The 115,343-nt window shown below is 45.4% G+C and carries 113 protein-coding genes and 1 pseudogene (2 of these 114 cut by a window edge); 39 read left to right on the forward strand and 75 right to left on the reverse strand.

Features of this window, described 5'->3' with window-relative positions; genetic code table 11:
* The 4 genes from EI981_RS18285 to EI981_RS18300 all read right to left on the reverse strand — a co-directional run.
* Nucleotides 1-397, reverse strand: the 5' end (the start) of a protein-coding gene (locus EI981_RS18285; protein WP_127000572.1) for a class I SAM-dependent methyltransferase. Its footprint begins 419 nt before the window's first position; only the first 397 of its 816 coding nucleotides appear in the window; it begins with the start codon at nt 395-397; its stop codon lies off the left edge, out of view.
* 211 nt (nt 398-608) lie between these two features.
* Nucleotides 609-2,525 (reverse strand): beta-N-acetylhexosaminidase, encoded by a 1,917-nt coding sequence (locus EI981_RS18290; RefSeq protein ID WP_127000574.1) that lies wholly within the window; start codon nt 2,523-2,525, stop codon nt 609-611.
* Between the two features lie 229 nt (nt 2,526-2,754).
* Nucleotides 2,755-3,156, reverse strand: a complete 402-nt coding sequence (locus EI981_RS29730) for a zinc ribbon domain-containing protein (RefSeq protein ID WP_227011490.1) — start codon at nt 3,154-3,156, stop codon at nt 2,755-2,757.
* 22 nt (nt 3,157-3,178) lie between these two features.
* Nucleotides 3,179-3,643, reverse strand: a complete 465-nt coding sequence (locus EI981_RS18300) for a GNAT family N-acetyltransferase (RefSeq protein ID WP_127000576.1) — start codon at nt 3,641-3,643, stop codon at nt 3,179-3,181.
* Nucleotides 3,644-3,851: 208 nt separating this feature from the next.
* On the opposite strand from EI981_RS18300, the gene EI981_RS18305 reads away from it, so the two are divergent.
* A complete protein-coding gene (locus tag EI981_RS18305) occupies nt 3,852-4,484 on the forward strand; it encodes a nitroreductase family protein (protein ID WP_127000578.1) in 633 nt (210 codons plus the stop codon).
* A 287-nt stretch (nt 4,485-4,771) separates the two neighbouring features.
* On the opposite strand, the gene EI981_RS18310 is transcribed toward EI981_RS18305, so the two are convergent.
* A complete protein-coding gene (locus EI981_RS18310) occupies nt 4,772-5,788 on the reverse strand; it encodes a S66 family peptidase (protein ID WP_127000580.1) in 1,017 nt (338 codons plus the stop codon).
* A 98-nt stretch (nt 5,789-5,886) separates the two neighbouring features.
* The gene (locus EI981_RS18315) at nt 5,887-6,732 is read right to left on the reverse strand and encodes an AraC family transcriptional regulator (RefSeq protein ID WP_127000582.1); all 846 of its coding nucleotides are present in this window, start codon (nt 6,730-6,732) and stop codon (nt 5,887-5,889) included.
* 123 nt (nt 6,733-6,855) lie between these two features.
* Between EI981_RS18315 and EI981_RS18320 the strand changes: the two genes are divergently transcribed.
* From EI981_RS18320 to EI981_RS18335, 4 genes are all read left to right on the forward strand, one after another.
* The gene (locus EI981_RS18320) at nt 6,856-7,713 is read left to right on the forward strand and encodes a sugar phosphate isomerase/epimerase family protein (RefSeq protein WP_127000584.1); all 858 of its coding nucleotides are present in this window, start codon (nt 6,856-6,858) and stop codon (nt 7,711-7,713) included.
* Nucleotides 7,714-7,777: 64 nt separating this feature from the next.
* A complete protein-coding gene (locus EI981_RS18325) occupies nt 7,778-8,941 on the forward strand; it encodes a Gfo/Idh/MocA family protein (protein ID WP_127000586.1) in 1,164 nt (387 codons plus the stop codon).
* A gap of 15 nt (nt 8,942-8,956) precedes the next feature.
* Nucleotides 8,957-9,718, forward strand: coding sequence for a sugar phosphate isomerase/epimerase family protein (locus EI981_RS18330; RefSeq protein ID WP_127000588.1), 762 nt, complete (start codon nt 8,957-8,959; stop codon nt 9,716-9,718).
* Nucleotide 9,719: 1 nt separating this feature from the next.
* The gene (locus EI981_RS18335; RefSeq protein ID WP_127000590.1) at nt 9,720-10,748 is read left to right on the forward strand and encodes a Gfo/Idh/MocA family protein; all 1,029 of its coding nucleotides are present in this window, start codon (nt 9,720-9,722) and stop codon (nt 10,746-10,748) included.
* 622 nt (nt 10,749-11,370) lie between these two features.
* Here the strand turns inward: EI981_RS18335 and EI981_RS18345 are convergent.
* The 23 genes from EI981_RS18345 to EI981_RS30060 form a co-directional block, all read right to left on the reverse strand.
* Nucleotides 11,371-12,075, reverse strand: coding sequence for an ABC transporter ATP-binding protein (locus tag EI981_RS18345; protein WP_127000594.1), 705 nt, complete (start codon nt 12,073-12,075; stop codon nt 11,371-11,373).
* The gene (locus EI981_RS18350) at nt 12,072-12,251 is read right to left on the reverse strand and encodes a hypothetical protein (RefSeq protein WP_127000596.1); all 180 of its coding nucleotides are present in this window, start codon (nt 12,249-12,251) and stop codon (nt 12,072-12,074) included. The genes EI981_RS18345 and EI981_RS18350 overlap by 4 nt, the downstream gene beginning before the upstream one ends.
* A 17-nt stretch (nt 12,252-12,268) precedes the next feature.
* A complete protein-coding gene (locus EI981_RS18355; RefSeq protein WP_162616208.1) occupies nt 12,269-14,677 on the reverse strand; it encodes an ABC transporter permease in 2,409 nt (802 codons plus the stop codon).
* Between the two features lie 1,003 nt (nt 14,678-15,680).
* A complete protein-coding gene (locus EI981_RS18360) occupies nt 15,681-16,439 on the reverse strand; it encodes an ABC transporter ATP-binding protein (RefSeq protein WP_127000600.1) in 759 nt (252 codons plus the stop codon).
* A 4-nt stretch (nt 16,440-16,443) separates the two neighbouring features.
* Entirely contained in the window at nt 16,444-18,762 is a 2,319-nt protein-coding gene (locus tag EI981_RS18365; RefSeq protein ID WP_127000602.1) for an ABC transporter permease, read from the reverse strand.
* The gene (locus EI981_RS18370; protein WP_127000604.1) at nt 18,753-20,045 is read right to left on the reverse strand and encodes an MFS transporter; all 1,293 of its coding nucleotides are present in this window, start codon (nt 20,043-20,045) and stop codon (nt 18,753-18,755) included. The genes EI981_RS18365 and EI981_RS18370 overlap by 10 nt, the downstream gene beginning before the upstream one ends.
* A 13-nt stretch (nt 20,046-20,058) precedes the next feature.
* Nucleotides 20,059-20,685 carry a TetR/AcrR family transcriptional regulator gene (locus tag EI981_RS18375; RefSeq protein ID WP_127000606.1) on the reverse strand — a complete coding sequence of 209 codons (627 nt, stop codon included), beginning with the start codon at nt 20,683-20,685 and terminating at the stop codon, nt 20,059-20,061.
* A gap of 237 nt (nt 20,686-20,922) precedes the next feature.
* The gene (locus tag EI981_RS18380; protein WP_127000608.1) at nt 20,923-21,621 is read right to left on the reverse strand and encodes a YjjG family noncanonical pyrimidine nucleotidase; all 699 of its coding nucleotides are present in this window, start codon (nt 21,619-21,621) and stop codon (nt 20,923-20,925) included.
* 49 nt (nt 21,622-21,670) lie between these two features.
* Nucleotides 21,671-22,150 carry a DMT family transporter gene (locus EI981_RS18385; protein ID WP_127000610.1) on the reverse strand — a complete coding sequence of 160 codons (480 nt, stop codon included), beginning with the start codon at nt 22,148-22,150 and terminating at the stop codon, nt 21,671-21,673.
* 12 nt (nt 22,151-22,162) lie between these two features.
* Nucleotides 22,163-22,864, reverse strand: a complete 702-nt coding sequence (locus EI981_RS18390) for a Crp/Fnr family transcriptional regulator (RefSeq protein WP_127000612.1) — start codon at nt 22,862-22,864, stop codon at nt 22,163-22,165.
* A 26-nt stretch (nt 22,865-22,890) separates the two neighbouring features.
* Complete coding sequence (locus EI981_RS18395; RefSeq protein WP_127000614.1) at nt 22,891-23,316, reverse strand: DMT family transporter; 426 nt, start codon at nt 23,314-23,316, stop codon at nt 22,891-22,893.
* Nucleotides 23,317-23,558: 242 nt separating this feature from the next.
* On the reverse strand, nt 23,559-24,392 hold the full coding sequence (locus EI981_RS18400) for a carbohydrate ABC transporter permease (protein WP_068780593.1): 834 nt from the start codon (nt 24,390-24,392) through the stop codon (nt 23,559-23,561).
* A gap of 12 nt (nt 24,393-24,404) precedes the next feature.
* Nucleotides 24,405-25,295, reverse strand: a complete 891-nt coding sequence (locus EI981_RS18405; RefSeq protein ID WP_127000616.1) for a carbohydrate ABC transporter permease — start codon at nt 25,293-25,295, stop codon at nt 24,405-24,407.
* Between the two features lie 84 nt (nt 25,296-25,379).
* Nucleotides 25,380-26,819 (reverse strand): ABC transporter substrate-binding protein, encoded by a 1,440-nt coding sequence (locus EI981_RS18410; protein WP_127000618.1) that lies wholly within the window; start codon nt 26,817-26,819, stop codon nt 25,380-25,382.
* 251 nt (nt 26,820-27,070) lie between these two features.
* Nucleotides 27,071-27,274: a zinc ribbon domain-containing protein gene (locus tag EI981_RS18415; RefSeq protein ID WP_127000620.1), complete on the reverse strand. Its 204-nt coding sequence runs from the start codon at nt 27,272-27,274 to the stop codon at nt 27,071-27,073.
* A 161-nt stretch (nt 27,275-27,435) separates the two neighbouring features.
* Complete coding sequence (locus EI981_RS18420) at nt 27,436-28,749, reverse strand: ABC transporter substrate-binding protein (protein WP_162616209.1); 1,314 nt, start codon at nt 28,747-28,749, stop codon at nt 27,436-27,438.
* 14 nt (nt 28,750-28,763) lie between these two features.
* A complete protein-coding gene (locus EI981_RS18425) occupies nt 28,764-29,927 on the reverse strand; it encodes an efflux RND transporter periplasmic adaptor subunit (RefSeq protein ID WP_127000624.1) in 1,164 nt (387 codons plus the stop codon).
* 11 nt (nt 29,928-29,938) lie between these two features.
* Nucleotides 29,939-30,790, reverse strand: a complete 852-nt coding sequence (locus EI981_RS18430; protein WP_418789021.1) for a carbohydrate ABC transporter permease — start codon at nt 30,788-30,790, stop codon at nt 29,939-29,941.
* Nucleotides 30,791-30,819: 29 nt separating this feature from the next.
* Nucleotides 30,820-31,695 (reverse strand): carbohydrate ABC transporter permease, encoded by an 876-nt coding sequence (locus EI981_RS18435; RefSeq protein WP_127000628.1) that lies wholly within the window; start codon nt 31,693-31,695, stop codon nt 30,820-30,822.
* Between the two features lie 146 nt (nt 31,696-31,841).
* Nucleotides 31,842-33,287, reverse strand: coding sequence for a sensor histidine kinase (locus EI981_RS18440; protein ID WP_127000630.1), 1,446 nt, complete (start codon nt 33,285-33,287; stop codon nt 31,842-31,844).
* Nucleotides 33,280-33,939 carry a response regulator transcription factor gene (locus EI981_RS18445; RefSeq protein ID WP_127000632.1) on the reverse strand — a complete coding sequence of 220 codons (660 nt, stop codon included), beginning with the start codon at nt 33,937-33,939 and terminating at the stop codon, nt 33,280-33,282. The genes EI981_RS18440 and EI981_RS18445 overlap by 8 nt, the downstream gene beginning before the upstream one ends.
* Before the next feature lie 320 nt (nt 33,940-34,259).
* On the reverse strand, nt 34,260-34,502 hold the full coding sequence (locus tag EI981_RS30275; RefSeq protein WP_418789022.1) for an FAD binding domain-containing protein: 243 nt from the start codon (nt 34,500-34,502) through the stop codon (nt 34,260-34,262).
* A gap of 870 nt (nt 34,503-35,372) precedes the next feature.
* A complete protein-coding gene (locus EI981_RS30060; RefSeq protein WP_127000634.1) occupies nt 35,373-37,487 on the reverse strand; it encodes an extracellular solute-binding protein in 2,115 nt (704 codons plus the stop codon).
* 150 nt (nt 37,488-37,637) lie between these two features.
* Here EI981_RS30060 and EI981_RS18455 point away from each other — a divergent pair, with 150 nt between their 5' ends.
* From EI981_RS18455 to EI981_RS30280, 6 genes are all read left to right on the forward strand, one after another.
* Nucleotides 37,638-38,708, forward strand: coding sequence for an extracellular solute-binding protein (locus EI981_RS18455; protein WP_127000636.1), 1,071 nt, complete (start codon nt 37,638-37,640; stop codon nt 38,706-38,708).
* A 20-nt stretch (nt 38,709-38,728) separates the two neighbouring features.
* Nucleotides 38,729-39,748: an ABC transporter ATP-binding protein gene (locus EI981_RS18460; protein WP_127000638.1), complete on the forward strand. Its 1,020-nt coding sequence runs from the start codon at nt 38,729-38,731 to the stop codon at nt 39,746-39,748.
* Nucleotides 39,749-39,760: 12 nt separating this feature from the next.
* Nucleotides 39,761-41,518: an ABC transporter permease gene (locus tag EI981_RS18465; RefSeq protein ID WP_127000640.1), complete on the forward strand. Its 1,758-nt coding sequence runs from the start codon at nt 39,761-39,763 to the stop codon at nt 41,516-41,518.
* Nucleotides 41,515-42,357, forward strand: coding sequence for a glycerophosphodiester phosphodiesterase family protein (locus EI981_RS18470; RefSeq protein WP_127000642.1), 843 nt, complete (start codon nt 41,515-41,517; stop codon nt 42,355-42,357). The genes EI981_RS18465 and EI981_RS18470 overlap by 4 nt, the downstream gene beginning before the upstream one ends.
* 438 nt (nt 42,358-42,795) lie before the next feature.
* On the forward strand, nt 42,796-43,431 hold the full coding sequence (locus tag EI981_RS18475) for an MgtC/SapB family protein (protein WP_227011491.1): 636 nt from the start codon (nt 42,796-42,798) through the stop codon (nt 43,429-43,431).
* 95 nt (nt 43,432-43,526) lie between these two features.
* Complete coding sequence (locus EI981_RS30280; RefSeq protein ID WP_418789075.1) at nt 43,527-43,736, forward strand: hypothetical protein; 210 nt, start codon at nt 43,527-43,529, stop codon at nt 43,734-43,736.
* Between the two features lie 667 nt (nt 43,737-44,403).
* Here the strand turns inward: EI981_RS30280 and EI981_RS18485 are convergent.
* Both EI981_RS18485 and EI981_RS18490 read right to left on the reverse strand, forming a co-directional pair.
* Complete coding sequence (locus EI981_RS18485; protein WP_127000644.1) at nt 44,404-44,967, reverse strand: sugar O-acetyltransferase; 564 nt, start codon at nt 44,965-44,967, stop codon at nt 44,404-44,406.
* Between the two features lie 169 nt (nt 44,968-45,136).
* Nucleotides 45,137-45,493 carry a winged helix-turn-helix transcriptional regulator gene (locus tag EI981_RS18490; protein WP_127000646.1) on the reverse strand — a complete coding sequence of 119 codons (357 nt, stop codon included), beginning with the start codon at nt 45,491-45,493 and terminating at the stop codon, nt 45,137-45,139.
* Nucleotides 45,494-45,646: 153 nt separating this feature from the next.
* Here EI981_RS18490 and EI981_RS18495 point away from each other — a divergent pair, with 153 nt between their 5' ends.
* From EI981_RS18495 to EI981_RS18515, 5 genes are all read left to right on the forward strand, one after another.
* Complete coding sequence (locus EI981_RS18495; RefSeq protein WP_127000648.1) at nt 45,647-46,288, forward strand: NAD(P)H-dependent oxidoreductase; 642 nt, start codon at nt 45,647-45,649, stop codon at nt 46,286-46,288.
* 133 nt (nt 46,289-46,421) lie between these two features.
* Entirely contained in the window at nt 46,422-46,553 is a 132-nt protein-coding gene (locus EI981_RS18500; RefSeq protein ID WP_335926197.1) for a hypothetical protein, read from the forward strand.
* 48 nt (nt 46,554-46,601) lie between these two features.
* Nucleotides 46,602-47,588 carry a zinc-dependent alcohol dehydrogenase family protein gene (locus EI981_RS18505; RefSeq protein ID WP_127000650.1) on the forward strand — a complete coding sequence of 329 codons (987 nt, stop codon included), beginning with the start codon at nt 46,602-46,604 and terminating at the stop codon, nt 47,586-47,588.
* Nucleotides 47,585-47,884: an antibiotic biosynthesis monooxygenase family protein gene (locus EI981_RS18510; protein ID WP_127000652.1), complete on the forward strand. Its 300-nt coding sequence runs from the start codon at nt 47,585-47,587 to the stop codon at nt 47,882-47,884. The genes EI981_RS18505 and EI981_RS18510 overlap by 4 nt, the downstream gene beginning before the upstream one ends.
* 20 nt (nt 47,885-47,904) lie before the next feature.
* Entirely contained in the window at nt 47,905-48,174 is a 270-nt protein-coding gene (locus EI981_RS18515; protein WP_162616210.1) for a hypothetical protein, read from the forward strand.
* A 14-nt stretch (nt 48,175-48,188) separates the two neighbouring features.
* Here EI981_RS18515 and EI981_RS30285 read toward each other — a convergent pair.
* Nucleotides 48,189-48,275, reverse strand: a pseudogene (locus tag EI981_RS30285) (DUF3825 domain-containing protein); the annotation flags it as partial.
* Nucleotides 48,276-48,461: 186 nt separating this feature from the next.
* Nucleotides 48,462-48,803 carry a winged helix-turn-helix transcriptional regulator gene (locus tag EI981_RS18525; protein ID WP_127004821.1) on the reverse strand — a complete coding sequence of 114 codons (342 nt, stop codon included), beginning with the start codon at nt 48,801-48,803 and terminating at the stop codon, nt 48,462-48,464.
* 104 nt (nt 48,804-48,907) lie between these two features.
* On the opposite strand from EI981_RS18525, the gene EI981_RS18530 reads away from it, so the two are divergent.
* Nucleotides 48,908-49,291: a RidA family protein gene (locus EI981_RS18530; RefSeq protein WP_127000656.1), complete on the forward strand. Its 384-nt coding sequence runs from the start codon at nt 48,908-48,910 to the stop codon at nt 49,289-49,291.
* A 504-nt stretch (nt 49,292-49,795) separates the two neighbouring features.
* On the opposite strand, the gene EI981_RS18540 is transcribed toward EI981_RS18530, so the two are convergent.
* Nucleotides 49,796-50,719 (reverse strand): LysR family transcriptional regulator, encoded by a 924-nt coding sequence (locus EI981_RS18540; protein WP_335926198.1) that lies wholly within the window; start codon nt 50,717-50,719, stop codon nt 49,796-49,798.
* A 184-nt stretch (nt 50,720-50,903) separates the two neighbouring features.
* Between EI981_RS18540 and EI981_RS18545 the strand changes: the two genes are divergently transcribed.
* Nucleotides 50,904-51,758: an alpha/beta fold hydrolase gene (locus tag EI981_RS18545; RefSeq protein WP_127000660.1), complete on the forward strand. Its 855-nt coding sequence runs from the start codon at nt 50,904-50,906 to the stop codon at nt 51,756-51,758.
* 286 nt (nt 51,759-52,044) lie between these two features.
* Here EI981_RS18545 and EI981_RS18550 read toward each other — a convergent pair whose 3' ends face one another.
* Both EI981_RS18550 and EI981_RS18555 read right to left on the reverse strand, forming a co-directional pair.
* A complete protein-coding gene (locus EI981_RS18550; protein ID WP_127000662.1) occupies nt 52,045-52,353 on the reverse strand; it encodes a hypothetical protein in 309 nt (102 codons plus the stop codon).
* A gap of 194 nt (nt 52,354-52,547) precedes the next feature.
* Complete coding sequence (locus EI981_RS18555) at nt 52,548-53,168, reverse strand: TetR/AcrR family transcriptional regulator C-terminal domain-containing protein (protein WP_127000664.1); 621 nt, start codon at nt 53,166-53,168, stop codon at nt 52,548-52,550.
* Nucleotides 53,169-53,318: 150 nt separating this feature from the next.
* Here EI981_RS18555 and EI981_RS29070 point away from each other — a divergent pair, with 150 nt between their 5' ends.
* Together EI981_RS29070 and EI981_RS18560 are read left to right on the forward strand one after the other, a co-directional pair.
* Nucleotides 53,319-53,456 (forward strand): hypothetical protein, encoded by a 138-nt coding sequence (locus EI981_RS29070; protein WP_162616211.1) that lies wholly within the window; start codon nt 53,319-53,321, stop codon nt 53,454-53,456.
* 44 nt (nt 53,457-53,500) lie between these two features.
* Nucleotides 53,501-54,913: a DHA2 family efflux MFS transporter permease subunit gene (locus EI981_RS18560; protein ID WP_127000666.1), complete on the forward strand. Its 1,413-nt coding sequence runs from the start codon at nt 53,501-53,503 to the stop codon at nt 54,911-54,913.
* A 414-nt stretch (nt 54,914-55,327) separates the two neighbouring features.
* On the opposite strand, the gene EI981_RS18565 is transcribed toward EI981_RS18560, so the two are convergent.
* The gene (locus EI981_RS18565) at nt 55,328-56,299 is read right to left on the reverse strand and encodes an aldo/keto reductase (protein ID WP_127000668.1); all 972 of its coding nucleotides are present in this window, start codon (nt 56,297-56,299) and stop codon (nt 55,328-55,330) included.
* A gap of 148 nt (nt 56,300-56,447) precedes the next feature.
* On the opposite strand from EI981_RS18565, the gene EI981_RS18570 reads away from it, so the two are divergent.
* On the forward strand, nt 56,448-56,861 hold the full coding sequence (locus tag EI981_RS18570; RefSeq protein ID WP_227011492.1) for a MarR family winged helix-turn-helix transcriptional regulator: 414 nt from the start codon (nt 56,448-56,450) through the stop codon (nt 56,859-56,861).
* Nucleotides 56,862-57,307: 446 nt separating this feature from the next.
* On the opposite strand, the gene EI981_RS18575 is transcribed toward EI981_RS18570, so the two are convergent.
* From EI981_RS18575 to EI981_RS18585, 3 genes are all read right to left on the reverse strand, one after another.
* Nucleotides 57,308-57,730: a DUF3995 domain-containing protein gene (locus EI981_RS18575; RefSeq protein ID WP_127000672.1), complete on the reverse strand. Its 423-nt coding sequence runs from the start codon at nt 57,728-57,730 to the stop codon at nt 57,308-57,310.
* A gap of 89 nt (nt 57,731-57,819) precedes the next feature.
* Nucleotides 57,820-58,332 (reverse strand): TetR/AcrR family transcriptional regulator, encoded by a 513-nt coding sequence (locus EI981_RS18580; protein ID WP_127000674.1) that lies wholly within the window; start codon nt 58,330-58,332, stop codon nt 57,820-57,822.
* Nucleotides 58,333-58,616: 284 nt separating this feature from the next.
* A complete protein-coding gene (locus tag EI981_RS18585) occupies nt 58,617-61,211 on the reverse strand; it encodes an adenosylcobalamin-dependent ribonucleoside-diphosphate reductase (protein WP_127000676.1) in 2,595 nt (864 codons plus the stop codon).
* 535 nt (nt 61,212-61,746) lie between these two features.
* Here EI981_RS18585 and EI981_RS18590 point away from each other — a divergent pair.
* The 3 genes from EI981_RS18590 (at nt 61,747) to EI981_RS18600 (ending at nt 65,650) form a co-directional block, all read left to right on the forward strand.
* Nucleotides 61,747-63,474, forward strand: coding sequence for a DEAD/DEAH box helicase (locus EI981_RS18590; RefSeq protein WP_418789076.1), 1,728 nt, complete (start codon nt 61,747-61,749; stop codon nt 63,472-63,474).
* A 7-nt stretch (nt 63,475-63,481) separates the two neighbouring features.
* On the forward strand, nt 63,482-64,489 hold the full coding sequence (locus EI981_RS18595) for a YqhG family protein (protein WP_127000681.1): 1,008 nt from the start codon (nt 63,482-63,484) through the stop codon (nt 64,487-64,489).
* 159 nt (nt 64,490-64,648) lie between these two features.
* Nucleotides 64,649-65,650 carry a hypothetical protein gene (locus EI981_RS18600; protein WP_127000683.1) on the forward strand — a complete coding sequence of 334 codons (1,002 nt, stop codon included), beginning with the start codon at nt 64,649-64,651 and terminating at the stop codon, nt 65,648-65,650.
* A gap of 100 nt (nt 65,651-65,750) precedes the next feature.
* Here the strand turns inward: EI981_RS18600 and EI981_RS18605 are convergent, their stop codons facing one another.
* Nucleotides 65,751-66,008, reverse strand: coding sequence for a YqzE family protein (locus EI981_RS18605; RefSeq protein WP_127000685.1), 258 nt, complete (start codon nt 66,006-66,008; stop codon nt 65,751-65,753).
* A 154-nt stretch (nt 66,009-66,162) separates the two neighbouring features.
* Here EI981_RS18605 and EI981_RS18610 point away from each other — a divergent pair, with 154 nt between their 5' ends.
* On the forward strand, nt 66,163-66,852 hold the full coding sequence (locus EI981_RS18610; RefSeq protein ID WP_127000687.1) for an N-acetylmuramoyl-L-alanine amidase family protein: 690 nt from the start codon (nt 66,163-66,165) through the stop codon (nt 66,850-66,852).
* On the opposite strand, the gene EI981_RS18615 is transcribed toward EI981_RS18610, so the two are convergent.
* The 3 genes from EI981_RS18615 to EI981_RS18625 all read right to left on the reverse strand — a co-directional run bounded on the left by EI981_RS18615 (nt 66,839) and on the right by EI981_RS18625 (nt 69,299).
* Nucleotides 66,839-67,705 (reverse strand): divergent polysaccharide deacetylase family protein, encoded by an 867-nt coding sequence (locus EI981_RS18615; RefSeq protein ID WP_227011493.1) that lies wholly within the window; start codon nt 67,703-67,705, stop codon nt 66,839-66,841. The two genes, EI981_RS18610 and EI981_RS18615, sit on opposite strands and share 14 nt — an antisense overlap.
* 27 nt (nt 67,706-67,732) lie before the next feature.
* A complete protein-coding gene (locus tag EI981_RS18620; protein WP_127000689.1) occupies nt 67,733-68,299 on the reverse strand; it encodes a putative ABC transporter permease in 567 nt (188 codons plus the stop codon).
* A 124-nt stretch (nt 68,300-68,423) separates the two neighbouring features.
* Nucleotides 68,424-69,299: an ROK family protein gene (locus tag EI981_RS18625; protein ID WP_127000691.1), complete on the reverse strand. Its 876-nt coding sequence runs from the start codon at nt 69,297-69,299 to the stop codon at nt 68,424-68,426.
* Between the two features lie 32 nt (nt 69,300-69,331).
* Between EI981_RS18625 and EI981_RS18630 the strand changes: the two genes are divergently transcribed.
* Nucleotides 69,332-70,033 carry a class I SAM-dependent methyltransferase gene (locus tag EI981_RS18630; RefSeq protein WP_127000693.1) on the forward strand — a complete coding sequence of 234 codons (702 nt, stop codon included), beginning with the start codon at nt 69,332-69,334 and terminating at the stop codon, nt 70,031-70,033.
* A gap of 92 nt (nt 70,034-70,125) precedes the next feature.
* Here the strand turns inward: EI981_RS18630 and EI981_RS18635 are convergent, their stop codons facing one another.
* Both EI981_RS18635 and EI981_RS18640 read right to left on the reverse strand, forming a co-directional pair.
* Entirely contained in the window at nt 70,126-72,810 is a 2,685-nt protein-coding gene (locus EI981_RS18635) for an alpha-mannosidase (protein ID WP_127000695.1), read from the reverse strand.
* A gap of 110 nt (nt 72,811-72,920) precedes the next feature.
* Nucleotides 72,921-74,210: a glycoside hydrolase family 125 protein gene (locus tag EI981_RS18640; RefSeq protein WP_127000697.1), complete on the reverse strand. Its 1,290-nt coding sequence runs from the start codon at nt 74,208-74,210 to the stop codon at nt 72,921-72,923.
* A gap of 301 nt (nt 74,211-74,511) precedes the next feature.
* On the opposite strand from EI981_RS18640, the gene EI981_RS18645 reads away from it, so the two are divergent.
* Both EI981_RS18645 and EI981_RS18650 read left to right on the forward strand, forming a co-directional pair.
* Nucleotides 74,512-75,603, forward strand: a complete 1,092-nt coding sequence (locus EI981_RS18645; protein WP_127000699.1) for a GntR family transcriptional regulator — start codon at nt 74,512-74,514, stop codon at nt 75,601-75,603.
* Nucleotides 75,604-75,639: 36 nt separating this feature from the next.
* Nucleotides 75,640-77,829: a GH92 family glycosyl hydrolase gene (locus EI981_RS18650; RefSeq protein ID WP_127000701.1), complete on the forward strand. Its 2,190-nt coding sequence runs from the start codon at nt 75,640-75,642 to the stop codon at nt 77,827-77,829.
* Between the two features lie 389 nt (nt 77,830-78,218).
* Here the strand turns inward: EI981_RS18650 and EI981_RS18655 are convergent, their stop codons facing one another.
* From EI981_RS18655 to EI981_RS18665, 3 genes are all read right to left on the reverse strand, one after another.
* Nucleotides 78,219-79,088: an AraC family transcriptional regulator gene (locus EI981_RS18655; protein ID WP_127000703.1), complete on the reverse strand. Its 870-nt coding sequence runs from the start codon at nt 79,086-79,088 to the stop codon at nt 78,219-78,221.
* 159 nt (nt 79,089-79,247) lie between these two features.
* On the reverse strand, nt 79,248-79,973 hold the full coding sequence (locus tag EI981_RS18660; RefSeq protein WP_127000705.1) for a ThuA domain-containing protein: 726 nt from the start codon (nt 79,971-79,973) through the stop codon (nt 79,248-79,250).
* Nucleotides 79,974-80,458: 485 nt separating this feature from the next.
* On the reverse strand, nt 80,459-81,082 hold the full coding sequence (locus tag EI981_RS18665; RefSeq protein WP_127000707.1) for a LysE/ArgO family amino acid transporter: 624 nt from the start codon (nt 81,080-81,082) through the stop codon (nt 80,459-80,461).
* 112 nt (nt 81,083-81,194) lie between these two features.
* Here EI981_RS18665 and EI981_RS18670 point away from each other — a divergent pair, with 112 nt between their 5' ends.
* The gene (locus EI981_RS18670) at nt 81,195-82,634 is read left to right on the forward strand and encodes an aminotransferase-like domain-containing protein (RefSeq protein WP_127000709.1); all 1,440 of its coding nucleotides are present in this window, start codon (nt 81,195-81,197) and stop codon (nt 82,632-82,634) included.
* A 1-nt stretch (nt 82,635) separates the two neighbouring features.
* Here EI981_RS18670 and EI981_RS18675 read toward each other — a convergent pair whose 3' ends face one another.
* The 3 genes from EI981_RS18675 to EI981_RS18685 all read right to left on the reverse strand — a co-directional run bounded on the left by EI981_RS18675 (nt 82,636) and on the right by EI981_RS18685 (nt 84,402).
* Nucleotides 82,636-83,427, reverse strand: a complete 792-nt coding sequence (locus EI981_RS18675; RefSeq protein WP_127000711.1) for an alpha/beta fold hydrolase — start codon at nt 83,425-83,427, stop codon at nt 82,636-82,638.
* A 62-nt stretch (nt 83,428-83,489) separates the two neighbouring features.
* A complete protein-coding gene (locus EI981_RS18680; protein ID WP_162616212.1) occupies nt 83,490-83,843 on the reverse strand; it encodes a PH domain-containing protein in 354 nt (117 codons plus the stop codon).
* A gap of 16 nt (nt 83,844-83,859) precedes the next feature.
* Nucleotides 83,860-84,402 carry a helix-turn-helix domain-containing protein gene (locus EI981_RS18685; RefSeq protein WP_162616213.1) on the reverse strand — a complete coding sequence of 181 codons (543 nt, stop codon included), beginning with the start codon at nt 84,400-84,402 and terminating at the stop codon, nt 83,860-83,862.
* Between the two features lie 224 nt (nt 84,403-84,626).
* On the opposite strand from EI981_RS18685, the gene EI981_RS18690 reads away from it, so the two are divergent.
* Nucleotides 84,627-85,358: a class I SAM-dependent methyltransferase gene (locus EI981_RS18690; RefSeq protein WP_127000717.1), complete on the forward strand. Its 732-nt coding sequence runs from the start codon at nt 84,627-84,629 to the stop codon at nt 85,356-85,358.
* A gap of 268 nt (nt 85,359-85,626) precedes the next feature.
* On the opposite strand, the gene EI981_RS18695 is transcribed toward EI981_RS18690, so the two are convergent.
* Nucleotides 85,627-86,199 (reverse strand): HDIG domain-containing metalloprotein, encoded by a 573-nt coding sequence (locus EI981_RS18695; protein WP_162616214.1) that lies wholly within the window; start codon nt 86,197-86,199, stop codon nt 85,627-85,629.
* 43 nt (nt 86,200-86,242) lie between these two features.
* Complete coding sequence (locus EI981_RS18700) at nt 86,243-87,124, reverse strand: carbon-nitrogen hydrolase family protein (RefSeq protein WP_418789077.1); 882 nt, start codon at nt 87,122-87,124, stop codon at nt 86,243-86,245.
* 332 nt (nt 87,125-87,456) lie between these two features.
* Between EI981_RS18700 and csaA the strand changes: the two genes are divergently transcribed.
* Both csaA and pdxR read left to right on the forward strand, forming a co-directional pair.
* Nucleotides 87,457-87,786: a chaperone CsaA gene (csaA, locus tag EI981_RS18705; protein ID WP_127000723.1), complete on the forward strand. Its 330-nt coding sequence runs from the start codon at nt 87,457-87,459 to the stop codon at nt 87,784-87,786.
* A 202-nt stretch (nt 87,787-87,988) separates the two neighbouring features.
* On the forward strand, nt 87,989-89,425 hold the full coding sequence (gene pdxR, locus EI981_RS18710) for a MocR-like pyridoxine biosynthesis transcription factor PdxR (RefSeq protein WP_127000725.1): 1,437 nt from the start codon (nt 87,989-87,991) through the stop codon (nt 89,423-89,425).
* A 71-nt stretch (nt 89,426-89,496) separates the two neighbouring features.
* On the opposite strand, the gene EI981_RS18715 is transcribed toward pdxR, so the two are convergent.
* Nucleotides 89,497-90,432 (reverse strand): COX15/CtaA family protein, encoded by a 936-nt coding sequence (locus tag EI981_RS18715; RefSeq protein ID WP_162616215.1) that lies wholly within the window; start codon nt 90,430-90,432, stop codon nt 89,497-89,499.
* 86 nt (nt 90,433-90,518) lie between these two features.
* Nucleotides 90,519-90,668, reverse strand: coding sequence for a hypothetical protein (locus EI981_RS29075; RefSeq protein WP_162616216.1), 150 nt, complete (start codon nt 90,666-90,668; stop codon nt 90,519-90,521).
* 58 nt (nt 90,669-90,726) lie between these two features.
* Here EI981_RS29075 and hisC point away from each other — a divergent pair, with 58 nt between their 5' ends.
* On the forward strand, nt 90,727-91,857 hold the full coding sequence (gene hisC, locus EI981_RS18720; RefSeq protein WP_127004827.1) for a histidinol-phosphate transaminase: 1,131 nt from the start codon (nt 90,727-90,729) through the stop codon (nt 91,855-91,857).
* 90 nt (nt 91,858-91,947) lie between these two features.
* Here hisC and EI981_RS18725 read toward each other — a convergent pair whose 3' ends face one another.
* From EI981_RS18725 to EI981_RS18745, 5 genes are read right to left on the reverse strand one after another with little or no spacing between them, the layout of a single operon-like run.
* The gene (locus EI981_RS18725) at nt 91,948-92,268 is read right to left on the reverse strand and encodes a cytochrome o ubiquinol oxidase subunit IV (RefSeq protein WP_127004829.1); all 321 of its coding nucleotides are present in this window, start codon (nt 92,266-92,268) and stop codon (nt 91,948-91,950) included.
* A 10-nt stretch (nt 92,269-92,278) separates the two neighbouring features.
* Entirely contained in the window at nt 92,279-92,893 is a 615-nt protein-coding gene (gene cyoC, locus EI981_RS18730; RefSeq protein ID WP_127000727.1) for a cytochrome o ubiquinol oxidase subunit III, read from the reverse strand.
* A complete protein-coding gene (locus tag EI981_RS18735) occupies nt 92,890-94,872 on the reverse strand; it encodes a cbb3-type cytochrome c oxidase subunit I (RefSeq protein WP_127000729.1) in 1,983 nt (660 codons plus the stop codon). Before EI981_RS18735 ends, cyoC begins: the two co-directional genes overlap by 4 nt.
* A gap of 60 nt (nt 94,873-94,932) precedes the next feature.
* Nucleotides 94,933-95,982 (reverse strand): ubiquinol oxidase subunit II, encoded by a 1,050-nt coding sequence (gene cyoA / locus EI981_RS18740; RefSeq protein ID WP_127000731.1) that lies wholly within the window; start codon nt 95,980-95,982, stop codon nt 94,933-94,935.
* A gap of 5 nt (nt 95,983-95,987) precedes the next feature.
* Nucleotides 95,988-96,689, reverse strand: a complete 702-nt coding sequence (locus tag EI981_RS18745) for a bifunctional 4-hydroxy-2-oxoglutarate aldolase/2-dehydro-3-deoxy-phosphogluconate aldolase (protein ID WP_127000733.1) — start codon at nt 96,687-96,689, stop codon at nt 95,988-95,990.
* A gap of 649 nt (nt 96,690-97,338) precedes the next feature.
* Between EI981_RS18745 and dapA the strand changes: the two genes are divergently transcribed.
* Nucleotides 97,339-98,202, forward strand: coding sequence for a 4-hydroxy-tetrahydrodipicolinate synthase (gene dapA / locus EI981_RS18750; RefSeq protein ID WP_127000735.1), 864 nt, complete (start codon nt 97,339-97,341; stop codon nt 98,200-98,202).
* A gap of 41 nt (nt 98,203-98,243) precedes the next feature.
* Here dapA and EI981_RS18755 read toward each other — a convergent pair whose 3' ends face one another.
* From EI981_RS18755 to nrdI, 11 genes are all read right to left on the reverse strand, one after another.
* Entirely contained in the window at nt 98,244-98,813 is a 570-nt protein-coding gene (locus EI981_RS18755; protein ID WP_127000738.1) for a putative ABC transporter permease, read from the reverse strand.
* 68 nt (nt 98,814-98,881) lie between these two features.
* Nucleotides 98,882-99,241, reverse strand: a complete 360-nt coding sequence (locus EI981_RS30125) for a patatin-like phospholipase family protein (protein ID WP_335926200.1) — start codon at nt 99,239-99,241, stop codon at nt 98,882-98,884.
* Complete coding sequence (locus EI981_RS30130) at nt 99,231-99,677, reverse strand: patatin-like phospholipase family protein (protein ID WP_335926201.1); 447 nt, start codon at nt 99,675-99,677, stop codon at nt 99,231-99,233. Before EI981_RS30130 ends, EI981_RS30125 begins: the two co-directional genes overlap by 11 nt.
* Before the next feature lie 95 nt (nt 99,678-99,772).
* Complete coding sequence (locus EI981_RS18765; protein ID WP_127000740.1) at nt 99,773-100,450, reverse strand: Lrp/AsnC family transcriptional regulator; 678 nt, start codon at nt 100,448-100,450, stop codon at nt 99,773-99,775.
* 289 nt (nt 100,451-100,739) lie between these two features.
* Entirely contained in the window at nt 100,740-101,663 is a 924-nt protein-coding gene (locus EI981_RS18770) for a helix-turn-helix domain-containing protein (protein WP_127000742.1), read from the reverse strand.
* A 274-nt stretch (nt 101,664-101,937) separates the two neighbouring features.
* Nucleotides 101,938-102,474 (reverse strand): pyridoxamine 5'-phosphate oxidase family protein, encoded by a 537-nt coding sequence (locus tag EI981_RS18775; protein ID WP_127000744.1) that lies wholly within the window; start codon nt 102,472-102,474, stop codon nt 101,938-101,940.
* 173 nt (nt 102,475-102,647) lie between these two features.
* On the reverse strand, nt 102,648-103,865 hold the full coding sequence (locus EI981_RS18780; protein WP_127000746.1) for a GTP-binding protein: 1,218 nt from the start codon (nt 103,863-103,865) through the stop codon (nt 102,648-102,650).
* A 20-nt stretch (nt 103,866-103,885) separates the two neighbouring features.
* Nucleotides 103,886-104,035: a 50S ribosomal protein L33 gene (rpmG, locus tag EI981_RS18785; protein ID WP_082672940.1), complete on the reverse strand. Its 150-nt coding sequence runs from the start codon at nt 104,033-104,035 to the stop codon at nt 103,886-103,888.
* A gap of 174 nt (nt 104,036-104,209) precedes the next feature.
* The gene (gene nrdF, locus EI981_RS18790) at nt 104,210-105,169 is read right to left on the reverse strand and encodes a class 1b ribonucleoside-diphosphate reductase subunit beta (RefSeq protein ID WP_127000748.1); all 960 of its coding nucleotides are present in this window, start codon (nt 105,167-105,169) and stop codon (nt 104,210-104,212) included.
* Nucleotides 105,170-105,198: 29 nt separating this feature from the next.
* On the reverse strand, nt 105,199-107,283 hold the full coding sequence (nrdE, locus tag EI981_RS18795; protein WP_127000750.1) for a class 1b ribonucleoside-diphosphate reductase subunit alpha: 2,085 nt from the start codon (nt 107,281-107,283) through the stop codon (nt 105,199-105,201).
* Nucleotides 107,270-107,629: a class Ib ribonucleoside-diphosphate reductase assembly flavoprotein NrdI gene (nrdI, locus tag EI981_RS18800; RefSeq protein WP_120460994.1), complete on the reverse strand. Its 360-nt coding sequence runs from the start codon at nt 107,627-107,629 to the stop codon at nt 107,270-107,272. The genes nrdE and nrdI overlap by 14 nt, the downstream gene beginning before the upstream one ends.
* Nucleotides 107,630-107,987: 358 nt before the next feature.
* Here nrdI and EI981_RS18805 point away from each other — a divergent pair, with 358 nt between their 5' ends.
* The 3 genes from EI981_RS18805 to wsfD are packed head-to-tail and all read left to right on the forward strand — an operon-like array spanning nt 107,988 to nt 110,932.
* Nucleotides 107,988-108,557, forward strand: a complete 570-nt coding sequence (locus tag EI981_RS18805) for an RNA polymerase sigma factor (protein ID WP_127000752.1) — start codon at nt 107,988-107,990, stop codon at nt 108,555-108,557.
* Nucleotides 108,557-109,480 (forward strand): hypothetical protein, encoded by a 924-nt coding sequence (locus EI981_RS18810; protein ID WP_127000754.1) that lies wholly within the window; start codon nt 108,557-108,559, stop codon nt 109,478-109,480. The genes EI981_RS18805 and EI981_RS18810 overlap by 1 nt, the downstream gene beginning before the upstream one ends.
* Before the next feature lie 18 nt (nt 109,481-109,498).
* Nucleotides 109,499-110,932, forward strand: a complete 1,434-nt coding sequence (gene wsfD / locus EI981_RS18815; protein WP_127000756.1) for a glycan biosynthesis hexose transferase WsfD — start codon at nt 109,499-109,501, stop codon at nt 110,930-110,932.
* A gap of 212 nt (nt 110,933-111,144) precedes the next feature.
* Here the strand turns inward: wsfD and EI981_RS18820 are convergent, their stop codons facing one another.
* Complete coding sequence (locus EI981_RS18820) at nt 111,145-111,942, reverse strand: DUF6033 family protein (RefSeq protein WP_127000758.1); 798 nt, start codon at nt 111,940-111,942, stop codon at nt 111,145-111,147.
* A gap of 133 nt (nt 111,943-112,075) precedes the next feature.
* On the opposite strand from EI981_RS18820, the gene EI981_RS18825 reads away from it, so the two are divergent.
* Complete coding sequence (locus EI981_RS18825) at nt 112,076-112,537, forward strand: MarR family winged helix-turn-helix transcriptional regulator (RefSeq protein WP_127000760.1); 462 nt, start codon at nt 112,076-112,078, stop codon at nt 112,535-112,537.
* Nucleotides 112,538-112,621: 84 nt separating this feature from the next.
* Entirely contained in the window at nt 112,622-114,022 is a 1,401-nt protein-coding gene (locus EI981_RS18830; protein ID WP_127000762.1) for an MFS transporter, read from the forward strand.
* A 104-nt stretch (nt 114,023-114,126) separates the two neighbouring features.
* On the opposite strand, the gene EI981_RS18835 is transcribed toward EI981_RS18830, so the two are convergent.
* Both EI981_RS18835 and EI981_RS18840 read right to left on the reverse strand, forming a co-directional pair.
* The gene (locus EI981_RS18835) at nt 114,127-114,969 is read right to left on the reverse strand and encodes an aldo/keto reductase (protein WP_127000764.1); all 843 of its coding nucleotides are present in this window, start codon (nt 114,967-114,969) and stop codon (nt 114,127-114,129) included.
* Between the two features lie 158 nt (nt 114,970-115,127).
* Nucleotides 115,128-115,343, reverse strand: partial view of an MFS transporter gene (locus EI981_RS18840; protein ID WP_127000766.1) — the 3' end only. It continues 987 nt past the right edge of the window; the window shows 216 of its 1,203 coding nt (coding positions 988-1,203); its start codon lies off the right edge, out of view; it ends in the stop codon at nt 115,128-115,130.

A 115,343-nucleotide genomic window follows, 5' to 3' on the forward strand; every position in this document is an offset into this window, starting at 1 on the left:
GAATGATAGAATGACGTTCTACCAAATTGCGGACATGATAAAGTGGGCCCAGAACAAGCACAGCATCATAAAAGGATGAATTCAGTACATGAAGATTTCTGGCGTCCTCGCAAATATAATCCTCTGCGTGCAGACCCGCTTCCTGAATCTTAATCTGAGCAAGTTCAAGCTCTCTAGCGGAAAGTTCGAACAAAGTAGCCTGGTATCCTTGCTTCAATAACTCAATAGCGTATTTTCCCGGACCCGAACCGATATCGCAAACATGTCCGGATGTTGGTAAATATCGCCTGAGCAACGTTAATGTACTCATAAACTCAATTCTGCTATATGGGTCATCCAGTCTATGCCATTCCTGCAGAGCATGCTCATCGTAATAACCTCTAACGACCTCGCTCATCCGGCGTCAGCCCCTTTAACCTACTATTTGTATTTTCGTATTCATAGTTGTTAACGAGCTAGTATATGCACTCCCTGATGGGAAATATAACCATAATCATAGTTGGATTTATTAAAAAAGACAATCCCCATTTGCTTCTAAATTCCGTTGGTTCATTTGCAAAAAGAAACGGCCCCGTCCTCGAGGTCGAGACGGAGCCGTAATAAGTGGTTTATAGTGGATTCAATACATGGAAGAATACGTTCGGAGACGCCATCCGGTAGTAATAGCTGCACCAACCGGCTCCCTTATGGTTAAAACGATTGTTAGAGCTGTATATGAGACGCTCTTGTTCCAGCTCCTCGATCCGCTCCAAACGGCCTTCAACATAGTCGATCAGCCTTTCAGAAGCAGTATCCAGGCGGTTGACCACACCACCATAGCGAATATCGATCACTTCCCAGCCGAACGGCTTGAAGACGCGCATCCACTGGCTGCGATGAGCACGGCGAAGTTCCTGTACAGATGAGGAGATTGCCGGAAGCACTTCAACTGCGATTTGCCGCAGCACCTCTTTATTTCCGGAATCATACGCAAGCTTAAGCTGAACTCCGATCTCACTCTTCTGCTTCAGTACACCCGATAATTTCTCCGGCACCTCAAAGATGTAATCAAGCTCCGCCTTAGGGTCGCGGACATCACGCAATGCCTGCTCCAAGGCAGCATAGTGCTCGTTAAGCTCCAGTCCTTCGATCTGTTTATCGAACAAGCCGAGCAATACGTCCTGATACAACAAAAATTTCGATGGATTGCTCTGACTCGTATTATTCGGTTCGGAGCCCGGAACCTCGTCCAGATCCTTGAACTTGAGGAAAGCCTCTGCCTCGATCCCCGTGCAGAATTTCACCCTCTCTGTCACTTGTTCCCACGCCAGACTTCCTTCCGTATATGCATGCTCTGCATATAGCTGAAGACCAAGCAAAGCAGCGACCGGATTACTCTCATTCCCGTCATCGCCCCACATCGTGGCGTAGATGTCACGAATGCCTTCTTGCTTACATACCTTCAGCGCTGAATCTGTAGCGCGCAAGGACAAGCCATAATTGACACCGAATGTGTTGAACACCCAGACGGCTCCCGCAAATGCCAAGTTACATCCAAGCGGACGATGCTTAGCAATTTGCTTCTCATAGTCCTCCATCTCGGTGTGATAGTAGTCCCAGTACACCATTTCCACATTTTTCGGAATGCGCTTAGCCATTTCTTCCGGAATTCCCGTTTCTGAGTTGTAATAATCCCGGCCATCCTCGGAAGCCAGCTTCAAGAACATATCACTCCACATCATCGGCTCAAGACCTAGACGAGATGTTACCTTCAAGATCTTCTCCAAGTGACCGATCATGATATCGAACCGCGCTTCATAACCATTCCGGTCCAAATATTTACCGCGTCCAAGTTCTTCAGCTTCATCCATACCGATGTGGATTCGCTTGCTTCTAAAAGGTGCGCTTACGCTCTCCAGCATATTCTCTACCAATCGATCTACATTCTCATCACCAACAAGTAGAGCTCCCTTGGTATCTTTGTATGTAGCTACGGATTCCCACTTCAGGAACTCTTCCAAATGCGCTAAAGTCTGAATGCTTGGGAAAGCCTCGATCCCAAACTGATCCGCATAGTCATCAATTTCCTTCAATTCAGCTGCGCTATAGCGGCCACGCATATATCCGAAGTACGGCTCTCCAGAAATTTCGTAGGTATCCTCCATATATAGCATCACGGTGTTCAAGCCCATTAAGGCCATCTTACGGAGTAGAAATTTGAAGCTGTCCAGGGTAAGTACACCATTGCGCGACAGATCGAACATTGGACCGATCGTGCCAAATTGCTGATTTTCCTTAATATGAAAGGGTCTTCCCGTTTGCCCCTGCTGAATCAGTAAGCCAAGTCCGCGGAAGAATTGATGCTTCTGGCCGTAGCGAATGTAAGCATTCCCTTCTTCTAGTCCGACCTCAAGCACATCCTCGGCTGTCGAAGGCCCCACTTGAACTTTCCCTCCGTCATCAGACAAAGTAAATGAAAGCTCCTGAGATAATGCTTCAATCCCTAGCAATAGGTCAGCAATATCCCCCTCAAAATGAAGTTTCACGAATAATTCCTCCCACACTAGTAATATTATCATTTACGTACATTGCTCTGGCCCTATTATATGTGAAAAATGCTCCTGATGGGGAACATTTTTGTGACAGTAAACAGCAAATTCCTGATCACGTATCATTCAGGAATGTGCTTTCTTTATAGATTCGAAGAGTTAACTTATGAGCGAAGCAAGGCCTAATTCAGTTGGACAATCGTTAGAGTAACCCCTCGTGTACCATCTACCTGCCAAATATTAAATCCAGCACCGATCCCAGCATTCCGGCCTTCTTCCCCAACAGAACATCCGCATCGTACAATTCAGAGAATCCGCAGTCTATACACGAGACAGCAAGATAGAGATGATGCTGGACATCAAGCAGCCTGCTAACTCCTGACCCGGTCATAGCAATCTCCTTCACCGTGCATTCCCCACCCGAGCATTTAACACATTTGTACCGATCCTCAATCATTGTTATAACTTCATCTACATTTGAACCAAGCCCAGCGACGGGTTCTTCCCCATTCGCCTCCTGAAAATCAGCTTCCGTTACTTCATATAGCTGGTTATGGCATTCAGGACAGCGTCCGCGAACAATCTGAATCTCATGATGGCACCAAGGGCATTCAATCAACTGATTCATACGCGTCTCCTCCTTGAGTCCACTACAAATCCAGGCGAAGACGGATCATATCACGACATGGAAGTCCATCTTCTATGATCTCTTCCTCATAATGTCTGACGAAGAAGTCTCGATCCACTCCCGTAATCCGAAAACCGCATCGTTGGTATAATCTCAGTTGAAGTAGACTTGAATTACCCGTGCCTATTTCTACAGTGTGCGCATGCAAGCGCCGGGCTTCCTCGATGGCCTGCAAAACTAGCCGCTTACCGATCCCACGTCCATGGTGCTGCTCCGCAACGGCAATATTCACAATTTCTATCGTTCCCGGGTGTGTTGGAATCAGAACAAATTCACCAACAAGCTCATCATTGATATAAGCGAGATAACATTTTCCCCTTGCTATATAATCATCTACCAGCGACTTGGAAGGATCAGCGAGCAGCAGCAGCTCATACGGAACCTCTTGCCCGGCTTGCAAATCCAGCAGTTTATATACGATTTCCATTCTGCATTCCCCTATTCCAAAATAATCCTGACTGAAGCATTTTTTTCATCTTATCATGTTTCCCGCGTGGACCGAAAACAAATTTAGAAATAATATTACTATTCATAGAAAATTCACTTTCAAAAAGTAAGCAAATAACATATAATAATATTATGAATTAAAGAAATAACGCATCGCGAATTATTATTATACATAAGGAGTGCTACTCATGGGTGACTTTGTCTCAATTATTGAAAATCGTCGTTCGGCGAATAAATTTATTAAAGGTGTTCAACTACCCGTTGAAGAATTGGAAGAAATATTCAAGCTGGTCAAATTAGCTCCGTCTGCGTTTAATCTACAGCATGCGCATTACCTTGTTGTCAATGACCGTGACATGATTGAGAAGTTGTACGTTGCAGCCAATAAGCAATACAAGGTACTTACCGCTTCCGCGGTTGTCCTCGTCCTGGGCAATTTGGACGCCTATAAGGATGTAGCACGGATCAATGAAGGCTTCTTGAATTTAGGAGTCCTTAGCAAACAAGAGTATGACATGGAGATTGAATCTGTCACTGGCTTCTATGAGGGCGGCGGCCAGCAATTTATGCGCGACGAGGCGATCCGCAACTCTAGTCTATCGGCACAGTTATTCATGTACGTTGCCAAAGATAGAGGCTGGGATACTTGCCCAATGATCGGCTTCGACCCAGACGCGGTACAAGAGTTGCTGAACATTCCTGATAATTATATTCCTACGATGATGATTACCATCGGCAAGGCCGATCCTTCCAGTCAGCGTCCACGCGGCTACCGCAAGCCAGTCGGAGAATTTGTAAGCTATAATGAGTTTGGCAAGTAATAATATAGAGGTTGTTCAAAAAGTCCGCTTTTGATCACGAAGTGAATCAGTAAGCAAATTCGACATCGAATCTTGAATTCAGCCGGGCCTTCCGGTCCTCACGTACCAACTACGTACGCTCCGCTCCTCAGGCCCTAGCTTCATTCAACGTTCTCGGTGCTGAAAACCAGCCCTTTTGAACACGCACTTATAGAAGAAAAGCGGTGCAAAGACAGCCATCGGCTGCCTTGCACCGCTTTTTGTATAGATGCAGTTGTCTATCTTTTAATAGCTTTAGGTAGCGCTGTCTAAGCCTTAAAAATTTGCTTGATTGTTCCCTTCCCGTTCTCCGCCTCAACTTCCGCATAGGCTCCGTTAATCAACGTAACCTGCGGTGGAACATGGCCAAAGTCCATATCATAAATAATCGGCAGCTCTAATTCAGCAGTGAGCTCCTGATATAGATCCTCGGCCGTATAATGATCGATTGGCTGATTAGCACCGCTTCGACCAATCATAATACCGGAACAGTGATCGAACCAGCCAGCTAACTTCATATGAACTAATGATCTGCGTAGATCTGCCGTATTCAGCTCGCAATTTTCCAAGTACCAGAGTATTGGCTCATTATGGATATAAGATTCCTGATAATGACGGATATCCCCGAACTGGGTGCCGATCAGATGCCTGATTACATCGATGCAGCCGCCCAACAGTCTGCCTTCCAGCCTAACCTTCTGTCCGGAAACCGTCTTCCAGCAGGTCGGTTCCGTCAAGTGATAGACACAAGGTGAAGGTGCATCATGCTTCCATTCCTTCTGATAATACGGCGAAGAATGCTGTAGAACCTCTTCTCCTGGCTTCGTTCTTAGCGCGGTCTCCCACATCGCCGTTGTCTCATCGGAGTACTCTCCGCGAAAATCGACCAGATTCGTTCCATGCGCAGTAGCGATTCCCGTCTTCAAAGTCACCGCAAGTAACAGAACACTGATGTCCGAATAGCCCAAGATCCACTTGTTCTGAATCTGTTCGAAATCTATAAGTTCTAGTATTTCGATTAACAACTCTCCGCCCCAGGGAGGAATGATCAAATCTATTTGTTCATCGCCCATCATCTTATTGAACTCATCAGCACGCACCCGGGCTGGAGCCGACTTCGCTTTATCCTGTCTCCAGGCCGTATCGCCAAAGACCATAGCATATCCCTTCGCTTCCATACGGCTGCGAGCTTGTCTGAGTAATTCATGTAACTCAGCAGGAACGCCTGACGAAGGAGCTGTCACACCAATCGTAGCTCCTGAAGGTAAAGATGGATATTTAATCATTAACATTCACCTCACGATATAACTTGACTTCGATTTATCCATTCATTCTAAATCAATTCATTGCCCCAGAACAATATAATTATGAATTATTTCTCCCTTTATCTCCCGCTCCTCGGCGTTCTGCCCGTTAGCTTGCGGTACGATTTGTAGAAGCTGGAATAGCCGGTGAAGCCGGCTGCGAAGCAGGCCTGGGTAGCGGTGAAGCCCTGCCTCATCAGTTCGTCTGCCTTCAGAATTCTTTTGTAAGTAATATATTGATTAATGGTATAACCCGTTGTTTCTTTGAAAATATGGCATAAATAATATTTAGTAATATAAAATTGTTCGGCAAGATGGTCCAACGTAAGCGATTCTTCGAGGTGTTTGTTGATATATTCGAGCACCGCCGCGACCTTGGGCTCCCCCCGCTTGTTGCTGCTTGGTGAATAATACCGGGCCAAATCATTAATCATCGAGGCGATTTGTACAATGATGCATTTAGCGACAATCTCATGTTCGGCACTCCTCTGCTCTAATGCCTGTTGTAGCTTATTGAACAGTTCAAGCAACCCACTCTCCTTCACTGTCTTGGCGCTGAGTTGGTTGTCTTGACCTAGCCTGCGGTATTTAATCGTCCGGAACAGGTCGACCCCGCTGGACATGAACGGAGCCATAAAGTTTCCGTCAAGCGTGAGCACTGCCCGTTCATAGGGCTGATCCCCTGAAATATTAACGACATGAAGCTCGTTGGAATTCATCATTAAAATCGAATAAGGCTCCAGCTCATATTTACTACCTTCGATGGTGAAGCTGCCTGAACCGCTGATGAACATGAAAATCTCATAGCCCTTCTCATAATGCGGCTTATAATGCAGCGGATTCGGATGCTTATCCCGGACATGATGATACCAAAAAGACTCATCCTCCGCACTGTAATGAAAATTTACCATCCTATGTTCAACCATAGCATTCACCTCCATTTCAACATACAGCAAGATTGGCATAGTTTCAAACAATTTTAGCGAAGAACTATGACAATATTAATGCTACATTCAAGTGGATAACAATTTAAAAGAGGTGATCTGCCCATGCCAGCATCAGAATTTACTCTTACAGGTTTTGCAGATGAGATCGACGAGGATTTTGTGACACAGTTGCAAGGACTTAGCAGTCTTAATATTCGATTTATAGAGATCCGGGGCGTGAATGGCAAGAACATTTCCACACTGTCCCCACCCGAGATCCGAGAGGTTCAGAACAGACTAGAGGATTATGGGATCAGAGTATCTTCTATCGGCTCTCCTATTGGCAAAATAACGCTTCAGGACGACTTTGGCGTCCATTTGGATATGGCCAAGCGCATTTTTGAAACCGCTCATACCTTGAATAGTCCGTTCGTACGCATATTCAGCTTCTACATCCCACAAGGCAGCGATGCAGCCCTATACCGGAACGAAGTTATGGAGTGCATGGGCGCAATTATGGAGGCCGCTAAGGGTAGCAGATTAACGATCTTGCATGAGAACGAAAAAGAAATCTACGGTGATATCCCGGAACGCTGTCTCGATCTACTGGAGACAATTGGTTCCCCTCATTTTGCCTGTGCCTTCGACCCGGCCAACTTCGTGCAATGCGGCAGTGAAGCATATCCGGCAGCCTATGAGATGCTGAAGCCCTATATCAAATATGTGCATATCAAGGACGCTTTGGCCGAAGATGGACGAAATGTTCCCGCCGGCATGGGAGCTGGACGGATTGAAGAAGCGCTGCAGGATCTGAAGGCGAGCGGGTATAACGGTTTCCTGTCTTTGGAGCCTCATCTGGGCAGCTTCACTGGACTGCATGAACTGGAGAATTTATCATTGCCGGATGCGCTTGAGGCCAGCGGATTGCATAGCTTCAAGCTGGCGCATTCATCTCTACTGCAAATATTAAATCGCATCTAGAGATACTGAAAAATCGATCTTTGTGAACATCTATTTATGTATCTGATAAGGAGGTTATAACAGAATGGAAAGCGTTCGCTTAGGTATTATCGGGATCGGCAATATGGGCACAGCCCATAGCCTGCATATCCATGCAGATCGTAAAGTACCAGGGATGGTGCTGAGTGCGGTCTGCGACATAAGCGAGGAACGGCTGGCTTGGGCCAATGAGCATTTGCCGGGCGTAGCGGTATTCGATCAGGCTTCAGATATGTACCAAAGCGGTCTGATCGATGCGGTGCTGATCGCTGTCCCTCACTACGATCATCCTGCCCTCGCTACCCTCGCGTTTGCTAACGGGCTGCACGTGCTCGTAGAGAAGCCAGCTGGCGTGTATACCAAGCAGGTGTTGGAGATGAACGCCGCTGCGGAAGAAGCGGGTAAAGTATTCGGCATTATGTACAATCAGCGCACGAATCCTGTCTATCAGAAAGTCAGAGAGCTGATCCAAAGCGGTGAGCTCGGATCGCTCAAGCGCGTCGTCTGGATCATTACCAACTGGTATCGGCCGCAGGCTTATCACGACTCTGGCTCCTGGCGTTCAACCTGGAAGGGGGAAGGCGGCGGCACACTTATTAACCAGAACCCGCACAATCTCGATCTGCTACAATGGATGCTAGGTATGCCGAGCCGCATTCGCTCCTTCTGCAGCTTCGGCAAATATTACGATATCGAGGTTGAGGATGATGTAACCGCCTATCTGGAATACCCGAACGGAGCAAGCGGAGTATATATCACCTCTACCGGCGAAGCCCCAGGAACGAACAGGCTGGAGATATCAGGCGATATGGGCCGGATTGTCGTGGAGAATAACCGGATCAGCTTCGACCGCAACCGAATCTCGGAGCGGAAGCATAACCACATCAACACGGAGCCGTTCAAAGCTCCCGAGAGCTGGTATGTGGAAATTCCGGTTTCCGGAGACGGAGGAGAGCAGCATATCGGAATTCTAAAGAACTTTACGAACGCTATTTTACATGGAGAGAAGCTGCTTGCTCCCGGTGAGGAGGGCGTTTACGGCCTGTTGATCTCGAATGCGATTCATTACTCCACTTGGACAGATAGCTGGGCCGTACTGGACAGCTTCGATCACGATCATTTCCATGAATTGCTGCAAGAGAGGATTAATAACTCTACCGTGCAGAAGAATGTCAGTCAGAAGGTTAGCGATGTTAGAGGTTCACATTAAGAGGAGGCCAGATCCATGTCCAAAATATTAGGCGCACAGCTGTATACAATCCGGAATTTCGCCGCTACTCCGGAAGAGCTCGACCAGTCCTTGAGCAGGATCAAAGCGATGGGTTACCGGACGGTTCAAGTATCGGCCATGTGGCATCTGTCTGTCGATGAGATTGCAGCGATTGTGGCCAGCCATGGGCTGCAGACTGTCATCACCCATACTCCATATGAACGCTTCATCGATGATCTTGACGGTGTGATCCGCGATCACCACAAGCTCGGCTGTAGCTTGGCCGGATTAGGTGGACTGCCGAAGAAATACCAGAGTAAGGATGGATATTATGCCTTCGCCAAGAAATTCTCGACCATCGCCGATGAATTGGCGCAGAACGGATTGAAATTCAGCTACCACAACCATCATTTTGAATTCCAGAAGTATGGCGGGCAGCTCGGCTTGGATATTCTGATAGAACAGACAAATCCTGATAGCTTCCTGTTCACGCTCGATACGTACTGGGTACAAGTTGGCGGCGGTAATCCGAGCAACTGGATCCGCAAGCTGAAGAATCGAATCGAGGCGATCCACCTGAAGGATCTGGCGATTATCGACTCTCAGCAGATTATGGCGGAAGTCATGGAAGGCAATCTGGACTGGCCGGAGATCCTGCAGGCTTGTGAGGAAGCGGGAGTAAAATGGTATCTGATCGAGCGTGATGACGGTCCAACCGATGCCTTTGACAGCTTGAAGATCAGTTATGATCATCTAAGAAAGCTGGGGTACGAATAATATGAGCCAAATGAATGCTGTAATTATCGGCTGCGGTTCCATCGTCCCGGTCCATGCCGAAGCGGTGAAGAATTCAGACGCAGCTCATCTGTATGGCGTATGCGATATCCTTCCTGAGCGCGCTGAAGCGCTGGCTCAGCGTTATGGCTGTCGGGCTTTCACCAGCTACGCACAGGTACTGGCCGATGAGGCCGTGCATAGTGTACACATATGCACTCCACATCACTTGCACGCCGAAATGGCCGTGCAAGCTGCCGCGGCAGGCAAGCAGATCGTGCTGGAGAAGCCGGTCGCGATGAATGTTCCGGAAGCCCGTGCCGTAAAAGATGCGGTCCACACCGCTGGAGTGAGCTGTTGTGCAATTTTGCAGAATCGCTTGAATCCTAGTATCGAAGCGGCTAAGAGCCTGATTGATGAAGGATCATATGGCAAGCTGTTAGGAATTAAGGGCTTTCTGACCTGGAAGCGTACAGCGGAGTATTATGGATCCGCCGACTGGCGCGGCAAATGGCCCACTGAAGGCGGCGGTCTGTTGATTAATCAGGCCGTGCATATGCTCGACTTGCTGTATTATCTCGGCGGTGATGTCGTGGCCGTAAAAGGCCATATCGATACCAGAGCGCTGCAGGAAGTTATTGAAGTGGAAGATACGGCAGAAGCAACCTTCTATTATAAGGACGGCAAGCGCGGATGGTTCTACGCCACGAACGGCTATTCCGAGGACAGTCCCTTCTTATTAGAGATGCACCTTGAACACGGTGTGCTGCGCTATATCGATAATAAACTCATCCTTAAGTGTAACGGAGAGGAACAGATCCTAGCGGATGACATGCATAGCAGCAAGTCTTCTATCGGCAAAGCTTATTGGGGCAACGGCCACGCTCGGCTGATCGACCAATTCTATCAGAGTCTGGCCGGCCATCCCGCAAGCTACTCCACTTTGCAGGATGCAGCCTATTCCATGGGCATTCTCGACGCCATCTACGCCTCATCCAGTCAGGATCGTAGAGAAACAATCGAGTTGTTCTAGGGCGTGTATGTAAACTATGAACTCAGGCAAAAATTTGGTAGACTTAACCTATAAGAAGACGATTCGAGTTACGAGCTGCCACAGGAGCGAAAACCGCAAGGCGGACGCCCTGCTATCGATAACCGAAAAATGTTCAACGCCATGCTTTGAGAGCTTCGCTCAGGTGCGCCGTTGCCAGACTTGCCTGAATACAACGGGTCATGGAGCATGATCTACAGTCTTTTCCGTCGTTGGGGGAAATCCGGCATTTTCGATCGTATGCTCACCGTGTTGGCGGCTGATCCCGATGACGAAAGTGTCATGCTTGATGCCTAGGCGTATTCCGTCATTCCAAGTTCGAACCACTCCACGGACAACGGACTGGTGGTTAATAAAGAGCTCTGGTGGAATGCCTCTTTAGCAAGCTCAAACATAATCACCGACTCGCCACTCGCTACGACAAATTGCAATTGGCCTGTACTTTCGTAGCCTTTTTAAAGCTAGCTTCTTCCATCATTTGGTTAGCATGAGGTATACATACAGGCCCTAGGCATATATCTTTCGGTAGTTCCGATTAATTCTCATGGTCTGGACATCTATAGTGCGGACTGCATTTGGTCTTTTTCTGACTGAGCATGGCTTATCACCCGCCTGTTCCTTCTACCCTGTCGCGCTCAACAGAATCAGTTAGTCTTCCGTCTTTCATACGGATTACACGATCTGTTGCTGATGCAACTAACGGGTCATGCGTGACGATAACCATGGTCACTTGCTTGTCTGTATTTATCTTGCGTAGCAAAGTCACTATCGCCTCCGATGTCACGGTATCTAAAGCTCCAGTAGGCTCATCAGCCCAGATGACGCAAGGATTATGGACAATAGCGCGGGCAATTGCAACCCGCTGGGCTTGTCCTCCGGACAGTTCATGCGGCATGGCCTTCAACTTATCCGATAGCATGACATCTTTAAGTGCCGCCTTTGCGGCTTTGTGGGCAACTGACATCTGAGCGCCCTGACTGATAAGCGGCAATGCAACGTTATCAATGACATTCAATACAGGAATCAGATTGTATTGCTGATAGACAAAACCCATCGACGTCAACCTGAGCGCGGAGACATCTTTTTCGCTCATTTGGTGTATGGCTTGCTTGTCGAACCAAATCTCGCCACTGTCAGCTGACTCAATACCTGACAGCGTATAAAGCAACGTGGACTTGCCACAACCAGATGGCCCCATAATGCTCACCATCTCGCCCCTATGGATGTGTAAATCCACCCCTGATAATGCGACTGTTTGTGGAGTCGCTACCATGCCGTAGTTCTTACGAACAGCTTTGGCTACAATCATGTTCTAGAAACCTCCTCTACCACGGGCATAAGACCTAATTTGGCAATCGTTCCCTTTGTCGTAGTTACCTCTCCCGCATGCCCCATGTAGGCAATCGTACGGTCAGCGTTAAGCACATTTTTTTCCAATTCTCCGTTCCGTATGAAACACTTCCTCATGCGCAGCAAATGCTTCAAGTCATCTTCCTCCCATGTTACTCTGTCCGACTGATCTGTATACGTCTTAATCCGGCTGTGCTGAATCGGTTGAACAACCAGATGAAGATCAGCAATCCGATGACGAGACCGGCCACGTTCAGATAAGGGAATGAAAACCTAACACCCATCCACGCCAAACGCATCAGCATCTCCGAACCGAGCCATCCGACCACAATACCGCTAATCAACCCAACGATTCCAATCAGACAACCCTCTACGATAAAAATCTGTTTCAACGACTTGTGACTGACCCCCATCTGCCATAACATAACCATATGGGGAACCCGCTCCTGTACCGAGCGAATCTGAATCACGTACATGCCGAGCAAGGCCATAAGCATCATGAATGACATTATGTAAGAGAACAGAGTGAATTCCGCTTTCACAATCGTCGTAATGATTGCCTGATCCTCACCTGGTGTACTCACCGTAACACCAGCTATTTTTGTAAAATGGTATTTCAGTGTCTTTATGGGATCTACCGCCGTCCCATCTGTATCATTCAACTGCAACAACGCATAGCCTTTGGGATCCCCAGGCCATTTATAAGCGCCGTTCTTGCTATATTTATTGTAGAGTTCGTCAGCCACTATAAATACCCTGCCCATCAAGCGGTTATCATCACCAGTGGCGAACGTTCCCGCTACCGTGACCACTTCCTTTCCAATCAGGTTCTCCTCTTTGGCACCACCTTTCAACAAGCGAAGCGGAATCTGATCGCCTACTCGGTACGTGCCTTCCAATTTATCATCCACGAGAACGACAGACGCTTGATCGCTCATGGCCTGAAAAACTTCCGCATCGCTCCGAAATTGCGGTGCACGGGAGGTGAGCGGTAATTGGTAACCTTCCCCTAGCCACTTTCCCCACACAACTTGCGAATATGCCCATTTGTAACCATTCGTAGGAGGTGTTACTTCGGTAAGATCTACTGCATTGTCGGGAGATGAAACCAGGATTCTGTACGCATCCATGTAGGCAGCACCTTGCACGATTTCTTGCACTTCATTCATATTGGCTTTCAGCTTATCTTTTTCCCGCTCATCGGCATAAGACATATAGGCGTCGGTAGCCATAAAAGAATCTCTCTTGTTCTGAGCGGCATAATCTTCAACATTGGAAGCGAAACTTATCATCACAATCAAACAGCAGGTTAATACCGTAAACAACAAAACGATGCCAAATGAACGACTAAACCGCATATGCGGATACTGTGTGCCTAACGTAACAGCCAAACGATCCAACCATCGATGCGGCAAAACAGAGGATGCCCGTTTCATCCAAGGTACAATAAGAAACATCAGATAAGCAGTTGTTATAATTCCAACAAGCCAACTTATAATCGAACCGAATACTTTTGCACTAAGCCTATCGTCATCTGATAGCCCCTCTGTGGCGAAATAATTGAAAAAAATGAATGCCACTGTGACAAGGAGACAACCTAAGATTTTGAGCAGACGCTTCTGTGCTGGATTCACACGATTATCCTCCTTGCCCATTAGGTGCAGAATGGATGTGCGCTTAATGAAACGCCCGACAAAACAAGCGAGGAGTAAGAAAACAATATACATGGTCAATGCGATCCAGCATGTTGCCGTCACATCAACGTGGGGTTGGATTGGATAGGCGTACGCAGAATACCGTTCCAGTAATTGTTCGATATAAGATACATTAACAGACAGCAATCCGAAACCGAGTACATTACCGAGCACAACTCCCGAGATGGTAATGACCGCACACAGCAACGTACACTCACTCAAATAGATGACAAAGCAGTTGCGGTTACTGAGTCCAAGCGATCGGAGCACGCCAAGATAATATTTGCGCCTTTCTTTCAGAATATTAAACAACTGCGCCAACAGCAGAATCCCAGCGAACAAAGAAACAGCGACAAAAAACAAAAATGGAGGCGTGAAAATACTCTGCACCATCGACATATGAGACAGCACTTCTTTTTTGATTGCTCGCTCCGTGAGATCCGTAAAGAAGGAACTGCCTGGTAATGATGAATACATCTTGTCCGTCGCCAGTAAGATACTGTGTGCGCTTGCTTCTGGAACGCCGAATATCTGATGCGCAAGCTTATCCGAGAGAATAACTGTCCCTTGTGCCCGCACTGCTCCGCGAAAACCTGTTAATCCGCTTTCCTCTGCTACATCACGAATCGTTACAGGCACTTCTTGCCCAGTAAACGAGATGACCATGGTTTCACCGACACTAAGCCCCAACCGCTGTGCTAGCGGAACCGATACAATCGCTTCCTCTGTTGTCAGGGGATCCGTAGACCACAGCGGTTGCTTCGGTTCTAATTCCCGAGCATGTTGAAAATCAAATCCTAATGCAACGATGCTATCTTCCCTAACCTCATCATTATTCCTGCTGTGCACCGAAACGACTTGAGACACGTAGGGAAGACTGGCAATATTTCTGGTTTGAAGCTTCGTTTGAACATTTTTAATCTGAGCCTCGGTTAACTCAAGGCCGCTACGCGGATAAATCTCAGTACCAATTACGCCAAAGTGTTTTTCTTCCCATTGTAATTTGCTATGTGTAATAGAAGAAATGACAAAATAACAAGAAAAAATCAGAACGACACCGATAGACCCTATGCATACGGTGAGTAGCGTTTGCCGTATCTGGGCTATGAAATTTCCGGCTCCCATTTTCCAAAATATGCCCATTGTAGCACCAACTTTCTATTACACCCGCTTATAACCTTTGCCCCCTTAATACAGACACAAATAGTAAATCTAAAGATGCTCTTATGTATTCCGTAGGACTACTTTATCTCCAGCTAGCACTTCTCTAATGATTTGTTCATCTTGAATGAATCCCTCCCCTTTCCCTAAATAAATAGACGCTCGAATTAGCCCAAACCCTTCACTTTTTTAAATTATTTATTTTTTTCGCGTAATTGCCTAAAAAACTGAGTTAACAATTGACTGCATTCTATTTGGAGTACGCCTGTATGGAGTTCAACTTGATGGTTAGACCGAGGCTCATCTAACAAGCCCATTAATGTTCCAGCACATCCTGCTTCCGGGTCGGTTGCACCATAGACAACTCTTGGTATTCCAGCGCCAATACATCGGGAAAGGAAAGAGAGTCTCTGGAATGTCGGATGTACCGGTTTGCAAACACGCTATAGTAAAATAAAAGGTGCCTCGAAGTCAACAGACTTAGGGGCAGCCTTTTACCACTGTACTCTACTACTATATTAGTTGAACTAGATGAAGATCGAGGCAAGAGGGAGAAATGATTCTGGAGAAGCGGAGCGCTCGCCTTTGTGAGAGGATTTCAACCATTCTTGAATTTGGTTAATCAGAGAAATCCACGAGCAACAGCGATCGGAAGAACATTTCACCCGGCTGCCTACATCCTCATAATCATTAGTTCAACTAATATAGGTCATATCCCGATCTCCCGCATTTTCGCGCTAACCATCTCTACTCTATCATCCATATCAGTCGCGTCAAACTTGGGGAGCCTCAGTTCACTGACGATTTTGCCATCGCGCATAAACATAATACGTTCGGTACGCGCGGCGACCATAACATCATGGGTGACCAGCATCACTGCAGTGCCGTCCGCGTTGATCTCAGCCAGGAGATCCATAATCTCCTGCGCGGATTTTGAGTTAAGCGCACCCGTTGGTTCGTCACCAAAGATGATCCTCGGACTGTTCATCAGGGCGCGGCATATACCCGCACGCTGGAGCTGACCACCCGAGACCTGTGTAATGTCGCGCTTTTCCAGCTCGCTGATACCTACCCTTTTCATAAGTGCTCGCGCCTTCTCCGTAATTTCTACCGGGCTTTTTCGATTACCACGCATCGATGGGAGAATGATGTTATCGAGAATATTCAGATTTTTCAGCATGGTCGGCTGCTGGAAGACAAAGCCCATCGTTGTCCTGCGCAGATCCGAGAGTTCATTCTCTGAGGCAGCTGATAAATCCTTACTATCGAAAATAACCTTTCCGCTATCAATCCCGTCTGTTCCGCTCAGTGCGAACATTAACGTTGATTTTCCCGAACCCGAGGGGCCCATCACCGAAGCGAACTCGCCCTCTGTAATTTCTACGGACACACCATCAAGAACATTACGCTTCTCCTCGCCCTCACCGAAGGATTTTACGATATGTTCGCCGATTATGATCTTCTTCATCTGCCTACTCCTTTATATTATCGGAAATTTGTATTCGTCTCGCGCCCGCTGTACCGATCATCGTGGCGATGAGTACCGAAGCGATCAACAGCAGCGGGCTAAATAGATACGCAGACAGCGGATTAATCGTAAAATGGAACGTCGCCGCTCCAAAGGAAGAGATCGCCGCACCCGCAAGCATCCCTCCAAGTGTATTGGCCAGTAACGTACCAAGAACAATCCCAACGAACAGAACGAACCCGGATCGCGCGAGATACTGTGTCCTGATATCTGAGGTTGTAAATCCGAACACTTTCATTACAGCTATTGAGTATCTATCTTTTGCTACAAGCATTTTCATGAATAACAAGGCAACCAATACCACAATAATCAGAGCAACGAGAATTGAAGCATGGGAAGCCTTCTTGACGGAGCTAATCGTCGATCCGAAGGTCTGAGCTACAAAGCCATCAATATCTGAAACCTTGGCGTAACTAAACCTGTCTGCATATTGTGACGTTGTCTCGCCGATCAGCGATGGGTTGGATAGCTCCGCGCAGATCACGTACCACATGACCTCAGCTGAGTGATCCGTAAATCCAGCCTTGGCGGTTTTGCCGCCGTTAGTGATATCAGAATAAATTCCACTGATGGTAAAGTTCCTCTCTCGTCCCTCTATCATCAGCGTCATCGGATCGCCAATCTTCTTGCCCAATTCATCCGCGTTCAAAACGGATAGTGCAATTTCATCCTCAGCCGCAGGCGCTCTGCCCTGAGAATATTGAATTGGGAAGATCGTATGGTCGCCGAGCTCGACTTTTATGTTTTCCTCCGATCCGCCTTCCATCTTTACTTTGAAGGTCTTTGTTGCTAGCACAGCATACTTTGAGATGGTGCTGTCATTCCGAAGCGTGTCTATCATTTCAGCAGCTCTCTCAGACATATGATCCGTCTGTTGAATGTCGATGCGCATATCGTAGTTTCCAATTCCCATATACTGAATGAAGCTCTTGGAGGAAATCGTGTTGTACAAGTTCTGCGGAACTACCATAATGAACACTGAAATGATCAACACGACAAGCATCGTCGTGTACAGTTTTTTTCGGGCGAGAACATCCTTGATCCCGAGAAAAACATTCGTATTCAGCAGCCTGTTCCCACTTAGGCGAAAATGCTTGGAGCCAGGCGCTTTGTCCTGGGAAGTCCCCTGGCGGATAGCTTCTGCTGCAGAGATCTTCCGGAAGCGTCTTAGTACAGTATTTACATAACCGATAATTGCAAGGAACACGAGTAATACACCAAAAATTCCTAAGGCGGCAGCAACAGAAGAACTTTCGCTTTCTCCCATATATAGTCGGATGTTCTCAAGCAGCATGCCTTTGAAGACCAAGGACAGAGCATAGCCGATCATGCAGCCTACTGCCGCTAGGACCGCATATTTCGCAAGATAGATTTTCTTGATGTCCGAGATGCGTAGTCCTATAGCCTTCATCACGCCGATTTCACGGTAGTCATCTTCCATCTTTGCAAGCAATGTAAATCGGATGCACATCAACGCTATTGCTACAACAAGTATGCTCACCAGAAGAATGACCCCAATCATTATCCCGTCGGAGAGGGCATTGAGCATTTTCATAAGTGAGTATGTAATCGCCGGCCCGTTCGCTTCCAACCCTGCGGAAGCATAAGCCGTCTCAAATTCACCGAGCTTCGCCAAATTCTTCAATCTGAACTCAATCAAATACTCTATACTGCCCAGATCTTTTAACTGTTCGAAATCATGCTTGCTAATTAGAAATCTTTTGGAAGAGGCTAGCATGGAATTCATCTGGGAATCTCGAAGAAAACCCGCAACCTTAAATTCCTTACCGCCAATAACGGCCTTGTCGCCAACCTTAATTGTCTCGTCCTTCATATAGTTGACCGGAACATACATCTCTCCGTCCGATACGTTAATGATTTTGCCATTAAGATCGAGTAGATAATCAAACTTCTCGCTCTGTACGCTGAAGCCATTATCCTGAACACTGTCCATTAGCGAGTAATCGCCGAACCGAAATTGCGAACCATCCATATTCAGAAATTTCAGCACTTGAAATTCATCAACATTGCTATTCTGATTCGCAAATGATTCCAATCGTGCAGTATCGATCTCCCCGGAGTGCATCTGCATAAAGTGCGGAGTTCTGGCTTGGGTCATCATTGAATCCAGCGCCCCTGACAGATTGACGATGAGGATCGCCGCCAGTGAGACGAGCATCGCCGCCGCGGCAATAAATATTGTGGTCGTCAGTGTAACCAGCTTGCTCTTCGACATGTCATTGCGGATTATTCTTAAATACATAAGTCCCCCTTATGTTCTAGCTTTCTTACTGATTTCAAATTATATAGAACAATCGAAACTACACTTAACACGATCCCGGCCACAATAATGAGGAAGCCTGTTCCCCTGCCGCTTCCCGTGCCTATGATCCTCCCAACACTGCCAGCAAGCGCTCCCCCTTCCACTAATAAAGGAGTGAATAGGTAATCCGCCATCAGACCAGCAAGTGCATAAGCGGCCACATAACCGAACTGAGTAATAACACCGATCAGCGCCCATGCCCTTCCTTGCGCGGAATTATCAATATTCGTACGGATAAGATAATCCATACTTACATTAGCAAAAGGAATCATGGCAAAAAAGAGAAACCCCGCAACACATATCAACACAATATTTTCGCGTAATCCGAACATGGCCATAAATATGCCTACCAGGAACATGGAGAACGATAATATTTTCACATAATCCCTCTTGATCGGAAGGAATCCGATGACCACACTGGTTACAAGCATGCCTGAAGCTACAATGGTCTCGACCGTTCCGATTACGGAGCTGTTCGAAAATGCCAGCAGCATCGGAATTGAAAGGGTCTCAATGATTCCAAGCAGAAAGGTAAGCAATGAGGTCATGAAGATAAGGACAAGTACCCCTCTATTCCCGGATATGGCGCTCCAGCCGTCCTTGAAGTCCCGAATGAACGAATTTGCCCGCTCATAGGTCTTGGAAGCAAGACCGCTGCGAACTACAAGTGTTGTCGTGACTGTAACAAAAAAAGTGCAAATATCGATGATCAGCAGCAGTTTGATATCCGAGATCACGAGCAAATATCCAGCAATGATCGGTGAGATCAAAAATTTGGACGTGCTCGCTATCTGGACAAGACCGCTTGCCTTCGTGTACTGCTCCTTCGTTAGCAAATCTGTAACTGTAGCCTTATACGCCGGATCAAGCAGCGACGAGAATACCGAGCTTATCGTCACCCCCACGCAAATCTGCCATAGCTGCGCTTCTCCGCGAAGCATGCATATCAAGATGAACACAAGGCCGATGGCAGAGAGACTGTCGCCCAACACCATAAGCAGTCTGCGGTCATAACGATCTGCGAGCACACCGGCAAAGGCGCTTAGAAGAAGCGAGGGCATGAAGGCTAGCAAGGTGACCAGGCCCATGGCTGATGCCTTTCCGGTCATCTGAAACACATAAATCCCCAGCCCGAACGAAGTAAGCCCGTTGCCGATTGAAGAAATAAATTGCCCTGACCATAAAATAAGAAATTTTCCAAAAAGCTTGTTTGAATGATCCATCACTGCCTCCATATTAGCTGCCAAACATCTGCATGACCTGCATCAGACTTCCGCTCTCAGCGCCCAGCAGCCTCTCTATGTTGTATACGAGCGCCTGTGCCCGCTGAGCGAGCTCCTCGTTCGTCATCGGAACCATATCATCATCAAAAATCGTATTGGCATAAATCATGACCATCTCCATGCACTCATACGGAAACGGCGTGTTGAACAGTCCCTGCGTGATGCCTTCACGGATAATATCCGCCAGGATCGGTGTAACACCGTTAATCAGCACCTTCTGTATTTTCTGATGCATCAGCGCGTTCTGCGGCTTATGAATATGCTCCATAATCTCCTGACTGCTCCCATCGCTGATATTCAATGCCATGATCACACGGATAATACGCTCGACAACGGGAATACTCTTGTCCGCGGCAATTTCTTGCGCCGCCCCGATTAGACGTACGCTATATCGCTCAATTAGCGCGTCCATAATATCTTCCTTCGACTTGAAATGATAATATAGCGTTCCCCGCGCGATCCCAACCTTCTCGAGAATATCGTTCGTACTTGTGCCGTCAAAGCCCTTCTGCGCAAACAGTTCATTCGCCGCATCAAGAATTTCATTCCTGCGCTCCTCGGCATCTTTGACAACTCTCATTGCTGCACCTCCCTGATTGGATACCTTTATAGACCGACTGTCTGTCGGTAATATAGTAACATAGATTGTTAGTGAAGGAAAGAGGTAGACTTCTCTATGAATCACAAAAGCCCTGACGCGATCTGCCTGTACGACTGATCAGCAACAAGAGCGCGATCTGGAATCACTCCTTTTCGCGCTCTCTCTTTTTTCATTCTTATCTTCAAGAACTGTAGCAGCTATCAGCAATGATCTCTGTCAACCTCTTTGTATCCCTAATATCTGATATAACTCCTGAAGCGTACGAATTTCATAGGTTGGAACGATATCCGTATCATTCTCTTTCCCTATGGGATTGAACCAGCATGTATCCATACCAGCCAATTGCCCGCCCTTGATATCCGAGCTTAACGAATCCCCGATAATTAATGCCTGCTGAGGGTCAAAATTAGAAATACGGGCGAACACATAATCAAAGAACTCTTTCATGGGTTTCTGATAGCCCGTATCCTCCGATACGAAAATATTCGTAAACATCGGATGTAGACCTGAATCACGGAGCCGGTGATCCTGTGTCTTAGACACACCATTCGTCACGATGTGCAGGTCATATCCGCCCTGCAGTGCCGTAATTACTTCCAGAGCTCCGTCGATAAGCTGGTGCCCCTGTTCTAGATAGCTGCGATATTGCTGCTCTAGCAGAACTCCATCTACTTCATGCCCATATTCCTTAAATAAAAGAGAAAATCGAGTGTTTACGACTTCATCGCGATCGATACCCCCCTCCTCAAATGCCCTCCATAGTCCCTGATTCATGTGTTTATAATGCGCTTCGATTTCTTCCGTAAGCTCCATCTGCTGTTCTTCGAATAATAAGCGCAATGCCAGCCTTTCCGCTGCCTTAAAGTCCAACAATGTATCATCTACGTCAAATAATAATGTCCGATAAGTCTTCATCGTTATCCTCTCCAATCCCAAACTCTTTACATATGTTCTTATATACTTCCTAAGCAGTTCGCTGGCTCTGAACCGACTTGCGGGTATCTCTACGCCTACCACCTGTCTTAAATACGATAATGCCGCCAACTATGACCAATACCCCGATAGCTTGCTTCCCCGTAAAAGGAACCTTATCTAGGCCAAGCAGTCCTAGTGAGTCGAACAACAGAGCGAATCCGATCTGGGACGCCATCACGATGGAAATCGCATACGTTGGGCCAAGCTGCTTCACTCCCTGCACCACCGAAAGAACCACGCCTACCCCAATAATGCCGCTGAACCAATACCATGTCTTCATATTAGACAAATCAAACAACTGCTTGCCTTCCACAGCTAAGCCAATGGAGAATGAAGCGATGAATCCCATGGCAAGCACGATTGCCGTCGTCGTCCACGTTCCCACGCCCTCATTTACTTTGCTGTTGAATACATTTTGAATCCCCACAAGCGAGCCAGCAATGAGTGCCAATACCAAGCCTGTAATCATAAGCGTCCCCTCTCACATCTCATATATATTTTGACCTGCCAATGCACGCAATCGCTCTCGATCCTTCACGAAAATGAACCCTCGACTGCGTTCCACCAAGCCTTCTTCGCAAAATTTATGAATGACCCGGTTTAGGTGCCTGTAGCTAGTGCCGATAAGGTTCGCCACATCCCGTAAACTGACTGTACTGAGCTGGCCATTAAATCGTGGATCCGATTCATCATACGAAATGGATAAGAGATAACTCGCCAAGCGCGCCTCCACCGGATTCATCATATTAAAGCTTAATGAGTCGGATTTCATGCAGAACTTCGTCGTAATGATCCTGAGCAGAAAACGAAGCAATTCCGCGTCACTTGATCCATACTGATGCAGCCAGCGATTATGGACTCCAATCAAATGAACGGGTGATGCAGCCTCGACCGAATTCATAAAGTCGATCCCTTGCACATATTCAATGTCCCCGATCGCCTCTAGCGCCGTTTTGAATGATATGATCAGCGCCTTGCCTTCCGCAGAGGTGTTAGAAACCTTTACCTTCCCTTTCACAAGAACGTACAAGTACTCCGCAGGATCGCCCTGCGAACAGATGCGTTCACCCTGCTCATAGCTGTAAAGAGCCAAATGAGGCATTATGTTCGCATTGAATATCGATGCAATCTGATGTATCTCCAAATAGTGAGCCAGTTGTTCACGATCCTTAATCTCTTTCATAGCACGCCTCCACCTTTGCTGCGAAATTACATCTTCATTATGACCACTCCGGCGATCATCATCCCAATGCCGATGAACTGCGCCAGCTTCATCTTCTGCTTCGCTACACCAAACCATCCCCTGCTGTCGATCATAAAGGTAACACTTAACTGAGCAATCAACACCACAGCTATCGTAAAAGTAACACCGACATGGTGAATGGCCGTGATATTACTCGAAATGATGATCGCTGCCAGGGCGCCCCCAGCCAGATACAACAGCTTCACTTGCCCCACCTTCCTCCACCGCTCGTCACGGACGATGAGCAGAAGGAGGGAAGCCAGCACAAATCCGATGAACTGGGTAATCGTCGCCGCTTGCCAAGTGCCAATATCTTGACTGATTCGGGAATTCGCCACGCCCTGCAGCGTAATAAAAGCCCCGCCTAACAATGCAAATAAGATTCCGACCATCTTTCCGCTCCCCTAACACTGGATATTGATTCACTATGCTACTATTTAAAATCAGATCGAAGCATCCGGGGAAGGACATATGTCCCAAGACAACTATATTCATTTTTCAATTATGAACGACTACAAGCAAAACAAAAAGGCCTCAGTCCATGGAATTCAGGGCAAAGGCCGCCTAACTATTACTATTTTTGTACTGTCTACTTGACGGTGTGCAGTTCACTTTGAGACAGGCTTCCCACTTATTAACCCTTCGTTCCCCCTTGCATGCTGAACCCTTTAGACATAAATCGCTGAGAAAGAATATACAGCACAATCGACGGTATCGCGTAAAGCACAGAAAATGAAGCTAATCGTCCGTAATCTACCATGCCGTATTGACCAAAAAACTGATACAGTTTCAAGGATGCAGGGAAATTCTCTGGAGTTTGTAGCAAAATATATGGAACGAAGAAATTGCCCCAGCTACCTGAGAACGTAAAAATGGCTACTGTACAAATCCCGGGCACCATCAGGGGAGCGATGATTTTTCGTATGCTAGTGAACACGGATGCGCCGTCTACCCACGCCGCCTCCTCCAAATCTTCAGGAACGGAATCCATAAAATTTTTAGTCATCCAGATGCCATAAGGCATAGAAGAAGCTACATAAAAGAGCACAACCCCAAAAACATTGTCATATAGTTTGAGGCTTAGAAACAACTGATACACCGGTACCATCACAGCCGTAATAGGCAGCGAGGTCATAAAGAGAATCGTGAGCATAAACGGCTTCTTAAACTTCAGCTGATAACGAGACAACGGATAAGCCGCCAATAGCGCCAGCACAACCACGATAGCGGCTTGACCCAAAGACATCAACAGACCAATGACAAAAGAACGTTGATTCTCAGGGCTGGTGAGCACATCTACATAATTTATCATCGTTAACTGCTTGGGCATTTTTAGGGATTGCATCGCATTGAGGTCAACGGATGCCACCAGCACCCATAGAAGCGGCAGCAGAAAACAAATCCCTATCAACGATAAAATAGCATACGGAAGGATGCGATATATAAGCTTTCGCTGTATCGTATTCATGCGAAGTCCCCTTTACTCTTTTAACGAACGGATATAAAACAGACTGAGCACGATCCCCAGGAGCAGTAGAAGAAGTGAAATCGCCGTGCCATAACCAAGCTGATAATTCACAAAAGCCTGGTTGTACATGAAAATCGGCAATGTCGTCGTCTTGGTTCCCGGGCCGCCCCCTGTCATAGCATAAATGAGTCCAAACACGCCCAGCGTCTGCAGCGTAACGAGCATCATATTAGTGGTGATCGTCTGCTTGATATAAGGAATTGTAATCCGAAATAATATTTGCAGTTTCGATGCACCGTCCACGACCGCAGCCTCTTCAATCTCGCTTGGCACATTATCGAGCGCCGCCTGAAAGACAATCATAGAAAACGCAGTTCCATGCCAGATATTCCCTAGAATAATAGCTAACATCGGAACGGTAAAAAGCCAGGTGACCTGAGGAATAGCAAAAAAGGAGAGAATCATATTCAGTGTCCCTTCATCCCCAAAAAAACTATACAAACAAAGGGCGCACACAATTTCAGGCGTAACCCACCCGGCCAACACGATCGTACCCATGATACGCCGAAACGTCTTATTCTTGTGTTTCATGAGCAACGCGATTAGAAAACCAAGCACCTGCTGACCAATCACTGCAGAGCCGATCAAGAAAATCAACGTATTCCAAATACTAATCCTGACTGTCGGGTCATGAAACATTCGGGTGTAATTAGCAAGTCCAACAAATTTCAGCTCTTTGGCCGCCTCTCCAGTTAAGGCCAGGTTCGTAAAAGAATAAAAGAATGTCAGTAGGATCGGGTAGATAAAAAACAGTAGCATTATAGCAATGGATGGCAGTAGAAAATAAAGCCATGTCCAATTTTTTCTTCGTAACGTCCGGGATGAGATAGAGACTACGCTCATGAATGTTTCTCCTTTCTCGGATGAATAAGACGCCACATGCCCGCACTTCGCAGATCACGGTGAGGCGCAGGCATGCAGATCTATTTATTTTTCTATCGTATGATCCTGACCAACAATTCGGGTGACGTCTTGCGCATACTTTTGAGCGGCATCTGCTGCGGAAGTACCCGAAGCAACCGATTCTACCATCGATTGAATTTGCGTCGACACTTCCGGATATTTATCCTGAGCTGGTCTGAATTCTGCGTTTTTTAAATAATCCGTTGCAATTTCGTTAAATGGCATTTTCGTATATTCAGGATCTTTGCCAACGTCGGCCCGCACCGTTATATTACCGGACGCTATAACTAACTTTTGTGTGTTCTCCTTATTTAGTGCAAATTGTATAAAGTCCCAAGCTTCATCCTTGTGCTGTGCGTTGGCTGGAATGGACAGAGCCCAACCTCCTGCGAGGGTAATCGTACCTGGAGCCTGCCCATTGTTCGTAGGCATCGGCGCAAATCCGAGTACATCTTTGTATTCCGGCCACGGAGCAGCTCCACTATCCAGATAGTTGCCTGTGATCCAGGACCCATCCAGCAATATTCCAAGCTTGCCTTTTGGCAGGTATTCCCTGGTTGCTGTATTGCCGGCCTGCCCGTTCAATACTTTGGAGAGCGGCGGCCCCAGCTTTTCCTTTATAATCGTCTCAATAAAAGATAACGCCTCGGTGATTCCCGCACTTTTAACGATCCATTTACTGCTTGCTTCATCATATAGTCGTTCACCTGTTCCATACAGCAGCATTTCGTAAGTCTGCATCGAGGTTGCTTCCCCCGTTGCTTTACCCATGTTCATCCAGATAGGCACGACATCGCTGCCTGCTTTTTCTTTAATGACTCTGGCAGCCGACAGAACCTCATCCCAGGATTTTGGGTTCCAATCTTCAGGAAGTCCCACTGTCTTGAATATCTCCTTATTGTACCAAAGTCCCCTTGAATCCGTATTGTAGGGGACACCATATATTTTTCCATCGCTAGCGGTAACGCCCTTCTTCATAGCTTCGATAAACGAACCGTTGCTCCAATCCTCCCAGCCTTTCAATCGGTCATCGAGTGGTTCGAGGAAACCAGCGCTAGCATCCGAGTTCAGCATGAACGTATCTTCTGTGACGATATCCGGGGCAGTATCTTTCGATTTGAGGGCCAAGGCGATTTTGGCAAAATAGTCCCCTTCCGATGCCTGAATCGGTGTTGGTTTGATCTCTACCTCCTGATTCGGGTACCTTGAAGCCACATCTTTAATCCATTTGTACAAGACTCCTTTTTCGCCAATACCGTCGTCGCGATAAGTAATCGTAATCGTCTTCTTGGCTGTAGCCGTTGCCCCTTTGTCGCTACCTTCCTTGGCCGGAGCCTGTGCATTGCCCTTCTCATTTGACGTTGTACCTGAACCTGGACTCGAACCTGAACTAGAGCAGCCAACCGCCATGGCTAAAAGAAGCGCTAGTGATAGGAGTCCCCATTTACGATTTGCTTTCTTCATCTGTACCCCTCCTCCAATAGAAAGCGTTTCCATAAAATCATATTCGCTTCTTCTGCAAATATTCAGACAACTCTTAGTGATTCTTTTGGCTACGGTTCTGTACAAATGTATACATTTCCCATATTAACAAAAAGAAACCAGGCCTATTTTCTGGGCCTGGTTTTCTAATGCTCAACATTTTAACTATCGTTTCCCGTGTTGGGCAGAACTTCCGTTATTATCATGTAAATCGCTATTGTTGTCTTACCTTATTAACCGAAAAAGAAATCAAGAACATTCGAACCAGCCGAAGATTTTTTATTGTAAAATTCAGAATACCCGCAATTTGCGCAGTACACGACTACAAATTGATTGTGCTGAATATCGAACATTTTGGAAAGTCCTGTGCCGGTCATTGCTACTTCTTTTGTCCTTGCGTCTTGGCTTCCGCATTTGATGCATCCCTTTTCACTCATACATCGATCACTCCCTCATGTTATGTTTCTTTGTACGTTTCCGATGCTTATAAGGTTTCGCAAATTTGTCGACTTAATGTTAATTTAACCAAATTAGAAAGGCGCATTCCTAATGGAATTGCGCCTTATTGTGTTGCGTCATAATATTTTTGTTATTATGACTATTCATTCAAATACGTCATTACCCTGTTCTGGAGCAAATTGCTTACTTCCTCCGCCGACTTCTGTCCGCTCATGTAGGTTCGTAATTCTTCCAAGGCAAACGATTTAATCTTCATATCTCCTTCTATATTTACCCCCGTCTCCTCCAAGAACGTTTTCAGTAGATCGATACGCTCATCCAACAATTTCTCGTCTGATCCATCGGGGAGCTCGATTTGACCATCCTGGATTTGTTGTTTCACTGAATTGAGCTCCTTTTCAGTCACTGCTTTATTAAGAGGGAGTCCACTCATTTCAGGGGATGACTGCATATCCTCCGACAATAAAAATTTAATGAACTCCCAAGCTTCTTGCTGAACCTTCGACTTGCTGTTAATCCCGAATGTGGAATATGAATTGAACGAACCTCCTCGAAATGTGCCGCTTTCGGTCGGTTTCCGCAACAGCAGCGTATTAGGATTAAGAAGTTGGGTTAAAGATTCTTTCGGACTAGAAAGATTAAGGTCGGTGAATAGCCCTTTATCAAGATCTGTAAGCTCTCCGTTACTAAGAATTCCCTCATCGTACATGGATTTGACTTGTTTCATTTTATCTATGAACATCTTAGAATCGAACTTCGCCTTGTGCTCTTCCGGTTGAACCAGCTCTGAGTAGTTTTCTTCAATAAAATCGTACAACATTTGCTCCGGAAATGCACTGATCATCCCGGAATAATCTGAATCGGCTTTCTCATTCACCTTCAATGTAATATTCTTGAAATCATCCCATGTCCAGGACGTATCATTAATGGATACGTTCGCTTTCTCTAGCAGATCGGATTTTCCTTGCATGGCGGAGGTTGAGAAAGAGACCGGCATCGCATAAAGTCCATCACCGGTTTGTGAAGCTTCCATTATTTTTTTATAGTACTGATTTTTATCGAACGCCGAATCTTTTGACATTAGCCCATATAAATCGACCAACATGTTTTTCTGAACGAACTTATCGACAGGTAGGTATCCCATCGCGATGATGTCTGAAGCATTCCCTGCAAGAGCCTCAGTGGTAACCGTTTGAACGTATTTGTTCAGATCAATGGCCCCATCCCCTGCACCTGACGGCAAGCTAAGGTTTTCTTTGAACTCAATGTTGATATTCGGATGTGTCTCCTCGAACTTAAGTGCAGCCGTTTCCAGGAATCGATCCTTCATCGTTACGGAAATCGTAACGGTTTTCTTCTCACCCGAGACATCCTTACTTGACTCAGAACTGCCGCTTGCGCATGCTGACAACAATAAACATGTACCTAACAAAATAATTACTAATCTCTTCATATCGATCATCCCTTTCAATTCAATCGTATTCGATTACCATCCTGTAATGGATCGCTCGATTCTACAATGATGTCTTCATTAGCTGATAGTCCGTCAAGAATAATTGTTTCATCCTCATTCTCCTCTCCTGTCTGCACATATACCTTTTGCGCCGTATACGTATTGCCGAGCGGACTTCGGTTTGCGTGAACGATAAAGAGATAGCTCCCCTGTCCGTCCTTTTTAAGCAAATCTTTGCGAATGACAAGTCCTTGCTCTTTCACTTGCTTCACAATTTTCACGCTTGCCTGCTCGCCTCCCTGCAGATTCCCTCCTGATACATCTACCTTGATGGACGCTTGCGTCAAGGTTCCGTTACCAACTGTTTCACCTCCCGGGCTACTTTCTTGATCACCACTGTTTCCCGGCGGACCTGATTGGATGTCGGCAATCGAGCCTTTCAAGCGCTGAGTTTTGTTTCCCTTAATTTCAATGTCAACTTTATCCCCTATTAGCAATAGAGCGGCTGCAGCTGCATTCGTCTCGAACGTGAATTGAAATCCTTCCTTACTATTGACAAGGCTCAGAAGCAGCTGTCCTGGTGAAGCGTTCTCGCCCTCCTCAATCTTAATATCTTCCACTTTTCCGTCAAATGGAGCAGTGATTGTCCGTTTGCGAGCGATATCCCTTTTCATGCTTTCATTTTTACGCTGTGCCATGTCCCGATCCACTTGATCGATTTCCAAGTCTCGTTTAGCTTTACGTATCTCCTCCTCGTCCCCACTCCGCTGTGCCAAAACAAATTGCTCTTTCAACAAATCACGGTTCAAGTTCTGTTTCTTCAATTGATCTTCCGCATCGAGCAGCAGTTGCTCTGCCTCCGTACTGTCGAATGTAATAAGCACCTGTCCTTTTTTTACGGTGTCATTGTCGTGGACATGCAGGGCGGCGACCCTCCCACCGCTGTCGCTGCTCAATTCCTTCATCCTCCGTGGAACAATTTCCCCATTGCCTTCAATGCTATTGGATAATGCTTTCATAACTGCTCTATCTGTCGTTACTTTCGGCAGTCCCATCGTTTGGAGCGTGTTGCTGAGCAGCGTCAGCAGCAACAGTACACTCATAAAAACCCCAAAAATGACTGCAATTACCCGATTTCGCTTGGCAGCTTTTTTTTCGTTATGAAACTGCATCTGCATCTCTTTCCCCCTTACCCTTTAATTCCCGACAACTGAATGCCTTCAATGAAATAACGCTCTGCGTATAAAAACAGCAGCAGCATCGGCATCATGTACACAACTGAAGCAGCGAAGGCTACACCACGTGCACCTGCACTAATCTTCGACAAGTATACCGATAACGGCTGCTTGAGCCCATCTTGCAAAAAAATTAGCGGTTGTTCGACCATATTCCAATGATCAACAAACAAAAGAATAACGAGTGCTGCAAACGCTGGCTTTACCATCGGCATGATAATAGACAAAAAAATCCGAGCCTGACTGGCTCCATCAATTTTAGCCGCTTCGATATACGAATAAGGAATATTGAGCATGAATTGGCGGAGCAAAAATACGCCAAACGCTGCAAAAATCCCCGGCAAAATGATAGCCGCATTGCTGTTCATGAGTCCGAGTTTATCAATCACGATATAGTTGGGTACCAATGTCACTTGGAACGGCATCAGCATCGTAAGCAAATAAACAAGAAACAGCTTGTCCCGACCTCTAAACTGCAGCTTGGCGAACGCATAAGCCGCTAATGAGGCAACAATCGCTTGACCTATTATTATCGGTACAACAAGAAGGACGGAATTCCAGAACATGCGTAGAAATGTAGGTGTTTGGATTAATACTTTTCCATATTGCTCTAGTGATACCCAATCTGGAATCAGCTTAACGTTGGCGAACTGATCGGCAGCATTGGCATTCTTTCCAAGCGCGTCATAGTTCAACCTGATTTCCTGTTCCGTCATTAATGAATTGGTTACAGTCAACACGATTGGTGTAAGCAGTATAAGCGCAAAGGTGACTAGAAAAAGCGTCTTCAGTTGCTTAATAAGCATTGGTGCAATTTTCATAAATTCCCCTTTCGCTACCCATCCATGAAATTCCGAAATCTGCGTTCCATGGCAAAAAGTACACTTACGAGCAACAATATACTGCCAGCCGTTACAACGGCAGCGGCGGTCAGCTTCTGTATGTCCAATGATAAGAACATATTGTTCATGTAGTGCTGCAGCATATAGAGACTGTCATGCGGATAATTCCCGGCAATCAGGTAAGTCTCCCGGAACACCTTAAAGGAATTCACAATGGACATCAGAAAAACAAAGATAGTCGTTGGTAGCAGGTAAACTAACGTAATATTCGTGAACTTGCGGATGGGCCCCGCGCCTTCTACGTCAGCCGTTTCGTAATAATCATTTGGTATATTTTGCAAACCGGCTAAAAATAAGATGATATTATACCCAATGTTCTTCCAAATATAGACTACAATGATCACACCACGGGCCCACTCCGACTTCATCCAGTCAATGCGATCAATCCCGAAGCTATTCAAGATGGCGTTGATAGTTCCATTCCAATCAAACAGCACTTGCCACACGAGAATAATGGAGGCTACTGGAACGACAAGAGGCATGACATATGCCGTACGCAGCCAATTGCGAATGTACACGTTATGATTCAACAGTATCGCGATAGCGAGAGAAATGATAAGGACTAGCGGTACGCTTATACCGGTGAACAAAAGCGTATTGTTGACCGCTTTGTTAAATGATGCACTAGCGAACAATTGTTGATAGTTCGCAAAACCAGCAAAGGAACCGTCTGTATTAGTGTCCTGGAACGAGTACATGACGCCCATTCCAAAAGGAATCAAGTAAAAGATCGAAAAACCAATCAAGCTCGGTGCCAAGAAATATAAGGCGGTCGCCGTATCCTTGCTAAGCCACTGTCGAAATCTCATGCGAACCCCCCCTTCTTTTTTTCACAGATGATGTTTCTTTCTCTGGGTAGTGTTATTAGCATAAGGGATCAACATGGAATTCATATGGAGTATATCTGGAGTTTATGTGGAGTCCATTTCAACATAAAAAAAGAGAAGCCCTAAAGTCAGGAATCTTCTCTTTGAAACTTCATTTGAAACAAAACGCCTTTTTTCGTATTTGTAATGGAATATTCAATATGGTGTAAGTCCAAGATCTGCTTCACGATATATAAACCAAGTCCACTTCCGCCGGTATTGCGGTTTCTGGATTTCTCAATTCGGTGGAATGGTTCAAAGATTTCGCTTAGCTGATTACTAGGAATCGAAGCGCCTGTATTCAGTACTTGAAAAACAACATGATCCCTAACACTCTCCAAACGTATGACCACTCGCTCCCCGGATGTTGAATATTGAATAGCATTCTGAATGACGTTCGTTATTGCTTTTTCAATAAGATTGCGGTCTGCTCGAACCCATAAGGAATCCACGATATTCGTTTCAACCACCATAGACTTGGCATTGCTCGCATATTCAAGACGACGCATACTATTCTGTACGAGGTTCGATACATTTACTAATTCCAATTGAGGTTCGAATCCAGCGGATTCCAGCTTGAAAATGTTCAGCAGCTCATGAACGAGCTTCTCCATATCTTTCATAATGACATACGAACGCTGCAAATACTTGTCTCGATCCTTGTAAGCACCTATGTTATGAATCATCCCCTCAATTTGTCCCGAAACAGCAGTAATCGGTGTTTTCAACTCGTGGGACACAGTGGCGATGAATGCGCTGCGTTTGCCTTCTAATTCTCGCACCTTGTCAATTTCGATGGACAATTGTTGATTCGCTTGCCGAAGATCTGTCATCGATTCCTGCAAATTGCACGACAGCCGATTCAAGCTGCGGGACAGTTCGCCGATCTCATCATTGGAATCAATCGTACTGGTGCGGGTAAAGTCCAGATTGGCCATCCGTTCGGCCACTCGATTCACTTTAAGCAATGGTCGGGAAATCAATCGGGAATATATCGCAGCTCCCATTATCGAGATCAACAGTATGAGCACCAATACATAGGGCGCGAACTGAAGCATCACTTGGGAAGCCTCATTTATGGGCTGAAGCGTAGCAATCATGAGCAGCGTATATGTCCCCTCTTGTAGGGAAATTTGTCTTTCTGAGCTATAAACTTCCTTGGTCTGTTTTATTTTATCGATATTTATTGTGGATTTTAGAGCCTCATCCCCATTTACAATAGAAGAATAAGGGACTACATTAATGATTGAAGGGAGATAAACGATACGTTCGCTTTCATTCACCACGACTAATGAAACATTCTGCTGCAGCGTAAAATTGTCCAGATCCTTCTTTGCCTCAAGGAAGCTCATCTGCTCCGTTTCCGAAACCAATTGATCCAGGGACTTATTGAGCGTGTTCACTTTATACTGATGGTAGAAAGTAGGAAGAAAATAGTAGAAGATGACGAAAATGAGAAACGTGCTTGCAATCAACAACGCATTTGTAATAATAAATATCTTATAGGTAATTCCTTTGCGTCTTACTCTACTCATCAAATTTATATCCTATTCCTTTTACTGTTTTAATGTATGGAACCCCTATTTTTTTGCGCAAGTTTTTGATATGCGTATCGACGATCCGATCGTCCCCTAAGTATTCGAGTCCCCAAGCCTGATCCAGTAAAGCTTCCCGTGTAACAACGCGTCCATTGTTATCCAGCAGAGAACGAAGAATTTCAAATTCTTTGGTAGTCAATTCAATCTTTTCGCTGCCTACTACCACAGTATATCCATTTCTATCTAACGCTACTTCTTTAAATCGAATAACGTCAGATTCGTTCACATTTGCCCTTCTTAAAGCGGCTTCCACTCGTTTGATAAGTATATTAAATGAGAATGGCTTTGTAATATAGTCGTCTATTCCCAGATCAAAGCCTTTTATTTCATCGTACTCATCAGCAAGAGCCGTCAACATGATAATCGGCACGGATGACGACTCGTTCCGGATCATTTTGCATACTTGATACCCATCCATCTTGGGCAGCATCACATCCAATAAGATAAGGTCATATTCATGATCTTGAAATTGGCGAATTCCACTCAGTCCATCGTCCGCAACGTCTACGTTGTAATTTTGAGCGTTCAAAAACTCTTTGATCAGTTCCTGAATATCAAAATCATCTTCAATAACTAGTATTTTATTCATGTTTATCTAACACCTCTACATCCCATTTCCATTCTGCATTCATTATATATGCATCCATTATAGCCCATCAACTTATTACCCAAAGGGTTCTCTGTATATACAAAATCGTCCTAATAATAAAAAAAATCCAGATATCTATGAGTTCACCACTCGTGCAGGACCCGAAAGGCTACATTTTTGGCGACCAATAGTTGAGTATTTCACTCCGCATTAAATATCCTTCAACGGATTTATTAATCGCCTATACAACAAATCCTCACTGCCTGAATTATCTATTACATAATCCGAAATACATTTAATATCTAGTGCTCCTAATGATTTTATATATTCACAAAAACCATTTGTGGCCTTACGGCATCATCCGTTAACAGGTATTTCAATTTTTCCTGCTTTACATTAACATACCAGACCCAGTATCGCCGTTGCTGAACATTATTTACTCCAGGAATCAAATAACTGAGAATTTGAGTTCTATCACCTTGATAAAACGTAAATTTGTTCTCAAAAAAACGAATAAGATCTTTGCCGAGAGCTACCGCCAAAATTGGAATTCCACATGGCAATCAAGTAGAGTCGGACGGGTTCGATTCCCTCCTCGGCATTATGTAATACCATGAATAACTTTTTTATGACCTCGATGATCTTGGCATAGGAACAGCCCCTGCGCCGGTTCCTGCTGGTCTGCACAAGCATCCACCCCAAATCCCGTTGTGGCGTTCGACCAGTCGAGCAAGTTTGTCCATGTGGTTGCATCCAAGAGTCTCATGGATTATTCCTTAACGTCTTCCTCTCTTATTTGGGTCATTGTGGATTAAACGCTGTTCTATTAAATCTCTGAGGGTCTAATGGAGAGTAAGCATAGGAATCAATCGAAGAGCATTTATTTTCAATGTTACTAAAGCATGTTATTACTGAAATTTCACCGCTTGTTGCTCGAACGCTTCGTTTGGTATAACAGAGATCATACTAGTGTCCATGGTTTCGAAAAATTCAATGTTTAGATACTCAACTGATATATTCAGTTCATACTTCTTTATCATGCCAAATCTCTCATGTAGCGCACCAACCCATGGACATCGGCACGACGATGTCATACAATGCCGCATAAGGACACAGAACCAAGGCTTGTTGTTGACGAATCATCTCGCTGACCCACTGTTCATGATGCTTTCATTTTAAGCGAAAAGAGGTACAGCTTCCTCAATTTTCTTGAGGGGCTGTACCTTTAACATGAATGGACTTTTTCAGTGGCCTTGTCCAGTACAGAAATCATCTTCTTTCGGTAGCTTAACACTCTTTTTAAAGTGTCCTTGACAAAGGGACCAGTTCAGCATGCGTTGCAGCCACCGACCTTTTATTTTTTTATGCCTACATTATGAGGATATTTAGCCTATAGAAATTAGAAGTAATGAATTATTATCTAAGTCGTGTCATTAGTCTGAAACTGTGGAAACATCACGGATCAGCATGTTCTCGTGAGCATTTAATGCATTCACGACATTAAGCAGTATTTGTGTTGAGGAGATACCATTATTCAACCCCTCTTTAATGGTTGATCCAAGCAAATTCTCCAGTTGTATAGTATTGATCAATTTCTTTTCATCTAATAACTGGAGCCTTTTGCCTAAGGAAAAATTATCACTTGAATAGGATAGAAAAGGATATTTTCTAAAAATGTCTCTTTCCTTATAAAGGTGTGTTCTTGGTACACAAACCCCAAGACTTGCTAGTTCTTCTTGGATAATATATTGATATAACCATTGGAAGAACAAAACAGCAGATTCAGTGTTTTGCGAATCTTTGCATATACCAAAAACTCCTCCACCCAATGCTGGTTTGCTGCCAGGAATCGAGCTATATCCATAAGGAACATGGCGTATTTGATTTAGATGATTTGTGTACCCAATAATGATAGAAGTTTCATTGTGGTTAAATGATGATATTTCTGTATTCCACCATTCTTCATTAGTTAGTTTTACATAATTGCGCAGCTTACGGTAAGTATCTAGTGTGGATACAAATTTGTCCGAATCTAATGAGATTTGATTTTCCTCATATTTGAATGAGCCGCCTTCAGAAAAGAAATAGGGAAGGAATTCAGAGGCTATTAATACCCCAGAATTGCCAATCATCTCCAGAGGATACTCGGTAGTTTTTTCGGGAATATCTAGTTCAGTGTAAAATTCACAAAATTCCAGTAATTCTTTATACGTTTTCGGTGGTGTCAAATTACGATTGTATTTTGATGAATAATATTTTTGAATAATTGGATTTTCAAAAATATCTTTCCGATATAGCATCATTTGAATAGATGGGTCTACAGGAAGACCATAAATGCAATCATCAACATACATATAATGTCTCCAGTCATTCATTACTTGGGATATATCGAATATCGCCTGAATGTCTGTGATGTTTTTGAATAGACGCGGACCGTACCATGGGAAATAACTCACGTCTAATCGAATTAAATCGTAGTTGTGGACTTTTTCAGAGTGTAGGACTTTATTCAGCTCTTCAAAAGGAAGAGAATCTATTTTACAATTCACCCCGGTTAGCGTTGAAAAGTTTGTAATCAGTTTTTGCAACGCATTTGAAAATGGGTTTTCTAGCATAAGAATATTCAGATCACAAGGTGATTTCATAATTTCTAGGCTTTGGTAAGTGGTTGAATAAATTTTTATACTAGAATTTAGTTTGTTAATTGAAAAGTCTTTCGATGTGACCATGTTTATAATTTTCAAAGCTAACTCGTTGCTTGAGTAATAGTAAGTATGAATGTTTTTTTCTCCAAAATTAATCCGTTTTTGATTTGAGATGTAGGTAATAATCGGTAGCTCCAACTTCAATAATTGATAAATCGTCAGGATTCGTTCTAACACTTCTGATGAAAAAACCATTAGGTGCGTCGGCGCATCTTCCAGAATTAGTCTATATAGATCCTCACTATTTGTTTTAACGGTTTGTATAACAAATTGTGGGGCTCTATATTTTATCATGCTTGTTAACCCAAAGATGGATTCTTCACCAATGATGGTAACCGAGTTTTCTTTATTGTTTTCGAGATAAGCCTCCATGTTTAAACTAATGTGATTAGTCTGCTTCTCATAGGTTGAATGGCCAAGTGTAATCAATCTTTCTGGTGGGATGGCATCAAGCAATGTTTTATTTGTAATGGAGGATAAATAAATGATTGCCTTATATTTATTACTTCTGACGAGATTAACTATTGAAGTAGTATCTGAACTGTTATCAACTTCAATAACCTTTAATTCCATGTCGTGAAGCTTCAACATATGTAATAGATCAGTAATTAGTGGACTAGTTGTCTCTTCTAAGTCTGACACTAACAAAAGAATAGTAGAAGAGTCTTTTTTTCTAATAGAGAGGGCACTCTCATCTGGGAAGTAGCCCATTTTTTTTGCTATTTCCTCTACCTTTCTAATCGTATCAATTTTGGCATTACCTTTATTGTTTAAGACATTGGAAACCGTGCCGATGCTAACACCAGCTGCTTTAGCTATATCAGATATAGTAACTTTTTTCATTATCCTACTCACTCCATTTTTTTATTGACGCTTACATTTTTTTTATTGACGCTTAACATTTATATGGTATATTAATTTTAGCATTTAAATTAAAACGTTTCAATATCAAATTGTAAAATAAATGAAACGTTATACAAGGAGGAAGCTTTAATGAAGTTAGGTATGAAGATTGCAGCACTTGGTTTGATATCATTAATGGTTTTATCTGGATGTGGAAGCTCTGAAGATGGGAAAAGCGCAAATGATAGTGGTGGAAAAAAAGATGAGAAAATTATAGTCTACTCAAACTCCGTCAGTAACGGACGTGGTGATTTCTTAAAAGAGAAAGCTGAGGAAAAAGGTTTCAAACTTGAAATTGTCGATTTAGGGGGTAACGATCTCCTGAACCGGGTTATTGCTGAAAAAGATTCTCCAATTGCCGATGTCGTGTTTGGAATGAACCAAATGATGTTCAGTAAGGTTGAACAAGAAGGGATCTTTGAATCCTATAAGCCTAAATGGTTGGATAAGGTTGATTCTTCACTAGTTAATAAAGATAATAAGTATTCCCCATTACAAGAACAACGAGTATTCATGATCTACGATGCTAACAAAATTAAACCTGAAAATGCTGTAAAGGATTGGCAAGATCTAGCTAGCAAATCTGATCTAAAGGGTAAATACATTGTTCCTAAAGGTTTAGGTGGCGCCACTGCTAATGCTGTTGTTTATAACATTTTAATGAATTATCAGGACGAAAAAAGCGACAATGGGATCTCTAAGGAAGGATGGGATGAAGTTAAGAAATTTTTCAAAAATGGTGTCGCCCCATCAGAAGGACAATCTGAAGTTGCAGAATTAGCAAATGGAAAAGTAGATTACTCTTTTACTTGGTTGAGTAATATACCCATTGTTGAAGAAAGTTTAGGTATTAAACTTGGTGTGGTAAATCCTTCATATGGTGTGCCACAAACCGTTGAACAAGTTGGAATCATCAAGAAAGACAAGATGAACGCAAAAGTCAAAGAATTTGTTGATTTCCTTGGGAGTACAGAAGTGCAATCAGAATGGGCGGAAAAGTTTGGTTCAGCCCCAGTAAATAAAGATGCTCAAGGATCAGTGAACTCTAGGATTGCTGAAATTCTGAATGAAACGACTCCTCAAGACAATGATTACGACTTCATCAACAAACATATTGATGAATGGGTTGAGTACATTGAATTGAATGTTCTAGGAAACTAACAACGAATAGAGGGATTTCAATGATTACATTTAAAAATGTTGAGATTAGGTACGGCGACTTTGTCGCTGTACCTGAATTGAATTTTGAAGTAAATGAAGGAGAGTTCTTTACTTTTCTGGGGCCATCAGGGTGTGGGAAGACTACAACACTTCGGGCCTTAGCAGGGTTTCTAGAACCAAGCAAAGGTAGTATTGAAGTTGATGGCGTTGATATTACCAATACCCCAATAGATGAGCGTCAAGTAGGTATGGTTTTTCAGAGTTACGCATTGTTTCCAACCATGACGGCATACGACAATATTGCTTTTGGCTTGAAAATCGAAAAGAAGTCTAAAGATTATATTGAAAAGCGTGTCCTAGAATTAGCTAAGATGGTTGATTTAAGCCCTGAACAATTACAAAAAAATGTATCAAACATGTCCGGGGGGCAACAACAGCGTGTCGCAATCGCACGTGCTCTAGCCAAAAAACCAAAAATTCTAGTAATGGATGAACCTTTATCCAATCTCGATGCTAAGCTAAGAAAGTCTCTCAGGAAAGATATTAGAGAATTTCAAAAATCCTTTGGCATTACAACTGTTTATGTAACTCACGATCAAGAGGAAGCACTGATGCTATCTGATCGGATTGCAGTTTTTAACAATGGCCAAATTGAACATATTGGGAATCCAGAACAAATCTATAATGAATCAGCAACTGAATTTGTATGTAATTTTATCGGTGAAGCAAATCCATTGACCAGTGAAGATTTGCGTAAGCTGGATATCGACCCAACGAATTTCCAGGCGGACAATCGCTTTTATCTTCGCCCTGAAAAAGTTGCTTTTTCTCGGACTAAGGGTGAAAGTACGCATTTAGTCGCAGAAATTGTAAGCAAAGAATTTTATGGTATGTATGGGTATTATCAACTTGATGTTGATGGACTCAAACTAATTTCTTTCCAAAGGGAGTCAAAGGCTGAGCAACATCAGATTGGAGAAACAGTTTATGTAGACATAAATAAAGAAAATGTATTGAGTTATTTGGCAGGAAATGATTAGGAGGCTTATAAGATGGAATCTAAACTAACGAAGAGTCCCATGAGGCTTCCAAAAAAATTCAACATTGGATTAATTGGTTTCCTAGTTATTCTAGGGTGGTTTATTATTGCTTTTATGATTATTCCAAACTTGGAAATATTAAAAACAGTTTTCTTCTCCGATAGCGGATTTTCAAGCGAAACAATAGGTAAGATTTTTAACTCAGACCGCGCAATGAGAGGGATCAAGAATTCTTTCTTGCTGGCGTTTACCTTGACAATTACAACTTCAGTTGTCGGTATTTTAGAAGTGCTATTTTTGGACTACTTTAAAATCAAGGGTAAATGGTTTTTGACATTATGCTATATGATTCCATTGATCTTTGGTGGAATCATGTTGGCCAACGGGTACCTTTTCACCTATGGATCTCGTGGCTTTGTCACTAAATTTCTGGTAGAACTATTTCCCAATCTGCCTGTCGATTGGTTTAGTGGATATGGGGCAGTACTTTTCTTGATGACCTTTGCTTGCACAACGAATTACATGATATTTTTCCGTAATTCGTTCAAGAGTATCGATTATCAGACGATTGAAGCGGCCAAAGGATTAGGAGCATCCAACTTCACAGTGTTAATAAAAGTGGTTTTACCAGCACTAAAACCTATCTTATTAACATGTATCATTTTGTTGTTTCAAACGGGATTAATGGCGATGTCTGCACCACTAATGGTTGGTGGCCAAGAGTTTGAGACGATTAGTCCTCTCATTCTGACATTTACCGAAAGACCAACCTCCCGAGCATTGGCGGCTGTTCTTTCCTTATTCTTGGGACTGTTCCAGTTGGTGTTGCTTTTCGTGATTCAACGAAACGAAAAGAAAGGGAACTATCTTTCCGTTTCTAAGGTGAAAACACGGATCCAACCGATGAAGATTAATAGCAAAATTTGGAATGCCTTTGCTCATGTCTTGGCATATGTATTTGCTTTGATCAACCTGCTTCCGTTGGTAGTAGTTGCTCTGTTCTCTTTCACCAATTTCCAGACGATCTCGACGAGAAACTTGACTTTAAGTAGTTTTAGTCTGCAAAACTACGTCCAAATATTGACTGATAGTTCTGCGTATCGTCCTTTCGTAACGAGTGTAGTTTACTCTGCAATCGCTGCAATCGTCGCAGTAGTACTAATGACGATCGCTGCTCGTATTGTCTTTAAGTATCGGAATAGATCTACAGAACTACTTGAGCTTCTACTTCACATCCCTTGGGTATTGCCAGGGTTAATGTTTGCCCTGGGGTTAGTTTTATCATACTCCAAACCAAAATGGATTATATTTAATCAACCACTCACAGGTACATTAGTTATCATGCTGGTTGCGTATATCGTAGTGATGTTGCCTAATACATTTAGATTTTTGAAAGCATCCTATTTTTCTGTTGACCAGAACTTAGAAGATGCTGCGAAGAATTTGGGGGCAAAACCTATTTACTCGTTTGTGAAGATTGTTTTGCCAATTATTTTACCGACGGTTCTTGCAATGCTCGCTATCAATTTTAATGGGAAACTAGGCGATTATGATCTATCAGTCTTCTTGTATAATCCTGCGGCAAAACCGGTCGGAGTTGTCATTCGGAGTAATTCCAATCCTGAAGCAGGCATCGAGGGAATTGCAGTTAACTTTGTATATTCCGTATTACTTATGATCATCAACGCGTTAGTATTCTTCTTCGTGTATGCGGATGGGAAAGAGAGAATCGCAAGTTTATTTAAAAGAAAGAAGGAAATTAAACAATGAATCAATTAAAGTCGAAATTTTTGGAACTACTCAAGAGTAAAGATTTCTTGATTTTGCTGCACCGTGGTGCGCACGGAGGAAATATTGTAGAAAATACAGCAAACGCAGTGAATATTGCATTGCGAGAAGGTGCAGATATCGTAGAGATTGATATTTCAATGTCCACCGACGGGGATTTCTTTGTGTTCCATGATGGTGGTGAGAGACGATTATTGGACGACAGTCGTAATATCAATACTCTGAGTACAACGGAAATCGAGGAGAAATATTACTATAACGAGCTCGGTCACGTTCTGCACAAAAAAGTTGAACGATTTTCTAAACTTCTTGAAAATATCCCACAGGATGTATTTCTAAATATTGATAGATCCTGGGGCCATTGGGAAACATTTATTCCCTATCTGGATCAGTTTGTAGACCGTCATCCGTATTTTATGTTGAAATCTCCAGTGAAGAAAGAATTATTAGATATTCTCGACAAACATCCTATTAAGTATATGTACTTCCCAATAATTTATAATACAGACGAATTGGATTTGTTAGAAACCTATGAAAACATTAATCTCGTAGGATTTGAAGTCATTGAGAAGGATGAATCTTTCGAATTCATTATTTCGCAAAGATTTGATAAATACAAGCAATCTGACTATATGTTTTTAGCTAATGCCATCAATCTTGACGATGATACATTGTTGTTTGGACTGTTGACTGATGAGGTAGCAATAACAAGAGATCCTGATGAAGCATGGGGAGAAATGCTTAAGATGGGTATCAATACAATACAGACTGATTGGGTCGATTTATTGTTGAGATACAGAGATACTCGTGATAAAAAGTGATGGCTTATAGTGTCACTTTTTTAATTAATCATGCCTTGATGTTCCGCTGCATTCAGCTGTACCGCGGGCACGACAATCGCAAGTGGATTTGCTCCGGGGATAGTTCTGCGGTGACGACCGGTGAACCATCATCGGTAGTAAGGGCCTTAACCCCCTCCACTGATTTTTGAGAACTTTAGTAAATATAAAGTGTTATTTGGGAAATCCGCTATAATTCAAAAAAATTTTTTTAATCCAGATTTTGGCTGAAATAAAAATCCCTCTACGAAGATAGAAGGAAGACGAGTTTAATGGAACAAGGAAACCCTTGTTCCATCAAACTCGGCGAATGTCAAGAGGCTATTTAATTTGAGAGAGGAGATATTATGATAACTCTGTCATTCGTTGAAATATTTTTCAGATTATTACTATCGATTGTTATCGGAGGGGTCATTGGATATGAACGTGAGCAAAAAAAATCGTCCTGCAGGAATGCGGACACATATGCTAGTTTGTATCGGTGCTGCCATAATCGCATTGATCCAACAATCAATTGCGGAAGAAGCTTTTGCCATTGTTAAGGCATATCCGGACTTTAGTAATATCGTTAAGTATGATCAAGCGAGATTAATTGCTCAAGTCGTTAGCGGGATTGGTTTTCTAGGCGCTGGAACCATTATTATTACTCGTCAAAGAGTTTTAGGCCTGACAACTGCTGCATCTTTGTGGGCAAGTGCTGCAGTAGGTATAGGTGTTGGTATGGGATATTATAAGGTTGCAGTCCTAGGTTTTGCCGCAATAATGTTTTCACTTTCTATTGTTAAGAAGATAATCAAAGTACCGAAAATCAATAATCTTGAAATTCAGTACGTTCATAGAAAGGAAACAAAGGAATATATCAATAATTATTTTGAAAAACACAATATTGAAATCGAAGATGTGACCTTTGAAGTACAAATCCGTGGCGGGGAAAAATACTATAAGAATACTTTTACCATCGATTTGCCAAGACTTTTATCCTATGCAGATGTAATTGAGGAGCTTTCAATGTATTCAAATATCAGAGAGATTCGCTTGGTTTCAGTAACCGACTGAAGATAAGGATAAAAAATCGAAGAGAATTTATTTTTTAGTGTTACTCGTTCCTTTATTTTAAGAAACACTGGAAAGGTTTATTATTTATTGGCTTCATTGGAGTTTTTGGTTACAACGCTCTCTTTTTTACGGCATTAAAATATACTTCGGTAACAAACGGTGCATTAATCATAGCTGCTATGCCTATATTCACTATCGGCTATGTCATCCCTATTGTAGCTACATTACTTGCAGTTTTTGCATATGGTAGTTCAATTACTTTGACTCAAATCGTGGGGATGGTAATGGTGCTGATAGGTGTTTAAATTCAACTTCTAAAACCAGTGATCGCAAATCATCGGTGAACTAATTCAGCATATACAAAAAGAAGTAATGAATAGAGGAATAAAGTATCTTTGGTATTTTCATATAAATAAATTAATTGAAGAGATATATCAAAAGTAGGACATGCAACGGGACACACTCCATCTTTGACAGTCATTGAACTGGAATTTGACGAGACACTACGACAGTGCCTGGACAAAGAAGAGCCCCTCCACTGATAGGTGGACGGGCCTTTACTTTGTCCAGGCACAAGTACATCCACCCTTCTCCATCGTGATCTAGGGGCAGCTTTCCGGCTATTAAGCTATTAAGATGTATGTTCTCGACGTTTCAAAGGCTTGAGAAAGGATGGCAGCATCTTCAATTTATCAGTGTCGTGCCCCTAAAAAATCTTTAACTACCTCATTTCGCTTTTAGAAACCTTTCGTTCTGAATGATCACCTGAACATCAAAGTCGACCCTCATCCGCGGATAAATATTTCACGCCAATTTTGTCGGACAAGGCTCCGCTGAGTGGTTCTTTCTCTTCTACACCATGAATACGAAGCACAAAGTCGAGCAAATAACTATCGCTAGGGATCAGGTTGAGACCACATGAAGGTTGTTGTTATATTTCTGAAAGCGATAGAATCACTGATTGGCGCCTAACTAAAGGGCTTTTTTCAAAGAGCGGATGACCTTGCACGGATTGCCGACAGCCAAACTATCTGGCGGAATATCCTTCGTAACGACACTGCCAGCCCCAATCACACTATTTGCTCCGATCGTCACGCCTGGCAGGACTATAGCGCCTGCACAAATCCATACATTATCACCGATATTGACTGGATGTGTGTATTCCAATCCCGCTAACCGTTGCTCTACATCCATAGCATGTTCTTCCGTTATAAGGCAGACGTTGGGTGCAATAAATACGTTGTTACCAATTGTAATTTTCCCGCTGTCCATGAGCTTGCAGTTAACATTGAGAAAAAAATTATCTCCTACCGTGGTATTATACCCATAAGTACAGAAAAGCGGCTGCTCTACAACGCAATTATCTCCGGCCTTTCCCAGCAGCCCGCGAATGGCGATCTGTCGTGCTTCGCGGTCCAGCGGGTGTATATTGTTATATTCGTATAACTTTTTCACGGTATCAGCACGGTCTGCGACAAGCTCAGGATCACCAGGTTGGTATAACATACCAGCATGCGATTTTTCTTTTTCGTTCATAACATCAACTCCTATATTCATAACAGCAACGGCATTGTAATATAAGGGATGGTAAGATTCAACTATAAAATTGCGACATTGGCATCATCGAGATCATGGGACAGAGATGGCCGGAAATTGATTCAACCTATTTACTATTAATGGGACACTTACCTATGTTTTCACATCACTATACCTCTTTGCTAGATGGAATCTTCTTTGCTTGCATCTTTTGATAATCACGCCCCCAATCATACATCGCAAGAATAATATCCTTCATTGAATGCCCCATATCAGTTAGCTGATACTCTACTTTAGGTGGAACTACAGGATATATCGTTCTAGAGACTAAACCGTCCTTTTCTAACTCACGAAGCTGAAGGGTTAATGCTCGATGTGTGACTCCTGATAAGCGTGATTGCAATTCATTAAACCGAAGTTTCCCATCTAATAAATAATATAGAATGACAGGTTTCCATTTCCCACTAATTAATTTAACCGTAACTGTTACTGAACAGGTAAGACCTTCACATTCATCAACCTTCATAATTACACCTCTAATAAAGTATACTTTTTATACTAACGGTAGTTTTTATATATTATATATAAAAATTTTGCGTACTTCAACCACTATAAATCATGTGTTAGTATGATGCATATCAACTTGAGGAGGAATTAAAATGAAAAAAAAAACGAACAAATTCTAGAAGCACACCGCTATCGTTATGCTACAAAAAAATTCGATAGCACGAAAAAAGTTAGTGATGAAGATTTTAACACAATTATGGAAGCAGCAAGATTGTCCCCAAGCTCTTTTGGATTTGAACCTTGGAAGTTTTTACTTATAAATAGTGAGAAAATCCGTGAAGAATTAAAACCATTTAGCTGGGGTGCAGTTAACTCTTTAAATGGTGCAAGTCACTTCGTAATTGGATTGATTAAGAAAAATATTACTGTCGATAGTCCACTTGTGAAACATATTATAGAAGATGTATGGGGTAGCACTTTAGAGGAAAAGAAAAGACACCTTCACTTTTTCCAAGAATTCCAAGAAAATGATTTTAAGTTGTTAAATAATCCGCGTGCTTTATTTGATTGGTCATCAAAACAAAGTTATTTAGCTCTTGCTAATATGATGACAACTGCTGCTTTTCTTGGCATTGATAGCTGTCCAATTGAAGGCTTTAACCACGAAAAAGCAGAACAATATTTCTCAGAAATTGGTGTTCTCGACACGTCTGAATATGGTATTTCCTTTATGGTTTCTTTTGGATACCGAGATGAGGTTCAACCTCCTAAGACAAGACAAAGCATGTCTGAGATTCTTGAAGTAATTTCATAATCAAAACCATTTAAAATGTTCCTATTCCAATTAAAACCCTTTTAAAAACTCCCTTTCATATAAGTAAGCAGAAAAACCAAGTAATTTAATCTGGATACTACCTAAAAAAGGCGTTGGGCTGTCGCAGTCAACGGTGTCTGATTATCTTGCAACTCTGCAACGAGCGGGCTTGGTCGAAGTCTGGCGCATCGGTCAGTGGACCTACTACAAGCGGAACGAAGCAACCATCCGTGCTCTTGACGAGATCATAGGGAAAAAATTGTAATTTTCCACCACGCTATATCGAAAATTCACTCAGAAACGAGGATTTGCAATGAAAGCGATAATACTTAAATCATTTGGCGGCCCGGAATCGTTCGAACTTTGCGACGTGCCCAAGCCTGTGCCGCACACGGGACAAGTCCTGGTCCGGGTACATGCAACCTCCATCAATCCGTTGGATTACCAGGTCCGACGTGGCGATTATCCCGATTTGGTGCAACTGCCGGCCATTACCGGACATGACGTATCTGGCGTTGTCGAAGAAGTCGGGCCGGGTGTGACGACCTTCTCTCCAGGAGACGAAGTCTGGTACACCCCGCAAATATTTGACGGACCAGGAAGTTATGCCGAGTACCACGTTGCTGCCGAAAGCATTATCGGGAAGAAGCCTACCTCGCTGAGCCATCTTGAGGCGGCAAGCCTGAGCTTGGTTGGCGGGACGGTGTGGGAAGCACTAATTGAGCGTGCGGCGCTAAGAGTGGGGGAAAGCATTCTAGTACACGGCGGCGCGGGAGGAGTCGGTCATGTGGCGATCCAGCTCGCAAAAGCCATGGGAGCAAGGGTGTTCACGACCGTGCGCGAAGCAAACTTTGAGTTCGCACGAAGTTTGGGTGCCGATGTGGTCATCGACTACAAAAAGGAGGATTATGTCGACGCCATCATGCGGGAAACGGGTGGCCGCGGAGTCGATGTCGTGTTCGACACCATCGGCGGCAACACATTGTCGCGCAGCCCCGACACGCTCGCACAACTTGGCCGCGTTGTCACGATCGTGGACATTGCACAGCCACAAAACGTCATTGAGGCCTGGGGCAAGAACGCGAGTTATCACTTCGTTTTCACAAGACAAAACCGCGGCAAGCTTGATGAGTTGAGCGCATTGATAGAGCGCGGTCAGCTGCGGCCACACGTTGGCGCCGTCTATTCGCTTGCCGACATTCCGCTCGCCCATGCCCGGCTGGAGAGTCCCAACAACGGTGTTCAAGGAAAAATCGCGATTGAAGTCGGGCCGTCGGCTCATTTTAAAGGAACGCCATGATTTATGAGATCGCTCTACTCCCCGTTCACAATGAACTCATTGAAACGTTCAGACGTGCATTTGCCGAGGTCGCTCCTTTGCTCAGCCGAGCAAAGGGTTACGGCGGTCACTTCCTCGCGCAAGGGATCGAAACACCCCAGCTATTCCATCTAATCGTGCGATGGCAATCACTCGAGGATCACACGCCGGGCTTCGAAGCGAGTGAAGACCATCGGATGTTCATGATGGGCTTACAGGAATATTTTTCGGAAGAACCGAGGGTCTATCATATTGAAGGGGCAGCTTTTGAACTCTAAGGTTTCCACCGTTCCCGACAATGGCGGGATTCTGTTCCGCTTCGGTGTCATCACCCAAGTCACCACGTGCCATCCGACAAGGGATTACAACTAAATCAGTACATGAGCGGACGTGGTCATTTTGGAACTACGTCATCCGCACCACGCGCAGCACCCGGCTGACAAGAACGGGCAAGCTGTTCCTGGGGTACTGCCAACAATATGCGGATTTTGTACGCGAAGCTCTGATTGACAGAAAAAATGCCGGTATCCTGTATGCTAAGGATTACCGGCATTTCTCAGTTGTATAGATTTTCATCGTTATTTAAAGTGGTTTTAACCATTCATTGTCTGGTTTAGCAAGTACCCTAGCGTTTTGGTAAGCCATTTCAAGAGATAAACATGTTTTTGCGACATATTCAGAATTGTTATCTTTCCGTACAGCTAGTGCAAAATCTCGTTTGGAATCGGATGGATTACCCTCGAATAACCCGTTTTAAATGGCCGCTCGGCTCTTCATCCTCTACGCTATGGGTTCTCCAGCCATCAACAGTATGGTCTCACTAATACCGATAACAATTAGAAAACTGGATTTAATTTAATCAGTTTGATTTTTTACTCCCCATTCACATAACTCTTCCAAAACGGGTAACAGTGTTTCCCCTTTATCTGTAAGACTGTACTCGACTTTAGGGGGAACTTGAGGATACTCTTTTCGTTTCACCATACCATCTGCTTCCAATTCTTTAAGTTGTGAACTCAATGTTTTATAAGTAATAGCTCCTATCTGTCTTTTCAGATCATTAAAGCGAACCGGTTGGTTTTCTGCTAGGAGGTAAATAATAACCATTTTCCATTTACCGCCAATAACCGACAATGTATAACCAAAAGGTGTATCTTGAATATTCTTAACTTTACCTTTATATTCGGCCATACTCATATTTACACTATCCTTTCTGATAGTACCTATCAATAAAGTGCGTACTATTTCTTTATATGCTTTCATTCTATACTAACCTTACTTTAAGTAAAGGAGAGAATGAAATGACTAATGTCAAAACCTACAATCACGATCTTTGGGATCACGGAATTACCCAGGGATACTCCGTAAACGGAACTATCTACATTTCAGGACAATTTTCCCACAACACAGAGGGCACATTCGTTGGCGAAGGCGATATCGAGGCACAGACTCGGCAGACGCTCGAAAATCTTGATCGCGTGCTGGCGGGATTTAATGTCACGAGGTCGAACCTCGCTTATGTGGAGATCTATTTGACAAACGCTCAAGAACATTCCGAGCCGGTCATCCGGCTGTTCAAGGAATACGTAGGGCAACACCGGCCTGCAGGCAGTCTCATAGGCGTGACATATCTTGCGTTCCCTGAGCAATTGATAGAAATAAGCGCCGTCGCACACGCGGACTAACTCAACTACTGTGGTCGGCGTAACAATAGCGGTCAGGTCTCGGATAGGCGCGACCGCTATCGGCATAAAACAGCATATTTCTCAAATAAGTGTAAAAAAGTCTCCACCTGATCGCTAGATGGGGACTTTTTTTACGCTTACATTCATTACCCTTGCGATCATTTGCTGCAATAACTTGTAGGCACAATATGATTCTTCACCCATGCGTCTATATTATCGTGATAGACAAGCATATACTTGGTTTTCGCAAACAGCTGATTAAGATCGGCCTTAAAAGGAACGGGCCCATTCAGTCCGCCGAGTACCAGTTGCCCCCCTAATGTAAAGATCGCCGTTCCTCAACAGGCGAAAGAACATTTTATTCTTGTTTTTAGTGCGGAACAGCTAATCAAAACAAATTTACAAGGACAATATGGTGAGTGATCATTATAGCAACTTAAACGATGTGAAACCATTGTTTCTATCAAAAGTAAGAAGCTACCCAAGTTTTAGACAAAATGTGCACTAACTCATATACCTATTAAAAAAACACAGGAATTCAGATTGGAAACTTTTTGCAGTAAAACTAAGCTCACGATTTTTATGAACAATTAGACCATGCGAAAAACTCATTTTGGAATTAAACGGAAGGATCTTTAGTGTACCAATCTTTAGTTCATTGTTGATAGCTATTTCAGGGACTAAGGCATAACCTTTCCCACAGCTTACATATTGTTTTATCATCTCAAGACTTGGTAGTTCCAACGCATCTTTAACCATAATCCCAGCATCTTTTAAAACATCTACAGCAGTCGTATGATACAAACAAGATGTGCCGCTACTGATAAAAAGTTCGTCATTTAGAATCTGGACTCCCGTATTTCTCACTTTCCGAGATACATCCTCAGATGCAGCAAAAACGATCGTCTCTTCCATAATTGGATAAAAAAGAATTTCATGGCGATTCGGATTTTGAGGAACAATTCCAAAATCTAGTTCATAATCCAGTACACCTTTTAGGATGTCTTGATGCGATCCTTGTTCAATACGCAAATTTACGCTTGGAGAATTTCTCGTGTATTCCTGAACAAAGGGAAGCATCCGTGTAAGAAAAAAAGATTCTTGTGTTCTAATACGTATTGTTCCGCATGGCTGATCCAGTTCATTCATACTTTCTTTAAGGGATTGACTAAAGTGAACATACTGATAAGCATATTTGGAAAATACCTTCCCCGCTTCCGTAAGTTCTATCCCTCGTGGATATCTATGAAACAATTTTTGCCCGCTAATTTTTTCCAACTGTTGGATATGAGTGGTTACTGTGGATTGAACATAACCTAAACGATCTGCAGCTCGACTGAAACTTTTTTCTTCAAGTAAGGCAATAAACGCCAGAATAAAACGACCTTCTAATGAATCTATCACATCAATCACCTTTCTATATTTCAATTTGAAATAGTAGATATTCGATTTATTCGTTAGTCAAATATGTATTTTTATTATACGATAACCGTAGTTCAAAACCAATTACCATAACGCCATCAAATCACAGAAACATCATGATGCTGGTTAGAAAGAACTCTAATGGGACATATGGGACATCTTAATAAAAAATTCAGAAGGAGATATAAAAATGAAGATTAGTTATCATCAACAAAAGGTTGGAGATGTCGAAGTTTTTTATCGTGAAGCCGGCCCTAAGGACGGTCAAGTTATTTTATTATTACACGGTTTTCCATCTTCAAGTCATATGTTTCGCGATCTAATTCCCAAACTGGCAGAACAATACCGTGTCATTGCCCCTGATCTCGCTGGATTCGGTCATACAACAACTCCGCCGCACAGTCAATTTAAATTCACATTTGATAGCCTGTTCCAAGTTATTGAAGGTTTTACTGAAGCATTAGCTCTCAAACAGTATGTACTTTATGTGTTTGATTACGGTGCACCTGTTGGTTATCGTTTGGCAGTGGCTCACCCGGAAAGAGTTCAAGCAATTATTAGTCAGAATGGCAACGCTTATATTGAGGGATTTAGTGACGTATGGGGATCCTGGGAGACGTATTGGCACTCTCCAACACCTGAAAATCGTGAAGCATGTCGCGATTCCTTGACCCCTGAGACCATTCGCAACTTTCAGTATCTACATGGAGCTGATGCCAGCCTTGTTTCACCAGACGGTTATTCCTTAGATATTGCTTTCATGTCGCGCCCAGAAGCTGAAGAAATCCAACTGGACTTGATTCTTGATTATCGAACAAATGTGGATCGTTATCCTGATTTTCAAGCTTATTTCCGTAAGTATCAACCTAAACTTTTAGCCGTATGGGGTAAAAATGACCCTGCCTTCCTCCCTGCTGGAGCTGAAGCTTATAAGCGTGACATTCCATCTGCGGAAGTCCATTTACTTGATACTGGGCATTTTGCTCTCGAAACACATGCTAAAGAGATCAGTGAGCTTATTCAACAATTCTTAAAAAAATGTTAAAACAAACTATAAATTTAGTTATCTTCGACGCATTTAGTTTCATAAGGGAATTCCAATCATTGACTTCTGGAGTCACGGACCGTTCCCCGTTAGTTGAACAGGCTTCCGATTCTTCGGAAGCCTGTTGCCGTTTATGCTAATGTTCTCCGTTAGTTGAAGCACTACAGTTTATTCCTCGATTAAGAATCTCTTTGTTACAGCTCAAAATGGTCATCGGAGAACATGTGGAACATTTGCTGCGGCGACTGCCACCCTGATTGTTGAGCTAACTTTTATTCAATACATCTTATTTCATTGTTATTGTAAATTCAGATCCTGGCGTACCGGAAAATACGATCGTTCCACCCTTAGGCAGAGTCACTTTGTTGTTGCCGCTGACGATGGAATAGTTGAGAGGGTATTCTCCTTCCTCATCATATACTGTGAAAGAACCCTTCTTTGGAAAGTTGACCGTCATTGTTCTGCCGGCTGCTTCTGCCGGGATGGTAAACCATTGAGCATGGCCGTTCGCTTGTACCTTGACCTTAGAATAATTCCCAAGATAAATTGGCGTTACATATGCCTCGCTCACAAGCAAGGTCCCGTTTAGCTTCACATAACCTCCCATTAGACCTATTAAATTTAGGTTTGCTTCTTAATGGGAGGTTTTAATCTTTCATTTAACTAGTGTTTCCCGTTAGTTAAACTAAACACTTAATCCCTTACCTTAACAAAATTCCTATAACCACTAACACAGTCTAAATAATTATAAATTCCCCGCGAACATTCGACACGGTTCCCTCCACCGCTCTATTTTTTCAATCCTTTAATGATAAGTTGTATTCCAAATTCAAAAGCATTTTCTGCCTCGTTCTCAATCGTATTCATTACATTGGAAGTTAATGTATCGATATCTGCATCGCGTTGAGACTCTTTAACCTTCTCCATAGGAGATGATTTTAATATTCTCCTTTTATTTCGTGTTTGTTCTTCCATTACAGATCCCAAAGTAAATTGGCCCATGGTCAGCAGGGCCATTTGAGCTTCTCTCTCCGAAAAACCTGCTTGTACTAAATATTCAGTTTTAGGCGCTAATTGAACAAGATCATTAAAAGTGGGAATTGAGCCTGCATGAAGCATCGCTCCATCTGGATAAGCTAATAAAGCATTTCTAAAGCTGTAAGCATGATCTATGAACCATTTCTCCCATTGTTCCGTATCATGTGGCGTCTTAATGGTGTGATATCTGGCGATTATTGTAGAAGCCATCTCACCAAGCAGCGTTGCTTTATCTTTTACATGCCAATAAAGTGATGCTGATTCAACTCCCAATCTCTGTGCCAAACGCCTTGTTGTAATCACCTCTAATCCACCCTCTTTAAGAAGTTCAAGCGCCTCTTCTATAACATCTTCACGTTTTATCTTTGCCATATTTAAAAATTCTCCTTATTCCGTATTAAAACCTATCAATGATCTAGTATATCATATTGACAAATCTATCAGTGATAGATTATGATTTAAATCGTTCTTAAATCTATCGATGATAGATTCATGTTACTTATATCGAGAGGAGCTAACACAATGAATTTAAAAACTGCTGAAACGTGCAAATCGAGTGAGATGTGCCCATCAAAATGGACGACAGCGCAATCGTATATGCCGATGTATTATGCCGGCTGCACCTGGAAAATATCCGGTCATATTAACCCAGCTTCTTAACCCGGTATTATTAAACACAATTATCACTTGGGAGGAAACTCGTAATGACTAGCTCTGATAAACAATCTGCTAAACTTGCCCCTATACCCTTTATATTATGGGGGCAAGCCATAATTATTGTTCTTGGTGCATTTACATCTATGTTGTCTTCTACAATGCTTAACACAGCCCTACCCTCAATCGCAGCAAGTCTGCATACTTCAAGTTCCATTGCACAATGGATAGCTACAGGATACTTTTTATCTCTAGCTGCAGGTGTCCCCCTCAGTGCCTGGTTATCCCGTAAACTTGGACCAACCAAACTCTGGCTAATTAGCCTGGTTTTGTTCATGGTTTTTTCAATATTGTGTGCAGAATCAAAAGGGATTTATATGCTTATCATCTGTAGAGTTCTGCAGGGCTTATCAGGTGGTTTGCTTGTACCTGCCGGGCAAACTATCACGAGCATAGCAGCAGGTCCGAAGCGTCTTGGTAGAGTGGTAAGCATCGTAGGTATAGCCGTTGTTGTTGCTCCAACGTTAGGTACCACCTTAAGCAGTGCTATTCTTAGTAGTTTAAGCTGGCCTTGGCTATTCTGGATCAACATCCCTCTTGGTATGGTAGCGTTCTTTGCTGGTTTGAAGTGGCTGCCAAAAATCGAGGTTTCTGAGGCTGGTAAATTTGATTGGATTGGCTTTTTATTCATATTAAGTGGCGTACCTCTGCTCATTTATGGTGTAACCTCCATTGGAAACACCGCAAACGCAGTTCCGATTGGCACTTCTATCATTATAGGAGCCGTTCTTATCATTGGCTTTGTTGTAAGGTCATTAAGACGTGAAAAACCCATATTACAACTAAGATTATTTGGTAATAGGGTATTTTCAGTAGCTGCTGTCGTTATGTTCTTGGGTGGTGCAATAAACTTCGGAGCACAGCTGCTTCTCCCCCATTACTTAACAGATGTCCGCCACTTGAGTCTGATTACTGCAAGTCAACTAATCTTGCCTCAAGTTATTGGCACAGCTGTTGGTTTTCCGCTTGCGGGTCGTTTTACAGACCGATATGGAGCTGGAAGACTTATATTTACAGGTGGTATCATCATGACGATATCCATGCTTTCGCTAATTTTTATTGAAGTAAATACAGGTACAACTTGGGTTGCCCTCATTTTCTTCATTTGGGGACTAGGTACAGCACTAGCCACTGTTCCAGCTATGACTGCCGGTTTAACCACGGTTGCTCCCGATCAAATACCTGATTCCGCACCTATCCTAAACATGCTGCAACGAATTGGAGCATCTATAGGCACAGCTGTAATCACCTTGCTATATACTAAAAATTTAACTAGTGGACTAGACCAAGCCCATACTTTAGTTGTTTTTAAAAATGTCGTTTGGTTGTTATTGGGTAGTATATTAGTACTCCTGATATCATCCCTAACTTTGGTACTAAGAGAAAATAAAAACGCACGCTAATACTTAAATGCTGTCACAGGATCACATCCAAACCGGGCTTTCTAAGCGTCGACTCATCGAATTGAATTCATAGAGGATGAGTGACAGCCTATGAAAGATTTGTTACCACAAGTAGGGCGTCCGACAATAGATAACCGGCACATGTTAAATGCGAAGCTTTGGGTGGTCCGTTCCCTTTCCAAAATGTATAATCTCTTCAACGCTCTAGTGTTAGAGTTACAACTTTAATTTTTTTCGCCGTTATTTGTGATACGGTTCCCCGTAACACTGCAAAAGGCGAAATCCTATGAAATGAAGAACTCTTCATGAATTTTATCCATGAAGAGTTCTTTTCATAGGATTTCGCTTATAAAAGACTTTTATACAAATCATACTTTGCACGATTAGCAGATGTACACTCTATTGGCGTCTTAGTTATACTATTGGATGTGGTATATACAGTTCTTCTAAACTCGCGATTTCTTCAGGCGTCAATTTAACCGACAATGCCGAAACTGCATCTTCCAGATGGCTGATTTTAGTCGACCCTATAATCGGGGCAGTGACTTCTTCTTTTTGCAGCAACCATGCAAGAGCAACCTGTGCTCGTGGAATTCCTCGGTTAGCGGCAACCTCCGCAACTCGTTCTGCGACTTTGCGATCAGCCTCTTCCGTTTTAATAAACAACGCCTTTGCTACCTGATCCTTCATAGATCGTGAGGTCTGCTCATTCCAATCCCGGGTTAACCGACCAGCAGCCAAAGGAAGGTAAGGAGTGACGCCAACTCCCTCATCTTTACAAAGGGGAAGCATTTCCCTTTCTTCTTCCCGATAGAGTAGGTTTAATCTATTCTCCATGGCAATGAATCGTGTCCAGCCATTGCGCTCCGCGACATGCTGAGCTTTCGCGAATTGCCATGCCAGCATGGAGGATGCTCCAATATATCTGACCTTGCCCGCCTTAACTAAATCGTGAAGAGTCTCCATTGTCTCCTCAATTGGCGTGTTAGGATCCCAACGATGGATCTGGTACAAATCAACGTAATCTGTCCCAAGCCGTCTTAGACTATTATCAATTTCGGTCATGATGGCTTTGCGGGAAAGCCCCATTGTATTCGGGCCTTTGCGCATTGGAACAAATACCTTTGTAGCTATGACGACTTCGTCACGATTAGTGAAGTCCTTTAAGGCACGCCCGAGAATTTCTTCGCTTGTTCCGTCGGAATACATATTGGCGGTACTGAAAAAGTTGATGCCCGATTCGAGTGCCTTCTTAATAATCGGTCTGCTTTGCTCCTCATCCAGAGACCATGAGGTATTGCCGCGTTCAGGTACTCCGAAGCTCATGGTTCCAAGGCTTAACTTTGAAACCTCTAATCCACTACGTCCAAGTTTTACATATTCCATGTGATAACACACTCCTTAAGTATATTTGAAAGGTAACCATACCTTCGAGGTTGACATGTCAACCTAAACGCACTTTAACATCTTGTGGTTGATGTGTCAACCATGATATTATATTTGTATGGATATAAACGAACTGAACAAAGATGAAATGAAACTATGGAATATGTGGAAAGGCACCTTCAAACAGATCTTTGGTCGCGTTGTGAAAGAGATGTCTGAGCACACCGGACTATCTGAAGGGGATTTTGGAGTGTTGGACCGGTTAATCCAATTCGGGGATGGTAGGCTTCGGCAACAGGAACTAGCTGACTCGATGGACTGGGATAAGAGCAGATTATCCCATCATTTAACACGGATGGAAAAACGGGGTCTTATTATGAGGAGACCATTTGACGCTGACCGCGGTGTTCAGGTCATCATTACTCCTGTCGGAAAATCGGCTTTGGATGAGGCCTTACCTATTGTCTCAAAGGCAATACGCAAGCATTTTCTTGATCAATTAACCGATCAAGATAGAGAGTCGATTACGGAGTTGGCGGAAAGAACCAAAAAGCGGTCGTAGCCTCCGGCAGAGACCGGTTGCCTTGATCGCTTTTTTTGGTGTTCTCCATGCTGCATATAAAACAACTAGTTCCACTTGTACTTTCTCATGTTTCATTGGTGCACAGCCTATATGTATTTAAACCCGTGCGCCGCAAGGAATTTCTCACTACTTAACTATTTTCCCAGGCCAAAATCCGCACATTTTGCAGATAAAAACAACATTCGCAAACTGCATGTCTCATCGTTCCGGCGAATCATGATCTTCCATAACGACGGCCAATAGACCGGGAACATCGGAAAGCAAATATTTTTGTTTGAGCATCCTTGGTTTTATGCCTCGAGTTGGAAAGGAGAGAGACAAGTTACGTCCATGCCAGTCTCAACTTGCAGGACTTCCGCACCATCATAAATCTCGATAGGTTGATTAACTTTCAACGTTTGTGGTACGTTTCACATCGCTATCGATCAAAACAAAAGAATCGCACATGTTATCCCAAAATATAAACAAAGTGGAGAATAGAACCATGAATCATATTTTGCGAATACAGAGTGCTTTATTTTTTTGAAAAATCCTACATATCTAAAGTCACCAATCGCCCGAAGAAAGAAAACAAAAGCGCTTATGATACACCCAATTCTTGTAATGGTATTCGCTATAAAGTAATCCATATAACCGCCCTGAACCAGAAGAATGAAGCATACCGCTAAAATAAGGATTGCCACAGAAAGTGTGCCCATCTTACCAGGAACAAAAGCAGGTTTATACTCCCCAGCTTTTGAAGGTATTACCGCACCGACACCCAAGCGCCCCCCACACGCCCAATAAACATGTAAGATACTGATCAGACCCAAAAGACTTACAGCAGATAATGTCATAACTGATATCATTAGAACGCCTCCAATATCACCCTATATTAACTTGCTTAAAAAGCCTAACAAGGTTTCCATAAACATTAAAACCACTAACAGCAAAGAAATCACATATTTATTAATATCTTGAACATTTTTTCTATATCAAAATTAGAATTAGCATCAAACCGGGTCATCCAACCTACATAAGATAAATAAGTAAGTCTGGCCCTGTCTATCGCATCAGAAGGTATCAAACCCTTCTTTTGATATAGCTTGGCAATACAATTAATTCTTTGTTCCTCGATATCAACTAAACGGGATGCCACCATAGGTTCATGTTTCGCCCAGACATAAATGCCAATCTCAATTCTCTTGTCCGGATTAATACTAATGTGAAGCAGATCTTCCAATGAGGAATTATCTTGTTCAATACTATGAATGATCCGTTTTGTCGCATACATTTCCCAATAATCCATCATGGAATCTAGAAGTTCTTTACGGTCACGAAAGTAGTGATAAAAGCTGCCTTTACTTATTTTTAGCGTCCGAGCAAGTATTTCAATACGAACTTCATGAATTCCAGCTTCGGCTAATTTATTTAATCCAGCTTTAACCCAGTCTTCTCTAGTTAATTGCATGATTCACCTCAAAATACGGTAGCGTATGTTTTTTTGTTAGATTACTACCCCGTCTTTATATTGTCAATAGGATGTGAGTTCAATCAATTCTCTGCAAGTAATGGACATTTTTCTCTATATCACACCCTCAATGCAAGTAACCGTATAATTGTTCATTTATCATAAATATTGAAAATTAGTTCTCAACAATTTTGGAAATATTCTCAATATTTATGACACCAAACAAAAAGGCGCATTCCTAATGGAATTGCGCCTTTTTGTGTGTCGTTACTAACTTCCTTTCATTATCCGCACTTACTGTAACCACAGTTGCTGCAGGTCTTGCAGCCCTCGATATTGATCAGCGATGCCGAGCCGCAGGATGGACACAGGTCGCGTGATGCGGGTGGTGCATTATACCGTTGGTCGTTATCGTGATCGTGATCATGGGTCTGCTCGTCATGGTGATGAGCTACCGTCGCAGCAACCGGAGCCGGATCATGGTCTCCGCCGAAATGATCGCTTTGCACATGAATTTCCAACGCTTTGGCAACGGCGTCAGCGATGGATTCGACGCGGTTCGGACCGAAACCGATCGCCCCGGAGCCGCCGATTCCCTTAAGGTGCTTGATCAGCAATTCTACCTTCTCCCCATGATCCCCATAACGGAGGAACAGGGAGCAGACACGACCCAGCGCTTCTGCCATTGCGAATACGTCAGAACCTGCCTTACCGACATTCAGGAAGATCTCACTCGGAATTCCGTTCAGATCATTAATTGTAATGTAGGCCATACCGAATGGCGTGTTGATCTTGTACGTAGCGCCGCGAAGCACTTGTGGACGCTTCTTATATTGCTTATCTTCCACCGCTTTCTTACCAACAGCGATACTAGTGTTGCTGTCTTCTGACGATCCGCCATTCGATGCAGCTTCACTCGCAGCAGGTGCCTTAGCCTCCTTGTCTTCCTTCTTCTCGGTCTGCAGGACTTGCACATCACGGCTGCCATCGCGGTAGATCGTAACCCCTTTACAACCGAGATCGAAGGCAAGCTCATATAAGCGCTTCGTATCTTCAACTGTGAAATCGGCCGGGCAGTTCGCCGTCTTGGAAATCGAGCTGTCTACCCAGCGTTGGATCGCCGCTTGCACGCGGATATGATCCTCTGCAGACAAGCTCATCGCTGTCACATAATAATCCGGCAATTCTTCACCTGGATGCGCGTCCATCCATTCCTGAGCGATTGGCACGAATTGCTCGTCGAAGCCGAGCCGGCTTTGACGATAATATTTGAAAGCGAAATAGGGCTCGATGCCTGTCGAAGTACCAACCATCGTACCCGTACTTCCGGTCGGAGCCTGTGTAATCAGGGTTACATTACGAACCCCTTTCTCACGAATCGCATCTTCCACTTCCGGATATACCTCAGTTATCACCTTCATGAAGCCGCTTTGCAAGTATTTGTCCGCTTCAAATGCAGGGAAAGACCCTTTCTCAGCTGCGATCTCTGCAGATGCGAGATACGCTTCCTTAGCGATAAAGCCGTACAATTTATCAAGGAATTCCAACGATTCCGGACTGCCGTAACGGATATGAAGCTTGATCATGAGCTCAGCCAGCCCCATCGTTCCCAAACCTACGCGGCGTTCCTTCTTCTGATTCTGCTCATTTTCTTCAAAATGATATGGCGTCTTGGTAATGACATTATCCAGGAAACGCACAGAATAGCGTGTCGTAACCGCCAGTTCATCCCAATTCACTTCATGTTTCTCTTCATCATAGAACTTGGACAAATTAATTGCCGACAGGTTACATACGCCCCAGCCAGGCAAACCTTGCTCTCCGCATGGGTTCGTGCAGATGATCGGGTTAAAGTACCAGCTATTAGACATTTGATTGTAGTATTCCATGAACACGACCCCAGGCTCAGCCGATTTCCAAGCCGATTCGATGATCGTATGCCAGATTTCCCGTGCCTTCACTGTCCGGTAATGTACAACTTTACGTCCGGCAGCTCTCCATTTATCGAGATCGCCATCCCATACTTCAGTGTAATCGTCATCAGTGGTGTCCGGAAAGACCAATTCCCAATCCAAATCCTCTTTGACAGCTTTCATGAACGCATTGCTTACGCATACCGACAAGTTCGCGTTAGTGACTTGTCCCATCGTCTGTTTAACCGTAATGAAATCAAGCACATCCGGATGCCAGTCGTTGATCATAAGCATCAAAGCGCCGCGACGGCTGCCTCCTTGCTCAATCAGACCCGTCGTATAGCTGAACAATCCGCCCCAGGATACCGCACCGCTCGATGAACCGTTAACGCCTTTGACTACAGCACGACGAGGACGAAGCGAACTGAGATTGATTCCGACACCGCCGCCGCGGGCCATAATCTCCGTCATTTCACTCAACGTCTCCATAATACCGCCACGGCTATCCTTAGGAGAAGGAATGACATAGCAGTTGAACAGTGTCAACTCATCGCTGGCTCCTGCCCCTGCGGCAATCCGTCCCCCTGGTACGAGCTTCCAATCTTCCAATATACCACGGAACTTCTCCGACCATTCCGCTTGCTTCTCTGGAGTTTCTTCCACCGAAGCCATCGCATTAGCCAGTCGATCCCACATCTCTTCAGGTGTCTTCTCGATATTCAACGTCAGCTTCTCGACATCTGCCTCTACCAGCGCACCGCTGCGTGTCTTAACAGTAGCCGACTGACCGTCGCGAGCGACCACTTCGCCTACTTCCTTCGTCGGAAATTTAGGATCATCCTTGGTCAAGACAAGAACGACGTCCCCAACCTTGGCATGGCTCGGATCAGGATTCTTCCACGCGTACCGATCCAAGAAGATTTTCTCGCTTAGCCCTTCCAGGCGCTGATTTTGCTTCGTTTTCAAAGAAAACACCCTCCTAATTATCAGAACTGTTCTGCACCTCTCAGCCGGTTCTTGTTCGATTCCATCCGAATCATAAATAATAACGACTGATATAGTGTTAGCAAATTTCAACAAAAACACAAACAAAAAAAGCTCAAAAAAGTAATACCGCTTAGCGGAGCTACCGCTGACAAGAATATAGCCGGAATCAAGCAGTAATTACGAGATTGAAGCCTATAAACATGGTTCCTGTTATGCATTTACACACTTAGAATTGTTACAATAATATGTACAAATCTCAATATGTAGTGTTCTCTAACCATTATACTACACTACATATGGTTGTCACAACGATCATTATTTTAATTTAGACTATTAAAGCGACACCTTCCTGTCCAAACTTCTAAATACTCCAAATTCCTATCTATTTCGGCCCAAGTTATATCCTTTTTGTTTTTCGTCCATACTACCTACAGCAACTAGACAACGAAAGCGTTAGACAAAGGGAGGTTATATCATCTTGAACCCTCATCCCCCAAATCCGGACATGAAGAATATGTTAGCCGGTGTTCCCATCGAATTTGAACGGAATTGGTATGAAGATCTTGATGTGAGATTAAAAAAGGGCGGCCCCTGGGATGATTGGCGATTGTTCAATCTGGCCTCCCAGGCCGAAGCTTCCCTGCTCGTTACCAGTTTTGAAGAAATGCTATGCCTGGGCCATCTTAATCAATTCGATCCACTGCCTCATCAGATTGATACGGCACAGAAGGTGATGTTCGAGATGCGCGGTAGAGCTATTCTTGCCGATGAGGTTGGCTTAGGCAAGACGATCGAAGCTGGGTTGATTCTGAAAGAATATATCATTCGCGGACTTGTCAAGAAAGTTCTTATTCTCGTTCCAGCCTCGCTGGTTCTGCAATGGGTGAGAGAATTAAATCAGAAGTTCGGTATCTCTGCTGTAGCCCAGAAGAAAGAGCATTCATGGCATAACGATATTGTCGTCGCATCGATGGATACGGCCAAGCGCGACCCTCACAAGAAAATTCTGACCGATTATGAATATGATATGGTCATTGTCGATGAAGCGCATAAATTAAAAAACAAAAAATCAACCAACTACCAGTTCATGCTGCAGTTGCGTAAAAAATATTGTCTACTCTTGACCGCTACGCCGATCCAGAACGATTTGAGCGAACTGTTCAATCTGATCACTTTACTCAAGCCAGGTCAGCTTGGGGGACAGAACGATTTTGCGGCCAACTTTGTCCTCGACAAACGCGTTGCCAAGAACGAGCAAACCCTCAAGGGTGAGCTGTCAAAAGTATTGATCCGAAACCGTCGCGGCGAAGGCCAGTTGGACTTCAAGAAGAGGATCGTACGCAATGTGCATGTCGAGCTCTCCTCTGAGGAGAAGAACCTCTACAATGGCGTAACTTCCTTTATCAAGAACCAATATCGGGCAGCAGGCGCTGACATGGGCAGTATGTTCTCTCTGGTCACCCTACAGAGGGAAGTATGCAGCAGCCGCGATGCCGTCTTCGTCACACTGGTCAACCTGTCCAAGAAGCTGGCCACGGATTCTCCACTGCGTGACGATATCTGGGATCTGGTCGGAATTATTAAGACGATTCAAGCGAACAGCAAAGCGGAGAAGACGATGGAGCTGATCCGTGAGATGAATGAGAAAGTGATCGTATTTACAGAATATCGGGCGACCCAGGAATATTTATTAAAATATTTCAGTGACCGCAATCTTGTATCCGTTCCTTACCGCGGCGGTATGAACCGGGGTAAAAAGGACTGGATGATGGATCTGTTCCGCGGCAAGGCACAGGTCATGATCGCCACAGAGGCTGGGGGCGAAGGAATCAACCTGCAATTCTGCCACAATATGATCAACTTCGATCTGCCCTGGAATCCGATGCGTGTCGAGCAGCGGATCGGACGGGTGCATCGGCTCGGTCAGCAAAACGATGTGAATATATTCAATTTGTCGACCAAAGGCACCATTGAAGAGCATATCGTGAACCTCCTGCATGAGAAAATCAATCTGTTCGAATCGGTCATCGGCCAGCTTGATGTCATCCTCGAACGGTTCGAGAAGAAGGGCTCGCTCGAGAAGAGCATCTACAAGATTTTGCTGGAATCAAGTAACGATGAGGAACTCGCCAAAGGTGTGAATTCCCTCGGCAACTCACTGAATACGATCAAATCCGAACTGGACCGTGAAATTTCAGAACGGGAGCAGGATGGAAATTTTGAACAGCTGCTTGGAGGATAATTGACATATGACGATGACACAGGAGCAAATACAACAGTATGTCATGACATATTTGGACGCTACAGATTGCCAAATCCTTGAGAAATCCCCGTATCATGTTACCGTCAAGCTCTCACCGCAAGCGGATCGTGATCTGACGAATCGCCCCTACTACTGGGGATTCGTAGAGCGTACCGGCGTAGAGCCGGAGACGATGAGCTTCTCGTTTGTATTTGATACAGAGGCTTATGAGGCGCTGCAGGAGCAGAACGATAGCAAGAACAGTGCGCAGTCTGGCGCAGGCTCAGGACCGTCCCAGCTAGGCTCCACTCACACTGCGGGGCAGCCACCTGCTGCCGGATCGGCCGATGACAGCGTTCTTGGACGCTACTTCGGACCCATCCGCCCCCTTCCGATCCTGGGACCCGGACGGATTCAGAAGGAAGTACTCACGTTTGGAAGCCCACGACTCAAGCAAATCTTCACGGCAGCCAGACAAGGAGGACGCTGCGTATATTTGTTTGAAGACCCCGGTCAACGGCAGCGCATGACGCTCTTTCCAGCGTCCTATGAGCCCTGGCTCGGAGTCTGCTTCAAGCTGGAATTTTGCTGTGATATCAAACGGGAGGAGATGCACTTTATGGGCATCTCTCTATTGAGCGGCCGAATTGATGAACTCTTCACCAACCGGCTGGCGAGCATACAGCTTGTCCCCCGCTTGCCTGAGAATGTCAGTATCGAGCCATCCGAGCTGTCTCTTGCGGAAGGTAGAGATACCCTCGAACAGAGAATGCACGATATACTATCCACCTATGATATGTCTTGGGCAGATGCAGCGGCAATCAGGCTGAGAGAGGAGCTTGAGCTCATTGATGCCTATTATCAACCTCTATTGAACGAATCAGATGAAGAGCGTAAGCAGGAGGTTGCCGGGCAGTATGAAGCAAGGCACAGTGAAATCCGCTGGCAGTACGAGCCGAGAATTGTCGTATCCGTCATCAACTACGGCATCTTTCACCTACGTTCGCCGCGTTGACGGCGCTCGATCCAGAAATTGACGCTTCTCGCTAAAAGGTCACAAAAATAGAAGCATCCTGTTTCATACCCGTTTGACAGGTTGCAACACTCTTTTTGCGGCAGCTTCTGTACAATGGGACAAGCGATATAAATTAATGACAGGGGTGACTCGCGTCTAATGCATGTAAATCTCCGTAAACCGATTTCACTGATGTTGAAAATATTGCTATGTACAGGTATTCTTCTTCCGTCCGGATTCGAAGCTCAGGTATTCATCGCCCGAACGCTAGCCGCACCAACTCAGACCTCTTCAATTCAATCAGCGGCACCTGTTGGACTCAGGGAATTTGCCGAAGATACGATCCTTCGTCTCTCAGCTACAAAATCCTTCGCTCACTGGAAGAACGCCGAAACGGTCATAGAGCCGCTGGGACCAGGAACTCACAGTTGGCTTGTCACCATAAGTACCGATGAACAGGACAAATCCTCTGTAGGCCACTCGACTTCAGCCGGATACCTGATCATCTCCGTGACAAACCGCGGCGAATACAAGCTGATCGAATATGGGACAGGCGAAGACTCCATATTCTCGCGCTCTACTCTTCAATCGGGTCTAGACAGTATCGGAATCAAGCTCGACTCCAATTCCAACCGTATGGTCGTCCCGCTCTATGCTGGACCTACGCTTGCAGAGTGGGGAATTGGAAGCCGCAGCAAAGAAGGTTTCTCCTATTTTCTAAATGCGCTGAATGGTGAAGATTTACCGGAAACACCGCAGAGCTTCGCCAAGCAGGCTGCCAAATATATACCTCCCGGTTCTGCCGCCGGGAGTCATCTAAATTCAGACCTGATGCCAGCCGCGCAGGCCGTACAAACAGCAGTCCATTTTGATCCATATGATAATATTATGTGGATGACAAGCAAGGCTCTGGATATTAACCCACAATCATTTGAACGGATTATTACTGCCGCTAAACGTCTCATATATGTCTCCTCTAGCGGGGACCGCACTTATTCCGTCCCGTTGCCTATATTTGGATATCAGCTGTGGAAGCAATCTTCAGCCGACGCACATTCATCCTCCGAAGCCTCAATTTACGTACAGAGCGGAACAATATCCTCACCACGTTGGATAGCCCTCGAAGCCATGCTTGACGCTGGTAAATTCGTGGCTTACTGACCTTGCCAACCTCCCCCTGCCGTGATTTCACTCGGTAGGGGAGGGGTAGAATGCAAACAAGCTGCCAATTCATTCGGCAGCTTGTTTCATTTTCTATCATCTACACATTACGTGAGGTTGGGTCTCTTCCTTTAATGCGATATTCTTTCTGTGGCAATTCCTTACCTTTGACATGTATACGATGGAACGGAATTTGACGTACCCAGAGCGAGATTGAGAATGGTATCATTCCAAACCAGGTTTGCGACCAGCTCTGTCTGCCGCGGGAACGTTCACGTCTGACATCTCTTGGTGTCTCTACATAATCAACTACCCGCTCCGTAATGTATTTCACCAGTTCATCACCCTTGCTGGACATATATTCCACCTCCCTTTTGTGATAGCTATCTAAACGTAGTTTGCTCCATAATCCAGTCAAATAAACTTAGTGCTGAATTTGGCGAAGATGCATGTTTTCGCCCATTTACGCTCAATATAGAAGAAGAAAAACGGAAATCTTGAAAGGTGAGGTCATGAGAAGAAAACTACCTGTTCTGCTCGCTGCTGCTCTCATGCTCTTCAGTTTATGGATCGACAGTACCCCGGTCTCGGCAGATGTTGATGACTTAAAATTCGCCTTTCCCGAACCGGTGATCCTAATCGATGTTGGACACGGCGGAATTGATGGTGGTACTTCCTATGGAGACATCCTTGAAAAGGACATCAATCTTGACATCAGCCGCAGATTGTATATGCTTCTTCGAAGTCACGGGTATCGCACAATATTGAACCGAACCGGTGATTACGCCCTGAGTGATGAGAACCGTTGGTTGAAAAGCCGTTCACGGCATATTCGGGATCTTGCCCAGCGCAAGGAGCTTAGTGAGCATGTACCCGCTTCAATTGTCGTCAGCATGCATGTCAATTGGGGACGCAACAAAGCTCGACGAGGCCCGCTAGTGCTTCATCAGAATGATGGCCAAAGCGTGTTCCTGGCTACTTCCATTCAGAATTCGCTTGACACGCTATACAATAGCCATCGCTTACCTCAGGTTGGCGAACCTTTCTATTTGTTAAAGCATGTCGATTCGCCTGCAGTTATTGTAGAAACGGGTTTTATCAGCAATACAGAAGACCGCGCTATGCTTACTAGCAAACGCGGTCAACAGAAGATTGCTGAGGCAATTTACGCCGGTATAGTTCAATATTTTACGGTAATGTAACCCCTAATCCCGGATTTCCGGGATTTTCTTTTGCTTGGGCCACATCCAGCATACCTACAAAATGAATTCCCCGTTGCTTCATTTCCGGTATCGTTCGTTTCAACGCCTCTGCGGTCTTAAGTCCGCCAACCCCGACATGCCCAATCGTGACACAGAGATTCTGCTTTTGAAGCCGTTCCTGAACCTTCCTAAGCTGTCCAGTCACATGGCTTACCGAATGAACATCATCGAGAAAAATATCATTCTGAAGCCGTGGCAGCCCTTTCTCATCACATATCTCACCTACAATCGAATGATAATTCGTCTTGCTATCTACAAAGAAGAGGCCATGTTCCTTGCATACATCCAGAATTACACTCATGATCCGCTTATCACCGGTTATTTTCGAGCCCATATGATTATTGATTCCGACAGCGTAAGGGACATTCTTAATGGCCGCCTCCACCTTCTCTCTAACCTCGGCATCGCTCATATTTGACAGAATCGCACCTGGGCCCAACCACTCCGGCTTCCCTTGCTTCGGCTCCATCGGCAGATGAATGATCACATCATGTCCCTTTTCGTGAGCCATACGAGCATCCTTCTCGCTCGTTCTAAGAAATGGCATGACCGCTACGGTAAGCTTCACTGGTAGACTAAGGATCTCTTCCGTTCCTTTCATATCGTTGCCAAAGTCATCAATAATGATCGCCAGTCTCTGCTCTGCACCTGTGCTCGTCTTCAACACGGATGGAGCCAACCTATTCCTGGACTCCTCATAAATACCAGATGCATAACTAGCTGGTACAGAACTCATCATTACTACCAACGTAAGAGCCATAACGAAACCCCATCTTGCCTTGTTGAACTTCATTTAACTGCGCCTCCACATTAAAATTTGTCAAATCAACTCTTGCTTCCAGGCTTTGCGCCGGATCCAATAAGTCAGCAGCATATCGATCATGAATAACAGCAGCAGAATTGGGCCAGCAATCGTCCATAACCCAGCCATTCCGTCATAAATCCCCTCTACAACCGGATGTATGAACTGTAGAAAAACATACGACAACACTCCCCAGTACAGAGAGAAGCGCAGACATATATAGCCGTCCAGCTGAATGCGAGAATCTGAATAATCCCACCATCTTCGGCCGAACAGCTTATGCAGCAGCAGACCACTTACATATTCAACTACAGTAGGTATAAGCAGACAGGCTAGCCACAGGATCGGCTTGCTCTGTACAACTTCGGACAGCATTAGCAGAAATAACGGTGCAAATCCGTACATCGGTTTAAACGGACCTTTCAGATACCCTTCCTTCCAGAACACTCCTGTCGTGAACCAGCTGTACACATTCTCAAGCAGAAAGCCGCAAAGTGAATATACAAAGAAATAGAACAGCCACTCATTAAGCTCCAAATTAATCAGCCTTTCTAAGATGTCCTTATCCGAAATTGACAGCCCCATGGCTATCCTTCCTATTATGACTGTCCATGGCTCATTTATGCGTTCGACAAAAAGCCCGGCATTATGTGCCGGGCTTCAGGGTTATTTTTACTTCAATATTTGCTATGGAGCTTCATATTCTGTACTATTCTTCAAAAGCCTGCTTTGCCAATGCCAGGCCTCCACACAGGCCTGCGTTGCTGCCTAATCCCGGCGGAACGATGTAATCGTCTATGTCGGAACTAAGGGCGGAATGCTGTACATATCCATGAAGGAGCTGACTTACCTGCTCACGAATCAACGGGAACAATTGGTTTTGGCCCATGACGCCTCCACCCAGTACAATCTTCTTCGGCGAGAGGATAAGGATATAGTTCATTAGTGCTTGTGCAATATAGTAGCTCTCCATCACCCAGGCAGGATGATTCTCCCCGAGCTCATTTCCTTTTCTATTCCATCTTGCTTCAATCGCTGGACCTGCCGCGAGTCCTTCCAGACAATCCTGATGAAAAGGACAATGGCCTGCATAGTGATCCTCAGGATGGCGTCTGACTAGAATATGTCCCATTTCAGGATGCACCAATCCATGAATCAGATTGCCCTCAGCGACGGCTCCTGCTCCGATACCGGTACCGATGGTAATATATAGACAGCTATCTAATCCTCTGGCCGCTCCCCAAGCTGCTTCTCCCAACGCCGCGGCATTCACATCCGTATCGAAGCCGATCGGTACGTTCAGGCTGCGCTTAATATGTTCGACCACTCGGTAGCCGCTCCAATTCGGCTTAGGCGTCTCCATCACTGAGCCATATGTATCACTCTGTTTATCCACATCGACCGGGCCGAAGCTGCCAAACCCAATCGCTTGAACTCCTTTATCCTTAAAGAACTCGACCACTCTGTCCAGCGTCTCCATAGGCGTTGTGGTTGGAAAAGATATACGTTCTTCAATATCCCCTTCCTCATTCCCGATTCCGCATACAAACTTCGTTCCTCCACCTTCAATAGATCCTAATCGCATGGCTCTCCCCCGTTCTTATACATGGCTTGTGCATGATCAGATATCTGTATTTTAGCAAATACAACGCATGGTTTACAGTCAAGCAATTACAAAATCGTGATACCATTCATACGAAATGTAGAGCAGGTCACATTACCGGTATAGATTTCTCTGATGAAATGCTTATTGCTGCGAGAGAAAATTGTGGTATGTTTCCTAACACGGCTTTTCTAAAAGGCAATGCCTATCATTCCACCCTGCCGGAAAATCAGTTAGATATCGTATTGGAAAGAGCATTAATCCATCATCTGAATGACTTGAATGCTTGTCTCAAAGAAGCTAACCGTATCATGAAAAAAGATGGTGTTCTGATCATCCAAGACAGAACTCCCGAAGATTGCCTTCTTCTTGGAGACGAAAATCACATCAGAGGTTTTTTCTTCGAAAAATTCCCAAAACTAGCGACTAAAGAAGTCTCCCGTCGATATGACTCTAATCAAGTACAACAGGCATTACTTACAAATGGATTTCGAATAGATCGAATAGTTCCAATTTGGGAAACGAGACGGAGATATACTCAGTTTGGGGAGTTAAAAGAGGATTTGCTTCTAAGAACCGGACGATCCATCCTTCATGAATTGACTGATGACCAGCTTCGAGATCTGATCTCATTCATTCAAGATAAATTAATCGACCATACTGCACCTATTGTTGAGAAAGATTCATGGACCGTATGGTTTGCTGTAAAAGAATAAATAACCCTTTATTTAAAGCAAAACAGGCTCCTTAGCTGCAACAGCAATTAAGGAACCTGTCTTTATGATACTCGGAAATTATCCGTATTTACTTACTTGCTCCAGCTGTAGCTTACGATCTCAGCCGGCTTGATCTTATCAGTCACCTTAGCCTCTGCTGGCTCTTCCAGCAGATTGCAGCGCTGAGGAGTAAGCTCGGCGATCGACAGGCGAAGCGGCTGCTCGGCTCCGGTCATGTTGAAGCCTCTCGTCACGATCTCATCTGAATGCTCTTTGCGCTTGAATGCAGTCAGTGCGAAGGCATCCCCTTCGATCTTCATGTATTGATGATCGGCTGCATATTGTCCTGCATGCTTCGACGTCTGGTAAGCGCTGAACGGAACCTGGAAGTTCATCGCTTCATGGTATGTTCTCAGCTTATCCGCTTCATCCCCATGGAATGCAACTGCGAATTTAACCGTATTTTCGCCAAGGCATTGCGCTTCAGGCGTCGGGAAGTAACCCCAGTCGCCAAGCTCACCTACTGCACGAAGCAGGGTCAATGCAATCGTGCCGCGATCCGACAATACTTCGTACTCATTCAGTCCGAAGTTCGCAACAGTAACGCCGTGTTGATCGTCATGCATATTGACGAACGAGTGCTGATGCTGCGGATTCGTAGGATTTTCCCAAGCACGATCTACCTTGTTAGGACGTTGTACCACTTCATAGATGCTCTCGGCTTCATGATATGCCGCCTCGATTCCAGTAGGGAACAACACGCGCAAGCGATGATCCTTCATTTGGTTGTTGTACGAAGTCTCGAATTGCAATTTTTTGCTGCCCTTTTGCAGTGTAATCTTGGTTGCAATCTTGAAAATAGCCGTCTCCTTGGAGCGCTGAGCTTTGCGATCACGGAACTCGATCACAGCCTTCATTTCCTCTTCCAGACGTTCATCGGCGGACACCGGAATCTCCAGCTCTTGCTCCACCAACACTTCCGCGACGAAGGCATTTGCCGATTGAACTGTAATTCTTGCCTTTTTACCTGTAGAGAGAATGGCTTTGTCTCCTTCAGGCTGCTTGAAAATATACTCATTGGCGATATCACCAACATCCTCAAATACCATCAAGCCTGTGTATTCCTTGCCTGTCTCTTTATTCTGTACATCCAGTGAACCATCCTCTTGAATGGTCACCTTCAGGAATTCATTTTCCAGCAGACGCCCTTGCTCCTTGACGATAGCATCCCCAGTTTGCAAATCTACGGCTAAACCTTCTACCAATGCGAAGGACTCCCAAGCCATAGCAGGCATTTGCTCCATGAACATCCGTACCTTCACATACCGTCCCATATAAGGCTGACGGAATTTATCTTTAGGAAGATCATAGCCGAAAGTAACACCTTCATCGATAATTTCAGCAGCAACTGTTTTGCCTTGGGCGTTCACAACTGCAAGTTCCGGAAGCTTCGACTCCTTCAGCTCATAATAGAGCTTGGAAGGCGTCCCTTGTGCAAATGGTTTTCTCGTCCATTCGATCGTTACTTCTGCTACGTCCGTCTTCGCAGAACCAGCCGTATTGAAGATAACGAAAGGCTTCGAGCCTTCAGGGAAAGCGCTGGTGTCGATCTGAGCCATCAACGCCTCAGCCGCTTCATCAGCTACGAATTTGCCCACTTCCTTCGCTTTTTTGAAGCGAGTTACCATCTCCTGGTGAACTTCATCGATGCTGCAGCCGCATATGCTATCATGTGGATGGTTCTGCATCAGCGTCTTCCATGCATAACGCAAAGTGTCATGTGGATATTGCTCGGCAGTTGTATAAGCCATCGTTGCGAGTGGCTCGGCGATATTCTCCAACTGGCGCTCTACTTCGGTATTCATCTGCTTCAAGTAGATACGTGCCGAAGACGTATTAGCCAGTGTATACCAGCCATCGGTTTCCTGACTAGTCAGCTCGCCGGATACCGTACTTAATTCCTTCGGCAAGTCCGCTTTCAGCGCAGCGATATATTCCTCGAAGCTACTATGAACGAACTCAATCTCAGGATACAATTCATTCGCGACGCGGATCGCAGCAGACAGATCTTTTTGTACCGGCTGATGGTCACAACCATTCATCATCAGTAAGTGACCTGTGGAAGCGTATTGCGATGCATCCGCAAGCTTGCGTTCCCAGAACAACTTGGCTTCTTCCTTATCTACCGGAATCTCGTTACCGTTGCTGTACCAGTTGGCAAACAGCAGGCCGAGAATTTTCGAGCCGTCCGGACCTTCCCACCACATCTCAGAATATTGCGAAGCATATTTCTCATCATTAATAACGACATTGTTGAAGCCCGTCGGCTTCACACCACGGCCAAAGGCTGCGACATCTAGTCCAGCATCGAGCATCATTTGAGGTGTCTGTCCCATATTTCCGAACGTATCCGGGAAATAACCAAGCTTAACTGGGGAGCCCCACTTCTTGCTCTCTTCAAAACCGATTAGCATGTTGCGCGTATTTGCTTCACTGCTGATCAGGAAGTCATCCTGCAAAATATAGAACGGGCCGATCTTAAAGCGTCCTTCACGGATGTACTTCTCCAACAGCGGCTTCTTCTCAGGACGGACCTGCACATAGTCGTCGAGAATAATGGTCTGTCCATCAAGATGGAAGCTCTTGAATTCCGGATCAGTCTCAAACAGCTCCAGCAAATCATCAACAAGCTGAATCAAGCGCATATGGTGCTGCTCATAAGGTAAATACCATTCACGGTCCCAGTGACTGTGAGATACAATATATACTTTTTTCATTCTGATCGTCTCCCTTGTTTGTTCAACCTCTTATTTGTTCGAGAACTACCTCTTAGTTTGATGAAGTTCATAAAGTCCGATTTTCAGCACCGAGACTTTTAAACACCCTCTTATTTGTTGATTCTGATGTCGAAATAATCCATGACTAGCTCACAAAACATCATATTCGCCCAAGAGAACCATTCTCTCGTATATTTCGTCGGATCATTCACATCAAAGCCTTCATGCATCAGCTTAGTGCCGGCATCACATTCCACCAGCAGATTGAGGATGCGTTCCTTCTCGGCCTTATCCTCAGTCGTCATTCCCTCCATCGCCAGCGCGATTGGCCATACATAATTCTCCGGCGTATGCGAGCTACCGATTCCCTTCGCATAGGTTCCTTCATAGAAGAACGGATTCTCGGTACTCAGCAATGTCTTACGGGTAGCAAGATACAACGGATCACTGCTGTCGCAGTAGCCCAAGTAAGGGGCAGACAACAGGTTCGGTACGTTCGAATCATCCATAATGCTGTAATTTCCTAGACCGTCAACTTCATAAGCGTATACCGTCTCACCGCCCGCATTGGATACCTTGGCATGCTTCTGCAAGCCTTGTTCAATATCCTCACGCAGCTTGGTGATCCGCCCGATCAAGGTGTCATCCTTCAGGATATCCTGGTAAATTTCCCGCAAATAATCAAGAATAACAACAGCGAACATGTTGGATGGAACGAGATAGCCGTAACGGCAAGCATCATCGCTCGGACGGAAGCCGGACCAGGTCATGCCGGTAGGTGCAACTGACGACCCTTTGCCGTCTCTGACAAGCGTATCCTCGAGGCGAGTTGTATCACGTACAAAGGAGTATGGAGAGCGGTTATGATCCTGCTCAGTCTCCCATACTTCCAAGACGTTCCGTACCGCTTGCTGGAATGTTTCATTGAACTGCGCTGTACGTCCAGTCGACTTCCACAACAGATAACTAAGCTGGAGCGGATAACAGAGCGAGTCGATCTCATACTTGCGCTCCCAGATCCATGGCGTCATTACCGTATGGTCAGTCTGATGCCCGGCATTATTTTCCTCTTCATTAAAAGCATTGGCATATGGGTCCATGTTGATATATTGCAATTGACGCTCGACTAGGCCAGCAATCATCTCTTCAAGATCGGCATCCTGCTTGGCGATGACCAGATAAGGTCTTACCTGGGCTGTCGAATCCCGCAGCCACATTGCCGGAATATCCCCGGTCAATAGGAAGGTCGTACCGTCTGGATGACGTTTAACTGTCGTTAACAGCGTATTGGCGAAGCAGGCGTTGAAGTTCTCAGCCCAACGTACATGCTCCTGGCCACATAGCTCTGTAATTTGATCCATAAAGCTTTTGACCGATGCTGGAATTTCATTGTATCCCAAAATGTTAGCCTCCTTAGTCTCTATCAAATCATCATTTCATATCCCTGATACGAGTAATTGATATATCAAGTTATCTTCAATGCCTATTTTATGATATACCATATCATTTGTCTAGCGTATACATCTCTTATTTTATAGCTGCTAAAAGTGGTTATACTACTATAGTATCGGCCTGTGTATTGCTGAAAAGCCTATTCTATCGTATATTCTACATAACAACTGCATTTTTGTACCGCTAACATATTCCTAATTGACATATCAAGCAAATAAATGATATACCAAATTTAGTGAGGAGAAAAATATGGAACAGATTCCACTATATCAACACATCGTCAACACATTAAAAGCGAGGATCGCATCTGGAGAACTTCAGCCGGGGGACCAGCTTCCTACCGAAGCAGAGCTCTCCAAAGAGTTCAAAGTGAGCCGGATTACGTCCAAACGGGCACTGACCGAGCTGGAAAATGCCAATTTGATCTACCGGGTACAGGGTAAAGGCAGCTTCGTCCATGCTGACCTACCTCCTCTCCGCCCTCTGCCCCGGATTGGCAAAGAAATTTTGTTCATTCTGCCATTCACCCATAACCCGGGACTCGGTGATTATGAGAAAGGGATTAATGAATATTTAGCGACGACCGATTATACGCTGAATATCCAATCCAACACAGTGATCGGGCAACGCAGACTGCTGGAGACGGCGCTCCATAACAACAATTCAGGTCTGATCATCTATCCTGTAAGCAGCAGCGAGGATCTCGGCATTTTGTACCAATATTATCAGTCGAAGTTTCCGCTGGTTACGATGGATAAGATCATCGACGGTATTTCGTTCCCCTACGTTGTCTCCGACAATTTTGATGGCGGATACCAAGCCTGCAAGCATCTGGTTGATAACAATCATAAAAGAATCGCCTTTCTCACCCCATCCAGAATCGAGAAGTCTTCGTCCATCCGGGAGCGCTACTTCGGTTATTTGCAAGCGCTCTACGACAACGGCCTCATCGATTGTAGCGTGAACGATCTGACAGAGCGTTATTTATCCCATGAGGGTGGTGACGGCAAGGAGTACTACAGGGCGTTCATTCAAGCGGTTACGGACAACGGGATTACGGGGATTGTAGCAGAGAATGATCTGATCGCAATCGAGATTATGCAAATTGCTAAGGATAACGGGCTATCGATACCAGATGATTTCTCGATTGTAGGCTTCGACAATATTCATCTATCCAGCTTCGTAGAACCTAAGCTCACGACGATTTCACAGGATTTTGCACAAATGGGCTATATGGCTGCAAAGAATCTGATCGGGATGCTCGAAGACCCGCAGCGGCCACAGGACAATGTGATCGTTCCGGTTCAACTGATCCAGCGTCAGACCGTGAAGCTGCTATAAACGCCTAAATCATTCAAAAATTGAAGGAGTGTCTATATGCTGCATTATATTGATACCAGACAAGGCACCAACAACAAGCACTCTTATTCGAATGGGAACACGCTTCCATATACATCAGTCCCGTTCGGCATGAATCACTTTGCCGTTCAGACTAATGATGAGGGAAGCTGGTTCTTTAACCCGCTGGACCGCGTCTTCCACGGCTTCCGGCTCACCCACCAACCAAGTCCATGGATGGGGGATTTCGCCCATTTTCTAATGACACCTATTGCAGATGATAAGATTAGAGGCACTGTCTTCACCTGCCAGAGCTCTTACCGGCCGGAAGAAGCGGTATTCAAACCGAACTATGTCAGAGTAAAGCAACAGCGCTACAATATTACGAGCGAACTCGTTCCGACTTGCTACGGGGCTGCACTGCGCATCCAGTATAATTCCCGCCATCAGGCCGGGCTTGTGTTGAACGTGAAGAACATCAGCGAATGGCATATTGATGCCGCTAACCGCAAACTCATCGGCTATGTCAGCAATTTTGCCGGCTGCCATGACGATCAATTCCGCATGTACGTAGCGATGAGCTTCAATAAAGAGATCGATCTAAGCACTTCCGGCTACTACGATGAAGAGGGCAAGCTCTATAGCGAAGCATCAGTCAGTGGTAAGGACCGTCATTTCGTTATCCGCTTCAAGAACTGTGAGACAGATTCCCTTCATATCAAGCTAGCGACTTCTTTTATTAGTGGTGAGCAAGCTAATCTTAACTTGGAGCGAGAACTGAATCTGTCTATCGACGAGTTGAAGGAGCAAAGCGCACAGGCCTGGAACCACTATTTGAGCAAAATCCAAGTATCGCACTCCAATGAAGAGTATCTGCGCACCTTCTACACTTGCATGTATCGCATGTTCTTGTTCCCGCAGAAATTTTACGAGCTTGATGCCAATATGGAACCGGTTCATTATGATACAACAGCAAGAGCGGTGAAGAAAGGTGTTCTGTATACGAATAACGGCTTCTGGGATACTTATAAAACCGTCTATCCACTCTACTCCATCATTGCTCCAGAGGAATATGAAGAGATGCTGGAAGGCTATCTGAACTCTTACCGGGAAGCTGGTTTCCTGCCGAAATGGTTGTCCCCGGATGAGCGCGGACTGATGCCGGGCACCTTGATCGACGCTGTTATCGCGGATGCCGCAGCCAAGGGAATCGGATTGAACATGATGCCTGAGCTATTGGAAGCGATGCTGAAGGCGGCGACAACCCAGAGCGAGCAGACCTGCTACGGTCGCCAAGGCACATTGGACTATATTAAATACGGCTATGTTCCAAGCAACTATCATGAGAGCGTTAACCATACGCTGGACTATGCTTATAGTGATTATTGCATCAGCCGTGTCGCCGAAATGCTGGGTAAGTCAGATATCGCTGACAAATACCGCGAGAGCGCGCTGAATTACCGTAATATCTTTGATTCCGAGATCGGCTTCATGCGGGCAAAAGATCAGAACGGACAATTCCGTCCAGACTTCAACGATACGAGCTGGGGACGAGACTATGCCGAAGGAAGCGCCTGGCAGAACGGCTTCGCTGTATTCCAGGATTTCCAAGGGCTGATAGATGCCTATGGTTCGAAGGATCGCTTCTTCGATAAGATCACAGAACTATGTAATAAAGCACCGGATTTTGATGTACTAGGCTACGGCTTCGAAATTCATGAGATGAGTGAAATGGCAGCTATCGATTTTGGGCAAGTGGCCATCTCCAATCAGCCAAGCTTCCACATTCCGTATCTGTTCAACTATGTTGGACAGCCAGCCTCGTCACAGGTCGTGATCAAACAGATCGTTACGAATCTGTTCAACAGCGGCTTTAATGGATATCCTGGAGACGAGGATAACGGCAGTATGGCCGGCTGGTATGTATTCAGCTCCATGGGCTTCTACCCAGTATCCCCTGGCAGCAACGAGTACGTGCTTGGCATTCCGTTATTCGATCAGGTAACGATTGAGCTGCCTAACGGCAAGCAGATGCAAATCCATACGGATAACAATAATCCGCAGTCCAACTTCGTGTCCAGCGTCAAGCTGGCTGGACAGGATTACACCAAGCTATTTATTACCCACGAAGATATTATGGAAGGCAAGCCACTCGACTTCCGTCTCGGCTTAGCTCCAACTTACCGCGACTACAAGCCAGAAGAGCTTCCTTTCTCGATCTCAAAATAACGACAAACAGGGACAAGCTGAAGAAAATCAGCCTGTCCCTGTTTTATTAAGTCATTCAGCAATCACGAATCTCTCAAAGAAGCTTCCCTGCACCAATCCCCAAATCTAACGAAACTGGCGATCGCTATTTGAGCCAAATAACGCCTTTTGATTTTCTAACGAAACGTGGTATCGTTATTTGCTTCATATCATGCAGATTGGCCCCTTTTTTGCTCAAATAACAATATGGTGTTTCGTTACATTTCCAGCATCCTCATTCTTACCTAAATAAAGTGTCCCCGTTTCGTTAGCGGTCAGCGAAAGTATTGGCCACGCGTGTGTCTTCAATTGTAGCTTCACATGACGATGGTAACCACAGTGCTACAAGAAATGTGACCTTTTTCTAGCGTTTACTCTTTCCCCGCCAACGTCTTCCTATATTTTAACGGTGAAAGGCCAGTCGCCTCTTTGAATAGGTGATGGAAAGTCTTCACACTGCCGAAGCCCGAAGCTTCAGCGACATCAGCCATTGAGCCTTCCTCGGTTAGCAGCAGCCATTTCGCCTTATTCAAGCGGTATTCATTTAGAAACGTAATGAAATTCTTCCCAGTATTCTTCTTAAACAGCCTGCTGAAATAGAAAGGATCAAAGCCCATATATTCAGCCACTTCCTTCAGCGTCACTGATTCCTGATAATGCTCCTCAACATAGGAGAAGACTCGCTCCAGCTGCTCCAGTGTCTCACGAGACTGGATATTTCCGTTGCTGGCGTACTCGGCCATTTCATTACGAGGAATGTCTCTGAAAATCATCGGCAGCATCTCAAATAACCGTGCCTTCACCATATACATGTAGCCTTCCCGGCGTGAAACATTCTCCTCGTGCATGTCCTCCACCAGGGCACGCATACGCTTCATCACATGCTCAGGCCATTTCCAGCTCGAATGCTCCATTTTCATAAAGGAATCACTAATTGATTTCTTCCGCTCTACATCGGTAGACGAATCATAGAACAAGCTCAGATCAAATTGAATGACGATCCGCTCACCCTCCGGAGCAGCCAGGAAATAATGGACGTCCCCGCCGACAATGAACTGAATCTGTCCGGCATGCATTCGAATCGGAACATCGTTAATTCCCAGCTCCAGGCTGCCCTTCGTCACATATATAATTTCTATTTCTTTGTGCCAATGCGGATAGCATAACCCTGCACCAGAATTAACAAAGCTCTTAAAAGAAAAATCCTTATTCAGCTCTGGTAGTTCCAAATAAATACTCACAATCATCCCTCATAGTCTTCGGTTGTCTTATACTCACTGACTATATTAGACAATCTGATATAGGTTGTAAACCTGTGCAAAAAGGACGGGCCCCCCGTTATTCTCACGAGACCCGTCCTTCATTTTCTTCTATTATAGAGGCTTGGTACTACTCTCTCACTAATTCTTCTTGCTGATCTGCTCTAACGCTTCGGAATGACCGTAGACCGGATAATCACGTTTCACAGGTTCGCACCAACGAACTCCGTTAATGATAACCTTCTGAATATCTGGATGGTAATACGTCGGATGTGTCTCATGACCTGGCTGGAAGTAGAAAATCTTCCCGTTGCCGCGGCGATAAGTCGAACCGCTCGGGAATACATTACCGCCTTCAAACCAGCCGACAAAGATCAGCTCATCTGGCGCCGGCACATCGAAATGAGTACCATACATTTCTTCCTGTTCCAGCTCGATATATTCCCCAATGCCTTCCGCAATTGGATGGCTTGGATCCATAACCCACAGACGCTCACGCTCATTCGCTTCGCGCCATTTCAAGTCGCAGCTCGTGCCCATCAGCTTTATGAAGATTTTCGACATATGCGCGGAGTGCAGTACGACAAGTCCCATTCCACGAAGGACATGGCGATGTACCCGTTCTACGATTTCATTGCTTACTTCTTGATGGGCGACATGTCCCCACCAGATCAATACGTCGGTATCGTTAAGCACTTCCTCAGTTAGGCCATGCTCTGGCTCATCCAGTGTTGCCGTCTTCACATCCATGCCTGCTTCCTTCAAGAAGCTGGCCAGTTGTCCGTGAATTCCTTCCGGGTATACCTCGCGGACCTTAGCGTCCGTCTGCTCATGACGATATTCATTCCATACCGTTACTCTAGTCATATTCGTAATCCTCCTGCCATTCAGCCCAGAATATCTCTTCTATATGTCTATAGAGGTTGTTCAAAAAGTCCGCTTTTGATAAGAAAACCGATCGAAGTCATTCAAGGTTGAGCGACCGCGACTCAAAGGTAGGTTTTCTTGCGATATAGAATTTCATCAGCTGTGCTGATAACTTATAAATTCTATATCTAACACGATGTAAATCAGGAAGCAACTCGGCATCGAATCTTGAATTCACCCGGGCCCTCCGGTACTCACGTACCCACTACGTACGCTCCGCTCCTCGGACCCTAGCTTCATCCAACCTTCTCGGTGCTGAAAATCGGCCTTTTTGAACTTTATATGTCTATCATACAAAACGCCCAGGCTGTTTTCTTCCTACGGTTTGTTCTATTATTCCTGAATTTTGTCTTCCAGATTTTTGCTGCTCTAGCGGGTCATTCTGACCTCAGAATCACTAGTATAATATGATCACCACAGCACGCTTAGTATGGATTCCAACCCATGATATCAAGCAGTAACCAGACTGCTGTTAACCATACGAAAATGGCTGAGCATTTATTAATCATAACGAGCATTCTTCCTGTTCCATCCAACTGCTTCAATATGCGCCCGGCAACAGTCAAGGCGAGGAACCAGCACCATGATACCAAGATACAAGCAGCAGTGAACCATATCTTGTCAGCCGCTGTATAACGAAGCGCACTCGTTCCAATCACGCCGACAGTGTCAAGAATGGCATGGGGATTTAATAGTGAGACCGAGAGTGCGAAGACGATCTGTTCTTTTATAGACAGTCCGATGCGATTTTGACTGTATCCTGTCCCTGGCTTCGCTCTCCACATGGAATAACCCATATAACTAAGAAATAGAGCCCCACCACACATCATAAGAGTCCGAAGCCATTCGATCTCACCAACCATAACCGATAGACCAAGCACAGCAAGTAGAATAAGTAAGGTATCGCTAACCGCCGCAGTGATCGCCGCTGGCAGTGCTCTGCGGAACTCCGGCTGCTCTGCACCCTGAGTAAATACGAAGATGTTCTGAACGCCAAGCGGCAAAATAAGACCGAAGGCGAGCACCATTCCATGTATGAAAGCCTGCAATATTAATTTCCTCCACCCTTTTTCTATCTATTATAAATATGGTATACATAATAGGAACAACCAATTGGATGGCAAGAGAACCAACCAATCTGAAGAATGGAGTTGCAAGCCTATGGAATGGAAGCCAAACCGACACTCTCATCTGACCATACACCAACAGATCGTAAATTGGATCAAGCAACGCATTCAAAGCGGAGAATGGCCGATCCATACGAAGCTCCCTACACAGAGAAAACTGGCTGAAGCTATGGGAGTTAACCGCAGCACCATCGTTAATGCGATCGAAGAGCTGGTGGCCGACGGGATACTATCTACGAGAGTCGGCGATGGAACCTATGTATCGAACAATAGCTGGAATGTTCTGATCAAGGACATTCATCCGGATTGGGAGAAGCACATCTCCTCCAGCATTTATGAACCGAATTTCCAGACGATCCAGCTTATTAATGAATATGAGCAGCGAGAGAATATCATCCGGTTAGGAACAGGCGAGCTATCCCCAGACCTGTTGCCAACGGCTGTACTACAGCGCTCGTTGCAGAACGTCCCGCTTACCGCCCGGGATATTGGTTACTCTGAACCGAAGGGAAGCAGACAGCTTCGTCATGCTCTCAGCCGATATGCCACCAAAAGAGGGATTCACGCTACACCGGATAGTATCATGATCGTATCGGGTGCGTTGCAGGCTCTACAGTTGATTTCGCTAGGCTTGCTGGAGCCGGGCTCGACCGTGTTTCAGGAAGCCCCTTCTTATTTGAATTCGGTCCGTCCTTTCCAGTCTGCCGGAATGAGAATCGTCTCCCTGGACAAGGAGAATCGGGATAATAGACTGCCGGATCAAATCATATCAATGAAAGGTAAAAAGCAGTCCCTATTCTATACTGTTCCGACATTGCATAATCCAACTGGTTCAATCATGAGCCTGGATGAGCGCCGGGAGCTGCTGCAAATATGCGCTTATCAGCAAATTCCCATCATCGAAGATGATGTGTATCACGGGCTGGCGTTCGGTAAAACTCCGCCTTCACTCAAATCTCTGGATTCTGACGGTCAAGTACTCTATATTGGCAGCATGTCCAAGACATTAAGCCCCGGCCTTCGTATCGGCTGGGTTATCGGCCCAGAGCCGGTCATCGACAGACTGGCGGATATTAAGATGCAAACGGATTACGGGTCAAGCGCATTCTCTCAGCAAATCGCTAGGCATTGGCTTGAATCGGGGCTTTATGAGGAACATATCGACCAGCTTCGGGAACAACTTAAGCGAAGAGCCGATTTCGTCGAGGAAATTTTACAGCTTCGTTATAACAGCATAGCGACTTGGAATAAGCCGGCAGGCGGATTTTACATCTGGCTTCGTCTCCACGAACCGCTCGTGAATAAAGCCCTGTTTCTCAAGCTCCTGAAGCAAAATGTGCTTATCAATCCAGGGTATATATACGACGCCAAAGATTTCTACCATATCCGACTCTCTTACGCATACGCTAGCTTCGAACAGCTGGAGACAGGTCTGAACATTTTATATGAGGCCATTGCGGAAGGAACTTCATAATTCAACGAATCACTATACATTCTTTTGGCAGAGCTCCTTCTTGAATCCAACTCTCAACCATTTGATTAAAGAAGTCTGGCATGGCCATAGGAACACCGTGTCCCATTTCAGGGATGATAACACCGGTGCAATTGGAGTTAGCTTCAACAAGATCTTTTGCAGATTTTTTCATAATCGCTTTTTCTTTTGCACCAACCGTAACTAGGATCTTTCCATGCGCTTCTCTAAAACTCTGAGGTATTCCAAACGACATGTTCTCCTCTAGTACGCTTACCAGAGTGGCAAGCTTCATTTGACAGCTCTCTTCATAGTATTTCTGAAATTGCTCTTCAGTTATATACAATGTCTTAGCTTGCAACCTAGCGAAGCGCTTATTTCTGATTAACGGATATGAACATTTAATCGTAGGTTTAATGAGTTTGCGGCCAAGGGGACTTGGTCTGACCAGAGCGCTATTTATGATAGCAGCATCGACCAAATCCGGTTTCAAGCTTAATATTTGAATAATAACTTGAGCACCTAGAGAAAACCCAATCAGGATAACCTTACGTCCCGCGGGCTTTCCCGCTACTTTTTCCTCGATAAGCTCAATGAATCTTTCCGCACTGTCACGCATAGAGAATAGAATGTCACCATGGCTCGCCCCATGTCCGGGCAAATCTGGAACGATACAATGGTAGTGGGAGAAGTATGGGATCTGGTTATCCCACATCCAGCCACTCACTCCTCCACCATGCAAAAAAAGCAGCAGGGAAGCATTCTGATCACCAAATTCTTTATAATGCATCTTCAGACGCCTCCCCTACTTAATTTGGATTTTGAAGCGCTATTAAGTCCGGCCTATGCTAATGTCTATTAAAGTGAGAAGCAGCGTGCCCTAATATCGTTCGCCAGCTGTTCAGGAGCCTCGCTCTCCAATACGATTTTATCGAATTCAGCACCTTCGAGGTTGAGAATAACGACTTTATGAGCATCGTGATAGGATAGGAAGTATTTCTCCCCATGGATAACAAAACTTCCGGCCTTATAACTCATTGTCGTAATCCCTGCTCTTTTTACCGCAGTCCAAGGGAACTCGAAACTACCCGGTTGTACATCCACGATCGAAGTATAAGGGATCTTAATCTCTTTTTTCAAAATGGCTGCCACTTCTAAGCCTGAAATGTTTACGATTAATTCACGATCACCTAAGACAACTTGCATACTCATCATTATCTCCTCCTCTTTACTGTTGCTCAGATTTTTGCGGAATGAACATGCCGGCAAAGAGACGTGTCTTCCGTTCAGGCGAAGGCTTGTTATCCAGTACTTTCTCGAGGCTTTGGTTAATGGATTGAACCAACTCTATAAATTCTTCGTCGCTCACATGAATCGGTGTAGACCAGTATCCGAACCCTTCTTCTTTGTACTTCTCGGGTGGCGTATTCGCCAGATATGTGGTTGCCAACTGCAGCAAATTACCATGAAATACGGAAAAATAACGGATGTGATCTTCAATTGGAGTCGATTCAATTTCAGCTTCAGGAATCTTCAGGTTGTCTTCTCTTACAGAAAACAATCGCTCCTCCGTCCCTTTAACTTTTTGCGTGTCAGCAACCTCGATGAACTCCGCCTTGAGTAGAAGATTAACATGCCGGTATAAGGTGGCCTGAGGAACATCGCCAAGCACGTCGGTCAGTTGGGCAATCGTTAACGGTTTACCTAGCAGCAATTGTTGTACAATGCGCATACGCACGGGATGAAGTAGGAAATCGGCCTTTTTAGTCATTAAAATGCCCCTCATCAATCATTATCATTTTATATAATGATAATGACATTATTTTCCGCAATCGTAAATAGATCGGTTTTAGTTCATCAGCAGTTTATGTAATAATGGTCATAACCTATGTACATTGGGGTGAGAGAAATGGTCAGACGGAGATAGATAGCCTCCTGAAATGGATCTGTTTATGGTTTTAGGAGGCTATCTTAATTTATAGGAGATGTATGTATATGAGACAAAATAAATACGATGACGTAAATTTCTTTTCTACCTATGGGAAAATGCTCCGCTCTGTAAAAGGACTTGAAGGGGCGGGTGAATGGCATATATTTAAAGAAATGTTGCCTGAACTGCAAAATAAAACGGTTCTTGACTTAGGTTGCGGTTTCGGCTGGCATTGCCGTTATGCCCGTGAACAACAAGCAAGCTCTGTAATCGGAGTAGATATATCTGCGAAAATGCTGCAAAAAGCCCGTGAAATGACGGATGACTCTGCGATTTCTTATATGAATATGCCCATCGAAGATATCAACTTCTCCGCTTCGCAATTTGATGTTGTCATTAGCTCTTTGGCTTTTCACTACATTCAGTCCTTTGAAGCGCTCTGCAGCAAAGTTTATGCTTGTCTCAAACCGGGAGGTTCTTTTGTGTTTTCTGTGGAACATCCCATCTTCACTTCTCAGGATGAGCAGGATTGGTATTACGATGACCAGGGAAATCTTCTTCATTGGCCGGTGGATCGCTACCAATTCGAGGGTCAGCGGAATACCACATTTCTTAATGAAAATGTTATCAAATATCATCGAACGATTTCGACCTATATGAATGACTTGATTCATGCCGGATTTACATTACGGGAGGTCCAGGAGCCTGTTCCTTCTGAAGAAATGTTAAGGAGTATTCCCGATATGAAGGATGAACTCCGGAGGCCGATGTTCCTTATTATTTCGGCTGATAAATAAGCCGCGTTACGCACAAAGGGAAGCCCGAATCAGGGCTTCCCTTTTTAATTTTAGATCTCGTTTCTAACGAAACAGGGTATCGCTATTTGCTCCAAAAAGGACTGCTATGAATTTTAACGAAACTGGGGATCGTTATTTCGCCACTTTCATGGCTTTTTGATCGAATTGATCACAAATAGCGTTATGGTGTTTCGTTAGGTTTTATATATCGCTGTTTTTGCGGAAATAACGATATGGAGTTTCGTTAGCGCTCAGATCTAAGTGATCACTACAGCTTGCTGCCTACACTACTCAAGAAAAACTTCAACGTGTCCTCTCTTTGCGGCAAGAGGGCTTTCACCTTCTGCTCAGAATGCGCCAGCAAATCAGAGAGCTGCAGCTCCAGCAATGGAAGCACTAGCTCTATACCTATTTTGCTGGTAATATCGTCTATGCTCTCCTGACCTGGGAACAATTCAGTATCATGGTATTTGACTAGCATACCAACCTCCCGCCGAATCGTATCGTCGAAACCTAGGCGCTGCAGGATGAAATCTCCCAGAATAACGCTGATCTCTTCATGCCCCTTGAAGCTGTCCACTCCATCCCGTGTAACCTTGGTATATGGCTTGCCAATATCATGGAACAATGCCGCTAGCTTCAGAGCAAGATCCTTCCTCACCCCATCTACAACCTCGTAAGTATGAAGAAGTACGGGCAGACGATGCGCCGGCATATGCTGCTCACAATCTTTGCAGACGATGAGTTCTGGAATGATCGACAGCAATTCCTCCTCCGCCGAGGCGATGTTCTCATTCGTCAGCAGAATGGTCTCTAACCGTTCTCTTAAGCTATTTTCCAATCTCTCCAACCCCTTTTTCATGCTATAAAAAATCTATAGTTGTCTATTGTTTTCTTTGTACAATGTCCTGCTTCGTCTCATTCACGATCAACTGAAAAACATCTGGACGGCTATAATGCCCAACCGGATCAAAATCAAACCGGCTCCGTACGATCTCGGAGAGATCCAGTGTCGCCACGATAATGCCCTCCTGGTTATAAAGCGGCTCCGCAATGTATTCCCCTAATGGCCCCACAATCGCGCTTCCCCCTTTACTGAGCACCTCGGGATCCTGCTCGATATCTGGATAATAGGCCAGGTCCGCGGGATAGGACTCCTTGGTTGCAAACTGATTGCAGGAGAGGACAAAACAGCGGCCTTCGCAGGCAATATGGCGAATCGTCGACTGCCATGAATCCCGTGCATCCGCCGTCGGGGCTACATAGATATCAATCCCCTGCGCGTACATCGCTGTCCGGGCCAACGGCATATAATTCTCCCAGCAGATTAGCCCTCCTACTCTGCCAAAGGGAGTGTCGATCACGGTCAACGTGCTGCCGTCACCTTGCCCCCATAATAGCCGCTCGGAACCGGTTGGAACCAGCTTGCGGTGCTTGCCCAGCAGTTCCCCGTCAGGCCCGATATAGATCATCGTATTGAATAAAGTGCCTGTACTGAACTCCTGATCGCGCTCCACAACACCGATGACAAGATGAACCCCCAATTCCTTAGCCAAATCGCCGATCTGCTTCGTCTCATCACCTGGAACATCGATGGCGCTAGACCAATAACGTTCCCAATCCTTTCGCCCATCGGGTGTACGGCTTCCAACACGTGCTCCGAAGCTCAGACCGCGCGGGTATCCCGGCAGGAACACTTCAGGGAAGACGATGAGCTCCGCTCCCTGTTCAGCTGCTTCCTTCGTCATCGTAGATATCTTGTCCATGGCCGACTGCTTATCGAACAAGATCGGTGCGGCTTGAATAACTGCTACTTTCACATGCCGATTTCTCACTTTATCATCCCTCTCTATGATCCATTCCGACAATACATGGACGTATCTTATCGAACCCTGAACCTTATCATAAAAGAGAGTGGACTAAAATAAACCATCCAATGGAGCATAAATTGTAACCATCCACTTTTATGTTTGTGCAGCCATCCATTCCTTTATAAATTGAATGTACTTATTTATTTGGCCTATTTGATCAAAATGTTATAGTTATACTAATCTATTCTCTATTAAGGATAAAACTGTTTACCAGAAGGAGATTACTTATGGCAACCATTGAAGACTTTTTAAAACTTGATATCCGAATCGGTACAATTGTGGAAGCAGAGCACTTCCCGGAAGCGCGTCAACCAGCCATTAAAATGAAAATTGATTTTGGAGAGTTTGGCATCAAAAGTTCAAGCGCCCAGATTACGAGGAGATATGCACCTGAATCAATCATAGGTCGCCAAATCGTAGCTGTCATCAACTTCCCTCCAAGGAGGATTGCCGGATATAAATCGGAAGTACTTGTTATAGGCGGTGTTCCGGAGAGTGGCGATGTGATTCTGCTCAAACCTGATCACAATGTTCCAAATGGAACACCTGTTTCATAAGAATAATTTCATCCCTTATTGCGATCCTTTTTATGGCATTCGCATGATATACCAACCAATTTATCACTTCAGAACCCATCCATGTTCAAAGAATCGCAAAACAATTGTCAAGGTTGTGATAAAAACAGACCCTGCAATTCCAAAGATCAGTGGTATGATAAAAGTCACAATAAGCCAAGATTCAAACTGAAGGTGATAACGCATGTGGAAACCAGACCGTCAGAGCAAAAAACCGCTCTATGAACAAATTGCCGATCATCTGGAGAAGAGAATCGCCTATAGCGAGTTCCCTCCAGGCAGCCTGCTCCCGTCCGAACGGAAACTGGCCGAGCAGCTCGGTGTGAATCGCAGCACTGTGATCCTCGCGTTCGCCGAACTGAGATCGATGGGGATTATTGAGAGCCGCACGGGCAGCGGAACACGGGTAAGCCGGACTAAATGGGGCGCCACACCTAAACATACGCCGAATTGGAACCGATATGCTGAGGGCGGAAGCTTCCTGCCCAATTTGCCTTTTCTACGCAAAATACGGGATGCGCTGAGTCAAGACCCTTCCCTGATCGACTTTGCGAGCGGTGAATTAGCGGCGGATTTAGCCCCGCTTGATGAAATTGCAGCCCTGATGCGTGAGCATCATTACACCTCATATCTGGGCTATGATAACCCGCAGGGATATATACCGCTTAGACAATCCCTGGTCGATTATTTGCAAAAGTACCGGGGAATTCAGACCACAGAATCGTCGATCATGATTACCTCGGGTTCTCAACAATCGCTATATCTGATCACGCAATGCCTCCTGTCCCCCGGGGACGCAGTAGCGATTGAGGATCCATCCTACTGCTACTCGCTTCCAATGTTCCAATCGGCAGGACTCCGTCTGTTCCGGCTACCTATCGATCAGTATGGCGTCCACCCTGAAGACATAAGGGAGTTATACAAGAAGCATCGGATCAAAATGGTGTTCCTGAATCCCAACTTTCAAAATCCGACGGGTGCGGTCATCAGCAGTGAACGTCGCGAGCAATTGTTCTCTGTCGCCAGTGAACTTGGGCTTCCGATCGTAGAGGATGACCCGTTCAGCCTAACGGCATTTGAAGGAACCGCTCCTGCGCCGCTCAAATCGATGGATTCGAACGGCAACATTCTGTACATCGGCTCTTTCTCCAAAATTGCCGCCTCCGGCCTAAGGATCGGCTGGATGGTAGCTCCGAATTCGATCGTGCAGAGATTGGCCGATGCCAGACAGCAGATGGACTTCGGCTTGAGTGTCATCCCGCAGCAGGTTGCCGCTCAATTTATAAAATCGGACTATTTCCAGCCCCATCTGGATCGTCTGCAAATCCAGCTCCAATTCAAGCGGGACTTGCTCATCGAGTCCCTGCGGAGGGAGCTGGGCGACCAGATCTCATTCGTCACTCCGCAAGGCGGCCTGCATTTATGGTGCATGCTTACCCCCAAGGTACCCGACGGCAAACTGCTGGATGAAGCGATCCGAAGGGGCGTCGCCTTCGTGCCCGGCAGTGTCTACGGTTCGGATTCCGGCTTCGTCCGCTTCACATATGCCAGAGCGAAGACCGAGGAGATCGAGAGCGGCATCGCTAAATTCGCCGAGGCGCTGCACAGCTTGACAGACTAAACAGTAGCAATTACCGCAGCTTTGCATAAACAACCGCCAGACTCATGGATGGATTGAGCTTGGCGGTTGTTTTATTTCGAGCAATGGTACTTATAAGACAGGATTGCCTGGTCCGATAGAATACAGAACAATATAGTAGCCAATACATTGTGAAGAAGACTCGCGAACAGAATTAAATCCGGGTTGCCTGCAACTACTCCAAGAAGGGCGCCACTGCCGATTTGAGCGATGACCAGAATTAGAGCCCAAAGTGTGACTGGCCGAAGCCCAGCCCTTGCAGCTTGTTCCTTCCATCTAGCGCAGCGGGCAAGAGTGTAGAATCCAATGATAAGCAGGAGCAAGATCAGAGCAGCAGCCCGATGCGCGAATACGATTCCCGCAGGACCGGATAAATCCGGGATCAGTTGACCGTTACAGAGCAGCCAGCCCTTGCAGCCTCCTCCGGCCTGCTTATGTCGTATATAAGCTCCAAGATACACTACACCGATACAGAAAAGCCAGATTCCCCATGCCATTAAATAACCAATCGTAGGGAGTTGCCGTGAGAAGCTCTGCCTCGCTGTTCTCTTCATCCGATAGCTCCATAAGACAAGCAGCATACTGCAGGCTACCGCTAACAATGATATTCCAAAATGAAGCGCCATAACGGCCGGTTGCTGCGGCCATATAACGGCAGCTGCTCCCATCAAGGCTTGAATGATCGTGAACAGCAGTGTGCCACCAGCATACAGTAATGCTTCAGGATGCCTTAGATAACGCCATGTATAAATAAATGTTATGATCACGAGCAAACCTACAACTCCCGTTACCATACGATGCGAATATTCAATCATCGACTCCAGCGTATAAGCTGGTATAAATTTGCCATTGCACAGTGGCCAATCACTTCCACAGCCTCGTCCGGAACCCGTCTTCGTAACTAATGCCCCTGCAAGCAGCACAAGGAACATGCCGATGAACGTCCCCCATGCCAGCAGGTGGAATGTTCGCCATTTTCGTAAATCCATGCTTGCCACTTCTATCACTTCTTTCGCAGTTTTCGAACAGGCCCTGTGAAGCTATCTTCCACAGCGTACCCTTGGTCAAACCGATCTTAGCGAATCGAAGCAAGTCCGTAACCCTCCAATCGTCGCCTTTCTATACCATCCAATCTATTCATGCCGTTGGAATTATTGATTGTCCTGGATAATGACAAGCGGATCGGCAATCTATCAATCAAATGGATGTTTACTTGTTCACTCAAGAGTAATACATTATAATCGCAAGAACTGGATAAATCTTCATTAGGAGGAGAGCATATGATGGACGACCATAAAGAAGTCAAAGCCCGCAATACTGTACGAAATATTAAGCCTTATACGCCAGGCAAGCCGATTTGGGAGCTGCAACAAGAGCACGGGTTATCCAAAATAATTAAACTTGCCTCGAACGAAAATTCGCTGGGTCCTTCCCCCAAGGCGCTTGAAGCCATCGCTGCCGCACTGCCTGACATACACCGCTACCCTGATACGAGAGCGTCCAGGCTTCGACATGCGCTTGCTTCCGAGCTGGACTTGGCCCCGGAGCAATTCATTCTGACGAATGGCGGAGATGAATTGATAACGCTGGTGTCGGAAGCCTACCTGGAACCAGAGGATGAGATTATCGTACTCTCTCCATCTTTTAGCGAATACGAATTCGGAGCCCATCTGATGGCAGCCCGAATTGTCCCCGTTCCTCTAAACGAGCAATATGAAATTGACATCCACGCGATTCTCGCAGCAGTCACAGAACGAACCAAATTGCTATGTATCTGTTCTCCTAATAACCCTACCGGCACCTACTTGCCTGGACCGCTTCTCCAGCAGCTTCTTGAAGCCTTGCCCAGGCGAGTTCTCGTCCTGTTCGACGCCGCCTACAATCACTATGTGACAGCCAGCGATTACAGCAGCGGCCTAGAATATGTCCGCGCCGGGTATCCAATTGTCGTCCTGCAAACTTTCTCGAAAATATACGGTTTAGCCGGTCTGCGAGTCGGCTTTGGCGCAGCCAGAGAGGATATCGTTCAGCAGATTCTGAAGGTGAAGGAGCCGTTCAATGTCAATGCATTAGCGCAGATAGCCGCGATCGCGGCGCTTGACGATGATGAGCATCTCCTCCGTTCTCAGGAGTTAACGGTTCAGGGCCGTGAGCAGCTATACCATGCTCTAGACGAACTCCAGCTAACGTATACGAGGAGCATGAGCAACTTCGTGCTGGTAGAGCTGGGAGCGAATGCGAAGGCAATTTATGAACAATTGCTGAGCAGAGGAATTATTGTCAGGTATGCCGGAGCCTGGCAGCTTCCGCAACATGTCCGCGTCTCGATCGGTACGCAAGAGGAGAATCAAGCGTTGCTTAACGAATTAACCAGCATTTTACGTCAATACGATTCTGTGACGTCCTTGTCCTAGTCTTCTTTTCACGTATTCACTGTAACTAAAATAAGCCCTCGTACAGCTCTCCATCAGCGGAAAGCATACGAGGGCTTTCTATACCCTATCCTATTGAGCCACCATATTAAACATCATGATCCACATTGACCCGGCTACGATGACAATCAGGATCACCAGGCCAAGAATGAGAGAGATGAGATTGTAGCGCGGCTTCCCTTCCTCACGCAAATGCATAAAGAACAGAAGCTGCACCAGCAGCTGCAGAACACCCGCCACCATTAGGACTACAGCTCTCGTCATTCCTTCCAGCCAGCCACCCAGAACGATCGCAACTGGTATCACGGTCAATACAATGGAGCATATGAACCCGATTGTATAGGAATAGAACGACCCCACATGCGACTCCTGCTCTGTATGAACCGATTCCATATTCGACAACCTAGCTCACCCCCATTAAATAGACGACGGTAAATACGAAAATCCAGATCACATCAAGAAAATGCCAGAAGAGGCTGATCACCTGAACTTTACGTTTTGTGACCGGAGTAATCCCCCGTTTCGTCAGCTGTAGCATTAAGGCTACCATCCATACCAGCCCGATGCTTACATGCAGGCCATGCGTTCCGACCAAGGTGTAGAAAGCGGACAGAAATGCACTGGTCCCCATCGTCGCCCCCCGGTCTACGAGATGGGCAAATTCACTGATCTCCAGACCGATGAAGCAAGCCCCAAGCAAAGCCGTGATGGCCAGCCAGCCGAGCAGAGCCCGCAATTTGCCCTTGTTCATTGCCAGAACCGCCAGTCCGCAAGTATAGCTGCTAGCAAGCAAAATAAACGTACTGGCGATAACCCCGCCTAATTCGAACAGGTCGGCAGGACCGGGACCGCCATTGGTGCTATTCTTTAGTACGATATAGGTGGCAAAAAAAGTGCCGAAGATCATAACATCCGTCATCAGGTAGATCCAGAAGCCGAGCAGGCGCATCTCCTCCATATCCGGATGATGATCATGATGCGCGCGCGCAGACGCTTCTGTTACTTGGCTTGAACTCATAGATTTGCAGCCCCCCTTAGAGACGCTTCCGTGTGTTTGATATCTTCAACCGGAATATAATGGTCCGTGTCATAATTGAAGGAATGGGCCAACATGCATAGAGCTACGCCGGCAAGCCCCGGTATGATCAGCCAGAGCCAGTGGAACACGAAGCCGAATCCGGCCAGAAACCAGCAGCCTGCCATCATGATAGGAATACCGGAGTTGTTAGGCATGTGAATCGGCGACAATTCCGGTGCCACTGCCGTGTATCCTTCCTTCTGCCTGCGCTGCTTCTCCTCCCACCATTCATCCTGATCAGATACCTGCGGTAGCACGGCAAAATTATAATGCGGAGCTGGCGAAGGAATTGACCATTCCAAGGTGCGTCCATCCCACGGATCTCCCGTCGTATCCATGTTGCTGCGGTAGTGTTTGATGCCGTGGACGATTTGCCAGACCTGAAACAGGAAAGCGATACCCATCAGTCCCGCACCGATGCTCGAGACTAGATTGAGTCCCCACCAGCCTTTATCCCAGCTATAGGTGACAAGCCGCCGCGTCATTCCGTCGAGGCCAAGCACATATTGCGGCATGAAGCACAGGTAGAAACCGATATTCCAGAACCAGAACGCCCATTTCCCAATGCGCTCATTCAGCTTGAAGCCGAACAGCTTCGGCCACCAATAGTACAAGCCGGCGAAGTAACCGAAGACGACGCCTCCTATAATAACCTGATGGAAATGCGCGATCAGGAAGTAGCTGTTATGATACTGAAAATCTGCGGGCGCTACTGATAGAAGCACACCGGTCATCCCTCCGATTACGAAGCAGGGAATAAACCCGGTCGTCCACAGCATCGGCGATTCGAAGCTGATTCTGCCGCGGAACATTGTAAATAACCAGTTGAATACTTTGACCCCGGTCGGAATAGCGATCACCATCGTCGACAAAGCGAAGAAGGCATTGACATTCGCCCCCGATCCCATCGTGAAGAAGTGATGCGCCCATACGAGAAAGGACAAGATACTAATAATCATCATCGCGTACACCATCGATTTATAACCGAACAGCTTCTTGCGGGAAAACGTGGAGACTACCTCGGAGAAAATACCGAACGCCGGCAACACGATAATATACACCTCAGGATGTCCCCACATCCAGATCAGGTTGATATACATCATCGGGTTACCACCGCCATCCAGTGTAAAGAAGTGAGCACCGCCGTACCGATCTAGAAAGAGCAACGCCAGCGTCGCCGTCAAAATTGGAAATGAGAATATAATGGCAATGCAGCTTGCCAGCACCGACCAAGAGAACATCGGCATCTTCATTAGCTTCATTCCTGGAGCGCGCAGCTTCAGAATCGTTACAATGAAGTTGATGCCGGTCATCAGGCTGCCAATCCCGGAGATCTGAATACCCCATATATAGAAGTCCTGACCGACACCCGGGTTATACATCAGCTCCGAGTAAGGCGGGTAGGCGAGCCAGCCCGCATCCGGCGAGCCGCCAATGACGAAGCTCAGATTGAACAGCATGGCACCAGCGAAGAACAGCCAGAAGCTGAGCGCGTTCATGAATGGATAGGCGACATCCCTTGCTCCAAGCTGGAGCGGGACCGCTACGTTGAACAAACCGAACATGAACGGCATCGCCATGAACAGAATCATAATGACGCCATGGGTCGTAAATATTTCGTTATAGTGATCCGGCTGTAGAAATTGAAGTTCGGGCATGGCCAGCTGCGTACGCATCAAGAGAGCATCCACCCCGCCGCGAAACATCATCAGGAACGCGGATAAGATGTACATGATGCCCACCTTCTTATGATCAACCGTGGTCAGCCAATTGCGCCAGAGCCACCCCCATTTTTTAAAATAAGTCAATACGAAGACGATGGCCACGAGCGTAATGATAATAGCTGCATCCGCCCCGTATATTAAAGGGTCTCCGGTCACAAAAAAATCGGAGGCCCAGTTTTTGATAGACTCCAGCATAATTGCTAGTCTCCTTTCCTGATTACTATTCGTCCGGCAGCTTTCCGCCTTCGTCCATTTCTAATGAGCGCTGCCCTCATTCATGGACATGCCGCCATGTTCCAGCTGATCTCCGGACATTCGCATATCGCCGTGCTCGGATTGATCCCCGGACTTCAGCATATCCCCATGCCCCGAATCATCACTTGACATAGGCTTATCTCCGTGAGCCTCTGTGCTACCGGACATGGACATGCCGTGATGATGGGATGACGCATATTTAGTTACGGTCATTTCAAATAGACCTTCCGGAAAAGAAGAATAGGTCAGCTTCTCCGATGCCGAGGGCTCTGCCAGTTGCTTGTACCCATCAAGTGTAAGCGTCGGAGAGTCCTTCTTGACATCCTCTACCCAATCCGTAAATTCTTCCGCAGTAACGGCATGCACATCGAAGAACATCTTCGCAAAGTCCGTGCCGGTAAAATTGGCGCCGGAGCCCCAATATTGTCCGGTCTCATCTGCTTGCAAATAGAGCGTCATCGCCATACCGGACATCGCATAGATCTGTCCTCCTAACTGGGGAATCCAGAAGGAATTCATTGGTGAATCCGCTGTAATCTCGAAGCGGACCGGCACCCCTTGCGGAATCTTCAGCTCGTTCACGGAAGCAATGCCCTGCTCTGGATATTGGAACAGCCACTTCCAGTTTAGCGAGGTCACCTGTACGGTTAGCGGCTTAACGTCCGCTTTCGATTCTAGCGGCTTAGATGGTTCCAGGGCATAAGTGGCCCGGGCGGTTACAATGGCCAGCGTCAGGATGATGATAATCGGAATGCCCCACCAGATCATCTCCAGCTTGGTGCTGTGAGCCCAATCTGGTGTATATGCCGCCTTACGGTCAGCCTTATCCCGATAACGCCAAATAATGACCGCTGAAAGAATAAGCACAGGTACGATGACGATAGCGCATAATACAGTCGATAGAAACATCAGATCACGCTGCTGTGCGGCAATTGGCCCCTTGGGGTCCAGTACGGCAATGCTGGAGCATCCGCTAAGGGCTGGCAGCAGAAGCACCAACACGGCCAAGAAAGCAAGACACCGCAGCGATTTAATCACTTTCTCCTTCATTAGCCTCAACTCCCCGAGCCCTGCGGATCTTCCATGACCATGCTGCTAGAGAGCAGGACGCCTGTCGACTGGGCCTGGAATTCGGCAACGATATCCACGAACTCACGGGCCAGCTTTTGGATCTCATTAAATCGTTCCGCTTCTATCCACTGCCGCTTGACGAGATTGCCGCCAATCCCTACTCCAATAGCACCAGCGTCCAGAATATCTCGCAAGTTGTTCAAGCCGACACTTCCAGAGGCGATCATCGGAATATGGTCGAGCGGTGCGCGAATTTCCTTCAAGTAAGCGGCTCCGCCTAGCGAACCCGTCGGGAACACCTTTACTGCCTTGGCGCCGACTTTGACAGCTCTGACGATCTCCGTAGGTGTCATTACCCCGGGAAAGACATCGATTTCATGTCGTAATCCGTAGGAGATAACCTCCTCGTCCAAATTCGGCGATACGATAAATTGCGCCCCTGCGTCAATCGACTTTGCAGCCATGTCGGCATCAAGCACCGTACCGATACCGATCAACAGTTGCCCCTCATACCTCTGTCTTAAGCGCTCGACTAACTCATAGACTCCCTCGGTATTCGTTGTCACCTCCAGGAAGCGAATTCCTCCCTGTACCAGCGCTTCGACAGTCCGATCCACCGTATCCGGCCGCAAGCCACGGATCATGGCCATAATCTTCTCCCTGTTCAGAACTTCCAAGATAGACATTGATGAATTTCCTCCTTCACCTCAATTCGATCTATCCGACTATAACGGTTCTACCTGAATCCGTAACCATCCATTTGACGTTTTTCAGTACCAGCCGATTTCCCGGACAGAGCCTCCGCGTGAATCGGTTTGCTAAAATCACCGGACAAATGGATGGTTACATTTGCCGAGCATCGCTATATATTCATAGATGTTGAACTAATGATAATGAGGACGAGAGCAACCGGGTGAGTGTCCTTCCCAGCGCTGCTTGCGATGGACATGGCCGGATGATGATTGAGCCGATCGCTGCCCGTTGGGGATATCAGCAAGTTTAGGCGCTGGAATCCTTAAGCCAGCGTGATCGCATTTATCAAGCGGTCAAAAATGACCGTTAGAGCAAGAAAAAAGCAACTTTGCTCTTCTAACGGACACCTTTGACCATTAGAAGCAAAAAATGCGGTTTTCCGCGATATTCCCCCTCGTAATGGACATTATTGTCCGTTACAAGGGCAGCGTACCAAAGGATCAACGCTAACGGTCAACAATGTCTGAGTAATCAGGTCTAAACATGGTTATGTCTACATTTTTGAGGTATTAGTTCAATATCTATCGATACCCGGAAAAATCGGGAGCGAAGACACAGGAATTGAGATAGGAGTTGAGTGTATTGCTTACAGAACAAAGCCTGCGTGGCGTATTCGTTCCGGTTGTGACACCGTTTGATCGGAGAGGGAAATTGGATGTGGGGTCTTATATTGATCTGGTTCAGCGCTTGGTCGGTCAAGGGATTAACGGACTCGTCGTCGGCGGAACAACAGGAGAATCACCGACAATTCATGCCAAAGAATTGGAGACGCTAATTGTAACGGCACGCAAGGAGATCGGCTCTCTGCCGCTGATTGTGGGAACAGGCTCCAACAGTACTGCCGCTACCGTAGACAGAACCGCCTGGGCTAAATCGCTTGGAGCCGATGCGGCGCTGGTCGTCACCCCTTATTACAACAAGCCTTCACAACGCGGCATTATTGAACATTTCCAGCAAATCTCTACCGCCGGATTGCCGGTTATCGTCTATGACATACCCCACCGGACCGGAGTCTCGCTTGATATCAAGACGGTTACTGCGATTATGAAGATGAAGCATGTGATCGGATTGAAGGAGAGTACAGGTAATATAACCCGTTATTTTCAGCTGGCTAGATCGATAGCCAAGCCTGTGCTATGCGGAGAAGACGAGCTGTTCTTTGCCTCGCTCTGTTGTGGAGGTAAAGGGGGAATTCTGGCCAGTGCCAATCTGGATACCAACCAATTCGTACAAGTCTATCAATCCTACCAAGCCGGAAAAATTGAGGAGTCTGGGCAAGTCTTCGATCAATTGCTCCCGCTCATCCAGTTCCTGTTCTCGGAGCCGAATCCAGCCCCGTTGAAATGGCTGCTAGCTGAACGCGGACATATCCGCTCCGACCGTCTACGTCTCCCGTTGACGAATATTAGCAGTGAAGGCGAGAAAATAGGAGCCGAGCTGCGCTAAGAGGACTCTCTCCTCATAACGCCTCCCGACTCCTTTATTAACTAGCGTAGTTTAAGTCTATGTAGACTGGATGAATGCTTGCGCTGCCATTCCCTGCTGACTGAGACGCCTGTATCTATAGCAAAATACAACAGGATGATCCATGCTGCCGCGATATCGAACCAGCTCGGCAAAGGGGTGAGCAGCAGTAGGATGGCTGGATGGATCAACTCTGCCAGCACCAAAGCCAAGGCTCCCCAGAGCAGGGAGTATTCTACACAGACGTAACCACCGATATTCATTTTTCGGCCCTGGTAATCCCACCATTTTCGATGAAAAACTCTGTCCAGTATCCAACCCGTAGCATATTCCAGCCATGTGACCAACAGAGCGGACACCAAGACGATAACCAGGCCGTGTACCAAAGGATCGTCCAACCTTGCCCCTGCTTGCGCAGTAACTGCGATGATCAATAGCGCTGCAAAGCCATAAATGGGGCAAAAGGGCCCACACAAAAAGCCCCTATTAACAAAACGCCGCTCTCGGATGCTAGCATAGGATGTCTCCAGAAGCCAGCCGGCGAAGGCGTAAATCGCAAACAGTACCATTCTTTGTGCTAATGCGCTGCTCATGAATTTCACTCCTTGATCGATATGAAATACAAAAAACACAAAAGACCAAAAAACGCTGTGCCAGGATCCTAAACCACCCTTGACTGCTCAGGATCAATACGCTGCCGGAGTTCCTCCAGACATCGCTCTGCAGCCTCCTCCCCCGCCTTGATGCATTCTGCCGCTTTGGTAAAATCAAACGACGCGTAATAGCCTACCTCTGGACGAATTACATAGTCGGCCCTTTTAAGACTGACATGCCTTCGCCCCGCAGCCATCAAACCGTAAGAACGATATACTACCTCGATCATATTGCGCGGCGGTTTCTTCTCATGCTCCCTGGCGACATCCACGGCAATAATATAACATTCTCCCTCTTCGTCCAGTGCTTCCTCTACGGGTAGATTGTTAAGGACACCGCCATCAACCAGCATCCTGTCACCTTCCACGCGGAGCAAACACCCCCGGAAATGCGGTGGTCGCCCTTAGGGCGGTTCCCAAATCCCCATGATCCAGAACCACCTGCTGTCCGCACATGAGATCAACCGCGATCGCTTTGAATTCAATGGGGAGCTGCTCGATGAACACCCCTTGCTTGTTATGTTGTTGCAGTAATTCATTAATCACCTGATGAACTGCATTACCCGCCAGCAGGCCGCGATGACGAATTCCCATATCAAGCAGACGATACTTCGGAGTGTTCAGAATCTTCTCCTCAATCGCCTCGGCAGGCACCCCAGCTGCATACAAGCCGCCGATAGCCCCGCCCATGCTTGTACCTGCAATACGATCGATCTCGATCCCGTTCCTTTCGAATACTTTTAGCACACCGATATGTGCCAGACCCCGCACGGCTCCTCCACCTAATACCAACCCGGTTTTCATGATAATCACACTCCACTTTCCGATCCTTTACTCATATAAAATAACCCCTCATTAAATACACAAAAGACCAAAAAACTATCCAAAAGCTAAAGCCTTTAAGCTAAAGCTTCATGCAACAAATCGGACAGCATCCGCTGTTCGTTGTTGGACAGTCTGTTCAAAGTATCAAGGAACTTGGAGACAAGCTCCGTCAGTTCATTTCCCATTTCTTCGTTAATCGTCTGAATAATCGTTCCCAGGACGGTGCCGACAAACAGTAGAATTCCGCTCTCGCTATGAAGTCTCTTGCTGACCAGCATAGTGACCAGATGCTCTGTCTTGGTACCGAGCTTCTTGATATAAACCAATAATAGACCAAGGATGTAACCGCAGAACTCTAGATTAGACGCTTTGGATGAGATTTCGTTCATGACTTTACGGATAACCTCATTCACATTGCTGTCCTTGACACTGCCTAGCAGCTTCCTGATATGCGCAGTCGTATGCTCCCAATTGGACGAATCGTAGTTATCCTCCCGGCTCTGCTTAAATAGATCGGTAGCCTGCTCGGTAGGGGAGAATACAACCTGCGACCTCCCGGTTTCCTTGGAGTTAACCTCATAGCTGCGGCTTACGAACCCCTGCTTCTCCATTTCCCTCATCATATCATAAGCGGTCCATTTGCTTACGTCCAAGGAAGTCGCTAGTGTCTCATAATGAATTGGTAGTCTTGTGCGTTGATATAATTCAACCAATTTATCTAGAAATTGCAGTCGGCGTTTAGTAAGCTGCATGAAGTTCACCTCTTTATGGTCTTCGTAATCCATGTTGTTCTTGGGTCTTTTGTGTATATCGTAGCATGACAAAAATTGATCGTCAACACCTTTAGGATCATCTGTAAATCATCGTAAAATATGGTTCAAAAGAATTCGGAGAGAGCCTAGTTCAGGCTTTGAAATAGTGGTTGACAGGTAACTGTCTAAAACACCAGATGGAACGATCCCTAACGAAACTGGGTATCGCTATTTAAGGGAATTAGGAGTATAGAGCCTGTATTCCCCCAAATAAAGATATAGAGTTTCGTTAGAGCTGATTATATTTTCTGCACGGCATATGCCAATCCAGAATTACTCGCTCTGCACCGCTCTCCATAGCGTCGCAGAATCTACTAACCGTGTAAAATTCCAGCCAGTAGAAAGAGTCATAATCAAGTGTATAGCCATTTTTTTGCACCATGTCGGAAATAAGGATATATGCATTGCTAATAATCTCGTCCAGGCTTGTGGCACTAATCTGTGCCTTTGCAATCATTCCGCTCTTTATCGTTCTGCCTGTCATGCCATCAGGTACCGGAGTGCCAGGTTTGAAATACTTGCCAACAATGTAAGTATCGCCAAGACCGCTCTCATTTGCAAAATCAGTCATGTAACCGACACCAATACAGTCTTCCATTCCTATCTGATTTTCTTCAAGCTCGGCCAGCTTTTTATCAAATCCCTGCTCCCAAAAAACCTGCCATAATTCATGGGTTGTAACCCCATAGTCATTATTGCTTATACCAATAAGGAGCATATCATCCGTATTCACATATTCCAGCTTTTCGAGATTGGCCATAATTCTCCTGCCTTTCAAAACATAATAGGTGTCTGTATTAATAAAAGAAAGCGGGTGGAATGCATTTTCTTCATATAGATCTCTTGAGATCGTTGCTGGTGAAACAGAAAACAACTCCTTAAATGCTCTTGAGAAGGATGAATTGCTCTCATAACCACATTCAAGCGCCACTTCGGTTACACTTTTACTCTCTGAGAGAAGCATTTCTGCAGAGCGGGTGAGCTTTCTCTTTCGTACATACCCTGTCAGACTAATATTGCAGAGATATGTAAAAATACGCTGATAGAGTCCCAATGGAATCCCTGTTAATTGGGCAATTTTCTCATAATCCACATTCATGATGTCAGCTTCGAGTGAATCTATAACCTGTTGTGTCTTATCTATGACTTCCATTCTAATCCCTCCTTTCGAAATGTATTTTACAGGACATCACGCAAAATTACTTTGCATTTTCTGTACAACTATTGCACAGTCGCTCGCTGTTCCAACATATCATGAAGTCTCGTTCGCAAGAGCAACTATTGTCATGATTGTATATCAATTAGTGGACTTCTATAATATCCCGAAGGAATATCCCGTCTCGGTAAGCTAACGAAAATGATAGTTATAAATAAATGCTACCGCATCAGTAACGGCAGCATTTATTTTTTAATCGATGATTAGTACCTTACACGTTTTTTCCCGGTATGAACATTTTATCAGTTTCAATCGGATTTTCTTTAGCCGTGATATGATACGGATCTATTCGATACACCTGAACCGGACCACCAAATACGGCAGATCGGTATCTGTCCACGTGCTGCTGGGGTAACGGCCGATTATAGTACCCAGGCACATACTTATTAATCATTTCTTGCAGCATATGTGTAGCTTCATCAAGATCAACGACAGGTTCTGCCTTGCCAAAGATTATAACACTCATATACGCTGTATCGGTCTTGGCTGGCACCGGATCAGTGATGGTCCCGTACTCTTCACAAACTGTAAAACAGACCTCTGGATTAGCATCCATTACCTGATTCCTTCTTCCCCCTGTCGCTCCATGGAAGTAAAGCTTCTCATTTGTCCAAACAAAATTAAGCGGAACAACATAAGGCAGATGACCATCGACCATCCCAAGATGTCCAAGTCTTGATTGCTGTAGAAACTTCTCAATCTTGTTCTTGTCCAGTACTTCCCTTGTCTTGTAACGCACTCCATCCATACGATCACTCCTATAATCTTGAATTATTATTGGATAAGTTTATCAACTATTGGAATGAATAGAAATATCCATAACTAACGATTTAGAGCAATCCAAATTCAAACTTACAGAATAAATAAAGCTCCTGAACCTCCTAGCAAGGGAAATTCAAGAGCTTATATATTCAATTTTTACTAATTATGAAATTCCTCCACCGCCCAAGGAAGCGGGTTATTGAATCGACTCCAGTCTTGCTTCATTTCATCGTCACTCAGCAAGCAGCGGGCCAGTCTCTTTTGGATGTCCTCCCGATCCATGTCGATGCCGATGAAGACGAGCTCGGTCATTCGATCACCCCAGTTATCATCCCAGCGCTCCCGAGCCTCAGGCTCGCTCTCCAAAACTTCACGCTGCTGGTCTACCGGCATTGAAGCCAGCCAGTACCCTGCGGGACCGAACTGGATAGAAGTTCCGGCTTGACTTAGGGATGCTGCATAATCACCTTGCGCTGCGATCCATACCAGCCCTTTCGCCCGCACGACCTCCTCTGGCCAATTGCTGAAGAAATAACTGAGACGCTGCGGATGAAATGGGATCCTGCTACGGTACACAAATGATCCAATTCCATATTCCTCAGTCTCTGGAGTATGCTCCTTCTTGGTAAGCTCAGCGATCCAGCCCGAGGACATGCTCGTCTTTTCAAAATCAAACAAGCCGGTGTTTAAAATTTCCTTGGGGTCGACAATTCCATTCACGGTACGAATGATTTTGGCCGACGGCTGAAGCTTTCGTAACACCGCCTCCAGCTTAACCAGCTCTTCCTCTTCAACCAGATCGCATTTGTTCAGCAGCAGAACATCACAGGTCTCGATCTGGTCGATGAGAAGATCAACGATATCTCTATAGTCAGCCTCCGTTGCTCCCTGATCCCGATCAAGCAGACTCTCTCCCGAGGCAAAATCATGCCAGAAGCGGTTCGCATCCACGACAGTAACCATCGTATCCAAGCGGGACAGAGAGGTTAAATCGATATCCAGATCCGGGTTGGCATAAGTAAAGGTCTGTGCAACCGGGACAGGTTCACTGATTCCGGACGATTCGATCAGAATGTAATCGAAGCGCCCTTCAGCGGCCAGCTTCTGCACTTCGCGCAGCAGATCGTCGCGTAGTGTGCAGCAAATGCAGCCGTTGGACATCTCTACAAGCTTCTCCTCCGTTCTTGATAATGCGTTACCCGACTTCACCAGATTGGCATCAACGTTGACTTCACTCATGTCATTCACAATAACTGCAACCTTTAATCCGTCCTTATTGTGCAGGACATGATTCAGCAGTGTTGTTTTCCCTGCTCCCAAATAACCGCTTAGAACCGTTACCGGGATCTTCTTCCTTGTTCCTTGTTCAGTAAGCATACATAACCTCCTATAGTAGATTAACGAGTCTCTCTATGCAGCGTATATTTTCTCAGCCGCGGACAGTATTTGCGCAGTTCCATACGCTCAGGATGCGTCTTCTTATTTTTGGTAGTTGTATAGTTGCGATCGCCTGTCTCAGTACATGCCAAAGTTATAACAACTCTCATCTCAAGTATCTCTCATTAATCGTAATGTTTACGATTAAGTATTTTACAGGCTCTTACAGTCCTTGTCAATCCGCCTGTTTTTTTCGCTGGAATAAAAACAAAACAGGGCGCCCCTCACCTTAACAAGTGAGAAGCGCCCTGTTCCTATATAGAATTCATTTCAAGCGAATAAACTTAGAAATTAAAATCTTCGTCCGTGAGCGGCTCAACGTTCAACGCACGTACGTAGCCGTTACCTTTTTTGGAGAAAAAGTCATGCTGCTTCGTATCCGTACGGATACCATTGAGTACGATCGGATTGATCTCCTCGTCCTCGAACGGCGGCTCCAGACCCAGATTCATAAACGCCTTGTTGGCATTGTAGCGCAAGAACGTCTTAACCTCATCCACTAAGCCGATCTTCGTATATATCAGCTCTGTATACTGCTCTTCATTAGCATGCAGATCTCTCAGCAGGCCCTGCAGTGTATCAGATACATCCTTCTGTTCTTCTTCATCGAGCCTCGCAAAAACTTCCTGCGCCAGTACGCCGACATAGACGCCATGAATGCTTTCATCGCGCAAAATCAAGTCGATAATCTCTCCGCTGCAGGTCATCTTGCCTTGACCCGCCAGATAGAGAGGATAGAAAAATCCGCTATAGAACAAGTAGCTCTCAAGTAGAACGGATGACGCCATGGCCAAGTACAGCTCACGCGGAGAATTGATGCTCGTGTAGTATTCGCGAATGGTCGCCGCCTTCGTCTGCAGCATCGGGTTCTGCTCTACCCAACGGAAAATTTCATCGATCTCTTCATTAGAAGCCAGCGTAGTGAAAATGCTGCTGTAGGACTTGGCGTGAATCTGCTCCATCATCCCCATAAAGCCAAGCACCGCTTTGCGCTGCAGCCCCTCTACATGCTCCATAATCTGCGGCATGCCGACGCCGCCCTGTACTGTATCGAGCAGTGTCAGCCCGCCAAGCACCTTCATATAGGCATCTTTCTCATCTTCATTCAACGTCATCCACGACATTTTGTCATCGGACAACGGGATTTCATCATCGGTCCAGAATTGCATAATATTCTGATTCCAGAACATCATCGTAAAATCATCATCCGGACGGTTCCAGTTCACTGCTTGTAATGCGCACATCGCTGTTTCTCATCCTTTCTTCTTCTCTGTTACACCGAGCAGGTCAGGCATTCTTCCACAGACAGCTTCTTCGTCCGCGTATAATACAACGATTTCAGCCCTTTATGTGCGGCGTATAAATAATAGCGCGCCAATTGCCGAGTCGTCACATTGCTGTTCACATGCAGAACCGTCGAGATACCTTGGTCAATATGCGGTGCAATTTCCGCGATCAGATCGATGACCTTGAACTGATCCATTTGATAAGCCGATTTATAGAAGAACATATTTTCCGCGCTCAAGTACGGCATCGGGTAATAAGTTGTCGAATTCGCATAAGTACGAGTCTCGATTTGTTCCACGACAGGCATCACACTGGATGTCGCATTCTGAATATAGGAAATACTTGCGGTCGGCGCGATTGCCAACCTGTAGGCATGATATAGCCCATTCTTCATCACGGATTGTTGCAACTCTGCCCAATCCTCAGGAGATGGGATATACATACCTTCAAACAGTCCAGCCACCTTATCTGTGCGTGGACGGTAATCCGTATCCACATAACGACTGAAATACTCACCTGTCGCATATTCGGACTGCTCGAAACCGGCGAAAACTTCGCCCGTCTGTACAGCAATTTCCATACTTTTTTCCAGCGAATAATAATTCATCATCGCAAAGAAAGTGCGGGCAAAATCTTTTGCCTCTTCGCTCTCATATGCAATTTTGTTCTTGGCCAGGTATCCGTGCAAATTCATGACGCCAAGACCAACGGAATGCATCTCCCGGTTCGCCTTGGCAACGCCTGGAGCGTTCGATATGCTCGTCATGTCACTAACACCCGTCAAAGCTACCATACCTTCATGTACGGATTCACGGACCTTCTTCCGCTCCATCACGTTCACGATGTTCAATGAGGCAAGGTTACAGCTGATGTCGCGGCGGATCATATCCTCCTGGCCGTAATCCTTGATCTCCGATGTCTCCTGCAGTTGGAAAATTTCCGTACACAGGTTGGACATTTTGACCTGCCCGATATTTTTCAAGGCATGCTGGTTGTTCGCGTTGCTCTTGTTCATGATATATGGATAGCCGGATTCCAGCTGAACCATAGCGATCTTCGTCAGCATGTCCCGTGCGCTCATCAATTTCTTCTTCTTCACCCGGTCGTCAGCTAGCAGCTTGTCATACATTACGTCCAGATCCATATCATCCAGATGTGTTCCGTAAGCTTTGTATACACTATATGGACCGAACACATGAATCGGTTCGTTAGCCTTGGCCAGTTCATAGAAGCGGTTCGGTACAATCAAACCGATCGACAAAGTTTTCAAGCGGATCCGCTCATCGGCGTTGATCTTCTTGCTATCCAGAAACTCTGCGACATCCCAGCCGAAAATGTTGTAATACCCTGCGCCCGAGCCTTTACGCTGTCCCATCTGATCTGCGTAGGAGAAGGCATCCTCCATCAGCTTCAGCACCGGCATAATTCCTTTGGCTGCACCTTCCACGCCTTTGATCGCTTCGCCTCGTCCGCGTAGCTTCGACAGGTTAACTGCGACACCTCCGCCGATTTTGGACAACTGCATGCATGTATTTAGCACATAGTTGATTGAATTCAGCGAATCGTCCATTTCCAGTAGGAAGCAGGAGACCATCTCGCCGCGCCGGCTCTTGCCCGCATTCAGGAACGTTGGAGTGGCTGGCTGCAGCCGTTGCTCCATCATCGATCGTGCCAGCGTGCTGGCCGTATCTGCATTCCCTCGGCCAAGATGTAGTGCTACGATGGCTACCCGGTCGGGATAATTCTCCAAATACTTGGACTTGTCATTCGTCTTCAACGCATAGTCCGTATAAAATTTCGATGCCGCCATGTAAGACGGGAATTCAAATGGATAGCTATGGGTAATGGCAAATACTTGATCGACTTCATCAGCCGTATACCGTTCGTACACATTTTCATAATAGTCATGATCGATCATATACCGTACTTTATCGGCCGTAGTCGGGAAGGTCATCGTTCTACCCGCTACTTCCTTCATAAACTCAGCGACAGCTTCCAGGTCCTTCTCTAATTGGAAGAACCCGTTCTCATCACGCTGCATTAATTGATTGTTCAGTTCAATATGCCGCAACCCGGCTCACCTCCTGCTTGAAGTCTTCAGCATCCCTCTTCGTCCCGGACAGCTCAAATTTAGCCACAACTGGCACTTGGTAACGCTCGGAGATCAAATCCGCACTCTTCGCAAATCTCTCTCCCCAATTGCGGTTACCGCTGGCCGCCACGCCGAGCATCCGCCCATGATTATGTTCCAGAAATGCTGAGACTCTTGGTGGTATCTGACCGAACCCGGTCGTATATGTAATCAGCACAAACGGCTCCTCCAGCGTCATGCCCTCGTCAATTTGTACAGCAGGCAAGTCGAGCTTCTGAATGAACCGTTTTACATTCCCTGTTTTGGAATCATACGCAATTAACATCGATACACCCTCACTTCTTTTCTATGAATCTAGTGCTTTCCCCATTCCTATATATGTAGGGCAAAAGCTCTCGAATAAACAACATCTTGTTGCGCTAAATCAATTTACCATCTATATATAGTATTGTCAATCCGTACAAACGTCCCAAACCGACTGTGAAAAGTTATAGATTAGGAGAAAAAGCGCTTAATTCCCGCCTATATCCTGTCCCTCATCAGATCGCCTTTTTAATAAATAATTTTATTGAAGGTTTAACTGAGAAACAGCCGAATTCATATAAAAATCCAAGGTTCGGTCACAAAATAGATGTCGGCGCTGTTATAAGAGGTAAAGGGGACCCGAATGAAAGGAGTACACTATGGCATCAGATAATAACCACGAACCGTTAACCGAAGCGGAAATTGAGCGAATCATCACTCAGATTCAAGACGGACGGCAAGAGCCGTTCCGGCTCCTGGTCCAACAATATCAGCGCCGAATTCACGTATATTGCTGTCATATGCTGGGTCAACAGCAGGAAGCGGAGGATGCAGTGCAGGAAATTTTTATCAAGTGCTATCAGCATATAGGCCGTTACAGGAAGCAAGCCTCCTTCACCGCATGGCTGTACAGAATCTCCTATAATCACTGCATTAATTTGCTGAAAAAACGAAACGCCTGGTACAAGGTTTTTAGTTCCTATCGCCAGCAGCAGCTCCATGACGAATGCTCAGCCGATTATAACGCTAACGCTCTTGTCGCCGACGTGCTGGTCCAACTCTCTTCAGAGGACCGGAGCCTACTTCTGCTAAGGGTTGTAGATGAGCGTAGTTATGAGGAGATCGGTCAAATCATAGGTTGTAAGCCAGCCACTGCACGTAAAAAGTATGAACGAATCAAAAAAAAAGCTAAAGGCCACCCGGCCTTGGCAAATGGAGGGATACGCTAATGAAACCTAATGATTATTCTCCAGAGACAGGTACGATTAGCAAAATAAAAGCTTTAATCGACACGACATATATTCCGGAACGGGATTTCTCGGATAAGATCATGAAGCGGATTGATCAAATAGGAGGCCTCTCTCAGACTCCTCGTAAAGCCCCTGTTATTACCTTCAAAAAGGCAGTCATAGCCATTTGTCTCATCGGCCTTTTGAGCGGGTTTTCTTATGCGGCGAGCGAATGGTTGAATTTGCGGGATAAAGAGGGGAACACGGTCATGGAAGTCAAGAAAACGGATATGCAAATTCCCGCTTGGCAATCCAAAGTACTGGATGACGTCAGAAAGCAAATAATGCCGGGCGAATCTGCTATCGTCTACTTTGGAAGTAAGCAAGAAATCACAAATAAGACGACCGATCAGATTTTATGGACGACGTCACCTATTGAGTATCTCGACTACAGTACATTTCAGGATGCCATCCAAGGGCCACTTGCAAACAGCCGCCTTAACAGTCAAGTACTTGACGGCTACCACTTTGCAGCCGGCTACCTATACATGAATTATGAGCCACAAAGCCAGTCTGACAGCAGTCTGATCTTCGCCCGGACGGGGGACGGCAAGGACTATGCCTACGTTACGAGAAAGCCGGGAAGCGAAATCCAGTCGGTAGCATTGAAATATAAGAACGATAGACAAGAGATCAGCTACAGCGTAAACTTTTTAAGAGGCGTTGAAAAATCAAGGTTCTATGTCACCAGCCCGTCCAAGAATGAGGTTGTAGAAGTGAACGGCACAGAAGCCTATTATTACGATCATACCTTGAACTGGGTAGAAAAGAGCGCAGACGGTTTTCTGGAATACAACATCTCCGGCCCTGCAGCTACCAAAGAACAACTTGCTGTTTTTGCTCAAGCGATACTAGCTCATTAAGGAAGGATATCGTTACCCATGAAAAAGTTTCTTTCCGTCGAATGGCTTGCCGTGCTGGCAGGTATATGTATCATCGGATATATTCTATTCGCCAAGCCATTTATCGGAGTAGCGGACAATGGCGACTTTCTGCGAGTCATGGGGACCGCCGGACTGAATTACGGAGTCCCAGATGAGTCCTATGGTGACCGTTTTTTCGGATATGCGCACCAATACTTTGCGTATGATCATTTTTTTCAGCTGTTATATACTTCAACACAAATTATTGTTGTCGCCGTTGCCCGCTTGATTGGGTATGCTGTTCATCCGTCATCCTTCGATATACGCGTGCTTGGGGCTCTATACTCCCTGCTTCTGCTGGCGGCAACTTATATCATCGTTCGTCATAACAAATATAAATCTACCCTGGTGGGAGTCGTACTGACCGTTTGTCTACTGTTTATGTTCTACGATGTTGGCTACATCGCTTATTTCAATTCCCTGTATGGAGAACCGGTCTCGCTTGTATTTATGCTGCTGTCAACAGGGTTCGGCCTATGCCTGCTCAATCAGGAAAAACCTTCAAAACTTGTGCTTTGGCTGTTTTTTATTTCAGTGTTCTTCCTGACCGGCTCCAAAATCCAAAATGCTCCGGTCGGCATCTTGTTCGCGCTGCTCGGTCTGCGCTTTATGACACTACGTAATAATCTGAGCTGGCGCCGCCTAACGATCGGGCTGGCGGCTTCGATTTGTATCATTTCGGTTGTCATGTATACGGCCGCTCCTAAAGAGCTGAAGAATATCAATCTATATCAGACCGTCTTCTACGGAATTCTGAACGATTCTCCCGATGTCAAGGGAGATCTGGAAGAGCTCGGTCTGCCTGACCATTTATCCGTGTTAGCCGGTACGAACTATTTTCAGACGGATACGGCGATCAAGCAGGATGACCCCGCCATGAAGCCCGATTTCTATGACCGGGTTTCACATACGGATATTTTATTGTTTTATTTCAAGCACCCGGCCAGACTTATAGACAAAATGGAATATGCTGCAAATAACAGCATGAGCATCCGGCCTTATTATCTCGGCTCCTATTTGAAGCAGGAGAACCTGCCTTCAGGCACTCTCGCCTTAAGCTACAGCGGCTGGAGTCAATTCAAGAATACACATATGCCAAGATCGTTGCTCTCTATCGCCCTATTCTATGCAGCCTACTATGCTGCAGCGATATGGGAGTACATTCGCCGCCGGGACCGAAACAGCCGGATTCGGACGGAATTAATGATGCTGATCGGCCTTGCGGGAATTATCGGGTTCATGGTTCCCATCCTTGGCGATGGTCAGGCGGATATAGGCAAGCATCTATTCCTGTTTAACATCTGCTACGATATGATGCTTGTTGTTTCGGTTGTATGGTTGGTCTATCAGCTGGTCAATCTTCGAAGCCTACGGGCTTCTGTTGACCGTTAAAACAGTTTCATCGAGAAAAAAATAAGGGTAGTCCGCTGAAATGACTTCTGCGCGACTACCCTTTTGTTTATCTCTTAAAGTGCATCCAGAGTATGTTCGGATTAAAGAGAGCCACCTCAAACCGACTTATCCCTGATTACTTTAAATTTCCCTCTGTACAGAAATATTCCAAATTATTTGCGAGTAAATTACCTAAAAAAAACAACGAGGTTTTAATCCTCGTTGTTTCCTGATTTGCGCTTTTGATATAAGTCATATAGCCCATATGCGTAACTATAACCATATTCAAGTGTTGTCGTTTTTATTTGTTCTTGTAATGGCAATGAAGAAGTTAACGCCATGGTTTGCAATCCGCTTAATGGATTTTGTTTCTTCTTATCCTTTTTCGTTCCAAATTTTTCTTCGGAGTCATTTTCTTGCTTGGAAGGTCCATCACAGACGGTATGATGAAATCCTATCTCACCATCTTCTGTAATAGTGACCAATTGGGACATGCTTTTAACAGATTCTGGATCAATAGCCTCATTCAGTTTAATATCGTCTTCAAAGTACTTTTGAATCTTAGATACAATCTGTTTTGCATATTCCGGATCCTTGTCCATTTTCTCTTGAACAGTAGGGTGAATCATAACAACATGAAGTCCCTTTTGTATTTTTTCAAGATCACGTTGTACCCACGGTTCATAGCCAGTAGCCGTTTGTATCTGAGGTTTCCAAGCTCTTAATTCATGGATAGTACTTTTATCGATCCTGTCATCATAAAGCTTTGAAGTTGGAAAATCCAGCCGATTCCAGTATTTAAATTGAGAAGCATCCAGTACGTGATATTTCAGATCCGGATAAATTTCTTCCAGACTCTGCTCTGCGCTAACAAACGAAGTTGTTTTCTCTGGCTTTTCTGTTTTCTGTGTTGCGTTACTCCATATTTTTTGAAAATCAAGAACAGCCATCGAACTGGTATTATTGTTTTTGGAATAATTCAGCAATGCCGAAACATTCTGTACGTTCACTTATTTACCTCCTAATGAAATTTTTAGGTGCCACATTGAATTCTAGTCCATCGGGTGTATGCTGAAAAATATGATCTGCCCTGCTTGGTTAAATTGCTTGACAAACATTATGTTTAGAAACTAAACTATATACATGAAAAAAAATCCAACCCCACTAACCGAACATGAACAACAAGGTAGCCGTAATCTTGGCAGACTCATTATGCAGCTGCGCCGCCTTGAGCGTCAGCCTCATACGTTTGGCTCAGCCGGACCACTGACGCCTAGTGAAATCCATACTATAACCGCAATCGGCACCGAAGGTAATGTGCTTATGAGTGAACTTGCTAGTCGTCTGGGCATCACCAAGGGAGCGGTTACCCAGCTTATTGCCCGGCTGGAGGCCAAGGAACTGGTCGTCCGTTCACCGCATCCGTATGATGCCAGAGGGATCGTCCTTTCCCTTACAGCTTTGGGACAAGAAGCCAATGCAGCTCACGATAGGGTGCACCTGGATTTTTACAACCGGCTTCGTACCCAATTAAGCGCCCAGGAAATAGAGATATTCGAAAAATGCATCGACAAACTCAATCATTTTTTACAGCAGAATCATTAATTTTTTTTACCCATTTAGTTTAGTTACTAAACTAAATAAACTAACAATATTAACGAAATCTATACAAAGCAGGTGAGGAATTAAATGAATCGTTTTCTTATGATGACGGCGTTATGCCTAGGTGCTTTTGTTTCCCATTTTACGGCCGGTGTCATTAATGTATCGCTGCCGCAATTTGCCGACCTGTTTAATAGCGATTTGTCCGCTGTTCAATGGATTACAACCGGTTATTTGCTCGTAATCGCCTCCCTCCTCCCTTTCATGGGCAAACTGGGGGATCGCTACAGCCATCGAACGATTCATAATACCGGGTATGTCGTTTTCGCACTCAGCTCCATTTTGATCGCCTTCTCGCCTAATATCATGATTTTGCTGATCCTGCGGGCAGTGCAGGCCGTCGGAGCATCGATGTTCCAGGCGACGAATATTGCGATCATAGCCCTCTATTTGCCTAAAGAACAACGGGGGCGCGCCCTCGGTATCGTCAGCACAGCCGTTGCGCTGGGCGCCATGAGCGGCCCCGTCGCCGGCGGATTTATTGCTGAATGGCTTGACTGGCAGTGGCTTTTCCTGGTCCATGTTCCCGTAACCTTAATTGCTACTCTGCTCGCTTTTCGCTATATTCCCGCTCGCAGGAAGGATATATTGGCAGGACGGGAATCTGTAACCGGAAAAGTCCCGCTTGACCGCTTTGGTGCAATCCTGTTCATTATTTCGATTGCCTCCATTGTTTACGCCATCTCAGCCGCTCAGCTTGTAGGGTTCATCATTGCCATCGCAGGATTTACTGCTTTTCTGCTGTGGGAGCTGCGCCAATCGTCACCGTTTTTGCCGATCAGGCTGTTTCGCATTTTCTCACTCTCTGGCGGATTGATTATTAGCACCATGTCGTTCATGATGGCTAACACCGTTCTCGTAGCCCTGCCCTTTTATTTAACGGGTAAGGCAGGATTCTCACCTTTAATTTCTGGTTATATCATGGCCATTTATCCTATCCTGCTTGGGGTTGCTGGCCCCATTGCCGGGGGATGGTCTGATCGTTATGGGTCCAAGAGGCTAATGCTGCTCGGCATCCTTGGCATGGCCCTCTCCCTTCTCGTGCTGGCCCTTGTTCCGGACCAGACACAGGCCAACGTCCTTATGCTGCTTGGCTCGCTGAGCTTGCTCGGAATCGGGATGGGGTTATTGTCTGCGCCGAATAATAGCTTCATCATGCAGCATGCTCCCAAAGAACATACAGGTTCAATCGGAGGCATGATCGCTTTGACACGTAATTTGGGGATGGTTATAGGGGCAGCGCTAGGCCTTGGAGCAATGAAAAATGCAACGGCGGGCTCCGTGGATCAGGAGCATATTTCTCTGCTTGCAGCGCTGCGGCCGGTCCTCGGAGGTTATATCCTGATTACAGTATGCATACTGGTCATCCTAGGATTGAATCTTCTTCAAATGACACGCCGCCAACAGACAGTTGACCGTCAGCTCTAAGCCCGGGTTAGAGCTGAATAGTCTATTCTATTAACGTTTCAAAATTCCGACTATGTAAAAAAAGCCCATGAATCGTCTCAAAGACAAACTCATGGGCTAGTTCATTAGAAATCGAAGTTGTCCGGGTCAGGACCTACGCGGCGGTCTTCGTTAAGGCTATCGATCCGATCCATATCTTCAGGGGACAGTTCAAAATCAAACAAGGATGCATTCTCAACGATTCGGTTTTCTTTCGTTGATTTAGGAATAGTAATAACACCATGCTGTAGATCCCAACGAAGAATGACCTGTGCGATAGATTTGCCGTATTTGTCCGCAATCTCTTTCAGAAGAGGATGACCCAGCAGCTCTCCCTGCATCAATGGAGACCATGCCTCCAACTGAATGTTGTGCTTCTTCGTGAAGTCGCGCAGTTCTTTCTGGTTCAATAGTGGATGGAATTCAACTTGGTTGACCACAGGGATGATTTCCGCATCTTTCATTAAATCTTCAAGGTGATGAACTTGGAAGTTGCTGACGCCGATTGCTTTGACACGGCCATCTTTATACAGCTTCTCCAACGCTCTCCAAGCATCTTTATACTTGCCTGCTACTGGCCAGTGGATTAAATAGAGATCCAGATAGTCGAGGCCCAGCTTCTTAAGGCTTGTCTCATAGGCAGCAAGTGTCGATTCATAACCGAGGTCAGCGTTCCACACTTTCGAAGTAATGAAGAGGTCTTCCCTTTTCAGTCCGGTCTCTGCCAACGCCTCACGAATCCCCTGACCAACACTTGTCTCATTTGCGTATACCGCAGCGGTGTCGATACTCCGGTAGCCGTGTTTAACGGCAGCTTTCACCGCTTCGACGAGCTCGATTCCTTCCTCCACTTTAAAGACACCAAGGCCCATCCAAGGCATATCGATACCATTATTTAATCGTGTTCTACTTTGTACATTCTGAGTCATTGTAAATTCCTCCTAATTTTGTATATATATAAAAATTGATAATGAAATCACATGGTTCATTCGAATACATCTTGCCTATTCGGTTATCATAACCGAAAGTTATTGAACTTATTTGAATTAGATCCGATAGTTAGAAAGGCATGAGGGTTGTCCATAGATCAGTTTGCTCGAGCTGCGGACGCCATATCTTTTCGCTCTAAAGATCGGCTCCACAAGGTTAGCAGTACGGCGGCCGCGACCATGATCGATCCAATCCAGGCGGTATGAATCAGGCCAAGATGCTCAGTGACAATCCCACCCAGATAAGCACCAAGTGCGATACCTGCGTTGAAGGCGGCGATGTTAACCGATGAAGCGACGTCAACAGCTTTGGG

The sequence above is a fragment of the Paenibacillus lutimineralis genome (assembly GCF_003991425.1).
Taxonomy (GTDB): Bacteria; Bacillota; Bacilli; order Paenibacillales; family Paenibacillaceae; genus Fontibacillus; species Fontibacillus lutimineralis.

Bases quoted from the DNA above. Each gene is read 5' to 3' on its own strand.
- EI981_RS29730 (WP_227011490.1), bottom strand. From the start codon at position 3,156: ATGAATCAGTTGATTGAATGCCCTTGGTGCCATCATGAGATTCAGATT.
- EI981_RS18300 (WP_127000576.1), bottom strand. From the start codon at position 3,643: ATGGAAATCGTATATAAACTGCTGGATTTGCAAGCCGGGCAAGAGGTT.
- EI981_RS18305 (WP_127000578.1), top strand. From the start codon at position 3,852: ATGGGTGACTTTGTCTCAATTATTGAAAATCGTCGTTCGGCGAATAAA.
- EI981_RS18310 (WP_127000580.1), bottom strand. From the start codon at position 5,788: ATGATTAAATATCCATCTTTACCTTCAGGAGCTACGATTGGTGTGACA.
- EI981_RS18315 (WP_127000582.1), bottom strand. From the start codon at position 6,732: ATGGTTGAACATAGGATGGTAAATTTTCATTACAGTGCGGAGGATGAG.
- EI981_RS18320 (WP_127000584.1), top strand. From the start codon at position 6,856: ATGCCAGCATCAGAATTTACTCTTACAGGTTTTGCAGATGAGATCGAC.
- EI981_RS18325 (WP_127000586.1), top strand. From the start codon at position 7,778: ATGGAAAGCGTTCGCTTAGGTATTATCGGGATCGGCAATATGGGCACA.
- EI981_RS18330 (WP_127000588.1), top strand. From the start codon at position 8,957: ATGTCCAAAATATTAGGCGCACAGCTGTATACAATCCGGAATTTCGCC.
- EI981_RS18335 (WP_127000590.1), top strand. From the start codon at position 9,720: ATGAGCCAAATGAATGCTGTAATTATCGGCTGCGGTTCCATCGTCCCG.
- EI981_RS18345 (WP_127000594.1), bottom strand. From the start codon at position 12,075: ATGATTGTAGCCAAAGCTGTTCGTAAGAACTACGGCATGGTAGCGACT.
- EI981_RS18360 (WP_127000600.1), bottom strand. From the start codon at position 16,439: ATGAAGAAGATCATAATCGGCGAACATATCGTAAAATCCTTCGGTGAG.
- EI981_RS18365 (WP_127000602.1), bottom strand. From the start codon at position 18,762: ATGTATTTAAGAATAATCCGCAATGACATGTCGAAGAGCAAGCTGGTT.
- EI981_RS18370 (WP_127000604.1), bottom strand. From the start codon at position 20,045: ATGGATCATTCAAACAAGCTTTTTGGAAAATTTCTTATTTTATGGTCA.
- EI981_RS18375 (WP_127000606.1), bottom strand. From the start codon at position 20,685: ATGAGAGTTGTCAAAGATGCCGAGGAGCGCAGGAATGAAATTCTTGAT.
- EI981_RS18380 (WP_127000608.1), bottom strand. From the start codon at position 21,621: ATGAAGACTTATCGGACATTATTATTTGACGTAGATGATACATTGTTG.
- EI981_RS18385 (WP_127000610.1), bottom strand. From the start codon at position 22,150: ATGATTACAGGCTTGGTATTGGCACTCATTGCTGGCTCGCTTGTGGGG.
- EI981_RS18390 (WP_127000612.1), bottom strand. From the start codon at position 22,864: ATGAAAGAGATTAAGGATCGTGAACAACTGGCTCACTATTTGGAGATA.
- EI981_RS18395 (WP_127000614.1), bottom strand. From the start codon at position 23,316: ATGGTCGGAATCTTATTTGCATTGTTAGGCGGGGCTTTTATTACGCTG.
- EI981_RS18400 (WP_068780593.1), bottom strand. From the start codon at position 24,392: ATGAATACGATACAGCGAAAGCTTATATATCGCATCCTTCCGTATGCT.
- EI981_RS18405 (WP_127000616.1), bottom strand. From the start codon at position 25,295: ATGAGCGTAGTCTCTATCTCATCCCGGACGTTACGAAGAAAAAATTGG.
- EI981_RS18410 (WP_127000618.1), bottom strand. From the start codon at position 26,819: ATGAAGAAAGCAAATCGTAAATGGGGACTCCTATCACTAGCGCTTCTT.
- EI981_RS18415 (WP_127000620.1), bottom strand. From the start codon at position 27,274: ATGAGTGAAAAGGGATGCATCAAATGCGGAAGCCAAGACGCAAGGACA.
- EI981_RS18420 (WP_162616209.1), bottom strand. From the start codon at position 28,749: ATGAAGAGATTAGTAATTATTTTGTTAGGTACATGTTTATTGTTGTCA.
- EI981_RS18425 (WP_127000624.1), bottom strand. From the start codon at position 29,927: ATGCAGATGCAGTTTCATAACGAAAAAAAAGCTGCCAAGCGAAATCGG.
- EI981_RS18430 (WP_418789021.1), bottom strand. From the start codon at position 30,790: ATGCTTATTAAGCAACTGAAGACGCTTTTTCTAGTCACCTTTGCGCTT.
- EI981_RS18435 (WP_127000628.1), bottom strand. From the start codon at position 31,695: ATGAGATTTCGACAGTGGCTTAGCAAGGATACGGCGACCGCCTTATAT.
- EI981_RS18440 (WP_127000630.1), bottom strand. From the start codon at position 33,287: ATGAGTAGAGTAAGACGCAAAGGAATTACCTATAAGATATTTATTATT.
- EI981_RS18445 (WP_127000632.1), bottom strand. From the start codon at position 33,939: ATGAATAAAATACTAGTTATTGAAGATGATTTTGATATTCAGGAACTG.
- EI981_RS30060 (WP_127000634.1), bottom strand. From the start codon at position 37,487: ATGAAAAAAGTTACTATATCTGATATAGCTAAAGCAGCTGGTGTTAGC.
- EI981_RS18455 (WP_127000636.1), top strand. From the start codon at position 37,638: ATGAAGTTAGGTATGAAGATTGCAGCACTTGGTTTGATATCATTAATG.
- EI981_RS18460 (WP_127000638.1), top strand. From the start codon at position 38,729: ATGATTACATTTAAAAATGTTGAGATTAGGTACGGCGACTTTGTCGCT.
- EI981_RS18465 (WP_127000640.1), top strand. From the start codon at position 39,761: ATGGAATCTAAACTAACGAAGAGTCCCATGAGGCTTCCAAAAAAATTC.
- EI981_RS18470 (WP_127000642.1), top strand. From the start codon at position 41,515: ATGAATCAATTAAAGTCGAAATTTTTGGAACTACTCAAGAGTAAAGAT.
- EI981_RS18475 (WP_227011491.1), top strand. From the start codon at position 42,796: ATGAACGTGAGCAAAAAAAATCGTCCTGCAGGAATGCGGACACATATG.
- EI981_RS18485 (WP_127000644.1), bottom strand. From the start codon at position 44,967: ATGAACGAAAAAGAAAAATCGCATGCTGGTATGTTATACCAACCTGGT.
- EI981_RS18490 (WP_127000646.1), bottom strand. From the start codon at position 45,493: ATGAAGGTTGATGAATGTGAAGGTCTTACCTGTTCAGTAACAGTTACG.
- EI981_RS18505 (WP_127000650.1), top strand. From the start codon at position 46,602: ATGAAAGCGATAATACTTAAATCATTTGGCGGCCCGGAATCGTTCGAA.
- EI981_RS18510 (WP_127000652.1), top strand. From the start codon at position 47,585: ATGATTTATGAGATCGCTCTACTCCCCGTTCACAATGAACTCATTGAA.
- EI981_RS18515 (WP_162616210.1), top strand. From the start codon at position 47,905: ATGGCGGGATTCTGTTCCGCTTCGGTGTCATCACCCAAGTCACCACGT.
- EI981_RS18525 (WP_127004821.1), bottom strand. From the start codon at position 48,803: ATGAGTATGGCCGAATATAAAGGTAAAGTTAAGAATATTCAAGATACA.
- EI981_RS18530 (WP_127000656.1), top strand. From the start codon at position 48,908: ATGACTAATGTCAAAACCTACAATCACGATCTTTGGGATCACGGAATT.
- EI981_RS18545 (WP_127000660.1), top strand. From the start codon at position 50,904: ATGAAGATTAGTTATCATCAACAAAAGGTTGGAGATGTCGAAGTTTTT.
- EI981_RS18555 (WP_127000664.1), bottom strand. From the start codon at position 53,168: ATGGCAAAGATAAAACGTGAAGATGTTATAGAAGAGGCGCTTGAACTT.
- EI981_RS29070 (WP_162616211.1), top strand. From the start codon at position 53,319: ATGAATTTAAAAACTGCTGAAACGTGCAAATCGAGTGAGATGTGCCCA.
- EI981_RS18560 (WP_127000666.1), top strand. From the start codon at position 53,501: ATGACTAGCTCTGATAAACAATCTGCTAAACTTGCCCCTATACCCTTT.
- EI981_RS18565 (WP_127000668.1), bottom strand. From the start codon at position 56,299: ATGGAATATGTAAAACTTGGACGTAGTGGATTAGAGGTTTCAAAGTTA.
- EI981_RS18570 (WP_227011492.1), top strand. From the start codon at position 56,448: ATGAAACTATGGAATATGTGGAAAGGCACCTTCAAACAGATCTTTGGT.
- EI981_RS18575 (WP_127000672.1), bottom strand. From the start codon at position 57,730: ATGATATCAGTTATGACATTATCTGCTGTAAGTCTTTTGGGTCTGATC.
- EI981_RS18580 (WP_127000674.1), bottom strand. From the start codon at position 58,332: ATGCAATTAACTAGAGAAGACTGGGTTAAAGCTGGATTAAATAAATTA.
- EI981_RS18590 (WP_418789076.1), top strand. From the start codon at position 61,747: ATGTTAGCCGGTGTTCCCATCGAATTTGAACGGAATTGGTATGAAGAT.
- EI981_RS18595 (WP_127000681.1), top strand. From the start codon at position 63,482: ATGACGATGACACAGGAGCAAATACAACAGTATGTCATGACATATTTG.
- EI981_RS18600 (WP_127000683.1), top strand. From the start codon at position 64,649: ATGCATGTAAATCTCCGTAAACCGATTTCACTGATGTTGAAAATATTG.
- EI981_RS18605 (WP_127000685.1), bottom strand. From the start codon at position 66,008: ATGTCCAGCAAGGGTGATGAACTGGTGAAATACATTACGGAGCGGGTA.
- EI981_RS18610 (WP_127000687.1), top strand. From the start codon at position 66,163: ATGAGAAGAAAACTACCTGTTCTGCTCGCTGCTGCTCTCATGCTCTTC.
- EI981_RS18615 (WP_227011493.1), bottom strand. From the start codon at position 67,705: ATGAAGTTCAACAAGGCAAGATGGGGTTTCGTTATGGCTCTTACGTTG.
- EI981_RS18620 (WP_127000689.1), bottom strand. From the start codon at position 68,299: ATGGGGCTGTCAATTTCGGATAAGGACATCTTAGAAAGGCTGATTAAT.
- EI981_RS18625 (WP_127000691.1), bottom strand. From the start codon at position 69,299: ATGCGATTAGGATCTATTGAAGGTGGAGGAACGAAGTTTGTATGCGGA.
- EI981_RS18630 (WP_127000693.1), top strand. From the start codon at position 69,332: ATGATCAGATATCTGTATTTTAGCAAATACAACGCATGGTTTACAGTC.
- EI981_RS18635 (WP_127000695.1), bottom strand. From the start codon at position 72,810: ATGAAAAAAGTATATATTGTATCTCACAGTCACTGGGACCGTGAATGG.
- EI981_RS18645 (WP_127000699.1), top strand. From the start codon at position 74,512: ATGGAACAGATTCCACTATATCAACACATCGTCAACACATTAAAAGCG.
- EI981_RS18650 (WP_127000701.1), top strand. From the start codon at position 75,640: ATGCTGCATTATATTGATACCAGACAAGGCACCAACAACAAGCACTCT.
- EI981_RS18660 (WP_127000705.1), bottom strand. From the start codon at position 79,973: ATGACTAGAGTAACGGTATGGAATGAATATCGTCATGAGCAGACGGAC.
- EI981_RS18670 (WP_127000709.1), top strand. From the start codon at position 81,195: ATGGAATGGAAGCCAAACCGACACTCTCATCTGACCATACACCAACAG.
- EI981_RS18680 (WP_162616212.1), bottom strand. From the start codon at position 83,843: ATGAGTATGCAAGTTGTCTTAGGTGATCGTGAATTAATCGTAAACATT.
- EI981_RS18685 (WP_162616213.1), bottom strand. From the start codon at position 84,402: ATGACTAAAAAGGCCGATTTCCTACTTCATCCCGTGCGTATGCGCATT.
- EI981_RS18690 (WP_127000717.1), top strand. From the start codon at position 84,627: ATGAGACAAAATAAATACGATGACGTAAATTTCTTTTCTACCTATGGG.
- EI981_RS18700 (WP_418789077.1), bottom strand. From the start codon at position 87,124: ATGGACAAGATATCTACGATGACGAAGGAAGCAGCTGAACAGGGAGCG.
- csaA (WP_127000723.1), top strand. From the start codon at position 87,457: ATGGCAACCATTGAAGACTTTTTAAAACTTGATATCCGAATCGGTACA.
- pdxR (WP_127000725.1), top strand. From the start codon at position 87,989: ATGTGGAAACCAGACCGTCAGAGCAAAAAACCGCTCTATGAACAAATT.
- EI981_RS18715 (WP_162616215.1), bottom strand. From the start codon at position 90,432: ATGGATTTACGAAAATGGCGAACATTCCACCTGCTGGCATGGGGGACG.
- hisC (WP_127004827.1), top strand. From the start codon at position 90,727: ATGGACGACCATAAAGAAGTCAAAGCCCGCAATACTGTACGAAATATT.
- EI981_RS18725 (WP_127004829.1), bottom strand. From the start codon at position 92,268: ATGGAATCGGTTCATACAGAGCAGGAGTCGCATGTGGGGTCGTTCTAT.
- cyoC (WP_127000727.1), bottom strand. From the start codon at position 92,893: ATGAGTTCAAGCCAAGTAACAGAAGCGTCTGCGCGCGCGCATCATGAT.
- EI981_RS18735 (WP_127000729.1), bottom strand. From the start codon at position 94,872: ATGCTGGAGTCTATCAAAAACTGGGCCTCCGATTTTTTTGTGACCGGA.
- cyoA (WP_127000731.1), bottom strand. From the start codon at position 95,982: ATGAAGGAGAAAGTGATTAAATCGCTGCGGTGTCTTGCTTTCTTGGCC.
- EI981_RS18745 (WP_127000733.1), bottom strand. From the start codon at position 96,689: ATGTCTATCTTGGAAGTTCTGAACAGGGAGAAGATTATGGCCATGATC.
- EI981_RS18755 (WP_127000738.1), bottom strand. From the start codon at position 98,813: ATGAGCAGCGCATTAGCACAAAGAATGGTACTGTTTGCGATTTACGCC.
- EI981_RS30130 (WP_335926201.1), bottom strand. From the start codon at position 99,677: ATGAAAACCGGGTTGGTATTAGGTGGAGGAGCCGTGCGGGGTCTGGCA.
- EI981_RS18765 (WP_127000740.1), bottom strand. From the start codon at position 100,450: ATGCAGCTTACTAAACGCCGACTGCAATTTCTAGATAAATTGGTTGAA.
- EI981_RS18770 (WP_127000742.1), bottom strand. From the start codon at position 101,663: ATGGAAGTCATAGATAAGACACAACAGGTTATAGATTCACTCGAAGCT.
- EI981_RS18775 (WP_127000744.1), bottom strand. From the start codon at position 102,474: ATGGATGGAGTGCGTTACAAGACAAGGGAAGTACTGGACAAGAACAAG.
- EI981_RS18780 (WP_127000746.1), bottom strand. From the start codon at position 103,865: ATGCTTACTGAACAAGGAACAAGGAAGAAGATCCCGGTAACGGTTCTA.
- rpmG (WP_082672940.1), bottom strand. From the start codon at position 104,035: ATGAGAGTTGTTATAACTTTGGCATGTACTGAGACAGGCGATCGCAAC.
- nrdF (WP_127000748.1), bottom strand. From the start codon at position 105,169: ATGTGCGCATTACAAGCAGTGAACTGGAACCGTCCGGATGATGATTTT.
- nrdI (WP_120460994.1), bottom strand. From the start codon at position 107,629: ATGTTAATTGCGTATGATTCCAAAACAGGGAATGTAAAACGGTTCATT.
- EI981_RS18805 (WP_127000752.1), top strand. From the start codon at position 107,988: ATGGCATCAGATAATAACCACGAACCGTTAACCGAAGCGGAAATTGAG.
- EI981_RS18810 (WP_127000754.1), top strand. From the start codon at position 108,557: ATGAAACCTAATGATTATTCTCCAGAGACAGGTACGATTAGCAAAATA.
- wsfD (WP_127000756.1), top strand. From the start codon at position 109,499: ATGAAAAAGTTTCTTTCCGTCGAATGGCTTGCCGTGCTGGCAGGTATA.
- EI981_RS18825 (WP_127000760.1), top strand. From the start codon at position 112,076: ATGAAAAAAAATCCAACCCCACTAACCGAACATGAACAACAAGGTAGC.
- EI981_RS18830 (WP_127000762.1), top strand. From the start codon at position 112,622: ATGAATCGTTTTCTTATGATGACGGCGTTATGCCTAGGTGCTTTTGTT.
- EI981_RS18835 (WP_127000764.1), bottom strand. From the start codon at position 114,969: ATGACTCAGAATGTACAAAGTAGAACACGATTAAATAATGGTATCGAT.